This window comes from Micromonospora sp. DT4 (assembly GCF_049841675.1).
Lineage (GTDB): Bacteria > Actinomycetota > Actinomycetes > Mycobacteriales > Micromonosporaceae > Micromonospora.
Genome location: NZ_JBNCKT010000001.1, coordinates 1 through 115,343, shown reverse-complemented (window position 1 = coordinate 115,343; position 115,343 = coordinate 1). Strand labels below are relative to the sequence as shown.

93 protein-coding genes, 1 tRNA gene and 10 pseudogenes (1 of these 104 running past the window's edge) are annotated in these 115,343 nt (G+C 69.0%); 50 read left to right on the top strand and 54 right to left on the bottom strand.

Translation table 11 applies throughout. The features are described from left to right. Both ACLQ24_RS00520 and ACLQ24_RS00515 read right to left on the bottom strand, forming a co-directional pair. Positions 1-257, bottom strand: partial view of an ATP-binding protein gene (locus tag ACLQ24_RS00520; protein WP_425888401.1) — the 5' end (the start) only. It extends 1,741 nt beyond the left edge of the window; only the first 257 of its 1,998 coding nucleotides appear in the window; it begins with the start codon at positions 255-257; its stop codon lies beyond the left edge, outside the window. Beyond that, a complete protein-coding gene (locus ACLQ24_RS00515) occupies positions 251-1,819 on the bottom strand; it encodes a DEAD/DEAH box helicase (RefSeq protein WP_425888400.1) in 1,569 nt (522 codons plus the stop codon). The genes ACLQ24_RS00520 and ACLQ24_RS00515 overlap by 7 nt, the downstream gene beginning before the upstream one ends. Positions 1,820-2,262: 443 nt before the next feature. On the opposite strand from ACLQ24_RS00515, the gene ACLQ24_RS00510 reads away from it, so the two are divergent. Genes ACLQ24_RS00510 through ACLQ24_RS00495 form a run of 4 tightly spaced genes read left to right on the top strand, consistent with a single transcriptional unit; the run spans position 2,263 to position 9,017 of the window. Beyond that, positions 2,263-3,471 carry a cysteine desulfurase family protein gene (locus ACLQ24_RS00510; protein ID WP_425888398.1) on the top strand — a complete coding sequence of 403 codons (1,209 nt, stop codon included), beginning with the start codon at positions 2,263-2,265 and terminating at the stop codon, positions 3,469-3,471. After that, positions 3,464-4,576: a DUF4007 family protein gene (locus tag ACLQ24_RS00505; RefSeq protein ID WP_425888397.1), complete on the top strand. Its 1,113-nt coding sequence runs from the start codon at positions 3,464-3,466 to the stop codon at positions 4,574-4,576. The genes ACLQ24_RS00510 and ACLQ24_RS00505 overlap by 8 nt, the downstream gene beginning before the upstream one ends. Continuing rightward, positions 4,573-8,181 (top strand): hypothetical protein, encoded by a 3,609-nt coding sequence (locus ACLQ24_RS00500; protein ID WP_425888396.1) that lies wholly within the window; start codon positions 4,573-4,575, stop codon positions 8,179-8,181. Before ACLQ24_RS00505 ends, ACLQ24_RS00500 begins: the two co-directional genes overlap by 4 nt. Then, a complete protein-coding gene (locus tag ACLQ24_RS00495; protein ID WP_425888395.1) occupies positions 8,178-9,017 on the top strand; it encodes a phosphoadenosine phosphosulfate reductase family protein in 840 nt (279 codons plus the stop codon). Before ACLQ24_RS00500 ends, ACLQ24_RS00495 begins: the two co-directional genes overlap by 4 nt. Positions 9,018-9,998: 981 nt before the next feature. Here the strand turns inward: ACLQ24_RS00495 and ACLQ24_RS00490 are convergent. After that, positions 9,999-10,421 carry an ISL3 family transposase gene (locus ACLQ24_RS00490; RefSeq protein ID WP_425888393.1) on the bottom strand — a complete coding sequence of 141 codons (423 nt, stop codon included), beginning with the start codon at positions 10,419-10,421 and terminating at the stop codon, positions 9,999-10,001. Between the two features lie 163 nt (positions 10,422-10,584). On the opposite strand from ACLQ24_RS00490, the gene ACLQ24_RS00485 reads away from it, so the two are divergent. Continuing rightward, a complete protein-coding gene (locus ACLQ24_RS00485) occupies positions 10,585-10,893 on the top strand; it encodes a transposase (RefSeq protein WP_425888391.1) in 309 nt (102 codons plus the stop codon). Between the two features lie 7 nt (positions 10,894-10,900). Here ACLQ24_RS00485 and ACLQ24_RS00480 read toward each other — a convergent pair whose 3' ends face one another. From ACLQ24_RS00480 to ACLQ24_RS00460, 5 genes are all read right to left on the bottom strand, one after another. After that, positions 10,901-12,007 carry a hypothetical protein gene (locus ACLQ24_RS00480; RefSeq protein ID WP_425888389.1) on the bottom strand — a complete coding sequence of 369 codons (1,107 nt, stop codon included), beginning with the start codon at positions 12,005-12,007 and terminating at the stop codon, positions 10,901-10,903. 3 nt (positions 12,008-12,010) lie between these two features. After that, entirely contained in the window at positions 12,011-14,101 is a 2,091-nt protein-coding gene (fxlM, locus tag ACLQ24_RS00475; RefSeq protein WP_425888387.1) for a methyltransferase, FxLD system, read from the bottom strand. Between the two features lie 32 nt (positions 14,102-14,133). Next, a complete protein-coding gene (locus ACLQ24_RS00470) occupies positions 14,134-15,411 on the bottom strand; it encodes a lanthionine synthetase C family protein (RefSeq protein ID WP_425888386.1) in 1,278 nt (425 codons plus the stop codon). Beyond that, a complete protein-coding gene (locus ACLQ24_RS00465) occupies positions 15,408-18,599 on the bottom strand; it encodes a lantibiotic dehydratase (RefSeq protein WP_425888385.1) in 3,192 nt (1,063 codons plus the stop codon). The genes ACLQ24_RS00470 and ACLQ24_RS00465 overlap by 4 nt, the downstream gene beginning before the upstream one ends. A 123-nt stretch (positions 18,600-18,722) precedes the next feature. Next, positions 18,723-18,896 carry an FxLD family lanthipeptide gene (locus ACLQ24_RS00460; protein ID WP_425888384.1) on the bottom strand — a complete coding sequence of 58 codons (174 nt, stop codon included), beginning with the start codon at positions 18,894-18,896 and terminating at the stop codon, positions 18,723-18,725. 915 nt (positions 18,897-19,811) lie between these two features. Between ACLQ24_RS00460 and ACLQ24_RS00455 the strand changes: the two genes are divergently transcribed. The 5 genes and pseudogenes from ACLQ24_RS00455 to ACLQ24_RS00435 all read left to right on the top strand — a co-directional run. Beyond that, entirely contained in the window at positions 19,812-21,218 is a 1,407-nt protein-coding gene (locus ACLQ24_RS00455; protein WP_425888382.1) for an APC family permease, read from the top strand. Beyond that, positions 21,215-22,228: an acetamidase/formamidase family protein gene (locus ACLQ24_RS00450; RefSeq protein ID WP_425888381.1), complete on the top strand. Its 1,014-nt coding sequence runs from the start codon at positions 21,215-21,217 to the stop codon at positions 22,226-22,228. The genes ACLQ24_RS00455 and ACLQ24_RS00450 overlap by 4 nt, the downstream gene beginning before the upstream one ends. A 12-nt stretch (positions 22,229-22,240) precedes the next feature. Next, complete coding sequence (locus ACLQ24_RS00445) at positions 22,241-22,924, top strand: GOLPH3/VPS74 family protein (RefSeq protein ID WP_425888379.1); 684 nt, start codon at positions 22,241-22,243, stop codon at positions 22,922-22,924. A 70-nt stretch (positions 22,925-22,994) separates the two neighbouring features. Then, positions 22,995-23,603: an N-acetyltransferase gene (locus tag ACLQ24_RS00440; RefSeq protein ID WP_425888378.1), complete on the top strand. Its 609-nt coding sequence runs from the start codon at positions 22,995-22,997 to the stop codon at positions 23,601-23,603. Positions 23,604-24,261: 658 nt separating this feature from the next. Continuing rightward, positions 24,262-24,522 (top strand): annotated as a pseudogene (locus ACLQ24_RS00435) (transposase); the annotation flags it as partial. Positions 24,523-25,185: 663 nt separating this feature from the next. Here ACLQ24_RS00435 and ACLQ24_RS00430 read toward each other — a convergent pair. The 3 genes from ACLQ24_RS00430 to ACLQ24_RS00420 are packed head-to-tail and all read right to left on the bottom strand — an operon-like array spanning position 25,186 to position 27,063. Continuing rightward, positions 25,186-25,923: a hypothetical protein gene (locus ACLQ24_RS00430; protein ID WP_425888376.1), complete on the bottom strand. Its 738-nt coding sequence runs from the start codon at positions 25,921-25,923 to the stop codon at positions 25,186-25,188. Further along, the gene (locus tag ACLQ24_RS00425) at positions 25,920-26,564 is read right to left on the bottom strand and encodes a hypothetical protein (protein ID WP_425888375.1); all 645 of its coding nucleotides are present in this window, start codon (positions 26,562-26,564) and stop codon (positions 25,920-25,922) included. Before ACLQ24_RS00425 ends, ACLQ24_RS00430 begins: the two co-directional genes overlap by 4 nt. Continuing rightward, the gene (locus tag ACLQ24_RS00420; protein WP_425888373.1) at positions 26,542-27,063 is read right to left on the bottom strand and encodes a hypothetical protein; all 522 of its coding nucleotides are present in this window, start codon (positions 27,061-27,063) and stop codon (positions 26,542-26,544) included. The genes ACLQ24_RS00425 and ACLQ24_RS00420 overlap by 23 nt, the downstream gene beginning before the upstream one ends. Before the next feature lie 373 nt (positions 27,064-27,436). Between ACLQ24_RS00420 and ACLQ24_RS00415 the strand changes: the two genes are divergently transcribed. Further along, positions 27,437-28,324, top strand: a complete 888-nt coding sequence (locus tag ACLQ24_RS00415) for a helix-turn-helix domain-containing protein (protein ID WP_425888372.1) — start codon at positions 27,437-27,439, stop codon at positions 28,322-28,324. Further along, the gene (locus ACLQ24_RS00410; protein ID WP_425888371.1) at positions 28,321-28,515 is read left to right on the top strand and encodes a DUF397 domain-containing protein; all 195 of its coding nucleotides are present in this window, start codon (positions 28,321-28,323) and stop codon (positions 28,513-28,515) included. The genes ACLQ24_RS00415 and ACLQ24_RS00410 overlap by 4 nt, the downstream gene beginning before the upstream one ends. A gap of 799 nt (positions 28,516-29,314) precedes the next feature. Here the strand turns inward: ACLQ24_RS00410 and ACLQ24_RS00405 are convergent. Continuing rightward, positions 29,315-29,581, bottom strand: coding sequence for a hypothetical protein (locus ACLQ24_RS00405; RefSeq protein ID WP_425888370.1), 267 nt, complete (start codon positions 29,579-29,581; stop codon positions 29,315-29,317). On the opposite strand from ACLQ24_RS00405, the gene ACLQ24_RS00400 reads away from it, so the two are divergent. Both ACLQ24_RS00400 and ACLQ24_RS00395 read left to right on the top strand, forming a co-directional pair. Then, positions 29,573-32,797, top strand: a complete 3,225-nt coding sequence (locus tag ACLQ24_RS00400; RefSeq protein ID WP_425888368.1) for an NB-ARC domain-containing protein — start codon at positions 29,573-29,575, stop codon at positions 32,795-32,797. The genes ACLQ24_RS00405 and ACLQ24_RS00400 overlap by 9 nt on opposite strands. Before the next feature lie 12 nt (positions 32,798-32,809). Then, positions 32,810-34,042 carry a damage-control phosphatase ARMT1 family protein gene (locus tag ACLQ24_RS00395; RefSeq protein ID WP_425888366.1) on the top strand — a complete coding sequence of 411 codons (1,233 nt, stop codon included), beginning with the start codon at positions 32,810-32,812 and terminating at the stop codon, positions 34,040-34,042. 387 nt (positions 34,043-34,429) lie between these two features. Here ACLQ24_RS00395 and ACLQ24_RS00390 read toward each other — a convergent pair whose 3' ends face one another. Then, entirely contained in the window at positions 34,430-35,944 is a 1,515-nt protein-coding gene (locus tag ACLQ24_RS00390; protein ID WP_425888365.1) for a hypothetical protein, read from the bottom strand. 209 nt (positions 35,945-36,153) lie between these two features. Between ACLQ24_RS00390 and ACLQ24_RS00385 the strand changes: the two genes are divergently transcribed. From ACLQ24_RS00385 to ACLQ24_RS00355, 7 genes are read left to right on the top strand one after another with little or no spacing between them, the layout of a single operon-like run. Then, a complete protein-coding gene (locus ACLQ24_RS00385) occupies positions 36,154-37,506 on the top strand; it encodes an aspartate aminotransferase family protein (protein WP_425888364.1) in 1,353 nt (450 codons plus the stop codon). After that, positions 37,503-38,255, top strand: coding sequence for an NTP transferase domain-containing protein (locus tag ACLQ24_RS00380; protein WP_425888363.1), 753 nt, complete (start codon positions 37,503-37,505; stop codon positions 38,253-38,255). The genes ACLQ24_RS00385 and ACLQ24_RS00380 overlap by 4 nt, the downstream gene beginning before the upstream one ends. Then, positions 38,246-39,505: a hypothetical protein gene (locus ACLQ24_RS00375; protein ID WP_425888362.1), complete on the top strand. Its 1,260-nt coding sequence runs from the start codon at positions 38,246-38,248 to the stop codon at positions 39,503-39,505. The genes ACLQ24_RS00380 and ACLQ24_RS00375 overlap by 10 nt, the downstream gene beginning before the upstream one ends. 13 nt (positions 39,506-39,518) lie before the next feature. Next, positions 39,519-40,412, top strand: a complete 894-nt coding sequence (locus ACLQ24_RS00370) for a TauD/TfdA family dioxygenase (RefSeq protein WP_425888360.1) — start codon at positions 39,519-39,521, stop codon at positions 40,410-40,412. A 15-nt stretch (positions 40,413-40,427) separates the two neighbouring features. Then, positions 40,428-41,753 (top strand): hypothetical protein, encoded by a 1,326-nt coding sequence (locus tag ACLQ24_RS00365; RefSeq protein WP_425888359.1) that lies wholly within the window; start codon positions 40,428-40,430, stop codon positions 41,751-41,753. Continuing rightward, positions 41,750-43,054 carry a thymidine phosphorylase gene (locus ACLQ24_RS00360; protein WP_425888358.1) on the top strand — a complete coding sequence of 435 codons (1,305 nt, stop codon included), beginning with the start codon at positions 41,750-41,752 and terminating at the stop codon, positions 43,052-43,054. The genes ACLQ24_RS00365 and ACLQ24_RS00360 overlap by 4 nt, the downstream gene beginning before the upstream one ends. 35 nt (positions 43,055-43,089) lie before the next feature. After that, a complete protein-coding gene (locus ACLQ24_RS00355; RefSeq protein WP_425888357.1) occupies positions 43,090-43,977 on the top strand; it encodes an HAD family hydrolase in 888 nt (295 codons plus the stop codon). Positions 43,978-43,982: 5 nt separating this feature from the next. Here ACLQ24_RS00355 and ACLQ24_RS00350 read toward each other — a convergent pair. The 13 genes and pseudogenes from ACLQ24_RS00350 to ACLQ24_RS00290 form a co-directional block, all read right to left on the bottom strand. Then, a pseudogene (locus tag ACLQ24_RS00350) lies at positions 43,983-44,600 on the bottom strand (hypothetical protein); the annotation flags it as partial. After that, positions 44,583-44,824: pseudogene (locus ACLQ24_RS00345) on the bottom strand (ABC transporter ATP-binding protein); the annotation flags it as partial. The pseudogenes ACLQ24_RS00345 and ACLQ24_RS00350, both read right to left, overlap by 18 nt. Before the next feature lie 79 nt (positions 44,825-44,903). Continuing rightward, positions 44,904-44,975 (bottom strand) — tRNA-Lys (locus tag ACLQ24_RS00340). A 277-nt stretch (positions 44,976-45,252) separates the two neighbouring features. Further along, on the bottom strand, positions 45,253-46,782 hold the full coding sequence (locus ACLQ24_RS00335) for a tyrosine-type recombinase/integrase (RefSeq protein ID WP_425888355.1): 1,530 nt from the start codon (positions 46,780-46,782) through the stop codon (positions 45,253-45,255). Next, positions 46,779-47,096, bottom strand: coding sequence for a helix-turn-helix domain-containing protein (locus tag ACLQ24_RS00330; protein ID WP_425888354.1), 318 nt, complete (start codon positions 47,094-47,096; stop codon positions 46,779-46,781). The genes ACLQ24_RS00335 and ACLQ24_RS00330 overlap by 4 nt, the downstream gene beginning before the upstream one ends. After that, on the bottom strand, positions 47,080-47,604 hold the full coding sequence (locus ACLQ24_RS00325; protein ID WP_425888352.1) for a DNA methyltransferase: 525 nt from the start codon (positions 47,602-47,604) through the stop codon (positions 47,080-47,082). Before ACLQ24_RS00325 ends, ACLQ24_RS00330 begins: the two co-directional genes overlap by 17 nt. Positions 47,605-47,857: 253 nt before the next feature. Continuing rightward, the gene (locus ACLQ24_RS00320; RefSeq protein WP_425888351.1) at positions 47,858-48,388 is read right to left on the bottom strand and encodes a hypothetical protein; all 531 of its coding nucleotides are present in this window, start codon (positions 48,386-48,388) and stop codon (positions 47,858-47,860) included. A gap of 199 nt (positions 48,389-48,587) precedes the next feature. After that, positions 48,588-49,103 (bottom strand): DNA cytosine methyltransferase, encoded by a 516-nt coding sequence (locus ACLQ24_RS00315; RefSeq protein ID WP_425888349.1) that lies wholly within the window; start codon positions 49,101-49,103, stop codon positions 48,588-48,590. Next, positions 49,100-49,963: a hypothetical protein gene (locus ACLQ24_RS00310; RefSeq protein ID WP_425888347.1), complete on the bottom strand. Its 864-nt coding sequence runs from the start codon at positions 49,961-49,963 to the stop codon at positions 49,100-49,102. Before ACLQ24_RS00310 ends, ACLQ24_RS00315 begins: the two co-directional genes overlap by 4 nt. Continuing rightward, positions 49,960-50,202, bottom strand: a complete 243-nt coding sequence (locus ACLQ24_RS00305) for a hypothetical protein (protein WP_425888346.1) — start codon at positions 50,200-50,202, stop codon at positions 49,960-49,962. Before ACLQ24_RS00305 ends, ACLQ24_RS00310 begins: the two co-directional genes overlap by 4 nt. Beyond that, a complete protein-coding gene (locus ACLQ24_RS00300) occupies positions 50,187-50,693 on the bottom strand; it encodes a hypothetical protein (protein WP_425888345.1) in 507 nt (168 codons plus the stop codon). The genes ACLQ24_RS00305 and ACLQ24_RS00300 overlap by 16 nt, the downstream gene beginning before the upstream one ends. Further along, the gene (locus ACLQ24_RS00295; protein WP_425888344.1) at positions 50,690-51,622 is read right to left on the bottom strand and encodes a TRM11 family SAM-dependent methyltransferase; all 933 of its coding nucleotides are present in this window, start codon (positions 51,620-51,622) and stop codon (positions 50,690-50,692) included. Before ACLQ24_RS00295 ends, ACLQ24_RS00300 begins: the two co-directional genes overlap by 4 nt. Next, entirely contained in the window at positions 51,615-52,205 is a 591-nt protein-coding gene (locus ACLQ24_RS00290) for a hypothetical protein (protein WP_425888343.1), read from the bottom strand. The genes ACLQ24_RS00295 and ACLQ24_RS00290 overlap by 8 nt, the downstream gene beginning before the upstream one ends. Positions 52,206-52,833: 628 nt before the next feature. Here ACLQ24_RS00290 and ACLQ24_RS00285 point away from each other — a divergent pair. From ACLQ24_RS00285 to ACLQ24_RS00175, 23 genes and pseudogenes are all read left to right on the top strand, one after another. Then, positions 52,834-53,724, top strand: coding sequence for a hypothetical protein (locus tag ACLQ24_RS00285; protein ID WP_425888342.1), 891 nt, complete (start codon positions 52,834-52,836; stop codon positions 53,722-53,724). 473 nt (positions 53,725-54,197) lie between these two features. After that, on the top strand, positions 54,198-54,506 hold the full coding sequence (locus ACLQ24_RS00280) for a pilin (RefSeq protein ID WP_425888480.1): 309 nt from the start codon (positions 54,198-54,200) through the stop codon (positions 54,504-54,506). A gap of 3 nt (positions 54,507-54,509) precedes the next feature. After that, positions 54,510-55,433, top strand: a complete 924-nt coding sequence (locus tag ACLQ24_RS00275) for a conjugal transfer protein TrbL family protein (RefSeq protein WP_425888341.1) — start codon at positions 54,510-54,512, stop codon at positions 55,431-55,433. Then, positions 55,430-56,371 carry a PrgI family protein gene (locus tag ACLQ24_RS00270; RefSeq protein ID WP_425888340.1) on the top strand — a complete coding sequence of 314 codons (942 nt, stop codon included), beginning with the start codon at positions 55,430-55,432 and terminating at the stop codon, positions 56,369-56,371. The genes ACLQ24_RS00275 and ACLQ24_RS00270 overlap by 4 nt, the downstream gene beginning before the upstream one ends. Next, positions 56,368-58,182, top strand: a complete 1,815-nt coding sequence (locus ACLQ24_RS00265) for a VirB4 family type IV secretion system protein (RefSeq protein ID WP_425888339.1) — start codon at positions 56,368-56,370, stop codon at positions 58,180-58,182. The genes ACLQ24_RS00270 and ACLQ24_RS00265 overlap by 4 nt, the downstream gene beginning before the upstream one ends. Then, a complete protein-coding gene (locus ACLQ24_RS00260; RefSeq protein WP_425888338.1) occupies positions 58,179-60,743 on the top strand; it encodes a type IV secretory system conjugative DNA transfer family protein in 2,565 nt (854 codons plus the stop codon). The genes ACLQ24_RS00265 and ACLQ24_RS00260 overlap by 4 nt, the downstream gene beginning before the upstream one ends. Positions 60,744-60,967: 224 nt before the next feature. Continuing rightward, the gene (locus tag ACLQ24_RS00255) at positions 60,968-61,846 is read left to right on the top strand and encodes a replication-relaxation family protein (protein ID WP_425888337.1); all 879 of its coding nucleotides are present in this window, start codon (positions 60,968-60,970) and stop codon (positions 61,844-61,846) included. A gap of 508 nt (positions 61,847-62,354) precedes the next feature. Further along, entirely contained in the window at positions 62,355-63,050 is a 696-nt protein-coding gene (locus tag ACLQ24_RS00250) for a hypothetical protein (protein WP_425888335.1), read from the top strand. A 261-nt stretch (positions 63,051-63,311) separates the two neighbouring features. Next, positions 63,312-64,298 (top strand): hypothetical protein, encoded by a 987-nt coding sequence (locus ACLQ24_RS00245; RefSeq protein WP_425888334.1) that lies wholly within the window; start codon positions 63,312-63,314, stop codon positions 64,296-64,298. Between the two features lie 287 nt (positions 64,299-64,585). Continuing rightward, complete coding sequence (locus tag ACLQ24_RS00240; RefSeq protein WP_425888333.1) at positions 64,586-65,560, top strand: hypothetical protein; 975 nt, start codon at positions 64,586-64,588, stop codon at positions 65,558-65,560. Between the two features lie 95 nt (positions 65,561-65,655). After that, positions 65,656-66,279, top strand: coding sequence for a GGDEF domain-containing protein (locus tag ACLQ24_RS00235; protein WP_425888332.1), 624 nt, complete (start codon positions 65,656-65,658; stop codon positions 66,277-66,279). A gap of 58 nt (positions 66,280-66,337) precedes the next feature. Beyond that, entirely contained in the window at positions 66,338-66,964 is a 627-nt protein-coding gene (locus ACLQ24_RS00230; protein WP_425888330.1) for a hypothetical protein, read from the top strand. A gap of 161 nt (positions 66,965-67,125) precedes the next feature. Next, positions 67,126-67,971, top strand: coding sequence for a M23 family metallopeptidase (locus ACLQ24_RS00225; RefSeq protein WP_425888328.1), 846 nt, complete (start codon positions 67,126-67,128; stop codon positions 67,969-67,971). Positions 67,972-68,052: 81 nt separating this feature from the next. Then, positions 68,053-69,240 carry a tyrosine-type recombinase/integrase gene (locus ACLQ24_RS00220; protein WP_425888327.1) on the top strand — a complete coding sequence of 396 codons (1,188 nt, stop codon included), beginning with the start codon at positions 68,053-68,055 and terminating at the stop codon, positions 69,238-69,240. Next, positions 69,233-71,638, top strand: coding sequence for a tyrosine-type recombinase/integrase (locus tag ACLQ24_RS00215; protein WP_425888326.1), 2,406 nt, complete (start codon positions 69,233-69,235; stop codon positions 71,636-71,638). Before ACLQ24_RS00220 ends, ACLQ24_RS00215 begins: the two co-directional genes overlap by 8 nt. An 82-nt stretch (positions 71,639-71,720) precedes the next feature. Then, on the top strand, positions 71,721-72,821 hold the full coding sequence (locus ACLQ24_RS00210; RefSeq protein ID WP_425888324.1) for a M23 family metallopeptidase: 1,101 nt from the start codon (positions 71,721-71,723) through the stop codon (positions 72,819-72,821). Between the two features lie 58 nt (positions 72,822-72,879). Continuing rightward, a pseudogene (locus ACLQ24_RS00205) lies at positions 72,880-73,131 on the top strand (M23 family metallopeptidase); the annotation flags it as partial. 82 nt (positions 73,132-73,213) lie between these two features. Further along, positions 73,214-74,203 carry a hypothetical protein gene (locus tag ACLQ24_RS00200; RefSeq protein WP_425888323.1) on the top strand — a complete coding sequence of 330 codons (990 nt, stop codon included), beginning with the start codon at positions 73,214-73,216 and terminating at the stop codon, positions 74,201-74,203. A gap of 190 nt (positions 74,204-74,393) precedes the next feature. Next, positions 74,394-75,068, top strand: coding sequence for a hypothetical protein (locus ACLQ24_RS00195; protein WP_425888322.1), 675 nt, complete (start codon positions 74,394-74,396; stop codon positions 75,066-75,068). A 118-nt stretch (positions 75,069-75,186) separates the two neighbouring features. Further along, a complete protein-coding gene (locus tag ACLQ24_RS00190) occupies positions 75,187-76,320 on the top strand; it encodes an AAA family ATPase (RefSeq protein WP_425888320.1) in 1,134 nt (377 codons plus the stop codon). Positions 76,321-76,346: 26 nt separating this feature from the next. After that, complete coding sequence (locus ACLQ24_RS00185; protein WP_425888319.1) at positions 76,347-78,017, top strand: VWA domain-containing protein; 1,671 nt, start codon at positions 76,347-76,349, stop codon at positions 78,015-78,017. A gap of 471 nt (positions 78,018-78,488) precedes the next feature. Then, complete coding sequence (locus ACLQ24_RS00180) at positions 78,489-79,697, top strand: hypothetical protein (protein WP_425888317.1); 1,209 nt, start codon at positions 78,489-78,491, stop codon at positions 79,695-79,697. Positions 79,698-79,927: 230 nt separating this feature from the next. Further along, a complete protein-coding gene (locus tag ACLQ24_RS00175) occupies positions 79,928-80,221 on the top strand; it encodes a hypothetical protein (protein ID WP_425888316.1) in 294 nt (97 codons plus the stop codon). 357 nt (positions 80,222-80,578) lie between these two features. Here ACLQ24_RS00175 and ACLQ24_RS00170 read toward each other — a convergent pair whose 3' ends face one another. From ACLQ24_RS00170 to ACLQ24_RS00115, 12 genes are read right to left on the bottom strand one after another with little or no spacing between them, the layout of a single operon-like run. Beyond that, positions 80,579-83,572 carry a BTAD domain-containing putative transcriptional regulator gene (locus tag ACLQ24_RS00170; protein ID WP_425888315.1) on the bottom strand — a complete coding sequence of 998 codons (2,994 nt, stop codon included), beginning with the start codon at positions 83,570-83,572 and terminating at the stop codon, positions 80,579-80,581. A gap of 24 nt (positions 83,573-83,596) precedes the next feature. Beyond that, complete coding sequence (locus ACLQ24_RS00165) at positions 83,597-84,019, bottom strand: TadE/TadG family type IV pilus assembly protein (protein WP_425888314.1); 423 nt, start codon at positions 84,017-84,019, stop codon at positions 83,597-83,599. After that, positions 84,016-84,471 (bottom strand): TadE/TadG family type IV pilus assembly protein, encoded by a 456-nt coding sequence (locus tag ACLQ24_RS00160; RefSeq protein ID WP_425888312.1) that lies wholly within the window; start codon positions 84,469-84,471, stop codon positions 84,016-84,018. Before ACLQ24_RS00160 ends, ACLQ24_RS00165 begins: the two co-directional genes overlap by 4 nt. A 46-nt stretch (positions 84,472-84,517) precedes the next feature. Beyond that, positions 84,518-84,925: a TadE family protein gene (locus ACLQ24_RS00155; protein WP_425888311.1), complete on the bottom strand. Its 408-nt coding sequence runs from the start codon at positions 84,923-84,925 to the stop codon at positions 84,518-84,520. 22 nt (positions 84,926-84,947) lie between these two features. Next, positions 84,948-85,145 carry a hypothetical protein gene (locus ACLQ24_RS00150; protein ID WP_425888310.1) on the bottom strand — a complete coding sequence of 66 codons (198 nt, stop codon included), beginning with the start codon at positions 85,143-85,145 and terminating at the stop codon, positions 84,948-84,950. A gap of 24 nt (positions 85,146-85,169) precedes the next feature. Beyond that, positions 85,170-86,030, bottom strand: coding sequence for a type II secretion system F family protein (locus tag ACLQ24_RS00145; RefSeq protein ID WP_425888309.1), 861 nt, complete (start codon positions 86,028-86,030; stop codon positions 85,170-85,172). After that, positions 86,027-86,968 carry a type II secretion system F family protein gene (locus ACLQ24_RS00140; protein ID WP_425888307.1) on the bottom strand — a complete coding sequence of 314 codons (942 nt, stop codon included), beginning with the start codon at positions 86,966-86,968 and terminating at the stop codon, positions 86,027-86,029. Before ACLQ24_RS00140 ends, ACLQ24_RS00145 begins: the two co-directional genes overlap by 4 nt. After that, a complete protein-coding gene (locus ACLQ24_RS00135) occupies positions 86,968-88,485 on the bottom strand; it encodes a CpaF family protein (RefSeq protein WP_425888306.1) in 1,518 nt (505 codons plus the stop codon). Before ACLQ24_RS00135 ends, ACLQ24_RS00140 begins: the two co-directional genes overlap by 1 nt. After that, positions 88,475-89,230 carry a ParA family protein gene (locus tag ACLQ24_RS00130; protein ID WP_425888305.1) on the bottom strand — a complete coding sequence of 252 codons (756 nt, stop codon included), beginning with the start codon at positions 89,228-89,230 and terminating at the stop codon, positions 88,475-88,477. The genes ACLQ24_RS00135 and ACLQ24_RS00130 overlap by 11 nt, the downstream gene beginning before the upstream one ends. A 44-nt stretch (positions 89,231-89,274) precedes the next feature. Next, positions 89,275-89,937, bottom strand: coding sequence for an SAF domain-containing protein (locus ACLQ24_RS00125; RefSeq protein ID WP_425888304.1), 663 nt, complete (start codon positions 89,935-89,937; stop codon positions 89,275-89,277). Further along, positions 89,934-90,857, bottom strand: a complete 924-nt coding sequence (locus tag ACLQ24_RS00120; protein ID WP_425888303.1) for a hypothetical protein — start codon at positions 90,855-90,857, stop codon at positions 89,934-89,936. The genes ACLQ24_RS00125 and ACLQ24_RS00120 overlap by 4 nt, the downstream gene beginning before the upstream one ends. Continuing rightward, positions 90,851-91,468 carry a hypothetical protein gene (locus tag ACLQ24_RS00115; protein WP_425888302.1) on the bottom strand — a complete coding sequence of 206 codons (618 nt, stop codon included), beginning with the start codon at positions 91,466-91,468 and terminating at the stop codon, positions 90,851-90,853. The genes ACLQ24_RS00120 and ACLQ24_RS00115 overlap by 7 nt, the downstream gene beginning before the upstream one ends. A 447-nt stretch (positions 91,469-91,915) precedes the next feature. On the opposite strand from ACLQ24_RS00115, the gene ACLQ24_RS00110 reads away from it, so the two are divergent. Together ACLQ24_RS00110 and ACLQ24_RS00105 are read left to right on the top strand one after the other, a co-directional pair. After that, positions 91,916-92,380, top strand: a complete 465-nt coding sequence (locus ACLQ24_RS00110; RefSeq protein WP_425888479.1) for a prepilin peptidase — start codon at positions 91,916-91,918, stop codon at positions 92,378-92,380. Between the two features lie 159 nt (positions 92,381-92,539). After that, the gene (locus tag ACLQ24_RS00105; protein ID WP_425888301.1) at positions 92,540-92,812 is read left to right on the top strand and encodes a hypothetical protein; all 273 of its coding nucleotides are present in this window, start codon (positions 92,540-92,542) and stop codon (positions 92,810-92,812) included. A 361-nt stretch (positions 92,813-93,173) separates the two neighbouring features. On the opposite strand, the gene ACLQ24_RS00100 is transcribed toward ACLQ24_RS00105, so the two are convergent. From ACLQ24_RS00100 to ACLQ24_RS00040, 13 genes are all read right to left on the bottom strand, one after another. Continuing rightward, positions 93,174-93,974: an NYN domain-containing protein gene (locus ACLQ24_RS00100; RefSeq protein WP_425888300.1), complete on the bottom strand. Its 801-nt coding sequence runs from the start codon at positions 93,972-93,974 to the stop codon at positions 93,174-93,176. 4 nt (positions 93,975-93,978) lie between these two features. Then, entirely contained in the window at positions 93,979-94,434 is a 456-nt protein-coding gene (locus ACLQ24_RS00095; RefSeq protein ID WP_425888298.1) for a hypothetical protein, read from the bottom strand. 836 nt (positions 94,435-95,270) lie between these two features. Further along, complete coding sequence (locus tag ACLQ24_RS00090) at positions 95,271-96,524, bottom strand: MFS transporter (protein WP_425888297.1); 1,254 nt, start codon at positions 96,522-96,524, stop codon at positions 95,271-95,273. A gap of 427 nt (positions 96,525-96,951) precedes the next feature. After that, positions 96,952-98,181 (bottom strand): ATP-grasp domain-containing protein, encoded by a 1,230-nt coding sequence (locus ACLQ24_RS00085; RefSeq protein ID WP_425888296.1) that lies wholly within the window; start codon positions 98,179-98,181, stop codon positions 96,952-96,954. A gap of 84 nt (positions 98,182-98,265) precedes the next feature. Next, positions 98,266-99,777, bottom strand: coding sequence for an asparagine synthetase B family protein (locus tag ACLQ24_RS00080; protein WP_425888295.1), 1,512 nt, complete (start codon positions 99,775-99,777; stop codon positions 98,266-98,268). A gap of 164 nt (positions 99,778-99,941) precedes the next feature. Further along, on the bottom strand, positions 99,942-100,391 hold the full coding sequence (locus ACLQ24_RS00075) for a RidA family protein (RefSeq protein WP_425888294.1): 450 nt from the start codon (positions 100,389-100,391) through the stop codon (positions 99,942-99,944). Positions 100,392-100,484: 93 nt separating this feature from the next. Beyond that, positions 100,485-101,528, bottom strand: a complete 1,044-nt coding sequence (locus ACLQ24_RS00070; RefSeq protein WP_425888292.1) for a class I SAM-dependent methyltransferase — start codon at positions 101,526-101,528, stop codon at positions 100,485-100,487. Positions 101,529-101,551: 23 nt separating this feature from the next. Continuing rightward, entirely contained in the window at positions 101,552-102,313 is a 762-nt protein-coding gene (locus tag ACLQ24_RS00065) for an alpha/beta fold hydrolase (RefSeq protein WP_425888478.1), read from the bottom strand. A 74-nt stretch (positions 102,314-102,387) separates the two neighbouring features. Next, positions 102,388-105,642: an amino acid adenylation domain-containing protein gene (locus ACLQ24_RS00060; RefSeq protein WP_425888291.1), complete on the bottom strand. Its 3,255-nt coding sequence runs from the start codon at positions 105,640-105,642 to the stop codon at positions 102,388-102,390. 80 nt (positions 105,643-105,722) lie between these two features. Beyond that, the gene (locus ACLQ24_RS00055; protein WP_425888290.1) at positions 105,723-106,790 is read right to left on the bottom strand and encodes a methyltransferase; all 1,068 of its coding nucleotides are present in this window, start codon (positions 106,788-106,790) and stop codon (positions 105,723-105,725) included. Between the two features lie 642 nt (positions 106,791-107,432). Continuing rightward, positions 107,433-107,585, bottom strand: coding sequence for a hypothetical protein (locus tag ACLQ24_RS00050; protein ID WP_425888289.1), 153 nt, complete (start codon positions 107,583-107,585; stop codon positions 107,433-107,435). A gap of 526 nt (positions 107,586-108,111) precedes the next feature. Continuing rightward, positions 108,112-108,600 (bottom strand): hypothetical protein, encoded by a 489-nt coding sequence (locus tag ACLQ24_RS00045; protein ID WP_425888288.1) that lies wholly within the window; start codon positions 108,598-108,600, stop codon positions 108,112-108,114. A 393-nt stretch (positions 108,601-108,993) separates the two neighbouring features. After that, positions 108,994-110,085 carry an IS630 family transposase gene (locus tag ACLQ24_RS00040; protein ID WP_425888287.1) on the bottom strand — a complete coding sequence of 364 codons (1,092 nt, stop codon included), beginning with the start codon at positions 110,083-110,085 and terminating at the stop codon, positions 108,994-108,996. 111 nt (positions 110,086-110,196) lie between these two features. Here ACLQ24_RS00040 and ACLQ24_RS00035 point away from each other — a divergent pair, with 111 nt between their 5' ends. Further along, positions 110,197-111,090 carry an IS982 family transposase gene (locus ACLQ24_RS00035; RefSeq protein WP_425888286.1) on the top strand — a complete coding sequence of 298 codons (894 nt, stop codon included), beginning with the start codon at positions 110,197-110,199 and terminating at the stop codon, positions 111,088-111,090. 322 nt (positions 111,091-111,412) lie between these two features. After that, positions 111,413-111,673 (top strand): annotated as a pseudogene (locus tag ACLQ24_RS00030) (transposase); the annotation flags it as partial. 103 nt (positions 111,674-111,776) lie between these two features. Here the strand turns inward: ACLQ24_RS00030 and ACLQ24_RS00025 are convergent. Further along, a pseudogene (locus ACLQ24_RS00025) lies at positions 111,777-112,598 on the bottom strand (IS5 family transposase); the annotation flags it as partial. A 96-nt stretch (positions 112,599-112,694) separates the two neighbouring features. On the opposite strand from ACLQ24_RS00025, the pseudogene ACLQ24_RS00020 reads away from it, so the two are divergent. Together ACLQ24_RS00020 and ACLQ24_RS00015 are read left to right on the top strand one after the other, a co-directional pair. Next, positions 112,695-113,720, top strand: a pseudogene (locus ACLQ24_RS00020) (IS256 family transposase); the annotation flags it as partial. Positions 113,721-113,875: 155 nt separating this feature from the next. Next, positions 113,876-114,735, top strand: a pseudogene (locus ACLQ24_RS00015) (IS3 family transposase); the annotation flags it as partial. Positions 114,736-114,768: 33 nt separating this feature from the next. On the opposite strand, the pseudogene ACLQ24_RS00010 reads toward ACLQ24_RS00015, so the two are convergent. Both ACLQ24_RS00010 and ACLQ24_RS00005 read right to left on the bottom strand, forming a co-directional pair. After that, positions 114,769-114,885: pseudogene (locus tag ACLQ24_RS00010) on the bottom strand (ISAzo13-like element transposase-related protein); the annotation flags it as partial. 373 nt (positions 114,886-115,258) lie between these two features. Then, positions 115,259-115,343 (bottom strand): annotated as a pseudogene (locus tag ACLQ24_RS00005) (transposase); the annotation flags it as partial.

Genomic DNA, 115,343 nt, shown 5'->3' with positions numbered 1-115,343 from the left:
CCATCGTCGGGCATCCCCTTGCCGTCATCGATGACCCAGATCTCGTCGGCGCGCTTCGTCGCGCGTTGTCTACCCTTGAAGGTGCGCTGAACGATGACGACGACTACGGTGCTGGCGTTGCCCCACTGGAAAGAGTTGTCGATGAGTTCGGCGAGGGCGTAGTCAGTGCCCTTGTACCCAGTGTCTCGAATGGATTTGACGGTCTGGGCGCCGGAGAGGAGTGGTGCTTCCTTCCGAGCATTGTCCGTTGTTACCACAAATCCTCCCAGTGAGTGAAAGCGGCGGCGATCGAGCCGAATGCGGGAACAGAGGGATCGACGACGGTTACGATGACAGCCTTCTTGTTTCCGCCGGCCCTTGGGCCACGAATTCCACGGCCGACCATTTGGCTGTAGAGGACAAGAGAGCGGGTGGGACGAGCAATGACGACGGCGCTCGTCTGCGGAGCGTCGAAGCCCGTGGTGAGAACTCCATAGTTCACCAGGACCCGCGGGACAGGGGCAGTGGTCTTGTACATGCGGATCGCCGTGTCACGGGTCTCCGGCGGCGTGGTGCCGTCCACGGCGTCGGCTAGGACTCCTACCGCGCGCAGTGTCGCGGCTACCAGGTGCGCGAGTTCGACTGACGCGGCGAAGACAATGATCCGACGGTGAGACTCCCTGACTAGCTGCAGCGTCGCGGATATGACCTCGTGAAGGTAGTCGGCTTGGTCCAGCCCCAGCTCCGCGGAATCATCGTCCACCGCCGCCGGTACATTCTCGTAAGGAAGCTCGCCCAGGAGACGGAATTCCGGCTCGGCCAGGTATCCCTGCTCAATGAGGTAGGCGACCGGGTTGGCGCCGCCTTCTGCAGAGGTATCGAGCTCCACCTTCGTGTGTTCGAAGAACTCCGCGAGATCGGCGTCGGATTTGTTGCCGAGGAAGGTGCGCCCGGGGGTAGCGCTGAGTCCGATGATGGGAGTGATCGGCTGCCCGGCGGTGGACAGCTGCCGCACGACCCGCCGGTAGGTCGGCGCGACAGCTTGGTGGGCTTCGTCGAAGATGATCAGGCCGACGCGCCGTCCAAGGTCCGGAATGAATCCTGGCTCGTCGCGGCGCGCGTAGATCGTCTGCAGGCTTGCTACGAGCAGCCCGTCGCTGAGGTCCCCGAGTTGCGTTCCCTGGCCGCCCCAGGCTGCGGCGATTGGTACGGGACGGTTGCCCAGCACAGACCACGCCTTGTGGAACTCGCGTGCGGCCTGATCCAGCAGTTCGCGTGTAGACGCGAACCAGAGCACCGCGCGACCTTCGTGCTCGCGGAGGTAGTCGCACACCATGCTCATCGTGGTGCGTGTCTTGCCCGATCCAGTCGGCATGTGCAGGAGCAATCGTGCTCTGCCGAGCTGCAACAGCGCTCTCGCGCGGGCGACGGCGCGTCGTTGATGCGGAAACAGCCCGTAGGCGGGCGTGGCATCGGGGGGGAGACCGGCAGACGTGTCGCTGCGCACGTCGGACAACCCAAGGAACACAGCTACCCGGCCAGCAGCTGCCATGACCTGACTTTTGTTCAGCTGATCCGGAGTCAACGACAAGCGCGCGGACAATTCGCTGCGCTGCTCTGGCGGAAGGTCATCTGGCAGAACGCCGGCGAAGGCCAGGCTCCGAATCGCCGTTGCCGGGTCACCTAGGCACGCGGCGGCGACGACAGCCAGCTGAGGTCTCTGTCGAACGAGGCCGTCCTCAACGAGTCGCTCAACGGCGCTAAGGACGCGCTCATCGATGAAGGAGGGAGTCCGGGATGATGCGAGCAGCAGGTCGAAGACCGTGTATCCACCAGGCATGATTACTCACCGCCTGCCGAAACCTGCCACCCGCGGGCCTGTTCGGACATGAACGGGCCAGAGCCAGCAGTCTCACTCCGGCTTCCGGGGTTCACTGCGACGTCGCAGGTCATCTGAACGGCATCCTCCGCACGCTCCGCTTCGAGGCCGCTAATCACCTAGATCAGTAAAACGGATGCCTACGACTTCGACTTCGAGCGCTCACTCTAGCGCGCCCGACCGGTCGTGGCGCTCCCGCGGGCCGGTGGCCCGGTTGTGACCTCAGAGATTCTGCGGGACGTCAGTCCTGCCGAGACGGCCCCGAGCAGCTCTGGCCGTGCGGGCAGTCGACCGCAGTGGCCTGTGCGGTAATCTTGCGAACCATGATCACGCCTGGTGGCGTGTGTCGGGGTTCCGCGAACTGCCACCAGGCCATAGGCTAGGTGGAAAACGAAGGGAGACACGTGGGCAAGCCGGACACTGATCCCGTCGTCTATCTCGACTACAACGCTACTGCTCCCATCCGACCAGAGGCCATGGCCGCTACGGCTGAGGCTCTCAGGACGGTCGGGAACGCGTCGAGCCTGCACGGCCCCGGCCGTCAGGCCGCGCAGGCGGTCGAGCATGCCCGGGCCTGTCTAGCGCGACTGCTGAGTTGCAGCCCGAACGAGCTGATCTTCACCTCAGGTGCCACGGAGGCCAACAACCTAGCAATACGGTCTGCTGCGACGGCGTGCCGCAGCATCGTGATCAGCGCCGTGGAACACCCTGCGGTGGCGGAGGCCGCCACGGCGGCCGGCTGTGCGGTGCACACGGTCGGCGTTCACCTCGACGGGACACTGCGCGTCGACGAGCTCAGGAAGGCCCTGTCGGCGGGACCTGCGCTGGTGTCGATCATGGCTGCGAACAACGAGACCGGTGTTCTCAACGACCTCGATCTCATCGTCAAGCTCTCGCACGAGGCCGGCGCCTTGGTGCACTCCGACGCGACGCAGCTGGTGGGTCGGCTCCCAATCGACCTGCGAGAACTAGAAGTGGATCTGCTGTCACTGTCTGGTCACAAGTTTGGCGGCCCGCAGGGTGTCGGGGCGCTGTACGCACGTCGAGGCACACCTCTGCCCATCCGACCCTTGGCCTATGGCGGCGGCCATGAGCGCGGCCGACGGCCCGGGACCCTGAACGTGCCCGGGATTGTCGGCCTGGGTGCCGCCGCGCAAGCCGTTGCCGGTCGCGTCGATCAAGAAGCCGAGCAGATTCGAGCGCTACGAGACCGCTTCGAAGCCGCCGTCATGGCAGCGCTGCCTGAGGCCCGACGCAACGGACACCCCGACCGCCGGCTACCGGGCGTGTCGAGCCTGACCTTCACCGGGCTACCAGGGGACGCCATGCTGACTGCCATGCCGCTGATGGCGGCGTCGGAAGGAAGCGCGTGCTCGGCCGGGGCGCTGGAGCCGAGCTCGGTCCTGCTCGCTATGGGACTTGACCGCGACGACGCCGACTGCACTCTGCGGTTCTCTCTGGGCCACGCCACCACTACCGACGACATCGACCGGGCCGTCCGCTATGTGATCGAAGCCGCGCACCATGTTCGCGCCGCCCTCGGACCCTGGACCACTACGACATCCCCCGCGATCGCTGCGGGACAGGAAGGACTACGGAGACAGGATGCTTGAGACGAAGCTCAAGGACGTCGCCGAGCCGTCATTCTCCCGGCACGAAACCTTCCACCCTCGCTTCGGCTGGCTACACAAGGCCTACAGTGCGCTCACTGATCCGAGCATCGGCGCCGACGTATTCCTGCGCGATAACGCCACGGTCACGCTCGGCGTGGGTAAGAACATGGTCAACGCCATCCGTTTCTGGTCATACGCGTTCAAACTCACCGTCGAGTACCCCAAAGACACGACGTCGCGTGCCAACATCGCGTCTCCGACATGGGAAGCTCGGTGGTTGCTGGCCGAGGACGGCGCCGACCCCTACTTGGAGGACACGGCGAGCCTGTGGCTGCTGCACTGGTGGCTGCTGGCCAAGCCCTGCTACACACCGACCTGGTGGGTAGCGTTCCACGCCCAGGCAACATCACGATTCACCCTCGGCGAGCTCAGCGAAACCACGCTGCGGCATGTGCGGCTGGCTGGCTGGGAACCGCCGGCCGAGGCATCCGTGGCCAAGGACGCGGACTGTCTGACCAAAATGTACGCCCGCCGACGCGACCCCAACGCGGGCTCACCCGGAAGCTTCGAGGACCTGCTCGACTCGCCCTTCCGCGAGCTGGGCCTGCTCGAAGCCACAGGGTTCGGCCGTAACAGCGCCGCTCACCGCTGGCACTTCACTAGCAGCGCGCGGACCTCCCTGCCGCCGCACCTGGTCACATACGCCTGCCTTGACTATGCCGGGCGAAGTGAAGGGCTACAGCAAGGCGGCTCGATCGCTCTGGCCCGCCTAGCCAATGAGCCGGGTGGCCCGGGGCGGGCGTTCCGACTGCGCGAGCCCGAGATCGTGCAATCCCTGGCGGACATCGCCAGCACCTATCCGCAGCTCAAGCTGGTGGAAGGGATCGGACAACGCAGCCTCACGTTCGCCAGTGATCCAAAGGAACTGGCCTGGGATGTCTTGGACGACTACTACGGCAACATCCGCACCCGCAACGGACTCCCGAAACGCGAGGAATGGTACGCCGAGCAGCCGCTCGGCATGCTGCGCGAGATGCGGCGACGGGGCCGCACGGACCTGCTCGACCAGCTGACCCTCGACCGACTCGCGGGAGCTTCGGTATGACCGTCGAGGGCGCTACCTCAGACACCGCCCGGCAGGCTCCGGCCGGGATCAATATCGTCAGCAGTCGCCTGCGGTCGACGAATCTTGAGCGCGATCTCCATGACGAGCACCTAGGCCCCGTGCACATCGGTATCCGAGCACAGGACATGCTCGACCGGGTCGCTGCGGCGCTAGAGGACCAGGGAAGGACGCGGGCCTGGTCGCTGACCGGCCCCTACGGGTCGGGAAAGTCGACCCTAGCCTTGGTGACGGTCTCGCTGCTCGGCCCGGACAGCGCTCGACGTCAAGAGGCTGAGACGGTACTGGCGCAAGCCAGCCCAGTCCTGGCCCGTCGCCTGCGTGCAGCCCGTGCCGCCATCGCGCCCGACGGCTTCATCACCTGCGTCACCACCGCACGCCGTGAGCCCCTACTCGTCAGCGTCGCCCGGGCACTGCTCGACGGCGCGGCGCGCGCCTGGAGTAGCGGGGATATGCCACCGCCGATCCAGCAGGCGCTCGCTCCGCTCACGAGCCTCACGACTGGCGAGAGCGCAGTCCCGTTCGGAAACCGGGAAGTCCTCGCCGCTGCTCGAGCGCTGTGTAGCCACGCGCCGGTCATCCTGGTGATCGACGAGTTCGGAAAGTCCCTGGAGCACCTCGCCTCGACCGGCGAGTTCACCGACGCCGGCAGCGACGTATTCCTACTTCAGGAACTCGCTGAACTCGGCGCCGGCGCCCGGGGAGAACGGCTTTACCTACTGACCCTGCAGCACCTGTCATTCGGCGACTACGCCTCCCGCACCAGCGCACTCCAGACTCGTGAATGGGCCAAGATTCAGGGCCGTTTCGAAGACATTCTGATGACCATCCATCTCGGCGACACCGTCGAGCTGATCCGCCGCACCCTCGATCAGGCGAAGGTTGCAGCTAAGGGCCGCGAGCTCATCACCGCCCACGCGACGGCGTCGATGCGGGCGTGGGCTGAGCGGGGGCTGGAAGGCGTCTTGCCGGCCAACAGCGACATGTTCGCCGATCTGTACCCGCTGCACCCTCTCACCGTCGTGGTCGCGCCCCTGCTAGCCGCGCAAATCGGCCAGCATGACCGCAGCATGACCGGCTTCATCGCCAACGACGAGCCGCGCACTGTGCGACGGTTCCTCCTTAGCTACGAGACGAAGAAGCCGACGTCAGCCTCCACCGTCCGTATCGCTGATGCCTTCGACTACTTCCTCACCACCGGGCGCACCACCATCCTCGCGTCGGCCAACGCCAGCCGATGGATGGAGATCGACAACCGCATCGCCGAGGCCCACGGCCTACCCGACCAGGACCAGGCCATCCTCAAGACCGTCGGCATGCTCAACCTCGTCGACTCCTCCGGCGCGCTTCGCGCCAGCATGGACACGATCCTGTTCGCCTTGAGCGACCCCATCTCGCACAACGACGACAGAACCCGACAGCTGCTTGCCGACAGGATCACCGACCTCTACGACCGAGGCTTTCTGGTATATCGAGAGTTCAGCGACGAGTACCGTGTATGGCGGGGCAGCGACGTCGACCTCAGCGGGCACATCGAGCAACTGATCAACAAGTGCGACGATCACGCTGCGGTTAGCGTCGTCTCGGCCTACCTCCCGACCGCAGTAGTGGCGGGCAAGCATAGCCAGCGCACCGGTATGCTGCGCCATTTTGTCACCAAGGCCACCGATGCCGGGTCCCCCGATGTCACTGGTCCATCGGCTGCCGACGCTGCTGACGGGCTCCTGTTGTTCCACTTCGGTGACACCGATTCGATCCCCGCGGTCCGGACCGACCGTCCCGTCATCGTGGGTGTCACCGCCCACGCGCACAAGGTCCTCAGCGCGGCACGGTATCTGCACGCATTGCGGGAACTGCCCGCCAACGTCGACCTCGACGCTGTCGCTAGCCAAGAAGTCAGCGAACGCATCGCCCAGGCCGGAGCCGAACTAGCCACCCGTGTTGCAGAAGCATTCCTGCCCAGCCAGCTCGCCCCTATGTGGTACTTGCTACCGCCCGCCACCGGCACAGCTCGCTGGACGCCTAACGCCAAGAGCATTGTTGGCAGAAGCCTTGCCGCGCTCGTATCCGAGGCCTGCGAAAGCGTGTTCCCGCAAGCCCCGCACATCCGCAATGAGATGCTCGGCCGGCACACCCTGACCAGCCAAGGCGCCAAGGCCCGGCGAGAGTTGATGCTCTCCATGATCAACACGCCCACTCGGCAGCACCTGGGCATCCAGGGCTACGGGCCAGAACGCGCTATGTATAGCGGGGTCTTGGAGTACCTGAACCTGCACCGCCCCACGGACAACCGAAGCGACGACGACACCGAGCTCCTGCCGTTCGGGTTCTTCGAGCCGGAGCCAGGCAACCCACTGCGCCCGGCTTGGCTCGCCATGCGCAACCGCATGCAGGCGGCCACGGAGCAGCCACTCTCACTGGACGCCCTCTACGACCTGCTGGAGGCACCACCCTTCGGAGTCCGCCGCGGCGTCATCCCGATCGTCGTACTCGCCGCGCTCATCATCGGCAGCCAGGAGATCGCCCTCTTCGAAGCCGGCACCTACCAGGTCCGGCTGACCGAGGCGCTCGTCGAGCGAATGCTCAAGAACCCCGAGCGCTTTGCGGTCAGGGCGATGGGCCTGCAGAAAGGCCCTCGCAGCGCGGCCGTCACAGAGATCGCCACCGAGATCGGCGCCCACGTCCCCACCCAAATGCCAGCAAATGTCCGCAACGCGGCCCCGCTGGCCGTTACCCGGCACCTACTCGACCATGCACGGACTCTGACTGCCTACGCCGACCACACCCAGCAACTCAGCCCGCGGGCGCGCGCCGTCCGAACAGCCCTCAAGACGGCCCGCGAACCAGACGCCCTCCTGTTCACCGAACTACCCTCCGCTCTGGGCCTAGACGCCATCCCCGCCGATGGCGAGGCTGACGAGCAGGCGGCCCGCCACTACGCTGTGTCGCTCAGCAAGGCACTTTCGGAGATATCCAGCGCCGACGAGCGACTGCGCGACAAGGTCGTCAAGGCCGTAGCAGCCGCCTTCCACCTGCCCACCAACCTCGCCAAGCTGCGCAAGCAACTCGCAGCCTTCACCCGGCACCTCGCCGACGTGAACTTAGTCGAGGCCAAGGTTCGGGGCGTCATCACTCATGCCCAAGACAACACGCTAAGCGACGACGAATGGCTCGACCCGTTCGTCGTGCGAATCGTGGGCCGAGGGCTGTCCGACTGGCGTGACGGCGACCTCACGACCTTCACCAACGAAGTCCGCGCCGTCGCCCGCTCGATCGAGCGCCTCGCCCACCTGCACCACCCCGTCATGCCTGTGGTCGCGGCGACGGCAACTAACGAGGCATTCGTCTCGCGAGCCATCACCGTCACTCAAGCAGACGGGCAGGAAATTCACACCGTCGTACACATCTCCGAGGAAGACCGCGCCAACGCCGAGGCATTGCTGCCCAAGGTGATCGCCATGGCACGCAAGGAGATCAGCGAGAACGGCGAGCGGGCCTTGCTCGCGCTGCTGGCCGAAAACGTCATAGCTGAGAAGGACACTGGCACCACCACCGCACCACGCCCTCGAAGAAAGCCGGCCCGATGACTGCGCCTCGGCAACGAAAGCCTGACCAGACCCGCCACGTACTGGGCATCTCCGGAGGTAAAGACTCCTCCGCCCTGGCGATCTACATGCGAACCAAGGTGCCACAGATGGAGTACTTCTTCTGCGACACCGGCGCTGAGCTCCCCGAAACCTACGACTACCTCAACCGGCTCGAAGCCGCCCTAGGCAAGCCCATCATGAGGCTGAACGCCACGCGCGACTTCGACCACTGGCTACAGGTCTACCAGGGCACGCTGCCCAGCGCCTCAATGCGCTGGTGCACCAAAAATCTCAAAATCAAACCTCTGGAGGAGTGGCTGGGAAACAGCCCCGCCATCTCCTACGTCGCTATCCGCGCCGATGAGAACCGTATTGGCTACGTCAGCACCAAGCCCAACATCAAAGCCGTCTTCCCCTTCCGGGAAGACGGCATCGACCGCGACGGCGTCAACCGCATCCTCGAGGAATCCGGGATCGGCCTGCCCGCCTACTACGAGTGGCGCACCCGATCCGGCTGCTACTTCTGCTTCTTCCAGCGGAAACACGAATGGATCGGTCTCGCCGACCGTCACCCCGAACTCTTCGAGCGTGCCGTCGAATACGAGGACAAAGTCAAGTACCAGGACACAGCGATGCGTGGGCGCCAGTACACCTGGTCCCAGGGCGAATCACTTCGGGAACTCCTTGACCGTCGCGAGGAGATTGGCGAGCGGCACGCTGCAGCGCTCGCTCGTGCGGCTCGCAAGCCTCGCCCCAACCTGCCTCTAATCGAAGTCCTGGCCGATGCTCTCGACGAGGACAGTGACGAGGCCGGCTGCGCCGTATGCCACCTTTAGAAGGCTCCCTATTCCTCGACGATGCCGACAGGTAGGAAAAGTATGTCCGCATCTGCCTGCAGTCGATTGAACGGCTGGTGCCACCACGAGGTCGCCGCTGCCACGTCCGCGAACACGCCAACTGCAGCAGTGCGCCCACTTACCGTATGCACCACAAGCGCGACTACCTGGTCCTTCCCCTCCTGCAACCCAGTCGGCAGCCTGGCGACCATCTGAGGAGGCAGACTGACTAGCAGTTCGGGTGAACTGAAGGTTCCGGTGGATCTCTGCACCGCCGATGGAGGGACAATCGGCGCTATAAAGGACAGCTTCGTGTCGACCGACTCTTCGAGAACAAAGCGGATTTTGCTCCCGTTCAGAGGATGAGCACGCAAAGTCACTTAAACTCCATAAGCTCGCTTCCAGTGATGGACAGTCACCCTCAAAATGAGCATCTGTTCAAGTCGTCGCTGTCTTCAAACGGCCGTTTGCCTTAAAACGAACCTCCCAGCCCAGTCGATCTCCAGCCAAGAGGAAAACCTTTGGGCAGTCCAAGCGCCGTCGCCAACCGGAGTGGCTGAGCTGACTCGACAAAGTTGTCCCTTCTGTGCATATTGAGTCGCCTCGAACCGTCGGTCACACACGTCGGCTTCCCGCCTTTTGGCGCGTTAGGCCGGCAAAGCCCGTGACCAATTACGACAATCCCTGCATCCGACGATCGCCGGCCACCAAACAACGCAGCGTTGAAGACGGTGTCGACGAACGTGCCGAACTGCGGGACGGTCCACACGGCCACGAGGGGTGTGCTCGCCGGTGGCCTGCCAGGCGTGGACGCGGTCGTCGGTCCCAGATCTGAGCGTGGGGCGGTAGCTGGCGATGGTGATGTGCCGGGCCGGGTTGCACTCGACCAGCCCCTGTTTGACGGCGAGTGTCGGGGTGCTCGTTGTAGTGCAGAGGTAAGTACGGCTGATCTGGCTCTGTTGCTGATCTTGTGACGGTGTCTCACGCCTGGAGCAGGATGCGTTTGCGGAGCAGGTCGAAGTTTGCCCGACCGTAACCGAGGCGTTTGATCAGCTTGGCCCTGGTGTTCTGGCCTTCGACCTGCCCGGAACTCCAGGACGTAGAGAGCCCGGCGAGGACGGCGTCGTAGTCGGTTCGGAGTCCGTCGGCGAACCGCCGTAGGTGGGGCAGGCCGTTCGCGGGGACGTTATCGATCCATTCGGACAAATCCTCGTGGCCGGCGAGGTTGGTCAGCATCTTGGCGAAGGTGCGCACGTGCTGGCCAGCGGCGGTCAAGTGCGGGCATGCCGCTTGGACCTCTTGCAGGTTGCGTGTCTGCTCGGGTGGTAGCCGGTCGGGGTGGGTCAGCAGGGTTGTCGTGGGGCGGGGCGTCGGGATCGGGCGTGGTGCGGGCCGGGCGGCCATACCCCGTTTGAGCAGGTGAACGTAGAGATTGACCGTGCTGCTGCTGCCGGTGTAACCCTGCTCGCGGACCTCCCGATACCGTCACCTGGCGGCGTACGGGTGAGGTTCCCCCTGCGGACCGGACACCCTGAGCCCAGACAGTGGTCTGGGGAAGGATGGCCTGGTGCCACGTCCATCGAAGTACCCCGAGCAGTTCCGTAGGGACGCTGTTGATCTGGTCCGTTCGTCGGGTCGGTCACTGCGTGAGGTCGGTCAGGAACTCGGCGTCAATCATGAGACGCTGCGGAACTGGGTCAACGCCGCTAAGGCCGCCGACGCCGCCGGACGCGGTCGCAGTCACGGCGAGGAGCCGGTGAGCGCCGACGAACGCGAGGAGCTTCGCCGGCTGCGGAAGAAGGTCGCCGAGTTGGAGGTCGAGAAGGAGATCCTGCGCAAGGCGGCCGCCTATTTTGCCAAGGAGATGGGTCGATGACCCTCCGCTACCGGTTCATCTCGGTGCGGTAGCAGCATTGGCGAATCGTCGCTTCACAGCGGCCGAGCGTAGCCGTCAGATGCTCGATGAGGGGGGCCGGCATCGGGTGGTTGTGTCCGCTGTCGTTGAGCACCTCGGTGAGCGCTCGCCGGGGCTCGGCCTCCAGCGATTGGGCCCATGCGGCGTGCGTGAGGATGTCGCGGGCGGCGTATCCGTCGGCGGTGCTGACGGCTGCCCGCACCACGCGCTGAGCGATGGCTGCTACGTCGGGGCGAGAGATGCCTCCGGTCAGCTCGATGATCGTAAGGGCAAGTCGGGTGTGGAAGACGATCTGCGATGGGTCGAGGGCCACGTCGTGGTAGCGCTGTGTCATCAGGGCGGTGTGCTCGGGTGGTGGCGGGTCGTTGGGCTGGCTCATCGCGGTGAGGCAGGCGGTGACAGCTGCTTCCCAGGGCTCGCCGGGGTGGGTTTGGTCGATCATCTGTAGTGCGGCGGTGTGTTGGTTACGGGTGATGCGGGCGATGATGGCGACTTGGCGTCCGTCGAGCATGCGGTGGCCGATGCCGTGGTGTTGCTGGAGGTGTGCTTCGGCTTCGTTCCACCGGCCGGCGCTGGTCAGCGCGCGGGTGCCGTCGGCGAGGTGTACGCCCCACAGCCATCGGACGAGTTCGCGGTGGCTGTCGTCGGTGGGGGTGAGGGCGGCGGCGGGTAGCGGGATGCCGTCGATGACGGTGTCTGTGCGGTGTGCGACGGCGTGGTAGAGGTCGTTGATCAGCTGGAAGCCGTCGTCGTGGTCGCCGACGCGGATGTGCAGGCGGGCGAGGTTGACCAGCGGTTCGAGGGCGTGGCGGGCGGGGATGGTGGCGAGGTGGTCGTGGTGGAGCCAGGCGCGGGCGTGGCGGTGGCACCAGTGGCGGGCGAGGTCGGGTTGGGCGCTGTCTGAGGCGATGAGGGCGGCTTGGTTGTAGACGCGGGACGCGGCGGTCGGGTCGTTGTCTCGGTGTGCCCTGTCCGCGAGGTCGGCGAGGGCGCCGATCCTCGCGGACAGGCCGGTGCACAACGGCCGCGACCGGGCGACGAGGGGAAAGCGGTGTGCTGTCGGCCCGGCGTTCATGGTCTATTCCCAGATCACGGTGACCGGGTGTTGCGGCCGCCCGATGACGAACCGGCCCTTGTCGGGCGCGTGCTCGCCGGGTGCGGTGGGGATCTCGATCCGCACGCCGCGCGTCCGGTACTCGCTGTCCCACAGTGCTGCCTCGGTGGCGGTCCTGTCGGCCAGGGCGACGCCGTCGGGGCCGTGGCCGATGACGCCGATCTCGTAGCGTTTCTGCCCGTTGACGGGCTCGGCGGATCGGAGGGTGAGGTAGGCGAGGCTGGGGCCTTCGACGGTGGCCATGGCGCCCCACTGGGGGTGCATCGGGGTGACCTGTCCTCGATCGATGGCGGCGCGTTCGGTGGTCATCCGCATGATCGAGTTGGGCAGGCGCAGGGCGAGCCACAGCTCGATCCATTCGTAGGGGACCATCGGTGGGAAGATCACGCCCGTCCAGACGGTGTGCGCGGGTGTGTCGAGCACCCCGGCGAGCTGGTCGCTGTCGACGTTCTGGTCCTTGTTGACGGCGAGGGTGACGTCCTGCTGCTCGTTGATCGCGACGATGCGGCGGGCGTCGTCGAGGCTGCCGCGCAGCGGCATGAACACGGCGAGTTGGCTGTCGACGCTGACGAGGCCGTCTGGGGTGCGGGTGAACGCGATCGAGCGGGACGTGACGCCGCGTAGCCGCAGCGGGACCACGATCCGGCCGTTGGGGGCGAGTTGGTCCAGCCAGGGGGTGGGGAGGTCCCAGACGCCGACGGTGGCGATGATCCGGTCGTAGGGGGCGGCGTCGGGGTGTCCGAGGGCACCGTCTGCGAGGATGGCGGTGACGTTGTTCGCGGCGGCGGCGGCGAGGTGGGTGGTGGCGCCGTCGACGAGGTCGGCGTCGACGTCGATGGTGTGGACGTGTCCGGTGGGTCCGACGAGGTGGCCCATGAGGGCTGCGTTGTAGCCGGTGCCGGCGCCGGCTTCCAGGACGGTGTGGCCGGGTTGCAGGTCGAGTTGTTCGAGCATCATGGCGACGATGCGGGGCTGGCTCGCGGCGCTGATCTTGGTGCCGTCGGCGGCGAACTTGGTGTAGACGGCGTCGTCGATGTAGGCGGCCTTCGGGGTGACGCCGGGTACGAACAGGTGCCGGGGGACGGTGGCGAAGGCGTCGCGCACGGCGGGTGTGCGGATGACCTTCTCGTCAGTCAGCCGCTGGGTCATGATGTCGCGCAGGGCTTCGGGAGTAGCGGAGTCGTGATCGCTGACAGTAGTCACTTGGGCAACCCTTGTAGTCGGTGGCGGGTCGGCGGCGAACGACGTCACGGCGTCGAAGCCGAGGACGCCGGTCATCGCCAACGCCGCCATGGTGGACAGCTCGGGCACGGAGATCCCGGCCCGGTTGGCGTGGAAGATGATGTGGTGGGCGAGCACCTGGCGCAGGCCGCGGGATAGTCGGCCCTCTCGTGACAGGGGGAGGAGTTCCTGTCCTGTCTTCTCGAACGCGGCGATCCACGGCTGCCAGCCGGCGAGTGGACCGTTCGGCGGCGTGCACAGGCTGGCCGGGTTGACGGTGAGCAGTGTCGTCATGGCTCGTACCAGTGGTTCGCGGTGCTGCTCGTCGTGCAGGGCCGGGTCGGCGTGGGCCAGTGGCCGCTCGACGGCGACCTTGGACCAGGTGTCGGCCTGCTCGTAGCGGTCGAGGCCTGCGCTGCGCAGCAGGACGCCGCACAGCAGGGCGGTCATCTCCCGCTGGCCGAGCGTCGGTGGGGTGTGTGCCCGGGTACGCGCGACGGCGAGCAGGTTGCTGCTGTCGAGGTGGAAGAGCCGATGGGCGGTGGTCATGCCGTCGGGGCCGCCGAACGCGAGTGTCTCCGGCTCGTAGATGCCGGGGTGCCAGCCGCTGATGTGCCCGTCGGCGGTCAGCTTGTCGAGCTGATCGGTGACCTGCCGGTAGCCGGCGTCGTCGGTGTGGAAGCGCAGCCGCCACTGGTGCTTGCGGATGTGCCACCAGCCCGTCAGGGCACCGAGCCGCACGAGGCGGTCAAGCTCGGGCGCGACGTGCGCCGCGACGGCCTGCCGGCTGGTGTCGATGGGGATGGTCGTCTGGTGCCAGGTGAACGCGGTCACGGCGGTGGTCTCCCAGGGCGGAAGGGGCGGGGTCAGGTGATGAGCAGGCAGGCGTCCCAGCGTGTGGCGACGCCGACTCCGGCGGCGGTGAGGCTGGCCAGTGCGGTGCCGGCGGCGCCGTCGAGCAGCCCCGGGCCGCCCCCGTCCGGACCCAGCAGCGTGGCAGCGGTGTCCTGCGGATCGGTGTCGGGGCGATGGATCGCGTCGAGGAGTTCGGTGGCGGTTGCCCGCAGCGCCGCTGCGGTGTCCGGGCTGGCGTCGGCGGCGACTCGGACGGCGAGGTGCGCCATGCCAGCCCAGCCATGACACAGGCCAGGGTCGATGACCGCGGCGCGGTGGCCCGGGTCGGTCAGCGCGTGCAGCAGAGCGGCCTCGGCGCGGTGTTGCCGGGCCGGGTCGCCGAGGACGAGCGCGGCCAACTGCTGTGCGCGAGCCACGCCTGGAGTTCCGTAGCACCACGAGGGGCGGCGAGGGTGCGCTGGCGGGACCGGCCTGCCGCTGCGGTGTTCGTCCCGAGTAATCCAGTAGGGCCACGCCGGCCTGCCGGGGCTGCCGCTCTGCCACTGGTCGAGCCAAGCGCAGATGGTGGCGATGGCCTCGATGTGGCCGGGAACAGTGACCCCGGCACGGGCGGCGAACGCGAGCAGGGTGAGCGGGCCGGCGATGCCGTGGGCGACACCCACGTTGGCGTGCCCGCCGGGATACCGGTCGTCGACGTCGCCGTGCGGGCCGACGTGCGTCCACCAGCCCGACACTTCGACGCCGTCGTGTGTGGCGGGTGCCGTCAGTCGGACCAGGTAGGACAGCACCGCCGTGACGGCGGGGCTGTCCGGTCGGCGGCGCAGCAGGTGCGCGCCGACGCCGGTGACGCCCCGGACGACGTCGAAGTCGGCCAACAGCGGGCGGCGGCCGGGCTCCAACCTTTCGGTGATGACGGCGACCCGGCGCAGGGTATCCTCGGCGATCGTGGCGTCCAACCCCTCCAGCGTCGACCGGTAGGCGCCGGGCAGGTGTTCGGCGACCGTCGCCAGTGCTACCGCGAGGGCCGGTGCACCGTAGTTGAGGTGGCTGTCGGCACCGGAGGTGATCGGTGTGCGTGCGGCGTAGGTGAGCCAGCGGTGCACCCGCTCCCACCCGGCGACCTGCGCGGCGGCGAGCTCGGCGTGCAGCAACACGATCCCGGGCGCCCCGTGGCCGAGATGGTGCGGCCACCAACTGCGCCCGCCCGCCAGAGCGGGGGAGATGGCCGGATCGGCCAGTCGCTGCGCGACCGCGTCGACCACCTGCAGCATCAGGTGCCCCTCGGTCATGCGGGCACCCCCGGGCGGCGGGCTGACCAGGCGAGGGCCGCCGCCCGGGCCAGGTGCAGGCAGGTCGGTTCGTCATTAAAGTCGATGCCGTGAGCGCGGATGTAGTGCCCGTGAAGGATGTGCCGCAGCGCGTCGTCGCAGTCGATGCCCTCGGTGTCCGGTCCCGCAACGGTCAGCAGCCGACGCCAGGCCGCGAGTGCCCCGTCCCGGGCCCGCCACCCCTCGAGGATTGCGGGCCCACTGGGCGCGGCGCGCAGCGCGGCCCAACCGTTGTCCGGGTTGCTGACCTGTACGGCTTCGCGGTAGACCGGCCGGGCGATCGGCGCGCCGGGCGCCCCGCTGGGGAAGTGCTCGATCAGCCACCGCATGCCGGCGGCGACGCCACCGAGGTAGGCGCTGGCGATGGCCACGGAGTGCGCGGCGATCAACGCCTGCCGGTGCGGCCGGTCGGGTTGTCGCAGCTGGGTGAGCACGGCGTGGGAGTCGGCGGTGAACACCTGCTCGGCCGCGCGCAGGACTTGCCCGGAGCCCCACCGTCCGGGTTCCGAGTACGAGGTGGGGTAGCGGACCTCTCGCAGTAGCCCATCGCGGTGCAGGCAGGCCGCCCACCTGCTGATCGACGAGACGGCCGCACTGAAGTCCTCGGAGTGGGGCAAGCGGATGCGTAGGCGCAGGTGCGGGTCGAAGCGGTCGGCGTCGCGGTAGCGGATGAACCACCAGTCGGGTTGCGTACCGAGGTCGGCGAGAAGTCGCGGCAGGTGCTCGGCGAGAATCAGGTCTTGGCGGCGGAGGTCACCGAACAGCTGCGCGTAGAGGATCGTGGAGGTGCCCGGCACGTCGGCGTGGTCGCGGCGGAGCAACCGGGCGGCCGTGGGCTTGGGAAGCGGCGGCCACGGCGGGGGCGTGCTTGCCTGCAGCGGGATGATCACCTCGTGTGGCCGGTTGCCGCACCAGCCCGTTCCCGCCGGGTCCACCACTTCGGTGAGCACCGCGTGGCCGGCCACCTCCAGGTGCCGGCGCAGCAACCCCCGATGCTCGGGCTTAGTGAGGTTCAGCAGCAGCCTCTTGTCGTCCACGACAAGTCGCACCTGCTCCGGCATCCGCCGCCGCTGCCGCCACGAGTACAGCTCCATGTCCCAGGCTGCTGCAGCGCGGTGCCGATCGGGCAGTTCACTCGCGACCAACCGCCACATTGCCGGGGCCAGCACGACCCGGCCGTAGCGCAGCCGAGGCCGGTAGGGCAGCTTCGCCGCGGCTCCCCAACTGACACCGGTGACCTGCGCGCACTGCGACCGCGTCAGCTCGATCAGGAATCGCGCCAGCCCCGGGGTGTGCGTCCGCAGGTTCAGTGCGTGCAACGCGCTCACCTCGATACGGCGACCAAGCCGAGGCACCGCCAGGAACAGCCGCCGGCCGTCACAGCCGACAGCGACATCCCGCACCGTCAGCACCTGCTCCCCCACCGGTCGGTGCTCGGAGAGGCTGAGCACCATCGGCAACGCCTGCGGCGCCCGGGTCACATGCGCCGTCGTCGGATCCAGCGGCGGAAACGACAGCTGAACCGACGCGGTGTCCGCGTCCGAACCGGGCAGCGCGGCCAGCGCCGCCAGGTGCGCTGCCGTGTCCTCCGGCTTGAGTACGGTGAGGAACCGGCCGGCCAGCCCGCCGACGTTACGGGAGATCTGCACCGCCTCCAGGGTGTAGCGGCCCTGTCGTAGTTCTTCTGGGCTGCCGGCGTTGACCCGCACCGCCATCTCGAGGTGCGACGGCAGCCGCGTCGGCGTCGGTCCGGCGTCGAGCCGGTCGACCAGCGCGTCATCGAGCACGATCTCGTCGCGGCCATCAAGCACCGCCGTCTGAATCAGAGCCAGGAGTAGTTCGTCCCGATCCTTGAGCCTCGCCGGCGGCGGGTCGACGAGCGTGCCAGGGTAGCCGGCGGGAAACCCGATGCCGCTGTCCGCGTCGATGACATCCAACAGCGGCACCAACGACCCGACGCCGTACCGCTCATAAAAGGCACGGTGGTAGTCCCGCCACGCCGGGGTACCGAAGGGGTACTCGCTGAGCCGAGCGAACAACACCGCCGCCCGCTCCACGTCCCGAGCCACCGACAGCGGCAGGACCACCTGGGCATTCAGGCGCAGGTCCAGGGCGAGGGGATGACACGACGACACGTGTACCCGCCACATCACCTCGGTGAGCTGCTCGCGAAGCGCGGCCTGACGGCCGGGGTGGCTGCTGTTGTGCTCGCGTACCAGGCGCGCGACCTCGTGGAGCTGCCCGCGTAGCGTCGCCAGCCTGTCGCGCTCGTCGGTGTCGGGCATCGCCGAGGTGATGCCGGCGGCATCGTCTGGGGGGTTGCGGCCGCTGAGGGAGGGCCGCAGTGGCGCGCTGGCAGTGGTGATGCCGGCGGCATCCTCGAGGACCCGGATGAGGTGGCCGAGGGCATCAGGTTCCGTGCTGGGCGCGTGCAGCTCGGTGATGAGCGCCCGCCGATCGACCAGCGCGGACAGCATCGCCATGATCGGCTCGCTTGGCGAGCCCGGGAACTCGGCGTGTAGCTTCGCCGCCAGGTCGGTGATCGGGACCGGGGTTTGCGCCGCGTCAAGCACCAGCCGCACCGCCGGCGTCACCGCGATGATGACCTCCGTCGGCACCGTCCCGCGCTGATCGGCTCGTGGCTGGTGCGCCACGACGATCTGGTTGCCACGCATGGTCAGCGCCGAGTTCATCACCACCCGCGCCCCGGCGAGAACATGAGGATCGCATTCGAGGTCGGTGATCACCTCCGTGAGCCAACCGGCGGCGGGCGCTGCCACCGCATAATGCGAGGCCGCCCACGCGGCCCCCGGTCGGGCCCCGAAGGCGGCAGTGGCCACGCCCGCGAGCAGGCCAAACGGCGTTGGCCGTCCGGTCATCCGGAGCACGTACCGCAGCACCGCACGCATGGACCGCTGAACCTTACGAACGTCCAAGGCGGCCGACTCGGCGGCGCAGTGCGATCGCACCGCGCCAGCCAGGTCGGGGCTGGCGTGACTGATCGCCTCGGCAACCGCCGTGATCGCCCACGCCCGTCGGAGCCAGGACTGGCCGGCGACCGCCTGGTCCTGGTCGCCCGCTTCGCCGAGCGGCCAGGCAGGCAGTGGAATCGGCGGCTGCGCGCAGGCCCGCACCATCGCAGGGCCCACTACCTGAAACCCGGCCGAGGGGACTGAGGATCGCACGTGCAGCTCCGGGGAAAGAGGCCGGGTGCCGGCCGTAAGACACCATTCGGGTCGGTGCCCATTGGCCGGCACCCGGAGGAAGGACGGTCAGCCGGTCGTGCAGGCAGTGCAGGTGCTGCCGCAGTTGTCGTCCGTCAGCTGGACGAGCCCGCCGAGATCGCCCTGCTCGATCACCGTGATGTCCAGGGCGAAGGGCGAGATGTCCGGGCCGCTGCCGGTCCCTGCCGGGGCGAGGTCCAGCGGCTGGGGTGCGGTGAGCATGGTCGACTCCTCTGGGTGAGTAGTGGTGCCTGACTCGTTGCGACTCAACGATCGCGGATCGGTTCGCGGCTAGGAATACCGACCTTTGGTCCGACCTTGCGTACCGACCTTGGTCCGACCGCCGCCTGAGCTGGGCATTCTCTACGGGCTCACAGCACATCAAGATCGTTTCGATGGCCCTCGGGAGTGCGTTGAACCCCCAGCCGGCAGCGCTGGTGGCCCGTTGTAGGCGGGCCGACGAACAGCGGAGGCCAGAGGTTAGAGATGCCTCGCCCCCCTGCACCTCGCGTGCAGGCGCTGCCAGGTGGCTCGTCGGATTGTTGGTCGCGCTGAAGCCAAGCCCGATGAAACCGGCGTGGCCTGCAGTCTCGGGCGCGGGCGGATCCGCAGCCTGCGAGGCGCGACCAACCGCGTGAGCGGCTCGGTTAGGACTCCGCGCTCGTCGCGGCGGTGCCGGATCTTGCATCCGCCCCCCTCGGCGGCGAACGTACCGACTGGGGCGGGTCGCTGGCGACGCCCGTGGCTGCACTGAAGCCAGGGACGCCGGCGACTGTCAACCGGGCGCTCCGCTCCATGCAATCTCAAGCTGCCCTGTGGCGGTCTTGGCGCGGTTCGCGACCCACCGCGGAAAATGGCAGGTCAAGGCCCGGTCTGACCCAAGGTCGGTACGCAAGGTCGGACCAAAGGTCGGCATTCCCAGGCGCAGCCAATTGCGTGATCGTTGATGCGCAACGAGTCAACCGTCGATGAATTGAGAAGTCGCGGGCCTCCACAACACAGGGATTCACGGACCCACCTCGACGCGCAGCCGTACGGGACCAACGACCAGGACCTGAGGTCCGACGTCCCGCGCGGTCGAGCGGAGGCTGGCAACCTGCGCTGATGCGGGCCCCTCAACAGCGGAGGGATTTGCGGATGTTTGAGCACGGTGAGCTGTCCCGCTACGGCTACCGGCAGGAGTTGAGCCGGCAGTTGCGGTTCCGGGACTTGATCGCGTATGGCTTGGTGTACATGGTGCCGATCGCGCCGATGGCGATCTTCGGCAGCGTGTACGGCGGCTCCGGCGGCATGGTGGCCCTGGCGTACGCGGTCGGTGTGGTGGCGTTGGTGTTCACCGCGTTCTCGTACGCGCAGATGGTGAAGGCGTTCCCCATGTCCGGCAGCGTCTACAACTACGCGGGTCGGGGGATCAGCCCGCCGGTCGGGTTCCTGGCCGGCTGGGTGATCCTCCTCGACTACGTCCTGGTACCCGGCCTGCTGTACCTGGTGGCGTCGGTGGCGATGCACACGACCGTGCCCGCGGTGCCGGTGTGGGCATGGCTGCTGGGCTTCGTCGCGGTCAACACGATCGTCAACTCGGTCGGCATCCGGATGACCGCCGCGGTTACCCGGCTGATGCTGATCGGCGAGCTGATCGTCCTGGCGATCTTCCTCGCCGTCGCCAGCTGGGCCCTCGCCTCGGGAAGGGGGCGGTTCAGCTGGGACGCCTTCTTCAACGCCGACACGTTCACCTGGTCCCTCGTCGCGGGGGCGGTGTCGATCGCGGTGCTGTCGTTCCTCGGTTTCGACGGCATCAGCATGCTCGCGGAGGAGACCAAGGACGGGGCCCGGCAGATCGGCCGGGCGATGGCCGCCGTCCTGGTCCTGGCCGGGGTGCTGTTCATCGCGCAGACCTGGCTCGCGGCGATGCTCGTCCCCAACCCCGCCGGCCTCCTTACCGACGGTGACCCGAACGGGACCGCCTTCTACGACGCCGCCCAGGTCGCCGGCGGCAGCTGGTTGGCGACGTTGTGTGCTGTGGCGACGGCGATCGCGTGGGGGTTGCCGAACTCGATGGTCGCCCAGGTCGCTACCTCCCGCCTGCTGTACGCGATGGCCCGGGACCGGCAGCTACCCGCCTTCCTGGCGAGGGTGTCGATCCGCCGGAGTGTGCCGATCAACGCGACCCTGCTCACCGGTTTGGTCTCCCTCGCCCTCGGCCTCTACATGGCGGCCCGCGCGGACGGGATCACCCTGTTGTCGTCGCTGATCAACTTCGGGGCGATGGTCGCGTTCCTGGTCCTGCACGTCTCCGTCGTGGTGCACCACCTCATCCGGCGGCGTAGCGGGAACTGGTGGGCGCACCTGGTCATGCCGGCGATCGGGTTCGTGATCCTCGCCTGGGTGGTGGTCAACGCCAACATCGCCGCCCAACGCCTCGGCCTGGCCTGGTTCGCCCTCGGCGTGATCGTCCTCGCCGGCCTGTACCTGTCCGGCCGCAGGCCGGTGCTGTCCGGTCTGGCACCCGTCCAACCGCAGCAGCCTGCCGTGGAGCGGGTGTGACGACGATGGAGAAGATCGTCTACCGGCCGGCACGCGACGAGTTGGCCTACACCTTCGGCGGCCGGATGCCAGTCGCCCACCTGCGCTCCGGCGACATCCTGCAGGTACACACCGAGGACTGCTTCGGCGGCCTCGTACGCGGGGTCGGGGACCTGCCGTCGCAGGTGTGCCGGATGCCCTACCTCAACCCGGTGTCGGGGCCGTTCTTCGTCGAGGACGCCGAACCCGGCGACACCGTCGCCGTCCACCTCGCCTCCATCGTCCCCGCGCGGGACTGGGGCGTGTCGTCGACGTTCCCGCACTTCGGGGCCCTGACCTCCACCTCGCACACCGCCACCCTCCAACCACCCCTGCAAGAGCGGGTGTGGGTGTACCAGATCGACCGGAAGGCCGGCACGGTCCGCTTCCACGCCACAGCGACCGAGCACAGCGTGAACCTGCCCCTGGACCCGATGATCGGCACCATCGGCGTCGCCCCCGGCGGGTTCGAAGCTCGGTCGACGATCGTGCCCGACAGCCACGGCGGGAACCTCGACACCCCCGAACTACGCGCCGGAACCACCCTCTACCTGCCGGTGAACGTGCACGGGGCGCTGCTCGCCCTCGGTGACGGCCACGCCCGCCAAGGCGAGGGCGAGGCCTGCGGGGTCGGGGTGGAGATCGCCACGACCACCACCCTCATCGTCGAAGTCATCAAGGACGTCCCGACGGCTTGGCCGCGGCTGGAGACCGACACGTCGATCATGTCGATCGGCTGCGCCCGCCCTCTGGAAGACGCCTACCGCATCGCCCACCACGACCTCGTCAACTGGACCAGCACCCTCACCGGACTGGAGGAGCTCGACGCCTACCAGCTCGTCTCACAGGCCGGACGGGCGCCGATCGGGAACGTGTGCGACCCGAACTACACGGTCCTGGCCGCGGTCGACAAGGCGTTCCTCCCGTGCCTGGCCGCCCCATACGGCGGGGTGCACGCCCGGCTGCGCCAGGCCGCGGCCGGGCCGCGATAGGAGTATGTGGCGATGACGGCATCGATCCCCCAACTGCCGCTGCGCGACGACCTGTTCCTGCTCGGCCACGACGACGACACCGGCCAACCCCACCTACACCGCCAGGCCCTCGCGTTGGGGATGGCCGGCGCGGTCCTGATCGACCTGGTCCTGGCCGGGCGGGTGACGCTCGACCCGAACGACGACACCCACCCCGCCGGCGACCGATGGCTGCGCACGTACACCGACCGCCCCGTGGGCGACCTGATCGCCGACACCGCGATCGCGTCGATCCACCACGCCCGCGCCGCCCCACCGCTGAAGGTATGGCTACGCGGCTTCGCCGACGACCTGTACGAACGCACCCGCGCCGGCCTCGTCGCCGCCGGAATCCTGCACCACACCGCCCGCCGGCGTCTCGGCGGACTGGTCCGCGCCGACACGTACCTCGCCACCGACACCAAATGGGCGGTCATCGCCCGGGCCCGGCTGCGCTACCTCGCCGCCGGCCGGCAACAGCCGGACAACCACACCGCCGCCCTCGCCGGACTCGTCGCCGTCCTCGGCCTCGCCACCCACCTCTACCTCAACGAAGACACCACGATCCTCACCACCCGCCTGAAGACCATTGCCGACCACCACCACCGGCCGGTACGCGACATCACCGCCGCCGTCGACGCCGCGGTCGGTGACCTCGCCACCGCCACATACCGCTGACCCCGACAACACCCACCCGAGGGAGACCATCGTGCGTATCCGCGCAGCCCAATGGACCGACCAGCCTTTAGTGGTCGGGCTGATCGCCGACGCCCTCCACGCCGACCCACTCGGCGCGTGGCTCGTTCCAGACGGGCGCCGGCGCCAGCAGGTGCTCGCTGGCGTCGCGGCGATCTGGGTGGAGCACGCCATGTTCTTCGGCGACGTTCACCTGGCGGACGACCACACTGCCGCCACGGTCGGATTCCATCGCTACCGACCCATTCCACCTCCGACTAGCTACCGCATCCGACTTACCGACGCTGCCGGCTCCGACACCGACCGCTTCGACTTGCTCGAGTCGCAGGTCGCTCTGAAGCAGCCCAGCGAGCCGCACTATCACCTCGCGTTCCTGGTGGTCGCCCCTACTCACCAGCGAACCGGGCGCGGCAACGAGTTGCTGACCCACCACTGCGGCCGCATTGACCGCGTCGAGCTGCCCTCCTGGGCTGTTGCCAGCGCGGGCGCGGCCGGCTTGCTCGGCCGGTTCGGCTACATGACTCGGTCGGCGATCACCCTGCCCGATGGGCCAACCCTGCACCCCATGCGCCGCAACCCCTTACGTCGCGACGACGACTGGCCCATGAACGCGCCCTCGACGAGCAGCGTTCGTCACGTGCGACAGGACCAGCATGCCTAGCTACGCAGCCCTCGCAGCCGCGCCAAGCCGCGACCCGTCGACTGACCGGGAAGCTCCTCGCAGATACCCGGCGGACTTCATCCACGCCGTCGTCCGTCGCGTCGCTTATGCCCGCAGTGTCAAGGCGCACGGTGCGATCGTCGGCGTCGCGCGTGAGCTCGACCTCGACCCGCGTCTCGTCCAAAAGTGGGTGAGCAAGGCGGACAGCCCGTCCTTGGGCTACCGCCGCAGGCCGGTAGCCGGCGGGATTGCTCCCGAGGCAGGCCTCGCTGCGGACCTGCTTCGCTGTCGGTTCTGCCGCGAGTCCATGAGCCTTGTTGAACTGGACGAGACCGTTCCTGGTTACCAGTGCCAGCCGAGTTGCCGACCGCGACTTCTCCACGCGGCGGCTATCGCCGAGGCCATCGGCCGGGCGATTCTGTGGCACGTCCCGCGGATTCTCCCGACCAGCAGTGCGCCGACGCCCCCACGGCTCGCGGCCACCTACGCTCACCATGTCCTCGCCCGCGTCACCGTCGGCGCTGCCCCACGGGAAATCGCTCTCACCTGGCGTCCCAGTCCCTTACCCGGCCCTCGGTGAGTTGATGTCTAGCCCAGCCGGATCCAGCCACACGACCATCCATTGGCAGATGGAAGCCAAGCAATTGCGACTGAGGGCGGACGAATCCCGAACGACGCCACCGTCAAGCAGCGCATGGCCCGCCGACTACGCACCAAACCCGGCCAGGTCGCCTACGCCCGCCGCAAAGCCATCGTCGAGCCCGTCTTCGGCCAGATCATGACCCGCCAGGACGGTCGGAAGCTACTGCTACGCGGCAAGGACGGGGCCCGTGGCGAGTGGCGGCTGCTGGCCGCCTGCCACAACCTCCGCAAAATCTTCGGACACCGCGGCCTACACGCCCTGGCCCCACCAGCCTGACCCACACACCGCGACGCCCCCACCCAGCACACGCCAGCCCCAACAACCGCCACCACCGGCACGCAACGCCCCCAACCAAACCACCGGACCTGAGCCAGCCCCCACACCGCCCCGACCGGGATTTCGTTACCGACCCGCGCTCCTAGCTGAAGGTGTGCGACCACGGAGGCCGGGGCTGCGCGGGGATGGCAAAGGGAGCGGTGGCCAACGTCGCGTCGGGCTGGGCCAGCGATGGCGCGCAGCCGGAGCGTCACTGAACGGCAATGAACGCGATGGTCGCGGGCACTGGCCGATACATCGGCTCGGCGCAGTGCCGGCCCGCCGGTCCCTGCTCTATGGCGCCGCGCCGTACACGTTGTCGCGAGTTGGAACGCGCGGCAGTCGCATTGGCCTTTTGCGCCGCCGGACCCGGGTGGAGTGCGGTGTCGCCGACTCGCCTGACACACCGACATGGTAGGGCTCCCGATCGATGTCGGCGGCGCGGGAGCCCGAGAGGATCGGCATCGACATCGCTGCCTCCTGGTGTGCCTGGCGGTGCCGGCGCGACGGGCGCGCCGGCGACCTGCGCTGGTTCGGGTCGGCCGCCACCGTCGACACCGCCTTGGCGGCTGGGGCGGGGCACACCTTGAGGTGCAAGGGGCAGCGATTGCTGGGATCGGCCGGCTAGAGGGAGGCCAGGCGGGCGTGGAGCGCGACGCTGTGCTGCAGACGCAGGAGGACGTCGGGGTCGTTCATGAATCGGTCGAACCGGTCGAGTTGGGCGGTGGTGAGGCCGGTGCTGGCGGTCAGCTGATCGCGCAGGTGCCGGGCCCGCTCGCGGTAGAGGGTGCAGCTGGGGCCGCCGCCGCGGCTGGTCTCGGCGTAGGTGGTGACGCACGCCTGGTCCATCCCCAGGGTGAGGAGTAGCCCGATGGTGTCGTCGGTCGCGGCCGGTCCTGCCGGGGAGGGGATGAGGGCGTTGATCGTCCGGACGACGGTATCGATGACGGCGGTGGCGCCTGGCGCGGCGGTGTAGATGACCGGCGGGATGGGGGTGATGGCGGCGAGGATGAGCCATCCGTTGGGGCGAAGCAGGGTCGTGATGGGTCCGAGGGCGTCGATCTGGTCCGGTTGGCGGTGGGCGAGGACGACGTCGTAGCTGGCGAGCTCATGTGGTAGGTGGGCCCCGTTGGCGGCGTCGATGGTGACGATCTCTCCGCTCGGACCGACCAGTTGGGACAGGTGTGCGAGGTCTGCGGCGCCCGTGAGGTCGAGGACTCGTTGCCCGGTGGTGACGCCGATCCGGTTCAGCTGGTCGGTCAGCAGCCGGCCGAGTGCCGCGACTGCTGCGGTGCGCCATGCCGATTCGGGTGTCGGGTCGGCGGGGGCGCTGGGTGCCGTGTGAGTGGTGTCGTCGGTCATGCCGGTGGTCTCCTATCGGCTGTTTGTGGTTGGGAGGTCGCACGGTGCCCCGTCGGTTCCTGCGGGTGGCCGTGACCTTGGTCGAGGCAGGATGCGCGCATGCGAGTGAGCTCGTGATGCATGCGGGTGCCGTCGGGGTGGCGTGGGTAGACGGCGCGGTGGGTGGCGGCGGTGCGAGCGAGAAGTTGGCAGGCTTGGGCGCAGTGCCCGCCTTGGTGCAGGACGAGGGCGAGGGTGGCCTGGGCGGCGAGGGTGGGCAGCGCTCGGGGGCCTTCGGCGGTGGTGTGGTGCCGGACGAGGTCGCTGTAGTGGTTCGCGGCTTCGGTGAGGTTGCCGGCGCGGCGGTGGGCGGCGGCGAGGACCTTGAGGGCGAAGCGCGTTTCCGGGAACCTCGCTCCGAGCAGATGTTGTAGGGATCGGTACGCCCAGGCGGCACAGGGCAGCGCGGCGGCGGGGTCACCGTCGGTGAGGGTGAGTTCGGCGAGCAGGGCGGCGGCTGTGGCGGTAGCAGCGTCCAGGGCAGTGTTGTCGTCGGTGGGATTGACGTGCAGCAGGCCGGTGCGCAGGACGTCCACGGCACGGGCACGGTCGCCGCGGTTGATGCGACTGCGGGCGTAGTCAATTCGCTGGGCGATGGACATTCGCGGCCCAACGAGCTGTCGGGAGGTCCGATCGCCAGGTGATGTGTAGGTCGCCGGCCGTCGCGCCGACCTCGATGCGTCGGATCGCGCCCGGGGCGTAGGCGGCAGCGGCGTGGGTCTTACCCGGCGGCACGAGGTGCGGGGCGCGGTTCAACATCGTCTTGGCGACGGCATCGCCAATCGCCGCCGCCTGTACTGGGAGCCGGCCGCAGGCGGGCATGCAGAGGTAGACCTGAGGGGATTCCGGGAGTTGCACCAGGATCATCGGCTTGGCGCAGTGATGGCAGGCAAGCAGCCCTGGCGGCACGGGGGCGGTCTGCACCGCGCGGGCTCGCGCCACCCACTCCTCGATCGTCGCCGCTGACACACCGTGCTTGCGGGCCGCCTCGGCCATCGCCCGCAGGAAACCGAGTTCGGTGGCGCGCTCGAACGCGGTCGCCACGGCGTCGACGACGAACGCCGGAGTCCACGCGGCGACCGGAGGCGTCCGTGTCGGCATGGCCCGCTCCTGTCCTGATTGAGAATCATCACGTCCCTGAAGGGGCGCTCGCCGGGAAGACGGTCCGACTCAGTCACTGACCCGACCCGGTGCCTGAGTTGCCCACATGGGTGTGTCGTGTCCACCGGCGGCGAGTGGGCCCGCCGCTGGTTGGCGCGTTGCACCTCAACGATCACGGAGCGGCCGGCGGCTGGGAATACCGACCTTTGGTCCGACCTTGCGTACCGACCTTCGGTCCGACCAGCCTCTGAGCTGGACATTTACAGCGGACCACAAACACGCTCAAGATCATTTCGGGGACTTGCGGGGTTATATTCGGCGCACCCGGCCGGCGATCGTCGACCGGGTAGACACAGATCGCTGGAGGCTTCCGGTGACCCGCCCAAGTCCGTACGTTCGCCGGCAATGGCTAGGACGCGAGATCAGGCGCCTACGCGACGAGCACGGCATCTCAGCTGAACCGCTCGCACGCGCGGTCGGATTCCCGAGACAACAGCTCAGCGCCCTGGAGAACGGGCGCGTCGGCCCCGACATCGACATGGTCAGCGCGATCTGTGACTACCTGGCCGTCGGCGTGAACCGCCGCACGGCGATCATGGACGCGGCGGCCGATGGGTGGGCGCGCGGGTGGTGGATGGCCGACGCACAACGGATGGGCGTCCGGCAGGCCACCTATGCCGACCTGGAAAGCGGTGCCAGAACCATCACCGAGTACGCCCTGGCGCTGATTCCCGGACTGCTCCAAACGGCCGCGTTCGCCGACGCTCGGCTACGGAGCGAACCTGCCCGTCACGCTGAGACCTTCGACCCCGCTGCTGCGGTCGCCGCCAGGACTCAACGTCAGCAACTACTGCTCGCCCCCGACGGGCCCCAGTACGAGGTCGTACTCGACGAGATCGCGATTCGGCGGCGCGCCGCCGAATCGCACATCGTCGCGGAGCAACTCCGGCACATCATCAACGTCTGCGCGACGCACCCCACCGTGACCGTCCGGGTGCTGCCGATCGACGTTCCCATGAAGGGCCACAGCGCATACAGGTCGGCGTACTCGATCTACCGCTACCGCCACACGCCGAGTTCCCTGGCCGTAGCAGTCGACACCCTCACGAATGATGTGATCTACACCGATTCAGATGAAATTCAGCCTTATCTGAGCCTGCACAGCCGGCTGAAGGCCGCCTCGCTTGCACCTGACCTCAGCATTCAGCTGCTCCGCGCCGCGGCGCAGGACATGTCACCCATCGAAGGAGCTCCCGCATGACCACGCAATTCACAGGATGGCGTAAGTCCACCCGCAGCGACGACGGCAACTGCGTCGAGGTCGCCAACGCCAACGACGGCACCACCGGCGTACGCGACTCGAAAGACATCAACGGCCCGGTCTTGGCGTTCCACCCCACCGCGTGGAACGCCTTCGTCGGTGGCGTGCAGTCCGGGGCGTTCAACCGTTAAGGCTCGGCACACCGAGCAGGTGCAAGCGCGATGCCGGGTGACGCGGAGTGCGACCTCTGCAGCATCTCGGCTTAGTTGGGAGCGACAAGGCCCCGAACGACGCCGGACGCGGATTGCACTGGTACGACCGCGTCCGGCGCTGCCGGTCGCCAGCTTTCGTCCGCCCTCACCGGAACAGCACGACAGCTCGGCTGAGACGCGTCGGGCACCTCCGTGGCTGGCATCTGCACTGCACGCGGCCGCGCGCGGGCCTAGACCGGCTACGACGCGCTTCCTGGCCGCCGCCTACGCAATTCTTCGAGAAGCCCCGGCGGCCGGATCGGCGCACACCGTAGCGTCGCCGCCTCGTCCACCGCTGGTCGAAGGTTCGTGGTAGACGGCGCGGCACCGCCTGGCGGGCCGGCAAGCTGATCGAACCGGTCCTCAACCTCACCGAGGTCCGCAGGATCGCACATGCCCGCGTGACCGCCTGACGGCCAGGCGCACCGGCCCGGGCGACGCCGATCCGTAGGGCGGACACGCGATGATCGCCATCGCATGATCCCCGGAAACTCGTGCAACACTCGATCATCAATTACATTGACGCCGTTGCGGGTCGGGTGAGAACTAAAACGAGGTCGAGGAGGACACGCACGTGCCTCGCCATGCGGATGCGGTAATCACTCCTAACGAGCAACTCTCCGGCGCGCGGTCCCGGCTCCCGTCATCGCGGCGGCCTGGGCAGTGCATGTCGCGGGGCGAGCTGGCTGATGCTGTGAACGCGGAGCTGGACCGGGCTCTGGGCCCGGCTCCAGGAAAATCAGACTCTCCCCACGAGGGTGGCGCTGCCCCTCACTATGTTCATGAGCGTTGGGTAGGAAAGCTTGAGCGCGGTGAGCATCGCTGGCCGAGCCCTGAGCGTCGCGCCGCCCTCCGCAGCCTCTTCGGGGTCACGAACGACGCTGCTCTCGGGCTCTACAGTCCTCGGCGCACTCCCACCCTTACCGGCGACGAGGATGCAGGCATCGCGGTCTCGGGTACCCTGCCCGTCCTCCTGGTCCCGCCCCTGGAGCCCACCATGGTCCATCGTCCTGACGATATCGACACGCTGATCGCCACACTGACTGACGCCACAACGCCAGATGCCACCAGGCTCGTCGCCGTCTACGGTCCCGGCGGATTCGGTAAAACGACCTTGGTGACGCAGGCATGCCATGAGGCCCGCGTCCGAGAGCTCTTCTCCGACATCCTCTGGCTGGAAACCGGCGAACAGTGTTCGCCCGCCCGCCTGGTGCAGTTGATCTCTGACCTCTGCGTGCATCTGGGCGGCGCGCGACCGGCCTTCGCCGACCCCGAGCAGGCCGGCTTTCACCTGGCTCGGATGCTCGGCGACCGACGTGTTTTGCTTGTGATCGACAACGTCTGGTCTGCCGCCGACCTTGTCCCGTTCCTGCTGGGAGGACCGGCCTGCGTCCGCCTCGTCACGACCCGCAACGTTCGGGTGTGCCCGTCGCAAGCCAGAGTGCTACGCCTCGGGCCCATGTCCCCGACTGAGATCCGTGAACTCATCAGTCGCAGCGTGCCTAACCTAGGGCGGCAGGAGACAGCGCGTCTCGCTAGCCTTTGTGGTGGTTGGCCCTTGCTTGCGACGGTTGTCGGCTCCAACATCAGTCAGGACATCACCGCTGGCGCACCGCCCGGCCGCGCGGTGAACGAAACCGGAGACACCCTGCGGACGTACGGACCGCACGCGTTCGACGTCTCCGATGCCGACCAACGGCGCAGCGCAATAGGACAGGCCATCACCTCCAGCCTCAGGAGCCTGGAGGAGAACGTAAGGGTTAGTGGTGCCTCATCGCTGAGCGACCGCTATCTCTCGCTCGCGATCTTTCCCGCCGCGACACCAATCCCGCTGCGAGTGCTGTCATTGTGGTGGGAGCGAGCCTACGGATGGCCGCCTTCGGCTACGCGACAGTTCTGCCGGGTCCTCGCGGACCGTTCGCTCATCGATAGCTACCTCGCCGATCAAGACGTGATCCATCTCCACGACGTCTTTCGCGCATACGTCCGTCACATGGTGGGCGACCGCTGGTCCCCACTGCACCGGTCCCTCGTCAACGCCTATCGCTCCGGCCTTTCCGGTTGGGGCGACCTGTCACCAGATCACGAATACATGTGGCGAAATCTCACCCACCACATGCATCAAGCCGAACTGCATCTGGAGGTCATCCAGGTCCTCTCCGACTCGGCCTACATTGTGAAGAAGGCCGTGACGTTCGGGCACGACTCGCTGGTAGCCGATCGCACGATCATTGATGCCGTCGCCGCACGTTTCCCTGCTGGCGAGTCCGACCACAAGACCTGGCTTGTGGCTTCTACTCTCACAAGCGAGGGATATCTTCTGCGCGGTTTGCGTTCAAGCAGCGACATCGCGCTCACATTGCTTGCCTCTTTCCTACGCTCTACCGACGAGCCAACAGTCGTGGACGAGCTTCGACGAATCGGCGCGGGAAGCGGCTTCGAAGTCGATTGGGCCACCGGCAGCCAGGACGAGGCCGACGTCAGTCATGTCGGCGCGGTCACGGGAGTGGCCGTACACGACAGCGCGGCTGTCACCTGTGGTGAAGACGGAACTGTTCGCCTGTGGGACCTCGCGGCCCGGCGGCACATCCGAAGCTACCGCGGGCACACGGGATGGGTCTTCGCCACGGCGATTTCAGGCGACGGTGAGATCATCGCCTCAGGTGGCGACGACGGAATGGTCCGCTTGTGGCGGCGGCACACTGACGAGCCGATCGGCGTGCTGCTCGCCCACACCAGCCGTATTCGTAGCCTCGCGTTCGCCCGCACCGGCGGTCTTCTTGTCTCTGGTGGCGAGGATGGCAAGGTCTGCCTGTGGGACACCGAGCGCAAGCGGCTGCTCCGGACGCTGGAAACTCCCGGTGTCCCGGTATGGTCCGTGGCGCTTGGGTGCGCCGACTCCCTTGCCGCCGCGGCCGGCGAGGACGAGTTCGTCCGCCTGTACGATCTTCACACAGGTCGGCTGCTCGATGAGAAGGTGGCGCACCAAGATTGGATCAGGTCCGTGGCCTTCGCCACCACTGAGCCGCTGCTCGTATCCGGATCTGGCGACCGTACCGTGCGACTGTGGAACGTAAAGGACGGCCGGCTCACGCTGCTTCGAGCTACCGACGCCCAGCCAGCCCGTCCCCGTTGTGTGGCCCTGTCAGCACAAGCTGATCTCATTCTCTCGGCTGGGGAAGATGCGACTGTCCGCGCCTTTGGAGATGCGGGACTGGTAGGCGAGACCCGCGTAGCCGCTGGTGTCGACTGGATCAGAACGATCGCGACGACGCCAGGGGGCGAAGTTGTCGCTGGCTGCGAGGATGGCGCACTACGAACGTGGGATGGAACAAGCCATGGTCGGCTGACCGTTCTCGGCAGCGGCGCCAGCACCGCTTGGTCTGCGGCGTTCGCCGACGGCGGTCGTCTGGCCTTCCTTGGCAGAAGCGACGGAGTGATCGAGGTTAGGGACAGCGGCTCCTCGGAGCTCGTCCGAACCCTGCAAGCGGGCACCGGCCGAGTGTGGTCGGTAGCGACCGGCCGAAGCTACGTTGCCGCGGCCTGCGGCGACGGGACTGTCCGGGTTCTCTCCCTCGATGGCCAGCGGTCTTTGGAATTGAACGAGAACGAACAGCGCACATGGGCCGTGGCCGTCGCCCGCACCGACACGCGCGTGGCAGCCGCATCAAGCGACGGTGTCGTGCGGGTGTGGGATCTGCAGTCCGGCCGCATCGCGTGGGAGCGGAAAGCCCATTCGGGCCGCATCCGGTCGGTAGCCTTCGACGACGCAGGGGACCACCTGGTCACAGGCGGCGGGGAGGGAATCGTCTGTGTTTGGCAGATCTCGACCGACACCAAGGTCTGCGAGTTCACCAATCCAGGCGGCTGGGTACGGACTGTCACCATCGATGATTCGGGAACACGGGTCGCGGTCGGGTCAGGCCTCGGGGACATCTACATACGCGATCTGACCGAAGACGAGTTCGTCGCCCACCTGCCGGGCCACAGCGGACGCATCCTGATGCTCGGCTTCGCCTCGACCGCGGACCAGATCGTGTCGGCAGCGGCTGACGGGACGGTTCGATCATGGTCACAAGCCGCGCAGCAGCAGCACGCGCAGGTACGAGTTGACGCCTCGCTCCATTGCGCCGCCTTCAGCAGCGACAGCGGGCGGGTGCTCGCTGTCAGCGCTGGCGGAGCCGTGGCGATGTCGACCCACAGGCAGTACACCACAGGATAGGAAGCGACAAGGATGCAGACCTCCCTCCTTCAATCAGTCCCAAACGATCCTTCTGCTGGGGAGGATACGAATGGGAAAGCACCTGAGTACCCGGCGATCGTTAGCAACGCGCCCGGATCGTTCGCCTGGCATGTCTTCCAGGAACGCCATCCCAATCTCGTCTCCAAACTACGCCAAGCGCACCCCTACCTCCCCTTCCAACATCAGGCGCTGAACAGCCTGGTTGAGGAAACGTTGACGGGGCAAATCAGCCGACTCCCCCGATCGGCCCACGACCACGCCGCGTGGGATGCCTGGGGCGGCGACTACTTCGGGCAACGCTGGTACGATGTGCCCTTCCTATGGGCCGAGAGCTACTTCTACCGCCGACTGCTTGAGGCAATCGGCTTCTTCACGTCGGGTCCGTGGTTCTGGGTCGACCCGTTCGAGTTTCTCAAGACCGCGGAGTTGCAGGACCCCGTGCTCGACCACGAGTTGGCCGCGCTCGACGACCTTCGACACCTCTCACCAGAGCAGCGCGCCGAGGCGCTTCTACTGGCATCGTTGTGGGGCAATCGGGCCGACCTCGGATTCCGGATCGGCAGGGCAAGCGCCGCCGGGGAACCCGCGCTGGCCGCAAGCTTGGTCCGCGACGACAGTGCCGCCATCTGGTCGACCCTCACCAGCGGTGAGGCTCGCCGAGTCTGCGTTGTCGCAGACAACGCAGGGCGGGAGCTGCTGGCTGACTTGGTCTTCGTGGATCACCTTCTTCAGGAAGGGCTCGCATCCGAGGTCGCGCTGCATCTGAAACCACATCCCTACTACGTCTCTGATGCGGTCACCGCCGACCTTGTCGGATGCCTTCGCCGTCTCGCCGCAAGCGGCGGCAGCGCGGCCGACATCGCAGGCAGGATCCAGCACGCCCTATCCAACGGCTACATAACTGTTTACACCCACTGGTTCTACTGCGCGCCGCTGTCCTTCCACCACATGCCGTCCGACCTGGCACGCGAATTCGAGTCAGCGTCGCTGACCCTCATGAAGGGCGACCTGAACTATCGCCGCCTGGTGGGCGACTGCGACTGGCCAGCGACTACACCCTTCACCGAAGCGGTCGACTACTTCCCGGGTCCGGTCGCCTCCTTGCGCACCCTCAAATCGGACGTAGTCGTCGGCCTAGACAGCCAGGCCCTGTCCGCGCTCGATGCCTCCGGCGAGCCCTGGCGTACGAACGGGAGTCACGGCCTAGTGCAGGCACGCATGTGACAGAGCGCAACACCACGACGATCGGCAGGAGGTTTCTCGCCTCCTGATTTCTCGCAAGTCAGCAAGGTCGGACCAAACCGTCGGCACCCAAGGTCGCTGTATTGCCAAAAACGAGCTGAGTTAGGGGCAATGCTGCTTTAGTTAAGGCGGTGTGCAGTTGTGGCATTCTACCGCTGATGCGGCCCGGGTGTTATGTTCACGCCCGGGGTCTCTCAAGAGAGTCTCGCATAAGGCCAGGGAGGGCTTCGATAGGGGTTTTGCGAATCGCGACCTGCGGAAACGTGACCATTTACCGGCTTCTGGCAGAACTCTCGCAGCTGAACGTTTCTGCGAGAAGCCGGGACGCCGACGGGGTGTCCACTATGCCCGACTGCGGTGGGCATGCGGTCATGCCGTCGTCGCGAGTGCGTCGACGGCTTCGAGGTAGTCGCGGCGGTTCTTGCTGCGGCAGGGTTTGCCGTCGACAGTGAGGTCTGCCAGTTCGCGGGCTCGGGACAGCACGAGTGGGGTACGGAACTGTGCTGGGGTTTTCCCGAGATGGTTGAGGGCGATGTGGTAGCCGCTGTCGTAGTCGCCGAGCCGGATGACGCAGGCCGCCGCATCGAGCCGGATCAGGGTCGGGTTGATGTGCTCGGCCTTCGGATAGAGCTTAAGGGCCTCCTTCTGGGCCTCGACCGCTCTGTGCGGGTCGCCGACGAGAGTCAGTACGGCCTCCCGGTGGAACGCGAGTTGCTGGGCGGGGTAGCCGTAGATGCTGTTGCCGGCATCGACGCCACGGAGCCTGCCGGCGATAGTGTCCGCCCGGTTAAGGGCGTCGAGCGCGTTGGCGGTGTGGCCCAGGCGCGCCCAGGCGCGGGCCTCGGTCGCGGCGGCCAGGGCAGCGCCGGCGCAGTCGGTGTCTCCAGCCCGGTTACGGGCCTCGGTGGCGAGTGTGATGGCAATCTGCGGCGGCCTCTGGTGGTAGAGGCTGACGGTGGCTTCGCGGGCTCTGACCCAGCTGGTCAGGGCTCGGTCGCGGGTTTCGTCGGCTGCGGTGGCCGCGGTGGTGAACCAGGAGCGGGCGCTTCGGTGGTGTCCGAGGTCGGTCAGGATGTTCGCCGCAGTCCCCGCGAGTTGGGCGCTGACCCGGCTGATGCGCTGCTGGCTGTCGAGTGGCTGGCGCCGTCCGGCGTGGATCTGTAGGTCGGCGAAGTCGAGCAGGACGTCTTCGAGGACTTCCAGCGGTGGGCGGCTCTTGAATGCGTAGCCGTACCCTTCTGCGGCGGTCTCCCAGCGGTCGAGGGCGACGTCGCTGACGGTCGAGGACCCGAGGATTGTGTCCATCTCGGCGCGGATACGTTCGAGCATGGACAACAGTTCTGGCGACAGCGCCGGTCCGGCGGAGCAGGACATCAGGAGTCGTAGGGCCTGTCGTCGGTGCACGGCGGCCTCCTCGGAGATGCCAGCGACAGCGGATGTTTCCAGACAAGCACCTGCCGTACGGGTTTGGCTAGCGAACGCCCGTATGGCGGACGGCAGTTCGAGCTCGGTGCCGGGCGGCGAGTAGTCGACCGCCCAGCCGAGCTGGATGGGGCCGGTGTGGTGGAAGCGGCACAGGGCGTCGCGGTAGGTCTCGCCGGGCCGGGTGGGTCCGTTCTCCCAATGCGTCAGCTGCTCGCGGGTCAGTTTGCAGGCGGCGAGACCGTCATCGCGGCGGGACCGGTGCAGGGCGTCGACGGCTTCCTGCACTTTCAGGCCACGAGCGAGCCGGTACGCCTTCAACGGCAGCAGGTGGCAGCAGGCGGTGATCTCGGCGGCGAGGGCGTGCAGGTGCGTGCCGCGGGGGTTGAGGTCGACGCCAGTATCGAGCCGGGCCCGGCGTTTGGCCGCCGCGCAGTGCGGTTGGTGTTCCTCTGGTCGCATCGGGGTCGCCTCCTGCGAGAGGGGGACCAACGGTAGCCGGTTGGGAGGCTGTCAGTCATCTCGCCGCGCTGAAGTGCGAAGCGCTGTCACCGAGACGTGCGTGCAGCTCACCCGTGTTGGTGGCAGTGCGAGCCGCTCGCACTGCCACCAGGCGTGACCTGGCCAGCATCCTCGACGGACAAACGATTCCTGATCCGTGGAGTGTGGTGATGATGGGTCTTCCTACGGTGCCCGTGCTGGCCGGCGCGGTCGCTGATCCGACCGAGCTGGCCCGGCTCGACGATGCCTATCTGTGGCAGCCGTGGAGCCCTGTGCGGCGTTCCGAGGATGCGGCGACGATCGTCGCCGGGGACGGCTGCGAAGTCGTCGACGCCGACGGCCGTCGGTATCTGGACGCGCGTGGTGGCCTGTTCAACGCCACGGTGGGATACGGGCGTCCGGAGGTCGTCGAGGCGATGGCCGCGCAGGCGCGAACCCTGATGACCTACGGGCTCGGGCCGGCGTCGACGCCGCCAGCGGTGCTGCTGGCCGCCCGGCTGGCCGGACTGTTCGGTGAGCCGCTCACCCGCACGTTCTTCTGCCATTCCGGGTCGGAAGCGACCGAGACCGCGGTGAAGATGGCCCGTTTCTACCACGCGTTGCGGGGCGAGCCGCAGCGGAGCACGGTGTTGTCGCTGGCCGACGGCTACCACGGCAGCAGCCTGGCCGGTGCGGCGCTGACGCGGCTGCCGGCGGTACGGGCCGGAGTCGAGCCGATACCGGCCGGGTTCGCGTCGGTGGCCACACCCCGCTGTGCCGCCTGCGCGGCGGGTGAGGCGCATCCGCGTTGCGTGGTGCCCGGCCCGGAGGCGTTGCAGGAGGTGATCGTCCGGTTGGGGCCCGGCCGGGTCGCGGCGTTCGTGGTGGAGCCGGTGTTGGGTGTCGGCGGGATCGTCGAGCTGCCGCCGGGATATCTGGCCGCAGTGCGGCGGGTCTGCGACGAGCACGGGGTGCTGCTGATCGTCGACGAGGTGATGACCGGGTTTGGGCGTACCGGTGCCTGGTTCGCCCACCAGGCCGACGGTGTGGTCCCGGACATCGTGACCACGGCCAAGGGCCTGGCCGCCGGGTACGCCCCGCTGGCCGCCGTCACCGCGACCCAGCAGATCTATCAGGCGTTCGCCGCCGATCGAGTGCTGGGCGGGTTCCGGCACGGCTACACCACCGGCGGGCACGCGGTCGCTGCGGCGGCGGCGCTGGCGGTCGTGCAGGTCATCGAGGACAACGACCTGGTCACACACGCTGCGCAGGTCGGCCGGTCGCTGCTGCAGCGGCTGCGCGCAGAACTGCCCGGGCCTGTGGTGCGGGAGGTCCGTGGCCGCGGTCTGCTGGCCGGGGCGCAGGCCGGCACCGAACGGCAGGCCGCCGAGATCGTGCGGGAATGCCGGCGCGACGGTGTCCTGGTCCGGCCGCAGCAGACGGTGGTGACCCTCGCGCCACCGCTGGTGCTGTCGCGGGAGCAGGCCGACCGGGTCGCCGACAGCCTGGCCAAGGCTGTGCGGGCCGTCGAGGCACGGTCATGACACGGCTCACCGTGGTGCTGCCCTGCGCCGGGCGCGGCAGCCGGCTCGATCTGCCGTTCCCGAAGGAGCTGCTGCCCGGCCCGGACGGGCGGGTCCTCATCGATCACAGCTTCGCACTGCTGGCCGACGCCGACGTGCAGGTGCTGCTGGTCGTCGGCCCGGACCGGCAGGCCACGATCTCCCACGTCGCCCGGCGATACACGACGATCCCGGTCGCCGCGGTGCCGCAGCTATCCGACACGGACGGCTGGATCGGGGCGGTGCTGTCGGCGCTGCCGTTCGTCATCGGCCGGGCGTTGGTCCTGCTACCCGACCAGGTGCTGCAGACCGCTCCGAACGACGATCCGATCGGCCGGGCCGACCAGATGCTGCACGACGCGGATGCGTGCCTGCTCGCCGCGCGGTGCGCCGACGCGGACCGGCTGGCCGTTGACGGGGCGCTGACCGTGACGTACCAGCCCGGCGGCGGTCCGGCCCTGCTGCGCCGGATCGCCGACAAGCCCGGAGCAGCCGCCGTGGCCGGGCACAACGCGGTGTGGTTCGGGCTGGGATTCCGCCGGGCGGCCGCCGACCAGGTCCTGGCCCAGATGCGCGCCGCGCAGGACCGGCTGCTGGATATGACCGCGTTGCGCGGCGGCCCGCTGCACGACGCGCCGGTGATCGAGGTGCCGCCGTTCCTGGACTGCGGCACCTGGCCGTCGGCCGCTCGGCTGTGGCACGCCGGACAGGAGGCTCGGGCATGCGGCTGAGCATGTTCACCGGCCCGTACCCGGTCGGCGAGAACCTGGGCGGGGTCGGGCTGCGGCTGTGGGAGCTGGCGACGTCACTGGCCGACGCGGGCGTGCACGTGATCATGGCCTGCCCGCCCGGCTCTGATCTGAGCTGGCAGCGGCCGCGGCTGCGGCTGGCCGTGTTCACCGAGGACAGCTGGCCGCGGCTGGTCGAAGCCAGCGATGCGGTGCTGACCACCGACCTGCCGGACCAGCGGGTCCTGCTGCACGCCTACCAGCTCGGCAAGATCCTGCTGTGTGAGAACGCCACCCCGATCGAGCATTTGGATTACACGCAGGTGCGGCAGGCCACCGATCCGCAGGGCGTCTACGACGATCTGCTCGAGCGCTACCTGCTGCAGGCATGGACGTGCGACCACTTCGTGCTGCGCTCGGCGGTGGAACGCTCCGGGATCCTGGGCACCCTGGCCGCAATCGGCCGGCTGAGCCCGGACCACCACGCCCGCTCCCGGACCCTGGAGCATCTGCTGACGTTGCTGCCGGTCGGCTTCACCACCGAGGCCGCGGCGATCGCCGACACGGCACCGGTGACCGCGACACCGGCCGAGTTCGTGTGGTCCGGCGGAATCTGGGACTTCTACGACACCGTCACCATGGCGCAGGCCCTCGCACAGCTACGCGACACCGGTCGCACGGCGCGGGCCCGGTTCCTGTATGCCCCGCCGGCCGACCAGCACATCGCCGAGATGGCCCGGCTGGTCCAGGCCGTCGGCCGACTCAGCCTGGACCAGTTGGTCGAGTTCCCGGCCGGACCACTGCCGCACACCGCCCGCGATGGCGTGATCAAGGCGAGCCGGGTACTGGTCGTCCTCGGCCGCGACGGCGCCGAGAACCACACCTGCCTGCGGCTGCGCCTGCGCGACGCCCTGCTGTACCGGCTGCCGGTGGTCGTCGACGACCTCGGCGCGTCCGGTGACTGGGTCACCCAGTGGGGTGTCGGCCTGGCCGTCGACACCCGCGACCCGGACGCGGTCGCCGGCGCGATGGCGGCGCTGGCCTTCGACGATTCCGTCTACCGGCGCTGCCGTACCGCCATCGACCGCGCCCGCGGACCGCACACCTACCAGGCCAACCTCGGCAACCTGCTCGCCTTCCTGCATGCCGGCCGGCGGGCTCCCGACGCTGGCAGCGCCCGGCAGCGGGCCGCGGTCGCCGAGCTGCTGCGCCGTCGCCCGTCGCTGATCGCAGCCCCGCTCAACCCCATCTGACCAGGAGGACCTGATGCCCACCACCGCCCTCGACCGGCTGCTTGCCGACGACACCGTCCGCGCCAGCGTGCCCGCCTTCGACGCGCACCGCGACCTCATCCCGCTGCGCCTACCCGCCTGGGACACCGCCAGCACCGAAACGGTCAACGCCCTGACCGGGCGAGTCGCCACGGCCGGGTTCGCGCTCGTGGAAACCGGCACCGCTCCGGGCCAGGACGACCTGCTCGGCCTGGCCGGACTGCTCGACCTGGGGGAGCCGTTCGTGCCGCCGCTGTACCGGATACCCGGCAGCGTGCAGGTCGGCACGGCCGGGGTGTCCCAGCTGACCGCCACGCCCGGTGCCGCCGCCGACGCCGCCCGGCACCCCGCGACCTCCGCCATCGGGCAGGGCTGGCACGTCGATGGCACCCTGCAACAGCTGGGTGAGGTCCGTACCTCGCTGCTGCTATGCGTCCGCCCCGCCGCGACCGGCGGGCAGTCGCTGCTGTTCAACGCCACCGCCGCGTTCCTCGACCTGGCCGACCACGACCCGGCCGCAGCCGCGGCGCTCATGGCCCCCAGCGCATTGGTACGCATGGCCACGGTGAACGGCAGCAACGACAGCACCGCCGGCCCGGCGTTCGCCGTGACCGGCGGGCAGTTGCTGACCCGGTACGCGCGCACCGACGCCGACCGCTGGTTCCCGCCCTCGGGCGACCCGGCCGCCGTCGACCGGGCACTGGCCCGCCTCGACGAGCTAGCCGCCCCGGGTTCGCCGTACCGGCTGGAGTTCACCATGACGGCCGGGCAGGGACTGGTGTTCGCCAACAGCCGGCTGTGCCACGGCCGCGCCGCGTACACCGACGACTCGGCCGCGCCGCGCACCCTGCTGCGTGGCTTGTTCACCACCGACCTGACCACACGCTGAACAGGGGACAACAGTATGGACATCGACCAGTTGCTTGATACCGCGCTGAGCGCCCTGATCCGCCAGCAGCAGGCCGCGCGCGACACCATCACCCTGATCCCGTCGGAGAATCAGACCCCGCTGCTGGCCCGGCTGGCGTACCTGACCGACGCGAGCCACCGGTACTTCTTCGCCGCAGGCGATCCCGGCGCGCGGCGGTTCCCGGCCGGCCGCGACGCCGGGGCGGTCGAGACCGGGCTCACGGTGCCGCTGCTGCAGCACCTGGCCCAGGCCCGGCACGTCAACGTCCGGCCGCTGTCGGGGCTGCACGCCATGACCGTGCTGATGTCGGCACTGATCGCCCCCGGCTCGACGGTGCTCACCGTCGCCCCCGAGCAGGGCGGCCACTACGCCACCGCATCAGTGGCCCGCCGCCTCGGCCTGACCTGCGTACGCGTCGGCGGCCCGGACCCGCACCAGCTCGACCTGCCCGCCCTCACCCACCTGGTCGCCCGGCACCGGCCGGCACTGGTTTACCTCGACGTGTCACACGGCCTGTTCCCGCTCGACCTGACCGCCGCTGTCGCTGCGGTCCGGGCCGCCGGGGTGGCCACCCGGGTGCACGCCGACGTCTCCCACACCATGGGCCTGGTCCTGGGCGGGCTGCTGCCCAACCCGCTGCGCTGCGGTGCCGACAGCTTCGGCGGTTCCACCCACAAGAGCCTGCCCGGCCCGGCCAAGGCGTTCCTGGCCACCGACGACGACACAGTCGCCGACGCGATCAGCACCGCCCAATACGATCTGATCTCGTCGCATCACCTGGCCGGGGTGTGCGGCCTCGGCCTCGCCCTGGCCCAGTTCGTCCTGGCCGACGGCCCCGGCTACGCCCGCGACGTGCTCGCCGCCGCCCGGTCCCTGGCCGGCGCGCTGGCGGCGGCCGGGCTGCCCCCGCAAGCCGCCGACCGGGGCTTCACCGGCTGCCACCAGCTGTGGCTCGACACCACCCGCGCCGGCATCGACGCACCGACCGCGGCGGGCCGCCTCGATGCCGGCGGCATCAGGGTCAACGTCTTGGACGACCTGCCCGGCTTCGACGGCCGGCCTGGGCTGCGGCTGGGCCTGGCCGAGGCCGTCACAGTCGGCCTGGACCCCGACGACATGCCGTACCTGGCGGCGCTGATGACCGCGGCGATCCGCGGCACCCGGCCCACGCCCGCGGTCGCCGCCGACGTCGCCGACCTGCGGCACGCCCGCACCAGCCGCTACGACCTGGCCGGCGACTCACCGGTCAAGCGGCGCGCCGAGCAGCTCATCGCCGCGGTGCACGCCACCGCCGTACCCGCGGTGGCAGGTGCCCGATGACCGGCACCGGCGTCCTCGACGCGATCAACCACAAACGCGGCGGCGGACAGCTGTCCGCCGGGCAGATCGAGGCCGCCGTCCACGGCTACCTCACCGACGCCGTCCCCGACTACCAGATGGCGGCGCTACTCATGGCGATCGCCTGCCGCGGCATGACCAGCAGCGAAACCGTTGCGCTCACCCAGACTCTGGCCGGCCCCACCCGGCTACGGCTCGGCGACGAACGGTTCGTCGCCGACAAACACTCCACCGGCGGTGTCGGGGACAAGACCACCCTGGTCCTCGCCCCGCTGCTGGCGGCCGTCGGCGTCCCGGTGGCCAAGATGAGCGGCCGCGGCCTCGAACACGCCGGCGGCACGATCGACAAACTGGAAGCGATCACTGGACTGCGCCTGCCCGGCACCGCAGCCCAGATGCGGGCAGCCCTGGCCGCCACCGGATTCGCCATCACCGGGCAGACTGGCGACCTCGCCCCCGGCGACGGTGCCCTCTACCGGCTGCGGGACGTCACCGGCACCGTCGAATCGATACCGCTGATCGCCGCTTCCATCATGAGCAAGAAGATCGCCGCCGGGGCATCGGCCCTCGTTCTCGACGTCAAGACCGGCAGCGGAGCCCTCACCGCCAGTCCCGACGACGCCCTACACCTGGCCAAGCTGATGGTCGACATCGGCACCGGGGCCGGACTACCCACCCGAGCCGTGGTCAGCGCCATGGACCAGCCCCTCGGCCACGCCGTTGGCAACGCCCTCGAAGTCGCCGAAGCCATCGCCGCGCTACGCGGCGAACCCGTCCCCGGACTGGTCCCGCTCACCCTGCACCTGGCCGGCCTACTCGCCCAGCAGGCATGGCCCAACCGGTCACCCGAGGACATCCACCAAGAGCTCACCGGCACCCTGCACGACGGGCGGGCGTTCACCGCCCTGCGCCGCTGGGTGGCCCACCACGGCGGCGACACCACCCAGATCGACCACCCCGACCGACTGCCCCAAGCCGCCCGCATCGAAACGGTCACCGCCCCGGTTGGCGGATGGATCGCCCGCATCGACGCCGCGACGCTCGGCCGGACCTGCCAACTGCTCGGCGCCGGCCGCACCCGCCTCGACCAGCCCATCAATCACGCCGTCGGGCTACGGCTGCGCATCGGCGTCGGCCGGCAGATCGGCGCTGGCGCGCCCCTGCTCGACCTGCACCTGCCCGCCGACGCCGACGCCGATCACATCACCGGCCAGGTCCTGGCCGCGATCACCGTCACCGACACCGCTGTGCCGCAGCCACCGTTGATCCTGCACACCCTCTGACCGCCCCCTTCGCCCACCCGCAGCGAGGAGACACGATGGTCATCGACGCCCTGCTACTCGACATGGACGGCCTGTTCCGGCACTGGCGCGACACCGGAGCCCGTGCCGGGGAACGCCGCGCCGGGCTCCCGGCCGGCACCATCGACCGCTACGCCTACCAGCACCCCAACTACCGGCTCGCCCAACTCGGCGTACTCACCGACGACGACTGGGCCGAGGACGTCGCCGACCGCCTCGCCGCCGACTTCGGCCCCACCGCCCGCACCGCCATCACCCCTTGGCGGGCCGACCGCGGCGAGATCGACCCCACCACGATTGACCTGGCTGGGCAGGCCCGCAGCCACGGCCTGCCGGTGGCGATCCTGTCCAACACCACCACCGCGTTCCGGGCCGACCTCGCCTACCACGGCATCACCACCCTGTTCGACCAGGTGTTCCCCAGCGCGGAGCTCGGCGTGGACAAACCCGCACCCCAGGCGTTCCGGCTCGCCGCCCACCACCTCGACGTCGCCCCGGACCGGATCTTCTTCAGCGACGACGAAGCCGTCTACATCGTCGGTGCCCGCCGCGCAGGGATGCACGCCCACCGCTTCACCAGCCCGGCCGGGCTCGCCGCACGACTAACCCTGCTCGGCATCCCGTCACCGTGCGTCCGGCCGTCGGCAGCCTCGCCGCCGCAGCCTGAGCAACGTCAGGGGCGCGCCGCCGACCGTGCCCGCACCTGCTCGGCCAACTTGGCCACCGGCAACTCACCGTCCAGCAGCACGGTGTCCGCCGGCAGCAGGGGCACGGCGGCGGCGCACCGCTGCACCTGCGCCAGCCGCCACGCCCGGACCTCGGCATCCCGGCCCGGATCATCCGGCCAGATCGACTGCGCCTCGATCCGCTTGCGTAGCACCTCAACTGGCGTGTTGACGAAGTAATGGTCGACCGACACACCCTGGTCCCGTAGCCCGCCGAAGATCTCCTCCAGGTATCCGGGCACCACCACGGTCATCGGCACCACGAGGGTACGGCCGTACTCCTGCAACAACGCCACACCCGTGTCCACCACGCTGCGCCGCCATATACGCAGGTCCTGGAAATCCTCACTCGGCGGCAGCGGGACGATCTCGCGGACCATGTAGCCGGGTAACTCGGCGTCGAACAGCAACAACCGCGGATCGTCGGCGAGCAGCCGCTGCGCCAAGGTTGTCTTCCCGGCCCCGAAAGCACCGTTGACCCAGATCACCCGCACGTGAGCCTCCGCCGATCGTTGACAACAATCGACCGTAGCCGACCAGCCCCAGCGAACACGAGCACCGGAACAGGCGACACGGACCGCGAGTCTGGTGCACAGGCCGTCGCGGCCGTCCACCCCGGCGGCGAGACCGCTGCCGTCGCCGCCCTCGCCGCCCTGCTCCACGGTCCGCTGCTCACCGCCCGACTGCTCACCCTCGCCCCCGCACTTGACACCGCGGTCGTCCCGCCGAGCCCAGCCAACAGCGAACGTCCGCGGTGCGCCTCGCGCAGCTCGGTGAGCATGCTGCCGGCCGCCGGTGGCCATGAGCTGGTCGTGAGTGTCGGCTTTGATGAGCGGCCGTGGTGCGGGATGTAGATGCGGTCGGCGTGGCGGACATTGGCCAGTCGGTGGGTGATCAGGATGGTGATGCCGCGTCCCTGCCGGTCGCGGATGGCCTGGGAGAGGGCGTTCTCGGCATGGGGGTCGAGGGCGGACGTGGGCACATCCATGATGAGGACGTCGGCGTCGCGCAGGAAGCCGCGGGCGGCGAGGCCGCAACCCTGGTCACCCTGGTCTGAACATATTGGCGAACGTAATCTAATTCATGTCTATCTTGCCTGTTCAGGGTGGGCCGCCAGGGACTCGAACCCTGAACCTACGGATTAAAAGTCCGCAGCTCTGCCATTGAGCTAGCAGCCCCCGAGTGCGCCCTGTTAGAGCACGCGCGTTTGAGGCTACCGGATCGCCCGTCCGTCCGTCGTGCTGGTATTGCCCGTTGTGACCGGTGGGCACTCACGTGCAGGTGGACGCTTGAGACGCCCTCCGCGTCCGGAGGCGAAGCTGTATACCAACCCCCGTCCATCCGGCGTTGCGCCACGCCGACCGAACATATGTTCCACAGAGTTTTCCACAGGCTGTGGAGAGAGGGGGCGTCGCGGTGGTCGTCACCGCGACGCCCTGCTCGATGCGGGGCTGGTCAGGCGTTGATTGCGTTCTTCTTGCGCTTGCTGGAGAGCACCAGGGCGGTGTTCTCGGCGTTGGTCTGGTCGGTTTCCTGGAGAATCGAGGTGTAGATGTCGGCGGTGATCTGGATGGTGGAGTGGCCGAGTTGTTCTTTGATGTCCTCCATTTCCGCGCCGGCGAGCTTGGCGTAGGTGGCTGCGCCGTGGCGGCCGTCGTGGATGCTGACCGGCGGCAGGCCGGCGTCTCGGATAAGCCGCTCGAACCGTTCTGACACGTAGTCGGGGTGCCAGGCAGATCCGTCGGGCTGGCGGAAGTACGGGTCGACGCGGATCGTCTTGTAGCCGCCGCCCTCTCCGAGGGTGGTGACCATGACGGTGGCCGGCCAGGTGTCGCCGAGGGTTTCCTGCCAGTGGGCGCGCAGGATGTTGTAGTTGCGGAAGTCGGCGACGGTGTCGCTGTCGAGCGCGACGACGCGGTCGCCGTGGCGGGATTTGACCCTCTTGTAGACCGGCTTGTAGTCGTGGGTGGTGATCTGGTGGGTGATCGTCGCGGCGGGCTTGGGGCTGTCGAGGTCGATCTGGGTTTTGGTGATGCCGACGGCTTCGCCGCGGCGGGGGCCGCGGCGGAGGACGAAGGCGTAGACGGGATAGAGGATGGGGTCGTGTTCTTCTGCGTAGTCGAGGAACGCGGCGGCCTGGTCGGGGGTCCAGACCATGACGGGGTAGGGCACGATCCCGGTGGCCTGCCATTCACGGACGTGGGCGTCGGTCCACGGGCGTGCCTTGGCCTGCTCGGCGGCGGGTAACTCGGCGAGTTTGGCGGCGTTGTGGCTGATGTAGCGGTGCTTGCCGATGGCGTCGTTGAGGGCTTTGCGCAGGGTGGCCCGGATGCGGTGCATCGTGGCGGCGGAGATCGGCTTGATCCCCTTGACGCTGGCCCGGATCCGGATGTCGTCGCTGTTCTTGGCGGCGTCGATCTCCGTGTTTCGGGCGATGACTTTTTTGAACATGGCGGTGACGTGGCCGGTGTTGAGGCGGTCGAGGCGTAGATCGCCGAGGTAGGGGATCAGATAGTTGCGGATGTGGCCGGCGTAGCCCGAGCGGGTGTGCTCGTCCATGATCCGGTCTTCGATCCAGCGGGTCAGGTAGTCGGCGACGGTGATCTCGAACCCGACGGGGATGCCTGCCCCTACCTTGCGAGCGAGGGTCTCGCGGTCGGGCAGCGGGGTGTGCTCGGGTACGTCCAGGAGCAGGACGGCGATCTCGTCGGCGAGATTCTTGTCGTCTCCGGCGAGCTGGAGCAGGGTTTTGGCGTGGTCGCGTTCGTTGATGGCCGCGGTGCGGCTGTTGTCGGCGGCAGGGGCGCGGCGCAGCATGCGGCGCTTGCCGGTCTTGGGGTTCTTGGGCAGTTCGAGCTGGTAGCGCCATCTGCCGTGGTCGGCGTGCCACTTGCCATCGGAGCGGCGCAGCTTGGGGCATTTGCTGTTGAGACGTTTCCCTGTCTCGTCGGTGCAGTAGCACTCTTTGGTGATACCTACGGTCATGCGCCGAGTCGCTTCCGGTCGTGGGTGGGCTGCGGATTTGTCGCCCACGCGGGGTGTTGATCAGCGCTTGACTCCCGCGATTGATCAAGTCCGGACGCGGTGGCGTTCACGCCGGCGGCAGCCAGGATTCCGGTGACGGGAACGCGCCAGCCGGTGCCGACCTTGATCACCGGAACGGGGAACTCGCCGGTGGTGGCGAGCCGGTAAGCGGTGGCTTTGGAGATGCCGAAGATGCGGGCGGCGGTTTGCAGGGTGGTGAAGGAGCCGAGGGCGCGGATGGCTTGTTCGCTCCACTGGTCAGGGATAGCGGGCATGGTGGTGCTCCAGGGGTGTCAGCGGTGGGGTGACTCGGCTAGCCAGCGCAGCAGCGGCGGCAGGTGCCGGTCGGGGCCGAAGGCCAAGATCGTTCCGTTGGAGGAGTGACAGCCGATCGCTTCGGTGTGCCGCGGCCCATGTGCACCCACAGCCCGCGCCGCCGGACTTGGGCAGCGAGACGCGCGGCGGCGGGGCCGAGTAGGTGGTGGTGAGCCGGTCGCGCACCGACGATGGCATCGGGTTGGTCTTGGCCCAGACGATCGCGTTGCGCATGATCCAGCCGTCGTCCTGCAGGGCGATCGCCGCTCGCCACGGCACCCCGAGCAGCTGTTTGACCTGGGCGCGTGGGGCCTGCCGCCCGGAGGACGGGGTGGTCCGGGCGGCAGGCAGGTGGCGGCGTGTGGAGGTGTAGGCGTCGCCGAGGTTCAGCCACACCGTTCCCGCCGGTGTGAGGACGCGGGCGACCTGAGCGAACACCGCGACCAGCCGGTCGAGGTAAGCGTCCAAGGTCGGCTCGAGCCTTGCTGGGCGTCGTGCCAGACCGCCCCGCACCGCCCGCACACCGCAGTCCCGGTGTGCGGGCAGGCGGGGTCGCCGCCGGTCCAGGCGCCGGTGCCGTAGTCACGCAAACCCCAGTAGGGCGGGGAGGTGACCACGCAGTCGACCGACGCTTCCGGCATCTCGGCCAGCACTTCGGCGGCATCGCCGAGATACAAGCTGACCGGCCCCGCCCGCTGGTACAGGAACTGCTCGGTACCGGTCACGGCGTCGTCTGCCAGCGGTGCCGGCACAGCAGCAGCCGCAGCGCGGCGACGGCTTGCTGCGGGACGACCCCGTTGCCCAGGACCCTCAGCGCGGCGGTGCGGGCCAGGCCGAGCCGCGGGTCGGTGACCCATTGCTCGGGCAGGCCCATCAGCCACTCGACCAGCGCCGGTGCGAGCACCGGCGAGCCGGTGCTGCCCGGCTGTGTCGGTGGCGGAGCGGACCGTCCGACGATGGCCTCCCAGCGGGAGATCGCCATCTGGTAGCGACCCCACATCGTGCCGCTGGCTGGCGCGGACTCCGCGTCGCCGGACGGGGCGACGAGTTCACCGATGGAGTCCAGCCCCGGCCGGATCGCGGCCCCCGGTGACGGCGACCTGTTGCGTCCGTACCGTGCTGCTGTCGGTGTCGGCAGCAACTGGACTGCCGCCGACGGCAGCGTGAGATCTCCTTTCGAGCCGCGCTGCCCGGGGCAGCCTTTGGTCCCGTCGGATGCCCGGGGCGTGGGTAGCAGCGTCTGCTCCGCCAAGGGGAGCAGGACCTGGGACAGCGGCGGCCGGAACCCTCTGCCGGCGGCCCGGCCGGGGGTGCCGGTGTCGCTGGCCCGCGGCGTCGGCAGCAGATGCTGCCGAGCCCGCGCCCAAGGCTGGATCAGTCCGGGCAGGGTACTGCGGCCGACGCCTTTGCCGTCTCGCGCGCACGGGGTCGGCAGCAGCCCGTCGGGACTCTCACCGCCGCTGGGCCAGCAGGAACAGGCGGTCCCTGCGATGGGCGGCTCCGACGTCGGATGCGCGTAGGCAAACCCACCGGCTGTCGTACCCGATCTTGGCCAGGTCGGCGACGACGACGCCGAGTCCGCGGCTGCGAAGCGCGGCCACGTTCTCCACGACCACGAGCGCCGGTCCAAGCGCGCGAACGCAGTCGGCGACGGCGGTCCACAGACCGGACCGGGAGCCGGTGATCCCTTCCCTTCGCCCGGCGTTGGAGATGTCCTGGCACGGGAACCCAGCCGCGATGATGTCGACTTTCGCGACCTCGCCCCAGTCGACGGAGCTGATGTCGCCGAGGTTTTCCTTTCCCGGGTAGCGGGCGGCGAGGACGCGGCTGGCGGCGGGGTCGGTATCGGCGTACCAGGCGAGCTGGGCGCCGGTGACGTGCTCGATGGCGAGGTCGAGTCCGCCGTAGCCGGTGCAGAGGCTGCCGAGCGTGAGCGGCTTGGCTTTCGGGGTGCGGGCACGGGTCACGCCACCCGCCCTTCGCCGGACGGATACCCCGACGCGCACGTCCACGGCCCGCAGCCGGGCCGGGCCTGGGGCTGCTTGGGCCGCAGCACCACCTCGTCGAGCGGAACCCGTTGCGGGTGCAGGAAGAGCTGCCCCCGCAGCGGGTGCCCGCCGGCGTTGGCCCGCGCCGATCCGTGGCGGATCGACTTGTCGAACGCGACAACATCAGCCCACTCCAGCGGGCTGTTGACCTTGAGGTCGTGCCAGAATCCGTCGTCGTGGTACGGGCATCCCAGGCATGCCGAGCGGGGCGTGTTGGCCATGCCGTTGATGTCGAGCCAGGTGAGGCAGTCCGCCCGGGTCCAGCCCAACTCCAGTAGCGGGTAGGCGTGGCGCATGTAGCGCACGTCGGGCTGGCGCATGCGGCCGATCTCGTCCTCGGAGATGCCGATGACCATCTCGGCGTGCACGCCGTCGGGCACCCGCTGGGGATGCGGGTAGCCGAGCCTGCGGCGGACTTCCCGCTTCAAGGCTTTGATCTTGTACTCACCGGTGCACTGGCGCCGGGCCATGCCACGTTCCCCGTTGGGTCCGAGGGTGAACAGCGGCATGGAAGCGAACCGGTGCGCAGGGTCGAGGGCGTCGCGGCGGATGTGCCCGTTGGACACCCGGACGACCTCGAGCCCGGCATGCTGGGCGATCGCTTCGAGGCGGGCCAGATGCAGGTACACCTTCGCCGGCTCCCAGCCGGTATTGGAGAAGATCGCCAGGTCGAACGGGGCGATTTCGCCGCGCACGGCGAGCATCAGCAGGGCGGAGCTCTGCACTCCGGCGCCGAGGCTGAGGATCCGCATCGCGGAACGGGTAGGGGCGGCGCTCATCGCGCCGCCCCTTCGTCGTTTCGTCCGCGCCAGCGCCGGATTTGGCCGCGTATCCGGTCGCGCCAGCGCTGCCGGACCGGCGCCATCTGGCGCGGGAACGGATGGTCGCGGTCGCTGACGAGATCCGGTGGCTGCCAGCCGCCGAAGGAGCCCGACGGCATCCGGTAGATGTCGGCCCACAGCAGCAGCCGACGGTGGTCGGACTGGCCGGGGTTGGAGGGGTTCACGGGGCGAGCCATGGACCCTGCCCGCCGGTGTAGTAGGGCTGTTCCCGCAGATTGCGGGTCAGCTGACGGCCGGTGCGGGCCGTACGGCTGACGCGGGCGCGGCGATGCCTTGGCAGTCCTGCGGCGATCTGTGGGATGACCTCGACGCCGTCGGCGCCGGGGTGGCGGTGGTCGCCGGTCACGGCCAGCGCGCGGTAGCCCATCCGGCGGGCGGTGTCCCAGACGGCGGCCAGGAGCATGCGCCGCATCCGGGTCGTCGGCGCGTCGAAGGCGACGACGATCTGCGCGGCCGGGCCGGGCATGCCGGGGTCGCGTCCGACGATCGCGGCGGCGACGATCGTGGGGATCTGGCCGGGGTGGGTCTGGGCGGTGATGGCGACGCCGTACCGGCCGCCGTCTGAGACGCCGGAGGTGGCGTGCGTCGCGACGAAGGCACGGGCGTCGCGGACGCTGATGCGGGTCACGGCGAGCTGTCCGTGGCGGGGGTGAATGGGGTTGGTCATGAGGGTGTCTCCGGAGTGCGGGCGGACAGGGAGGCGGGCAGGCGCAGCTGCCCGTCGGGGTGTGGGTTGGCCAGCACAAGGACGTCCTCGTGGACGATGAGGTGCAGCGGGACTCCGGCCTGGCGGGCTCTGCGGACCGCGTTGAGCTGGAAGAAGGACGGCCGGGCAATGAGGCGCCCGTCGCGGACTCCGGCCAGCAGCGCGACGCACCGTTCGACCGGGGTCAGGCCGGCGTCGAGGCCGGCGGAGATGACCGCGCTGGGCAGGTCGATCAGGTCTCCGCCGACCCGGTACGGGCGGGCGGTGATGACCGCGACGCCGCCGGGTTTGAGCAGCACCCGGCAGCCGCGCAGGATCTGCGTGAACGCCTCGACGAGCTGTCCCTGGGACTGGAACGCGAGGTTGCCGCGGTCGGCGTCCGGGTCGCCGTAGGTGTGTGAGGACTTGGCGACGCCGCCCTTGCTCGGGCGCACGTGACCGTGCACCGTGGGCCCGTACGGCGGGGACGTGACGACGAGCGACACCTGCCCGTGCAGATGCTGGGGCAGCATCGCGGTCAGGCGGGTGCCGTCGCCGCGCACCGCCATCCCGCGGCCGAGAACTCCGGCCGCCAGGGTGTGGCGGATGTTGGCGTCGGCGAGGTCGGCCCAGCGGGCTTCGTACTCGACGCCGACGCCGTCGCGGCCGGCGTGCATGGCCTCGACGACGGTGGTGCCGATGCCGCACATCGGGTCCAGGACGATGTCGCCGTGCCGGGTGTAGGCGGCGATGGCGTGGGCGGCGATCGCGGGCAGCATCCGCGCCGGATGCGCCAGGGATTCGGGCACGTATCGGCCGCGTCGCTGGACCGGCTGGGTCTGCTGGGCGGTCGCCCAGACCGAGGCCCACGGCCCGTGATCGGGGCCGGTGACGGACAGGCGCTCAGCCATGACGGCCGCCGTCGCGGGCGGCGAACGCGAACACGTCGGCGTGGACGCCGAGGTGGATGACGACGTCGTCGAGCGCCCCGCCGAACGTCCACGCGGAGGGGTCCTGCGGGGTGGTGATGTGCGCTCCGATGACCGGGGTCCGGACGGCGGCGATGTGCTGCAGGTAGCCCAGCCCGGCCGCCGCCGCGGCGGCGACGAGCGGGCCGTAGTCGGCGGGCGGCTGGCCGGGCGGATTGCCCGCCAGCAGGACCAGGACGCCGTCCGTGGCCAGCCACCGCCGGGCGGCGTATAGCAGCGTCGCGGTCGCTTCGCCGCGCTGGGCGGCGCTGGTGTTCGGCGGCGGCCAGGCGACCGCGACAAGCGCGACCGAGCCCGGCTCGGGTGAGCCGGCCGGGATGGTGATGTCGCCGTCGTCGAAGACACCGACGTGCACGGCACGACCGGTCACGGCGTCGGCGAGCAGGCCGCCGGTGAGGTCGACTACATGCGTGCCCGGGCCGGTGAACGCGGCGGTGAGCTGGCGCATCAGGGATGCGGGCAGCAGGGGGTTGGGGTCGGTGTCCGCGGCGGGGGTGCGCCACACGCTGATCGGTATGGGCGGCGTCCCGGGGACGAGGTCGGGGCCATCGGCGTCGGTGCCGACGGAGGCGGTTGGGGGTGTGGTGTGCATAGGCGGTGTGGGCTCCACGCCGTGCCCTGCGGTGTTGCGCTGACGTCCCCTAACCAGCCGCTGTCAGGCCCAGCAGCCACCTGCCCGTCTGGCACGAGCCGCCCCCGGTCTGACACCGCAGGTCACCGCCGTCCAGCGGCCAACCGCGGCAGGAGACGCCCCCGTCCCGGACGACCGGCCGGGCTGGCGGACCTGGTGCCAGCGGCGGTCTGAGCTGGCCTGCGTGTCAGAGCCGTGACAGCCGTGCGATGACCGGCGCGGGCCGGTCTGTCACCGTGCACGGTCTGACACGCCCGCCGGTCCCGCATCGAACACCATCATGGGCGCCGGTTCTGTCAGTGCAGCTCACAGGCTTTCGATCTTCAGCGGCTTGTGTGAGGCGGGGTTGGCGTCGCGGGTCTGGCAGAGGTCTTAGACCGGCCGGATAGGGCCGCTGGCCTGCGGTGTCAGGGGTGTGCCAGACGGGGCTGGCGAAATCGGTGCACCACGGCCCGCCGGGACAGTCCGGCAGCGGCCCTCCACTTGTTCAGGGGAGCGCACCATGACCACCACCTCGACCTCCACCGCCTGGCCGACCTCCGCCCTGTCCGCCGCGCAGACCGCGTTCGCGACGCTGACCCGCGACCCGCAGCCGCCCCTGGCGTTGGACTGCGCCGCGTTCGCCGACCCGGCCTGGGGCCTGCCTGACGGCACGGTCACCCTGGCCGAGCTGCGCTCCTGGATGCTGGGCAACCCGCGCCAGTTCGACGCCCGCGACGCCATCTGGCGCGAGGTGCTGCGCCGCGCCCGCCAGACCGGCCCGCAGGCCGCCGCGTGGGTGATCGGCGCGGTGGGCCTGGCCATGCCCGCGCTGCTGTCGCACGCCCGCACCCTCGGCGCCGGATTCCGTGGCGACCTCGACGACCTCGACTCCGAAATCGTCAGCGGATTCCTCGCCGCGCTGCGCGGCGATCTCGACCTTTCCCGCACCGCCCCGTACGCGAAACTGACCATGGCCGCGTGGCGGGCCGGGCGCGCGCTGCGGGCCGATGAGGGCGTGTACGTGCCGGTGCCGCAGATGCCCGAGACCGCCGGCTCGCAGGCGCCGAGGGAGCTGGTTCAGCACCCCGATCTGATGGTGATGCGCGCCGCCGCGCTCGACCTGATCGCCGACGAGGATGCCGCCGCGTTCATCGAGGTTAGGCTCGGCAACCAGCGCTCCGAGACCATCGCCGAGCGGCTCGGCATCAGCGCCACGGCGCTGCACCACCGGCTGGAACGTGCCTCCGAGATCCTGGCCGCGGCGCTGCGCGACGGGCTGCTGTCCGGGCCAGTCGTCCGGCACAACTCGCAGGACGACGTGGCCAAGGCCAAGAAGCGGGCCCGTATCCGCGCGGCGAAGGCGATCGCCACCCGCCGCAACGCCGCAGCGCCGGTTCCCGCGCACCGCTGACAGCTCTTTCACCGCGCCCGCTTCCCAGCACCTATGAGGCCGGGCCCGCCGAATCGGTGGGCCCGGCCTTTCTGCCTTCCCGGGCTCGGACGCGGCCCGGTCGAGGCTGTCGCGGCAACCGATGACGCCGTGTCAGACCCGTGTCAGATCGGCAGGTGGCTGCTGGGTCTAACAACGGCCGGTTAGGGGGTGCGAGCAGATCCCGCCCGGCCAATCTCGGCCGCGCGGTGGCTCGCCCGCCGCGAACTCTTGTGGCGGGGGCCGTCGCCGGCCCGTCCGCCGCCGGGGTGCCGAACCCCGCGATGCGCTGACACCTCATCACCCTTTCGCACCGACAGACAGGAGCTGGCTCCTGCCCGGCGGCGACGGGTCCGGCGACCCTCCTTCGCTTCTGCCGAAGGTGAGCTTCCGCCGCGCGGCGGTCCCATCCGCTGCGCCGCCCCGCCCTGGCCGACCTGTGCCCGCGGGGCGAGATCGGGACCTCTCCCATGCTCTCCTCGCTCACCGCCATCCCTCTGTCCGTCTACGCCGAACCCGCCGTTCTCGCGGCGGCGACGCTGCCCCAGGTCATCACCAATCTGCAGACCTGGCTGATGGGGATTTTGGCTGCCGTAGCCACCTTGTTCCTCGTCCTGGCCGGGGTCTACTGGGCGACCGCCGGCGGCGACCCCAGCCAGGTCGACAAGGCCAAGAGCTCCCTGCGCAACGCCCTCGTCGGCTACGGCGTCGCCGTGCTCGCGCCGGTGCTGCTGCAGGTCGCCAAAGGCATCGTCGGCGGCTGACCCATGGACTGGCTCCTCGACGAAATCCTGTCCCATCTGACCGACTGGATCCTCGACGCCCTCAACGGAATTTTCACCCTTCTCACCCACGCCCTCTACGTCACCCCGGACGTCACCAACCTCCCGCAGGTGGCCGCGCTGACCACCCGGTCGGTGTGGATCGTCGACACCGCCTTCGTCCTCGTGTTCATCGCCGCCGGGGTGCTGACGGTGACGTCCGGGGCGTCGGCGAACAGCCGCTACCACGTCAAGGATTTGGCTCCGCGCATCGTGGTCGGGTTCGTCGCCGCGCACTTCAGCACGCTGCTGTGCGGGTGGGCGATCGGTCTGGCCAACGGCCTGGTCGGCTCTGTCACCGGAGCGCAGAGCGACCCCGGCCAGGCCACCACGGCGATGCGCTCACACCTGGAGGCCGCCGCCGCAGCTGGGCAGGTCGGACCGCTGCTGTTCGCGGTCATCCTGGCGATCATCACGATCCTTGTCGGCGCCGCGGCGTTCGGGTTGATCGTGCGCCTGTCGGTGCTGCTGGTCCTCACCGCGATCGCCCCGATCGCCCTGGCCTGCCACGCCCTGCCGGCCACCGAGGGACTGGCCCGCTCGTGGTGGCGCGCCTACACCGGAACGCTCATCGTTCCGGTGTTGCAGGCGTTCACGTTGCAGGCCGGGATGTGGATGCTCACCGACCCCACCCACATCCTGCCGGAGGTCTCCGCCATCGGCGGCGGAGGCGTTCTGCTCAACCTGTTCATCGTCATGGTCCTGCTCTGGACGACGGTCAAAATCCCCGGCCTCGTCCGCAAGCACGTCATGTCGCCGGGGACGAACAACAACACCGTCATCGGCGGCATGATCCGCATCGCCGCCACCTCCGCCGCGGGCAAGCTCGTGCCCGGAGCGGGCCGCGCGATCGCGACGGTGCGCACATGAGCGCCCCGTCCACGCGGGCCCGGATGCCCTCCGACATCGACGCCCCCGACAAGATCGTCTACGGGCTGTCGTTTCGGCAGCTGGCCATCCTCGCCGTCGCCGCTGTCGCGGTCTACGGCATCTGGTCGGCCGCGCACGAGGTGGTGCCGCTGCCGGCGCTGATCGGCGTCGCGGTCATCGCCGGCGGGCTGGCGTTCGGGCTGGCCGTCGGCCGCCGCGACGGCCTGCCCCTGGACCAGTGGCTGCTGGCGGCGGTACGCCACCAGCGCTCACCCAGGACCCTGTCGACCCTCACCCCGCAAGCGTCCGAGCTGCCGGACTGGGTCGACGCGCCGAAGGTCCGGGTGGCGCTGCCGGCGCCGCTGCGGCTGCCCGCCGACGCGATCGACGGCGACGGCCAGATCCGTCTCGCCAACGGGGTCGCGGCGATCGTGGCGACCGGCAGCATCAACCTCGGCCTGCGCACCGAAGCAGAACAGCAGGCCGCCGTCGACTCGTTCGGCCGGTGGCTCAACTCGCTGGCCCGGCCGACGCAGATCGTCGTGTCAGCGCAGCCGGTCGACCTCGCCTCCCATGCCACCCAGCTTGACGCCCGCGCCGGCAGCCTGGCGCACCCGGCGCTGCGGGACGCCGCGGCCGACCACGCCGAATTCCTGGCCGAACTCGCCTCCAAACGTGACCCGCTGCGCCGCCAGATCCTGGTCACCACCCACGCCGACCCAGCGCTCGGCGCGCACGCCGCAGCCCGCCACGCCGACGACACCGCCCGCGCCCTGACCTCGGTCGGGGTGACCGCCCGCGCCCTGGACGGCGCCGCGGCCACAGCGGCGCTCGCGGCAGCGGCAGACCCCTTCCGGCCCCCGCGCCCCGGCGGCCAGGCCGCCCCCGACGCGGTCATCACCACCCCCGCCCCTCGCAAGCGAAAGACCCGCACATGATCAGATGCAACAGCAAGACCACCCTCTCTGCGAGCCCCGCCGGATCGGCGGGGCTCGCCGCCGTTGTGGCCCCCGGCGCCGTCGACGTCCAGCCACGGTTCGTGCGCGTCGGCGACGGCTACGCCGCGACCCTGATCGTCACCGGCTACCCCGCCGAAGTCGACGTCGGCTGGCTCGAGCCCCTGCTGTCCTGGCCGGGCCGCCTCGACCTCGCCCTCTACATCGACCCCATCCCCAACCCGGTCGCCGCCGCCCGCCTCAAGACCCAACGCGCCAAGCTCGAGTCGTCGCGGCGCACCGACCTCGACCGCGGTCGCATGGCCGACCCGGCCGTCGAAGCCGCCGCCGACGACGCCGCCGAGCTGGCCGGCCAGCTCGCCCGCGGCGGCGCACGGCTGTTCCGCGTCGGCCTCTACCTGACCGTCCACGCCCTCACCGAGGACGAGCTGACCGAAGCCGTCGCCCAAGTCCGCGCCGCCGCCGCGTCCACCCTCCTGGAAGTCCAGCCCGCCACCTGGCGACACCTGCACGGCTGGACCACCACCCTGCCGCTGGGCGCCGACACGCTCGGCATGCGCCGCACCATGGACACCGCCGCCCTCGCAGCGGCGTTCCCACTGTCCAGCCCCGACCTTCCCGCGCCCCTGCCCGGCGAAGCCGCCCCCGACGGCGGCGTCCTGTACGGCATTAACCCCGACTCGAGCGGGATCGTGTGGTGGGACCGATGGGCCTGCGACAACTACCACTCCGTCACCCTCGCCCGCTCCGGCGCCGGCAAGAGCTACATGGTCAAGCTCGACATCCTGCGGCAGCTGTACCAGGGCGTCCAGGTGTCGGTCATCGACCCCGACGACGAATACCTGCGCCTGGCCGACGCCGTCGGCGGCACCATCGTCAGGCTGGGCGCGCCGCGCGTGCGGATCAATCCGCTCGACCTGCCCGCCGGCGACCCCCGCCCCGATGTCCTCACCCGGCGGGCGCTGTTCGCCCACACGTTCATCGCGGTCCTGCTCGGCGGCGGCCCCGACGACCACACCGTCCTGGACCCCGCCGAGAAAGCCGCTCTGGACCGGGCGATCCTTGCCGCCTACCGGGCGGCGGGGATCACCTCCGACCCGGCCACCCACCACCGGTCCGCGCCGCTGCTGGCCGACCTCGCCGACCAGCTCGGGCGGGACCCCGACCCGGCCGGCCCGCGGCTGGCGACGCGCCTGGCACCGTGGATCACCGGCTCGTTCAAGGCCCTGTTCGACGGGCCGTCGACCCAGCAGCCCACCGGCCGTCTCGTGGTCTGGTCACTGCGCCAGCTCCCCGACGAGCTGCGCACCGCCGGCACACTGCTGGCGCTGGACGCGATCTGGCGATCGGTCGACGCCCCCACCGCCGACGGCGTCCTGCCGCGCCGGCTGATCGTCGTCGACGAAGCCTGGCTGATCATGAAGTCCGGGGAGGGCGCGAAGTTCCTATTCCGGATGGCCAAAGCCGGGCGCAAACGCAACGCCGGCCTGTCGGTCATCACCCAGGACGCCGAAGACCTCCTGTCCACCGACCTGGGCAAGGCCGTGGTCAACAACGCCGCGACCCAGGTGCTGCTACGGCAGTCGCCGCAGGCGATCGACATCGTCGGCGACGCGTTCGGCCTGACCTCCGGCGAACGGCGGCTCCTGCTCGAAGACCGCAAGGGCGCCGGCCTCCTGCTGGCCGGTTCCGGGGCGCGCACCAGGTTCGAAGTCGTCGCCTCGAAAGCCGAGCACCTCCTGGCCACGACGAACCCGGCCGACCTGCTCGGCCTCGACGAGGTGGAGCTGTGAACCCGCCGGACATCACCGGCCTCAGCGACCGCATCCTCGGCCTGATCACGTTGGCGGTGGGCCAGCCGTGGCTGCTCGCCGTCGCCGCCCTGGCGGTGCTCGCGTACGCGGCCGGGGGCAACCTGATCGCCGCACGGCGGCACGCGTGGCACGCCGACGGCGCGCGGGTCATCACCATCGCCCCTCCGCCCGAGGTCGACCCGCACTCGGCGGCGACGCTGTGGGCCAACCTGCACGGGCTGCTCACCCCGAGCCGCTGGCGCAGGCTGCGCTACGGGATCCCGCACGTGGTGTGGCAGTACGCCTGGGAAGGCCGGCAGTTGCGCATCAGCCTGTGGGTGCCCGGCAGCGTTCCTCCCGGCGCGGCCGAGGCCGCCGTGCGGGCCGCGTGGCCCGCCGCGCAGTGCGCCACCGAGCCGGCGGCGGCGCCGATCCCCGACAGGCTCACCGTGGCCACCGGCGGGCACCTGCTGCCCACCGCTGGCGAATGGCTGCCGATGGAGACCGAGCACGATCTGGACCCGCTGCGGCCTCTGATGTCCGCCGGCGCCCAACTGCGCCCCGGCGAGCACGCCGTGGTGCAGATCCTGGCCCGGCCCGCCGCCCGAAAACGCGTCGTCCGGGCCCGGCGGGCGGCGGGCCGGCTGAGGGAAGGCAAGTCCGCCACCGCGCTGATCAACCCGGCCGCGCCGGTCAACTTCCTGATCAGCTTGCTGCTGCCGGGCAACTCCGGCGCCAGCAGCGGCAGGCGGGCGCAGGTGCGGCGGGACCCGTCCACCGACCGCGACGTGCGGGCCATCCTCGACAAAGCCGCCGGCCCGATGTGGCAGACCGCGGTGCGGTACATGGCCGCCACCGAGAGCCGCCGCCCCGACGCCAACCGGGCAGGCCGGCTGCGCGGCATCGCCGACGCGATCGCCTCGTCATTCGCCGTCTACGCCGGGCGTAACAGCCTGGGACGGCGGGCCCGGATGCCGCACGCGGCGGCCGTGATCGCCGCACGGCGCCTCGGCGCCGGTTTCCTGGCCAGCATGCCCGAGCTCGCGGCGCTGGCCCGCCTGCCGCAGGACCTGGCCGTGCCCGGCCTAGACCGGGCCCGCGCCAAATCGGCCCCGGCACCGGTCGCGGTGCAGACCGGCGGACGCGGCAACAAGGTTCTCGGCGACGCCGAAGTCGGCGGGCACCCGGTCGCGCTCACTCCCGCCGACGCCCGCTACCACACCCACATGATCGGCTCCACCGGCTCCGGCAAGACCACCTTGCTGGCGTCGATGATCCTGGCCGACATCGAAGCCGGGCGCGGCACCGTCGTCATCGACCCGCACGGCGACCTGATCACCGACATCCTCGACCGGCTCGAGCCGGAGACGGTCACGGGCAGGCTCGTTCTGTTCGACCCCGACCAGCCCAACCCGCCCACGCTGAACCCCCTGGAGGGCGCGGACCACGACCTCGTGGTCGACAACCTCGTCAGCATTTTCAGCAGCATCTTCTCCAAGGCGTGGGGCCCGCGCATGGACGACGTGATGCGGGTGTCCTGCCTGACCCTGCTGCGGCACCCAGGCGCGACACTGCAGGGCATTCCGCCACTGCTCAACTCGGCCAAGATCCGGGCCAAGTTCACCGCCGATCTTGATGATCCGGCGGGGCTCGGCGGGTTCTGGGCCTGGTACGACGAGATGCAGCCGGGAGTGCGATCCCAGGTCATCGGGCCCGTCCTGGCAAGGTTGCGGTCGTTCCTGTTGCGGGACTTCGTCGCCAAGACGATGCGCTACCCCAACAGCAGTTTCGACATGGGGCAGATCCTCGACGGCGGGGTGCTGCTGGTGCGGATCCCGAAGGGCCAGCTCGGCGAAGACACCTCGCGGCTGCTGGGATCGCTGATCCTGGCCCGGGTGTGGCAGGCCGCCACCGCCCGCGCTGCCACCCCCGTCGACGAGCGCAAAGACGCCAGCGTCTACCTGGACGAGGCCCAGAACTTCCTCAACCTGGCCAGCAGCGTCGACACCATGCTGGCCGAAGCCCGCAAGTACCGTGTCGCGCTGACCCTGGCCCACCAGGACCTGTCGCAGTTTCCCCGCGACCTGCTCGCCGCCGTCAGCGCGAACGCCCGCAACAAGGTGTACTTCTCCGTCGCGCCGGAGGACGCGAAGCTGCTGGCTCGGCACACCGAGCCGGAACTCAGTGAACACGACCTGACCCATCTGGACGCCTACACCGCCGCCGCGCGGCTGATGGCCGGCGGGCGGCAAACGCCGGCGTTCACCTTGCGAACCCGGCCACCGCGAGCCATCGTCGGTGACGCCGAACAGATCCGCGCCGACGTCGCCGAGGCCGTGCCACAGCAGCCCGGCTCACCGGTGGAGAAGATGATCAACCGCCTGCTCGCGCAGGAGGCCGCCGAGAAGAACGCCGAGGACAAGCGGCGCCGACGGCCCAAAGGCGCCGATCCCAGGACCGGCAAGCCCGCCCGCGACGGCGGCGGCGCAAGACAGGCCGCTCAGGGCGACGGGACGACCGCCAGCGACGATGACAGCCCCGGCGGCGGCGATCAGCCGTAGGACATCGAAGCACCTGCACGCCCGCTGGCGGCGTGCAGGTGCTCACCTGGGTGGGTGCGGCCCAGCCGTCTGGCACCACACCCCGAAAACCTCCGGTCATGGCCCGCCCAGCGTGCGCTGACGCAGCACAACCGGCCTGACCAGCCCCTCCGTTCCTTACTGATCAAACTCAGACACCCTCCCGAACAGGAGGGCACCTCTTCCTGCCCTGGAGCCACATCCGCATGCCGATCAACATCCCCCGTGGCCCCTCCGCTGATCCCATCGCTGACGCCAATCGCCTCACCCTTCGTGATCACCTGCTCCTGGACTGGCTCGCCGAGCACTACCTGCTCACCGCCGACCAGATCGCCCGAGCCCTGTTCTCTTCGCTGCGCACCGCCCAGCGGCGCCTTCAGCTGCTCACCGCGATCGGCGCGCTCTACCGCTACCGGCCCCAGCACGGCAGCCCCGGCGGGCTGACGCAGTACGGCCTGGGCCGCCTGGGCGCGCTGCTGCGCCCCCACGCCTACCACCTGTCCGACAGCGCCCGCCGGACCCGGGCGCCGCGCACCGACCTAGAACGCCGCGCCCGCATCGCCGCCGACCCGGCCCAGCAGCGGCACCTCACCGGCGTCAACGAGTTCTTCATCCGCCTGCACGTCCACACCGCGGCCCAGCCGCGGGACCGGCTCACCCGATGGTGGTCCGAGCAGCACGCCACCGCCGAATACGCCGTCTACCCCGGCAACATCCGCCCCGACGGGCACGGCATCTGGGACACCGGGCACGGCGAGGTCGGATTCTTCCTCGAGCACGACCGCGGCACCGAGAACCTCGCCCGCGTGCTCAAGAAACTCGACGGCTACCGGCAGCTCGCCAGCCGCGGCCCCACTTACCCGGTGCTGCTGCACCTGCCCGGCCGCCGCCGCGAAGACAACCTCCAGCGCGAACTCGGACTGCTCCAGCTCACCATCCCGGTCCTCACCGCCGTGCACGCCGACGACCCCGCCGGGCAGGTCTGGGCCATGCCGGGAATCACCCGCCGCCGGTTCCACCTGCACGAGCTGCCCAGCAGCCACGGCGAGCCCGGACCGTTCAACCCCACCCACCCGGACTACTGACCGGCGACTGCGGCCTCAGCCGTCTGTCACGGTCTGCCACCACACCCGGCCGACAGCAAGCCGTCTCGGCACTGCGCCTGACATCGCAGCTCACCGCCTACAAATGAAGATCTTCACTGCCGTGGTCGTGACAGACCGCTGCTTTATGGTTCCGGCTACAACGCACCCCATATATAAGGCCGATCCCGCCACAGGGAACCTCGCCCGCCGCACCTGCGCGGCTCGTTCGCCCACCCGCCAGTTTTCTGGCCGGTCGGTAGCACGCCGCCGCGACGCACGAAACCCCCTGCCCGCCGCATCAGCCGCCCCGCCCCACACCAGGGCAACCACCCAGCTCACCCCGCATCCCGCGGACAAGCTGACCCCGCAACACCGCCTTCACGGCACCCCTCGATCGCAGCGCCCGCTGCATTTTTTCCATCGCCTTGACGGCCACCCACCGAATCCGCGTCCGCGGATCCGGCGATGCCGCCTGCGCGACACCAACCTCCCGGAAGGAGACCCACCCATGCCCACCGCGCTCGCGACCAGCACAGCCACCACCCAGACGATGATCATCTGCGTTCCGCAGGAGATCCCGAGCACTGCGCTGACCAGCCGCCAGTTGGACCGGCACTTCGGCGTCACCGGCAGCACCAGCCGCCGCTTCTGGGCCGGACCCAAACTGCGCATGTGGCAGAAGAGCCACCTGATCGACCCGCACAAGGGCTCCCCTGTCGCGTGCGCCGGCGGACCCGTCAGGCTGCTCGACCTCACCGGGGTCGCGCACGCCGCCGGCATCGGCGCCGGGCTGCGCTTCCAGCGCTACGCCCAGCTCGCCGCCGGCACCAAACCCGCCATCCCGTGGGCGGACATGCTCGCCCGGCACCACGCCGATCCCGAACGTTTCCCTATGACCAGGGCCAAAGCAGCGTTCGAGGCACAGCCCCGCGTGCAGGCGATCCTGCTGCACAACGCAGCCAGCTACACCCCGCACGACCGCATCGACCTGGCCGAACTCGGCGCACTGCAGGCCGGGCACATCGCCTACCAGCACTACAAGGCGATGTCCCAGATCTGCGGCGACGCCCTGCTCACCGAACGCGGGCAGCAGCTCCAACCGGCCAGCGACACCGTCGCCGACCGGGCCCGCTACCTCGAGCAGGCACGGGCGTACCTGGACAACCTCGACCCGGACACCCGGCTCCTGGCCATCGCCCTCTAGCAACACCTGCACAGAGCGTGGGCGGGAAGCCGCAAGCTTTCCGCCCACGCGCGGGCGCGTCCGCCGCAGCCAGCGCCACCATGAGCGTCCGCCGCAGCCAGCGCCGCCATGAGCATTCGCTGCGGCCCCCGGAAGCGATCGCGCACCGAAGGATTTGGCCGCACGCAGAACGCGGCGCCATCGAACTTGCAGCCCAGCCCCCGACGACCTGCCAACGCATCCGCGCCCCGGGCCTGGCCTGCGAGGGCTACCGCACCGGGGGTGCGCCGCAAGCCACAGATCGCGTACGCCCCTGCGGTAAACGGGGCGACGTCTCACCAGCCGGGCCCTGCCCCGGCAGCTCTTTCCCTTTTCCACCAGCTCGCAGCAACGCGCCCCGACCGCCGGCCTCTGCGCTGGCGGCCCGGCGGCCTCGCGTGCGCGGCGAAAGTGAACCAAGGAAGCGCCCCACTGATGTCCCCTGATATCAAGAATCTCGATCCCGGGCAGATGCGCGCGCTGCTGTCCAGCCTGCGTCTGGCGGACCGGCATCCGCAGCCAGCCCTCATCTGGATCACCGACGGCGCGGCCCGCGCCCGAGTTCGCGCCGCTCAGGTCGACTGGGTCACCGATGGCGTCCCAGCCTGCCTGTCGGCTTTGTCGTACACGACGAACGCCGCCGAGTCCGGCATCGACGCGATCGGGGTATGGCTGCCGCAGCACCACGCCGTCCAAGTCGTCGACACGGCGATGAACTGTCACATCGTCAGCCTCGCCGACAGCCCGGCCATGGTGCCCGAGCCCGAGCGCGTCAGCATCGCCGGCGAACTGCGGGCGCTGGTCGGCGCCGTCCTGCAGCGGCCGGGCCGGTTGAGCGCCCATCCGCCCGCCGTCATCGCCGACGACCCGGCCCTCACCGACCAGCTCGCGCATGCCTGCGCCGCACGAGGGCAGCACATCCTGCAGATCCTGCCCGAACACGCCGATGACGTGTGGCCGCTGGCGGTCAAGGTCTACGTCCATCACAGCGCCGCCGCCGAGCTCGCCACAGCCGGCCTGTTTCCACGCGCTGACGTCGCCATCGTGACCGCGGCACCCTACACCGGCCTCATCCGGCGGACCGCCGCGGCGCTACGCACCGACGATGTCCTGCGCTGGCCGGCCGCCGTGCGGCACATCGCCGCCTCCCTGCACCTTCACGCCCTGGCCCAGGCCACGGCACGCGGCCATCGGCCCACTCGCCCTTCTCCGCCAACCCGTCCCACGTGACGGGGATCCTCACCAGGACCGCCAGCACGAAGAGCTGTCGAGGCCCACCCGCTGCGCCCCGAACGCCGCACGCCTCCCTCGCCGCTCGCGCGTAAAGGCGCACGGCCGTCCTGCCCCGCCGCAGCCACGAAGCAAAGCCGCTTGCCCGACTTGATCGGTGCACCTGGTTGTTGATGCGGCACTCCGCTGAACTCGGCTGGCCCATCGACTTGATCAATTCTCCGAGCGAAGCGTCCATGGACTCGCTCGACCTTTCCCACCACCCCTCAACAGGAGGCAGTTTCACCATGTCCGGAAATACCAAAGACACCACCGCCCTGATCCTGGCCGCGATGGACGACCTCGGCCCGGCCGACGCCCGCACGATCGCCGAGAAGGCCGACGTCGGCTACTCCACCGCCGTGCGCAAACTGCGCGAGTGGAGCACCAACGGCGAGATCACCAAGATCGACCGGGGTTCCGACTCCGCGCACTACGCGCTGCTGCCCACCGACCAGCCGCTGCCTGACCACCTGCAGCCCGCCCACCTGCCGACACCTGCGGGAGCGCTCTTCGACGACATCGACGACGGGGACATCGACCAGGCGCAGCAGCCGATCGATGGCGGCCAGCAGGCCGCGACCGGCGAGCCGGCCACCGAGGTCGAGGCACCCTCCGACGACGCCCACACCCGCGCGACCGACGACATCGCCGACGACATCGCCACCAAGGACGACGACCTGGAGGCCGAGGACGCCGCCAGCGTCGTGCCGGACGGCGGCGCGCTGGAAGCGCCCGCCCAGGAAGACGGCGAGCAGGACCAGGGCGAACTGCTCACCGATGCGGCGATCGAGGCAGGCGAGCAGCCTGAAGAAGCGGATACGCCCGAAGGCCACAGCCAGGACGAGCCTGATCAGGCGCCCCCGGCGGACCTCGCCTCTGGTGGCCAGTACGCCGAGGACACGCCGACGGCGCTGGAGCCCGAAGCGGATGCCGCGCCGCAGCCGACACCGGACGTCACGGCGGCGGCGGGCGCAGCGCCGCGACGGCCGAAGGGGTACTTCCACACCGAGTCGATGGCGATCCTGCGCGCGAACCCGGACACGGCCTACACCGTCGGCGACGTCGCGAAGCTGATCTTGGCAAAGGAGATCGACACCGGAGCGCCGGCGACGACCCAGGTCAGCAGCGGCGCCATCTCGAACGCGCTGTTCAAAGCCGCTGGCGCAGGCGAGTGCCTGGTGGTGAAGGAGAAGGACCCGGCGATGTTCCAGGCCGCCTGACGATGCCCAGGGCGGGCGTGGGCCTTCGAAAACACGCGCCCGCCCTGGCTCGACCCCTTCATCGCCTCTTACAAGGAACAGGGAGTCAGCCACCAGTGTCCACCCCGTTCTTCGACGTCGCCAGCGCCTTCGCTGGCATGAGCGTCGGCCTGACCATCGCCACCGTCCTGCTCGCGTATCAGAGATGCCAGCTTCGAGCGGCCCGGCGGCTCCTCGATGACGCCTACCGGCAACTACACGTCGCCGAGCACCAGGCCCGCCACGACCTGCTGACCGGGCTGTCGAACCGGCGCGGCTGCTTCGCCCGCCTGCGCCTGCTCCTGCAGGCCGGAGGCCCGGTGTCGGTCGCCGTGCTCGACCTCGACGGGTTCAAAGCCGTCAATGACAACCTCGACCACGCCGCCGGCGACAGGCAGCTGACCGACATCGCGGCCAGCCTCACGACGTTGCCGGTCGACCTGGTCGCCCGGCTCGGCGGTGACGAGTTCGCGCTGCTGATCCGGGGCGGCCCCGAAGTCGCGCACCTGGTCGCCGAACTCGCCCGCCTGGCCGTCGCCCGCACGGTGACCGTGCCCCGCCGCGGCGTCGTCCTGGAACTCACCGCGAACGTCGGCGTGGCGCTGGCTCGTCCCGGCGACACCGCCCGCAGCCTGCTGCACCGCGCCGACCAGGCCGAACGGCATGCCAAGCGGAACGGCCTCGGCATCTACCACCAATAGCCCAAACGGCAGTCCCTCCAGCAAGCCCACACCTTCAAGGTCCTGAAAGGACGATTACATGGCCTATCGCACCTACACCCTGACCGCGACGATCGTGGCCCCGCACCATTTCGGCGACGCCGACCACGCCCTGCGGACCATGCTCGCCGCCCTCCCCGACGGCGAGGTCCTCAATGCCGGTGTCGAGTTCGACGACGAAGGCGACCGCGGCTTCGGCACCGGACTGCGCCTGGACCTCGTGCCCCGACAAGGCGCTCTCCTTCCACCCGTCGAGCAGCGCCTGTCGCCCGAGCGGACCGGCACTACCGCCTGGACGCCCGCCGAGAAGCAGGTACCGACCGGCGCGGACGCGCTGTTCAGCCTGCCCTCCCTTGCCTACCGCAGCGAGGACGGGCGTGTCCGCTACCGCGAGGCGTACACCGGGCGGGTCATCGGCCGCTGGCACGACGCCTACGAATTCACCGCCACCAGCGGCGTGGTCGAGGCGATCGCCCGACGCCTCAACGACCTGCCCGGCCAGAACACAGAGATCACCTTCGAGGGCGACCTGCTGGTCGTGCAGCTGCCGCCGTCGCTGGGCTGCGGCGTGCATGAGACCCAGGCAATCGGCGGCCGATGGGTGGTCGGCTGGGCGCTGCCCTGGCATCCCGTCACCCCGCACGACGCCGACACGATCACCACCTAGCCACACAGCAGCCCCGCCACCGAAACGGCGAAGGGCGGAACCAGCCCCTACCAGGGCGGTTCCGGCCTTCGCCGTTTCTTCGTCTCCCCTGCGCGAAGGACACCCCGCATGAGCCCCACACCCTGCGTCCGCTCTCACGCCCTCCGGCCCAGGACGCGGCGATGACCGGCCGCCTGCTGGCCTACTGCGCCGCCGGCGTTCTGGTCGTCATCGCCGGATGCTCCGGCATCCTCGTCGCCGTGTTCACCGGCGGCTCCGCGTTCGCCTGCGAATCCGCTCCAGCCCCGTCCGGCAGCGCTCCGGCCGCGACAGCGCCGCCAGGACAGGTGGGGCGGTGGGACACCGAGCAGACCGGCCACGCCGCGACGATCATCGGCGTCGGCATGGGCAAGCAGGTGCCGCCACGGGGATGGGTGATCGCCCTGGCCACCGCGATGCAGGAAAGCGGGCTGCGCAACCTCGGCCATCTCGGCGCCAACAACGACCACGACAGCCTGGGCCTGTTCCAGCAGCGCCCGAGCCAAGGGTGGGGCACACCCGCGCAGGTGATGGATCCCGTCTACGCGGCCGGGAAGTTCTACGACAAGCTGCTGCAGGTTCCGAACTGGCAGGCCATGCCGGTCACCGTCGCGGCGCAGGCGGTGCAGGTCTCGGCGTACCCGGACGCGTACGCCAAGTGGGAGCCAGACGCCCAGGCCCTCGTCGGCGCCCTTGCCGGCACGGCCGCGATCGGGACCAGCTGCGGCGCTGTCGTCTCGGCGCAGGGCTGGACCCAGCCGGTCCGCGAGGAGATCGTCTCCCCGTTCGGCCCCCGTGACGGGCGGCTGCACGCCGGTGTCGACCTCGCCGCCCCGACACGCACCCCGATTCACGCGGCGGCGTCGGGCGTCGTTCGGCAGGTCACCTGCAACGCCCGCACCGCCGACGGCGCCCCGTATTCCTGCGACCGCGACGGGTCCCCCTCCATCGGCGGATGCGGCATGTTGACTGCACCAACCCGCCGGTGAACTGCTCGTGTATCCATCATGGACGTTCGCTCGTTCCTTTCACCAATGTTCGCGATTCGGGTGATGGGAGCGGGTCCTGAGATGGGTGTGCGTGAGGAGTTGTTGGAGGGCCGCGGCGGGCTGCCGCAGCTGGGCGCGGTGGTGGCCACCGGCCGTGGCTCGCTGCCGTTCACGTTGGTAGACGCCGCCGGTGTCGAGGTCGAGCCGGTCAGCGGCTTCCTGCGCGATCTGGCACTGTCGGACTGCAGCCCGCTGACCGTCCGCTCGTATGCGATGGATCTGCTGCGGTGGTGGCGGATCCTGGCCGCGTTGCAGGTCGACTGGCGGCAGGCGACCACCGACGAGGTGGCGGTCATGGTTGGCTGGCTGCGCAGCGCGCCGAACCCGCAGCGCCGCGTGGCCGGGGACCGTCCAGCGGTGAACCCGAAGACCGGCAAGCCCGTGCTGCAGGCTGGGTACGCGCCGGCGACGATCAACCACGCGTTGTCCGTGGTGTCGGCGTTCTACACGTTCCACGCCCAGCACGGCCGCGGGCCTGTGGTCAACCCGGTGCCGGTGTCATCGCGGCGGCGGGCGTTGCTGGCGCATCGCAGCCCGATGGAGCCGATGCCGCTGGTGCGGCGGGCGCCACTGCGGCAGAAGCAGCCGGAGGGTCCACCGCGGGCGATCCCGGATCCGCTGTGGGATGAGCTGTTCGCGGCGCTGTCGTGCCTGCGGGACCGGGCGCTGCTGGCGCTGTACGTGTCGTCGGCGGCGCGGGCCAGTGAGCTGCTCGGGCTGAGCGTGGACCGCATCGACTGGGCGGGGCAGCGGTTCTGGGTGGTGTCGAAGGGGTCGAGGCTGCTGGAGCCGGTGCCGGCCTCGCCGCAGGCGCTGACGCTGCTGGGGCTGTACCTGGACGAGGCGGGGCTGCCGGAGCCGGGGCAGCCGGTTTGGCGGACCCTGCGCGGCGAGGCCCGCACGCTGTCGTACTGGGCGCTGCGGCGGATGCTGCAGCGGGTCAACACGCGGCTGGGCACCAACTGGACGTTCCACGACATGAGGCATACGGCAGCCACGCGGATGGCCAACGACCCGGCGCTGACGCTGCCGCAGGTGCAGACGATCCTGCGGCACCGCAACATCGCCGACACCCTGCGCTACGTGCGCACCGACATCGACGAGCTGTTCGGCAGGCTGCAGCAGCACTTCCGCCGTCCGCGGGCGGAGGAGATGCGTCCGGCGGCCGGGTACGCGTCCGAGGACGTGGCGGTGGTGTTCGGTGGCTGAGCTCGCCAGCACCGGCAAGGTGCGACGGACCCGGCCGGTCGATCCGTCGGTCGTCGACGGCAGCCGCTACCGGCGGGGCCGGATCACACCCGAGGCTCCGGCGCCGTCGCCGGCGGCGCTGCCCTACGGAGACCTCTCCCGGGCGTCCGAGCAGCAGATCGTCGACCTGGCGATGAGGGTGTGGCCCGGGCAGCCGCCCGCGCTCGCCGCCCGCCGCCACGACCTGCGGGGACTGCTGCGGTTGCTCGCAAGGTTCGACGGCGATACGTGGCAGCAGCGGTGGGACGGTTGCGGATACGCCGACGGTGGCCTACCCCGCCGCGGGCTGGAGCCGCTGCCACACGCCCGGCTGATCAACGCGTTCAGGATGCTGATCAGTCTGCGTGTCATCCGGCCTCGGCTGGCGGCGGTCAACCGCACCCACGCGGGCGGGTTCGCGCAGATGTTCCGCCACGCCCAAAATGATCCCGCGCTGGGCGCCTACTTCACCGCGGTCGCCGACACCAGCGCCAACGCGCTGGCGAAGTCGACCGCGCTGTTCGACATCGCGCGGGCGCTGGCGGTGTTCGGCATCCCGCTGGCCGACCTGACCCCGGCGGGGCTGCTGGCCTACTCGTGGCAGTGCCGGGACAGCGGCGCGGGGTTGTATCGCAGCGGCAACCGCAGCAGTTTCTCCGCGCGGCTGGCGTGGGCGGTGCTGGCCGAGACCGGCCACTTCCCGCCCGGAACCCCGCCGACGATCAACGCCGCCGGGCAACGCGGCCAGCTCACCGTCACCGAGCTGGTCGACCAGTACCCGATCGCCAACCGCGATGTCCGCCAACTGCTGATCGACTACCTGACCCGCCGCGAACTCGGCATGGATTACAGCACCATGCGCAACCTGGCCCGGATGCTAGCCGGCCTGTTCTGGTTGAAGATCGAGCACCTGCTGCCCGGGATCGCCGAACTGAAGATCCCCGATCACGTCTATGAGCAGTGGCGGGAGGCGATCCGGCTGCGTGAGGACGGACGGGAGCGGCTGTCGGTCGACCCGATCCTGCTGGCGGTGCGCAGCTTCTACCTGGACCTGCACACCTGGTCGGCCAGCGAACCCGATCGGTGGGCGCGCTGGGTCGCGCCCTGCCCGATCTCCGGCCGGGAACTGGCCGGCAGCGCCCGCCGCGACCGCAAGCGCGTCGAACGCTCCCAGGAACGCACCCGTTCCCGTCAACCCCTGCTGCCGATCCTGGTCGCGCACGTCGAGGGCCGCCTGACCCATCACCGGCAGCTACTCGCCGCCGCCACCGCAGCGCAGGCCGGACAGCGGTTCACCGTCGAGGGCCGCGACTACGAGCGAGTCTGGACCGACTACGACCAGCAGTGGAAGGCCAACGACCCGATCCGGGCCCGCGACCTTGCCACCGGAAAGATCATCAACGTCCGCCTGGTCGAAGACGCCTGCTTCTGGGACTGGGCTCTGGTCGAGGTGCTACGACACACCGGCTGCCGCATCGAGGAAGCCCTGGAGCTGACACAGCTGTCCATCCGCCGCTACCTGCGGCCGAACGGGGAGACGATCGGCCTGCTGGTAGTCGCTCCGTCGAAGACCGAACGCGAACGGATCATCCCCATGTCCGGTGAACTGTTCGCCGTCATCGCCGCGATCATCCGCCGCCACCAGGACGCCACCGCATCGGTGCCGATCCTGCCCCGCTACGACAACAACGAACGCCTCCACACCGACCCGATGCCGTTCCTGTTCTCCCGCCGACACGGCCACGCCCGGCAGGTGCTCGGCCAGCATCAGGCCGTCGCCATGCTCGCCCGCCGGTGCCGCGACCTGTCCGCCACCCACCCCGAGTTCGGCCAATCCAGGTTCACCCCGCACGACTTCCGCCGCCTGTTCGCCACCGACCTGGTCAACAACGGGCTGCCCATCCACATCGGCGCGGCCCTGCTCGGCCACCTCGACCTGAACACCACCCGCGGCTACGTCGCCGTCTTCGACGAGGACCTCGTCCGCCACTACCAGACCTTCCTGGCCAACCGACGCGCCCTGCGACCGGTCGAGGAATACCGGCCCGCCACCGACGACGAGTGGCGCGAGTTCGAGACCCACTTCGACAAACGCAAGGTCGAACTCGGCAACTGCGGCCGCCCCTACGGCACCGGCTGCGCCCACGAACACGCCTGCCTGCGCTGCCCCATGCTGCACGTTCCCCCCGACGCCCTACCCCGCCTCGACGTCATCGAAGCCGACCTGCACGACCGCCGTGCCCGCGCCGAGACCGAACAGTGGCTCGGCGAGATCGAAGGCATCGACATCACCCTTGACCACCTACGCCGTAAACGCACCCAAACCATTCGGCTCACCGCCGGACCCACGATCCCGATCAGCCCACCCCACGAACCCTGACTGACCCGCGCATCGAGGAGGCCACGATGACCACCACCGCGCACCTCAACCCCAGCCGACATCACCACACCCGGAGCCGGCGATGACGCCCCTGCGCATCGGCATCGCCGCCGGCCTCGGCTGTCTCCTGCTGTTCATCTGCGCCCCCGTGCTGCTGTTCGGCGCTGTCGCCAACGCCTGCATTCCACCGACCACCGCGACATCAGCAGCCACGACACCGAGCACGGACCTGGCCGACCTGCCCGGCCTGGACGCGCGGCAAGCCGCCAACGCCGCCACCATCCACCAGACCGCCACTCAGCTCAACCTGCCCGGCCGGGCCTCGGTCATCGCCATCGCGACCGCGTTGCAGGAAAGTGACCTGCGCATCCTCGCCAACAGCAACGTGCCCGCCTCACTCCAGCTACCACACGAAGGCGTCGGACACGACCACGACTCCCTCGGCCTGTTTCAGCAACGCCCTCTACCACCCGACGGCGACGGCGCCTGGGGCACCGTGGCAGAACTCATGACCCCCACCATCGCGGCGACCAAGTTCTACCAGAAGATGATCACCATCACGCAGTGGCAGTCCTTGCCGCTAACCGTTGTCGCCCAACGTATTCAGCGATCGGCCTACCCCGACGCCTACGCCACACACGAACCCAAAGCCACCGCGATCGTCACCGCCCTCGGCGGCGGCTTCGCCGCCTGCGACACCAGCGTGGTCTCGGCCGCCGGATGGACCCACCCGCTGCCCGGCCACCCGATCGTCTCCGGCTTCCGCACCACCGAGCGGCCCGGCCACGACGGCATCGACATCGCCGCTCCAAAAGAAACCCCGATCCGGGCCGCCGCAGCCGGCATGGTCATCAAGGTCCGCTGCAACGCCAGCCTCAACGGCAAGCCCTACCCCTGCGACCAGGACGGCTCACCGAACATCGCAGGCTGCGGCTGGTACACCGAAGTCCTCACCGGCACACTCGTGCACCGCTACTGCCACCAACTCGTCCAGCCCTCCGTCGAGGTCGGCGAAACCGTCGCCGCCGGGCAGGTCATCGGCGTCGTCGGCACCTCCGGCCACTCCAGCGGCCCCCACCTCCACTGGGAAATCCACACCGGCAACCCCGCCACCAGCCAAAACGCTCAAGACCCAATCACGTTCCTACGTCAGGCCGGCGTCGATCCCAGTGAACAGGGCTAGCGATCGCCCAGCGCATCCAGCAGGAAGTGCAGCAGCAATCAAGATCAAGTGCAGAGAAGGCTGGTACGTCGACATCGAGCACGCCGACGCCGTGATCACCCGCTACTGCCACCAGATCGAGCGCCCGCACGTGCAGATCGGCCAGCAGGTCATCGCCGGTCAGGTCATCGGCCTGTCCGGGACCAGCGGCCACTCCAGCGGGCCCCACCTGCACTACGAGGTCCACCTGCACGGCGACAGCAGCAACGCCGGTGCCGTCGACCCGGTGACCTGGATGGCTGCCCACGGGGCGCCACTCGGCACTTCCTGACCCGAAGTCGGTCAAACCTAACGCGCGACTGCCTTTCCGGCAGAGCGCATTCCCCTCTTCCGTCGATCGGAGTACCACCTTCATGCCCAAAATCTGGTGGCGTCTCGCTGACGTCTCACCGCTGGCTGAGCACGCTATTCACACCCCGACCGTCAACGCCCCCGCACGCCTGCTCGAGCGCGCCGGTCGCCTCAACGCGATGCCCGGGCTGATCTTCGAGCTCGACGCCGACGGCGACGACACCCTGGCCTCCACCGGCTGGCCCGCCTGGTACGGCGAGGACGGCCAGCCGCATCGGGCGTACGCCCTGACCTGGCGGCACCCCGCCACGGCGACCAGCGGCTCCTACGACCATGCCGCACCCCGCGGGGACTATCTGCTGCTCACCGTCATTCGCCGCGACCGCAGCATTCCGAGGGTGATCGACACCATCCGCGAGGGCGTCCAGCGAAAGCACCACTGGTTCTGGGTCGACACCACCGGCCGCTGGCCGTTCCCGTGCGGCACCGCCGACCACCGCGACGAGATTGTCCCCGACACCGCGACCTGGATACCAGCGACGGTCACCTCCCGCGCCGTCCACGGCCACCGGTATCCGGCGCTGGTCGCCGACGGCTACCTCGGCGCCGGCGGCGTCCTGCCCCGGTTCACCCGCGAAACCGCCGCCGAGATCGCCGCCGACCTGGCCCGCCTCAACGAGGACGGCGAGCTGATGCCCGGCGAGTTCCCGACGATGCGCTTCGACGGGGACGTCGCCGTCATCTCCTGGCAGCAGCACAGCCTGACCGACGAACGCGTACTGGAGATCGACCGCTGCCACCGCGACGCCGAAGGGCTGTACGCGATCGGCGCCTACCAGTGGACCTGGCTGACAACAGTCGACCAGGACCCCGGCCAGGCGCACGACTGCCTGAGTGCACGGACGCTGCGCTATGTCGCGCACTACGGCGCGCCGGGAACAGGACAAGCCTGGCAGTGCTTCGCCTGCGGCGAGCAGTGGTCGTACGTCGACGGAGTCTTCCACCCCCTCGAATCCGGCGCCCACCTGCTGACGCCGGAGCAGTGCCGGTAAACCCGCCGCACCAGCACCAGCCGCCGAACACGACCACGCCAAGGCGGACCACCCTGGCACCGACACGGGCTGCTGCCCTCTGCGCCACATCCCCGTGCATCAAGCGCCTCATCACTCACTCCTTGCAAGCCCCGGTCCGGCATCCCGCCGGCCGGGGCTTGTTTCGTTTCCCCTCGAAGGACCTCTCACCATGACCTCTGACACTGCCGCCCTCGTCGCCATCGATGTATTCCTCGGCCCCTACCCGGCCCGCGTCACCACCCCGGCCGCAGCGCGGACCCTGCTGGTCCCACGGTTTCGTCTCAAGGTGGCCCGCCGCCTCGCCGACGCCACCGCCGCGCTCGCCGCCGGCACCGGCCGCGTCGTCACCGTCACCGGCAACCGGGTCGCGGTGGCCGAACTGCGCGACGGTCACCTCCTGAACGAGGAGCTGATCGCCGCCGGCCCGGACGGGCGCTACCCGGTGCCCGCGCCGCTGGGGCAGTGGTCGCTGGTCGAGACCGGCTGGGACCGCGACGGCGACTGCGAGTGCGGGACCTGCACCTGCCCGCCCGTGTGCGCGGTGTGTGCGCAGCCCGTCGACGGCGGGCACGCCCCGACCTGCGTCTGGCCCGCGGGCAGCGCAGCCTGGGAACGGCCGGCGATCGCGCCGGCGGCGGTGGTCCTCGACGTGCACCGCCACCGCCCCGGATGCGTGTTCGTCCGCCGCCGCCCCGGCCCGCTGTTCAGCGGCGTCCGGCAAGGCTGCGCGTTCTGCGGCGAGCCCGGCGCCCGCAGCAGCCACACCCTCACCCGCGCTGACGGATCGGTTGAGCACCACCAGCGGTGCCGGGCGTGCCTGCAGATCTGGCAGGCCACCAACTGATCCAACACCGCGAGCCCGACCCGCACCACCAGCGACAACTTCATCCAACCACCCCTGAGGGGCCGGACCGGCAGCACGCCGGTGCGGCCCCTCTTTCCATTTCCGGAGGAGCAACGCAATGCAGCACTCACCCCTGTCCCGCACCGGCATGCACGCCATGACCAGTCCCGGCGGGACCATCTTCAACCGGTCCGGCACCGTCAAGCTCGGCCCGAAGCAGCTGCGCGAGCAGATCCTCGGCGTCCTGGCCGGCGACCCCGCCAAAGTGTTCAGCCTTCGGGAGATCCGTGCCGCGATCGGCCGGAGCAGCGGCGCCGTCCCGCTGGCGGTCAAGAAGCTCGTCGAGCTTGGCCAGGCCGAGTACACCGGCGGCGGGTACCGGTTCTCCGCCGCGACCGGCACCCTCCCGGCCCCAGCGCCGACCAACCCGATCTCGCAGGCCGCGCCGACCAGGCCCGGGCCGATCCAGCGGCCCAGCGGCGACCTCTACTACCCGCGTGCCCTCGCCGGCGGCTCCGACGTCGATGTCCTGCGCAAGCTACGCGCCGCCGGGCTGCCGGTCCTGCTCTACGGCCCGCCCGGCACCGGCAAGACGTCGCTGCTCGAAGCCGCGTTCCCCGACCTGGTCACCCTCGCCGGAGACGAGGACACCACCGTCGGCGACCTGGTCGGCGACTACGTGCCCGACGGGACCGGCGGCTACCGGTGGGTCGACGGACCGCTGACCGTGGCGATGACCACCGGCGCTGTCCTGCTCGTCGACGACGCCACCTTGATCAACCCGAAAGTCCTCGCCGCGATGTACCCGGTCATGGACGGACGCGGCCAGCTCGTCCTCAAAGCCCACGCCGGCCGCATCGTGCGCTCCGCGCCGGGCTTCTACACCGTCGCCGGCCACAACCCCGGCGTCCACGGCGCGGTGCTGACCGAAGCCCTCGCCTCCCGGTTCACCGCGCACATCGAGGTGACCACCGACTACGACCTCGCCCAACGCCTCGGCGTCGACCGGCGCCTGGTCTCCGCGGCCCGCTCCCTGACGGCCAAGGTCAAGACCGGGGAGATCGGCTGGTCACCGCAGATGCGCGAACTCCTCGGCGCCAAACGTCTGGCCGCCGAGATCGGCCTGGACAACGCGATCGCCAACCTCATCGGGATCGCCCCGCCCGAGGACCGCGACACCGTCATCGCCGAACTCAAGACCGCGATGAGGACGCCGCCACCGGCTCCTCTCGCCGTCGGCAAGCAACTCTGAACCCCACCCCCTCAAGGAGTACAGCTATGTCTTCCCATGTCACCGCGCCCACGCAGGCCCTGACACACCCGCCGATCGCCCCGGCCTGGCGACCGTGGTCGGCAGCCTGGACCGACCTGGTCAAACGCCTCACCCCCCGCCACGACCTGTCGGTCATCGTCACCCCCGGCGCGGGCCACGGAGCACCCGCGATGTTCACCGTCCCCGACGCGACCATCGAAGTAGACGCCACCCACATCAAGATCGACCCAGCGGTCGTCGACCCCGCCGACCTCACGCTGCGACCCCTGTACGCGACAGGGTGGGGGCTGCTGGTCCACGAGGCCGCGCACGCCACCCACACCCGCTGGCCCAACAAGGTCGACGAACAGGCCCACGACCCGCAGGTCCTGGAAGCAGCGATGCTCCTGGAAGAGGCACGCTGCGAACACCGGCAGCTTCAGCGCCGGCCCCGCGACCAGCACTGGCTGCACGCCGCGGTCACCGAACTGATCCTGCCCGGCTCCACCGTTCAAGTCAGCCGGACGCAGGCCGCCATGACCGCCGCGCTGGTCCTGGGCCGCGTCGACGGCGGTGTCCTGACCGCTGAGGAAGCCGCCGAGGTCCGGGCGGCCGTCCGCAAAGCGCTGGGCGGCAAACTCCTGCGCAAGCTGGAGACGATCTGGCGCCGGGCCCTGCGCACCGGCGACGACGACCACCCGGCGATGCTCGAATGGGGCCGCCGGTGGGTCCGCGCCCTCGGGCGTGACCCGCACCTGCCCCTGCCAGGGCTCAGCGGTGACGAAATCCGCCACGCGATCGAGGGCATGCTCGTGGCCGTCCTGGGGCAGCTCGCCATGGATGCGATCGACGCCCTCAACGAACTGGCCCGCCGCCAGCGCACAGGCGAAAAGGCCACCGAGGATGCCATCCGCCGCGCCGCCAAAGCCGCCGCCGACGCGGTGTTCCAGCGGGTGGCCAAGCTCCCGACCCGGCCCGCCAGCGACGCCGAACGCGCCGCGTCGGGCAGGCTGACCCGCGCGCTGCGGGCAGCGTCGCTGCGCGAGCCGACCGTCACCCCCTACACCTCCGCGGTCCCGCCGGGACGGCTGAGCGTCCGCGCGGCGATGAGCAGCGACGTCCAGCGCGCGATGGGGCAGAACCCGACCGCCGAGCCGTGGCGGCACAAGCGCCGCAAGGCCAACCCCCGCCCGCCGCTGCGGGTCGGGATCACCATCGACGTGTCCGGCAGCATGACCCACTTCCTCGACCCCGCCGCGTCCACGACCTGGATCGTCGCCCACGCCACCAGCCGCCTGCCCGGCTCGGCGAGCGCCGCGATCACGTTCGGCACCCGTGTCCGCGCGATCAGCCGACCCGGCCAGCCCACCCCCGCCGTCCCGATCCTGCCCCAGGAAGGCGCGACCAGCGGATTCGTGACCGCCGTCGACGCCCTCGACCACGCCCTCGGCCTGTCCCAGACCGGGCACAGCGCCCGCCTACTCGTCGTGATCAGCGACGGCTACCTGGACTGGCCAGACCTGCTGCCCGGCCAGGGCCGCATCGACCGGCTTTTACGGACCGGCTGCGGCCTGCTGTGGATCGCCCCCGAACAGTGTGTCCCGTTGCGCGGCGGGCAGACCGTCATCGCCGACGATGCCGCCACCATCGGCGACCTCATCACCTCCGCCGCAGTCGAAGCGCTCCGCGCCCGCTAAAACCCACCACACTCGCAGCGCCGCCCCAGGTCAGGTCAGGGACCTGCTGGGGCGGCGCTGCCCTCATGTCCGGAGACACCCACGAACAGCGATCTCATCGACGAGGTCGCCGCGCCGACCCGTGACGGATACCAGCTCACCCGCATCCACCGGGTCGGCCCGCACACCATCCGCATCCATCTGTACCGCGACACCGACCCCCACTACAGCAACGCCACCGCCCAGGCCCTCACCCCAACGCTGACCTGGACCAACCTGTGCACCGACCCGCCCAGCCGCTGGCACGACGCCCCCAGCCGCACCTACCTGGCCGCATTCGCCGACACCCTCCTACGCCGCGCCGCGCCGCGCCGCCGCCGTCCCGGGCGCAGCCCAACCCGCCGTCTCCGCGCTGGCCCTGTGACCGCTCCGGACCAGCCCGCGGCGCCGACGGCCACCCGCTTCTTACCCCTTCCTCGAAAGGCCCTCAGCATGACCACTCACGACCACAACCCGTTCGCGGCACCTCCCGGCGAGGCGGAAATCGATGCCCGGGTGCAGACCGCCCGCCTCGAACTCGCCCTGCTGCGCCACCGCGCCCGCACCACCGCCATCGCCGCCGTGCGCGCCGGCTGGTGGCTGCACACCGTTGCCCACCAAACCCTCACCGACGCCGGCCTGCCTGGGCTGCCGATGCTCTGGCCCATCCACGTGCGGCTGCCCCTGCGGTGGGCCATCATCGCCGTCGACGCCGAACAAGCCCTCGCGCAAGCCCGGCCGCCTCTCACCGCCGCCGTAGAAGGCTGCTTCGGCGACGTCGCGGCCGTCGGCCCCGTCACCATCCGGTCAATCACCAATAACGAGCCGGACGAGCGAAGCGAGCAGGACGAGGCCCGCTACCAGGTCGGCGTCACCGTCACGCTCGACCTGTCGGTGACCGCCGTACGCGAAGACCAGGCCCTCGCCCAAGCCCGCGACCTGGTCACCGCCCGTCTCGGCTCGCGCAGCAATCTGGCACCCTGCGGCGGCGGGCAGTACCTGCTACCCGAGGAACGCGGCGTCTGGGACCTCGACATCCCACCGCTGGACCCTGAGCTGGACGGTCCCGGCGACAGCGACCTACGCCACCTCGTCGCTCATGGCGGCGAAGCCACCGGCAGCTTATACAACCTGGACCGGATCATCGCAGACCTGACCTGGCTGCGGCGCGCTCTGCGGTCACCCGTGATCGACGGCATCGGCGACAGCATCGGCTACCGGGCCGGCGACGACGGCTACCACTTCGCGGACCAGATCCTGCAGGCCATGGGGCTGGAGCCGCTGCCCCGATCCTGGCAGTACGAGATCACCACCCAGCTGCCCGTCACTGTCGACACCGCCAACGCCGACGACGTGCTGGCCGCGAGCTACCGCCAGGTGGCCGACATATCGGCGACAGCCCCGCAGCGGCTGCTGCCCATCACCGTCACCGACCAGCTCCACCACGACCACCAGGTCCAGGAGTTGGAGCCCGGCCGATACCGGGTCGTACGGACGATGGCCTACCTGGTGTGCCTGCGCGGTCCGGCCAGCCAGGTCCTCGCCGAAGCCGCCGTCCACGCCCAGCTGGCCACGTTCGACCCCGACAACACCGAACTCGCCCTGCACACCGTCGTACTCGGCCGGCGCGTCGACCGGCTCCTCGACCGCGACCACGACTAACGACCCCATTACGCAAGCGGTCAGCCGCCCTGGCTGGCCGCTTGCTGTCCTTCAACAACGCACACGGGCACCCGCCCACCAAGCGGCGACTTGATCAACGCGCGAAGTCGAGCGTGACTGCACCCCGGCCCGCCACCGCCTGCGGCGTACCCGACCGCGTCAGCCATGCCGCTGGCCGCAGACGGTGGCGGCCCACACCGCCGAACACCAACCGGAGAGGATATCAGCCCATGGTTACCCAGCACCGCCGCGCGATTCCGCGCACGGTCACCGACGTCTTGTTGTGGCTGCTCGCCAGCGACGTCGCCACCGCCCACCAACCCCAGCCGCACCAGCCCGACCGCTGCGCCAACCCGCGCTGCGCCGACCAGGCGTACCCCTGCCCGCCAGCGCGCGACGCCCACCGTGCCCAGCAGGCCGCCACCGGCCCTCAGCCCCGCGCGCGAGGCCGCGCCCGGGTCGCCGCGCCGGCCACGGTCACCGGCTGGTTCAGGCACTCGCGCACCCAGCCCTGCGCCGCCTGACAGCGACGACATCCATAGCCGAGCCAGACCACATTGATGGAGGTGCCGTGAGCTTCCGTAACGAGTCGACCCTCGCCCGTTTCAGCCATGAACCTCTATCCCTCAAGCTCTGGCCTCCACGCTAGGAGGGGAATGGCACCGAGGGTCTTCGCAGATCGAGCTGACTTTTGGCCTTCTCCCGATTCGCGCGCAGCGGGGGCCTGATCTGGGGCCGGTTTGTGCTCGGGGCGCTCCGTCCCGCGCACAAACCGGCCCCTTTTCTCGTCGGGAGCAGACCTTCATCAGCATGTCCACGAGCCATTCTCGCTGCGACATCGGCTCTTACCGGGCTGGCGAAACACGACGCGTTCCAGGTCGTCATCTGACCAGGTTGCGTTCCTTCGAATCGGCGTACGCGGCTGCTGCCTTCTGGGCCTGCGCCGACCGTCGCCGGCGCAGCCCGGCCAGCAGGTTGTCGCAGTGGCGGGCCAGATCGTCCGTCGGTTCCAGGCCCTTCTGCTCGAGAATGTGGGTCAGGATGCGGCGCAGGCGGCGGATCGCGTCGGCGTCGCCGAGCAGAGCGTGCAGGTCCATGGCCTGCCGGTAGAGATCTTCGGCCAGCGGCTCTTCGTTGATGGCGTCCTGCAGCACGTCGAGGGCTTCCTGTGGCTTGCCGAGCCCGGCAAGCGTCGACGCTAGGGCGACGCGGGCGTCGAGGACCTCGCGGGTGATGCCGAGGGCGATGGGCTCCATCCAGTCGTACAGCGCCCCGTCGGCGAACTGGCCCTTCACCTCGGCCAGCGCCCGGCGCAAGGCCTCGGCCTTCACGGTCGGGCTCGGCGCCGTCGCCGCGGTCTTGAGTGCTGACCGCATTCGCCACAGGTCGACGTCCAGCATGTCGGGCTTGAGGATGTAGACGCCGGGAGGATGGGCGAGGAAGTCGTCGCCGTCGCCGCCGCCGGCTGCGGCGATGAGCAGGTTGCGCAGCCCGGTGACCATCGTGTGCAGTTGCGCCGGGGCTTTGCTGTGTGCGACGTCGGGAAGCAGGTCTTCCAGGATGGCGTTGTTGGAGGCCCGTCCGTCGACGGCGATCAGGTATGCCATGAGTTCCCACGGCGGATTCCGTTTGGGTTTGGGCTGCCCTACCGGGTTGTGGATCTTAAGTGGTCCGAGCACCGACACTTGGACGGGCAGGCGCGGTTCCGCCTCCGTGCCTGTGTCTGAGGTGCGGCCAGGCTGCGGCGCGGCTGGTTGTGCAGCGAGGCTGCCGCCAGGGGATCCGGTTTCGGTGCTGGGCTCTTCGTGAACACCGTCGGGCTCCGCGGCCGCACCGTGGGTCTTTTGTTCGTCGTGGGCTGGCTCGTCGTCGGCTGGTGCGGTGATTGGTTGTGGCTGGCCGGTCTGGCTTTCGGTCAGGGTGCGTAGCAGGTCCAGCGCTTCATCGGTCTTGAGGAGCCCGGCGGTCGAGCCGTCATTGCCGAGGCTGGGGACGGCGGTGAGGCTGACCGGGATCCAGCGCAGGTTGACCGGTCCGCCCTGGGCGGCCAGTGCGGTGGCACGGATGGTCGCGTCCTCGTCTGCGGTCAGCAGGGTGATCGGCGGCATCGGTTCGGCGAGCGGGTCCGCGTCGCGTAGCGCTGCGGCGTCGGTTTGGTCGTGTTCGGCCAGGATGCGTACACGCAGCAGGAGTTGCTGCTCGCACCAGTCGATCGCGGCGTCGCTGGAGGCGGTGACGGTCAGGCGGGGCTGGGCGGCGATGTCGTCTTCGCTCGCGCCGGGGATGAGGCTGGCGAGCGTGCCGGTGGTGGTCATGACGTGGCTGCGGGAGTCGGTGTCCTCGCGGTCGTCGGCGAGCGCGGCGATGAGCAGCCCGCGGCCCGCGGCCAGGCCGATGGCAGCGGGTGCGGTGGCAACCGGGGGTGGGCTCAGAGGTACGGGTGCCGCGGCGATGACCTGGGCAGGTGGCGGTGTGTCGTCGTAGGTGGCGTTCTGGGCCAGGTGTGTCCGGACCTGGCGGATCACTGCCGGGGTGCGCACGAGGTCTGGGTCGCTGGTGCGGGGCCGTGCCGATGGCGGGTTGGGGGTGTAGCGGCGGCGGCGGTGCAGCCAGACCAGCCGGGCTGCGCCGGCGAGAGTGGCGGCCAGGCCGAGGCTGATCCAGCTGCCGCTGGGCAGGCTGAACCCGCCGCCGTCGTGTACTTCGGCGGTGGGGCTGGCCGCCGGTGCGTCGTTGCTGGGCGCGGCGCTGGGTGTGCTGGTGACGGTGCTGACGCCGTCATCACCGGGCAGGACGGCTGGTGGCTGTGCCGGTGGGACGGTCTGCTCATCGCCGTCGTGGGCGTGCTTTTTCAGGAAGCTGTCCGGCGGCGGCGTGGGCGTTTCGGGTGTGGGTTTGACGGTGTGGTCTGCGGCGGCGTCGGGCAGGGTCAGGACCCAGCCGCGGCGGATGAGGCCGGGCCGGGTGAAGGTGCGTCCGTCGTCGAAGGTCTTGCCCCGGTTGAGTTCCCAGATCTGCTGCCAGGCTTCAGGGTCGCCGAGCTGGCTGTCGGCGATGTCCCACAAGGTGTCTCCGCGGCACACCTCGTAGGTGCCGGCGGGCGCCGTGGTGACCGCGGCGGCCAGCACGATCTTCGGGCGCTCCTGGTGAGTGGCAGTGGCTTGCGGTGCGGGCGCAGCGAGGGTCGTGGCGGTGGGGGTGATGCCGTTGTAGGCCGGGATGCGCAGCTTCCAGCCGGCGTAGATGCGGGTCTGGCCCCGCTCCAGAACGCGGCCGTCGGGCTGGGGGGTGCCGTAGTTGGCTTCGGCGATGCCTTTGACCGCGGCGCGGTCCTTGAAGTAGCGCTCGGCCAGGTCGAGCAGCACTTCACCGCGCTGCACCACGTGCACGACGCCACCGCTTGTGTCGGCCGCTGCCTGGTGGGCCGTCACGTCGTTCTGGGCGGTGACGGTGGCGGTAGTGCTGACGGTGTGCACGATCGCCGCCGGGCGGGCGTTGGCGTCGTGGTCGGTGACGGTGGCGGCGGTGGCGCTGGTGATGCTCGGGGCGATGATCGCGGTCGCGACGGCGGACAGCAGGGTGCGGGCAAGCCATTGCTGGGCGGAAAGGCCGGGCAGGGTGCGGGTGTTGCGGCCGAACAGCGCGGGGACCTCGGTGATGACGGCGACGGCGAACGACAGCCATGCCAGCCAGCCGACGCAGGTGAACACGGCCAGGAAGAGGGTGCCGTCGTCGCGGGCCATCGGGTTGTCGGCGAAGGCGGCCAGGGCGGGCAGCGGGTTGTGACCCAGTAGCGCCAAGGCGGCGGGGATGCCTGCCAGCAGCGCGGCGATGACGATCGCCGCGCTGAGTGCTTTGAATGCGCGCCACAACATGCTCGTGTCCCTTTGTTGCTCGGTTCAGCCGGTGATCAGCTGGGCGGTGGCGCGGCCGGAGATCGTGGCCGGCCCGCGGTAGGGCAGGCCGGCGAAGTTCGGTTGGTACGCCAGGCTGGTGGTGACGGTGACCTGCCGCAGGTCGGGGCTGAAGGTGACGGTGCCGGTGACGCCGGCGGCGGCGAGGTAGGCCTGCGCGGCGGCTTGGGCCTTGACCGGGTCGACGTGCTTGTCGCCGCCGGCGATGGCCTCGGCGATGTCGATCTGCTGGCCGGCAGTTCGGGCGGCCTGCGCGGCGATGTTGTCGGCGTTCTGCATGGCGCGGACCTGGCTGCCGGCGTCCCACACGACCATCAGCAGCACGAGGATCCCCATCGCGAACACGCCGACGAAGATGCTCATGCTGCCCTGGTCGTCGCGCCGCAGCCGGTCGATGATCGTCTTCATGACCGGGCACGGAACTGGTCGAGCGGGGAGATGAAGCTTGTCGTCAGGGTTTTGCTGCCGGGCATGCCGGGGATCGCGACCAGGTCGGCGTAGCTGACGGTGCACGACAGTGTGACGGTGACCGTGGCCGGTTGGCCGACCGGGACGGTGAACCCGCCGGTGTTGACCTCGACTCGGTGGCTGGTGCACGAGCTTCCGGCGCTGGCCAGGCTCGCGTCGGCCGCCTGGTTGGCGCTGCGGTTCGCGTCGGAGGCGGTGCGTGACAGCGACGCGGCGCGGGCCGAGTCGTGGGCCGCGTCGGCTACAGCGCTGGCCGCCGCACTGGTTCGGCCGACGAGGATCGCCAGCATGATTAACAGGATGAGGGCAGGCGCGACGATGGCCGCGTCGAGGGCGACCGAGCCCCGGTCATCCCTCGACCTGAAATCCCTGTTGTGTCTTGTGTCTGGCATGAAACGCACCTCCTTCGGCGCTGTAGGAACACCCTGAGCCTGGGGATCAGTTGGTCGTGAATTCTTCGATCGGCCCTGACGAGCGGACGGTGAACCGCACCCACCCGTCGGGGAGCAGGGACATCGGGGTCGCGGTGACCGCGACGGTGATCTGCCGACCCGTGGAGGTGACGGTGACCTCCCGCCCGGTGAGCAGCCGGTCCCCGGCAGCGCGGGACATGAAGTCCATCGCCCGTTCGCGGCCGTCGGCCGGGCTGGCGGCGTAGGCGCGGGCGGCGTCGGCGCCCTGCTGCGCGGCGGCCTGGGCGACGTTGCGGGCGTGGTACAGGAATCCGGCCTGGATGGCGATGATGGCGAGTACGAGCAGGGCCGGGATGACGATCGCGTACTCCAGGGGTGAGGAGCCCCGGTCGTCGGTGATCCCGGCCCTGGCTCGGTGCCGCAGGGTTGCCATCAGCATCGTCGTCACTGGCCGGTCAGCGGACCGCGTCGCGGATGCCTTCGCCGAGGTCCGAGCCGACGGTGGTGAGGATGGTGACGATCGCGATCGCGACGGCGATGCCGCCGACGAGCATGACCAGGCCGGGGATGGGGGCTTCGCCGCGGTCGGTGGCGTCGGTGCCGCCGGTGCGGGTGACCACCCAGGTGTGGGCGCGCAGCAGGGTGTTCCTCATGAGGGTGCCTTTCTCTTCTCTTACCTAGCGGATTTGCATGCTGAGCAGGAACGGGTAGACGGCGATGCCGATGCCGACCATGAGCAGCGCCGCGCCGAGGGCGTCGAGGGCGGTGCTGCCCTTCTTCGCGGCGGCGAGTTCGTCGAAGCGGATCTGGTCGCGCAGGCTAGCGGCGGCGTCGCGCAGGGTGTCGTAGACGTCCGCGCCGTTGGCGCCGGCGGCCTGCATGTTGTCGCCCAGGTCGCCCAGTGCTGGCACGCGCAGGGTGGCGCCGAGTGTTCGGAGCTGATCCCAGGGCTCTTCCTGCTGGTGGCGGGAGGTGTTGAGGGTGGCGCGGATGCGGTCGAAGACCTCGCCGGTACCGACGCTCGCGGCGCGTTCGAGAGCTTCGACCGGCCCGTACCCGGATACGACCGCGGACGCGACCTGGTTGATGTACGCCTTGACGCCTTTGCGGTACCGGCGGCGGGCCTTGACGGCTTTGGTCTTGAGGTCACGGACCGCGATCAGCGCCATCGCGGCGGCCAGCAGCAGACCGGCGACCGCGGGGACGGCGAAGGTGACATGCGCACCGAGCCGGGCGAGTGAGATCGCCAGCAGCGGCGCGATCAGCAGCCCCACCAGAGCGGACGCCGCTACCGACATGGCGAACTGGCCACGGGTCTTGCCCAGGACCGCCAGGTCGGCTGGGTCGGGGGCGACCAGCGCGGTCAAGGCACCGGTGACCTTTCGTCCCGGGTGCGCCTCCGGCCTTCGGTCGGGGTCGAGGCGGGCCAGGGCGGGGCCCAGTGCCGGGGTGGCCGGGACGAGCTGCCAGATCAGATAGGCGACCGCGGCGCCGAACAAGCACCCGAAGGCGAGGGCGGCGATCAGGAGCGGGTTCATACCGGCCGCACCTCCCGGCTCATGGCGGCCAGCTCCTCGCGCTGGTCGGTGACGGTGTCGGGGCGGCGCAGTATCCGCTCCCCGCGCTTGGGCATGTTCAGCGAACGGCCGGCCAGCAGCAGCGCGACGCACAAGCCGATCCCCACCGCCAGGACAATCTGTCCGACACCCCGCCCGAACGGATCGATGTAGCCCGGCATCGCCAGCCCAGCCAGGAACAAGGCGACCAAGGTGCTGGTGAGGACGGTCATGGTCATACGGCCGTTGGCGCGTTCGGCGTAGATCTCCTGCCGCTGCGCGGCTTCGGCGGCGGCGTCGTTGGCGGCCTGGCCGAGCTGCTCGCCCAGGCGGGTGCCACGCAGGTTGGCGTGCTGGATGAGGCTGGCGATGATCTCGTCGGCGTGCTCGTCGTCGAGGTCGGCGGCGAACGCGTACAGCGAATCGGTGATGTCGCTGCCGGCCTGCAGGCGTAGCGCAAGCTCCCGCACCTCGCCGTAGGTCTCCGGCGGCGAGTTGTCGAGACTGGTGACGATCGCCTGCTGCAGCCCCATACCCCGGGCGACCAAGTCGCGCAGGCGGCGCGTCCACGACTCGATGGCCTGCAGCCGCGCGATCGCGTCCGCTTCGATCGCACCCGCGCCCAGCAGCCAGGGCAGCCCTGGCACGGCGAGCGCGACAACCAGCGCGAGCACGGGCACCCCGCTGTAGAGCCACACGATCACGGCCCCGCCAACACCGGCAGCCAGCAGCCGCTGGTGTTTCCGTCGCGCCGAAGCGTTGCGGTACGGGCCCTCCCAGACGCGGCGCAACCACCGGCTCGTGCTGCTTTCCCCCGAGGCTCTGCCGGCGCCGATACGGCCGGTGAGTAGACCGATGAGCAGCAGGACCCCGGTGGCCAGCGCGACGCCGGCGAGCAGGGCGAGGAATGCGAGCGTCATCAGCGGGCCAGCCTGTTCAGCGGGCGGGGCCACTGGCCCCTGCCGACGTGCCGGTTGAGGTCACCGAGGTCGTAGCCGACCTGCAGCAGGTCCTCGCGGTGGCGCTCGGGCAGGTGCTGCGGCACCGCCCGGCCCGAGGCGTCCGGGCCGAACACGGTCGTGTACTTCACCTGCCCGTCAACGACACCGTTCAACTCCAGCACATGGGACACGAACCGGTGTTTCGCGCCGCCGATCTTGCTCTCGTCGGCGAGGTGCACGTACACGATGTAGTCGATCGCGCCGGACACCTGCCGGTATGCCCGCTCGACACTGTTCTCGTTGCGGTGGGCGAGGGCGAGCTCGACGACACGGTCGAAGACGAGGTCGACGTGGCGGGCGTGGATGGTGCAGAAGCTGCCGCCGGTGGTGGACATGGCCTGCAGCGCGGCGATGATCTCCTCGTCGCGGACCTCGCCGACGATGACTCTTTGTGTGTTGAGTCGCTGCGTGATCGGGAACATCGTTCCGAGCCGCAGCTCGCCGACCGGGCGTCCGTCCGGGCCGAGCCCGCCGTGCCCTTCACGTGCTTCCAGAGAGACGCACCACGGGTGGCGGCCGGTCAGGTGGAAGCCGAGCTCGCGGGATTCCTCCATGACGACGAACCACTCGTTGGACGGGATGCACGACCCCAGGGCGCGCAGCAGCGTCGTCTTGCCCGAGCCGCCCTTGCCCGCGATCATGATGTTGGCGTCCGATGCGACCGCCGCGGCGAGGAACCTCGCCAGGACCGGGTCGATCATGTTCCACTTCTCGCCGGTCAGGTCGTCGAGGGTGACATCGACGGTGCCGTGCCTGCGGATGACCACGACCGGCCGCTGCGACACCTGGTAGGTGACGGTCAGACGGCTGCCGTCGGGCAGCTGCATGTCCAGCATCGGCTTCGACGGCGACAGCGACCGCTCGGTCGTGCCGATCGCCGTGCCCTGCCGGGCCAGGTTCTGCACCAGGCGGATCAGGTGTTCGTCGGAGTCGGCGACCGGTTTGCCGTAGCCGATACCGCCGCCGTCGCGGTACTCGATGCGGACCTGGTCGAAGCCCAGGATGGTGATGTTCTCGATCGTCGGGTCGTCCAGCAGCGGCTGCAGACGGCCCAGCCCGACCACCTCGGCCAGCACGGCGTCCAGCAGCGCGTCTTCCTCGGCGTCGGTGACGGTGCGGGTGCGGCGCTGCGCGTCGACCCAGCCGTTGACCCGGTGGGTGGTGATCCGCTCGCCTTCGGCCCGCCGGTACTCGGCGGTCACCTCGCCCTGCTCGCGTAGCAGCCCGGTCAGCTCGTCGTGGATCTCCCGGTGCAGCTGCCGCACCACCGCGTAGTCGACAAGATCCGGAGCCTCGGCCGCCCGCCGCGGCGGCGGATAGGGCAGAGCGGGAGGCGGCGGGGCCTGCTGGACGCGGTGCAGCGCGTCGCGGATGCCCTGGGGCGTCAGGGACGGCGTGCCGTTGCGCGGGTCATGGGTGAGGGCTTCAGCCCGCATCGGCGGTCTCCAACTTCATCGCTCCGTGCCGCAGGCGGCTGGAGGTCATGACCTCGGCCAGCGGAGCGTGCAGATCCCGGCATGCTCTGACGAGGCGGTGGTGGGCCTTGATGCGGGTGCCGCCCTGGCTCAGCTCACGCGCCGAGCGTGGATCGTGCGGAAGGACACCCAGCAGCGGGACACCGAGCGTTGCGGCGGCTTCCCGGACGTGCTTGCCCTCGTCGATGACCAGCAGCCGCAACGCATCGAGCGCACGCGGGGTGTGAGCGTGCCTTTCCCGCAGATCGGTCAGGTTCGCTCTCGCGTGGGCGATCGACGGCAGCGTGCCGCGCACCACCATGACCAGGGCGTCGGCGCGCTGCAGCACCGGCCACAGCGTGTTGATCGCGTTGAGCCGGCCGCAGTCGGCGATCACGTCATACGGGCGTGGGCCCTCTGCGAGACCCGCGAACAGGCTGGCGACGGTGTCGCCGACAGTTGCCACGCCACCGGAGTCCGCCAGCCGGGCGACGCCCGGCAGCAGCAGACGGCGCCGATGCGGCGCGTCCAGATCGACGAGCTGTCCCCACCACTCGGCCTCCAGCCGACCTCGGCCGTGCAGGCTCGACAGTTCGCCGATGCCGCGGTCGGCGGGCATCTGACCGGCGAGGAAGCCCGGCAGGACATCGCCGCCAGCGGGGTCGCATTCGGCCAGAATGGTGTCGCGCTGCCACGACAGGCTCAGCGCGAGGGCGGTAACGCTCACGCCAGGTGAGCCTTTCGCTGACATCAACGCGATTACAGCCATGGTCAGCTCCCGGCCGTGACCAGCAGTGCGACCTTGTTGTCCGCTGCCGCCGCCGCGATTCCGGGCCCGTCGTTGGCCGAGACGATCACGTCGACCACGACGCCGCCGCCGTACTCCAAGTCCCGCACGGTACGGACCGTTCCCGGCACCGGGGACATGGGGGCCACGTTGTCGGCTGCGGACACGTCGAGCCTGCGGACCAGCATCACCGGGACGCCCGACTGCAGTGGGTACGCCGGGGCCTGGTCGGATTTCAAGGTCACGCTGACGACCTGCTTGCCGGCGCCGGGAATCGCCCCGGAGGCGATCTGATCGCGTGTCAGCAGGGACCGGGCCGCCAACGGCACGTTGGCGAACTTGCCAACGACGGCGTCCTTCTCCGACGCGGGGATTGGGTTGAGCGCGGCGTCGGCCGGCATCGTGACCGTGGTGAGATCACCGGCCTGGATAGGGCTCCCATACGCGACCGGCCGGGCCAGCGCCAGATAGGAGGTACCGCCACGGGCCCACAGCACCAAGCCCACGACGCTCAGTCCGGCCACCACGATGAGCACGATCGAAAGGGAGACCGCCGCACGGCTCACCCGCCGGCCGCGCAACCGCGACGGGGCGGCTGCGGGAGCGGGACCGCCAGAGGTCTCGCCGGCTCGGGTTTTCATGCTCATCGGGTAACCACCTGCATCTCGTCGATCTTGATGGTGCTGGTCGACTGACGGGCGACCGTCAACGTCCCGGCCCGACCGCCGCCCGCCCAGGTCACGTCCCAACTCGTCACAGCGGTGACCGTGTACCGGCCGCCGGGCTGGCCAAGGCTCGACTTGCGGTAGCCGGTGTCGTAACCACACGTGGGCGACGGGCCGGCGCCGGAGCCGTCCCTGTGCGGCGTGCCGGGATTGGTGCACGTCTCGGCGTGACCGTCACCCATCCGCCACTCGATTCGACTGGCCTTCGCCGTCGCGGTCACCGACAGGCCCGGCACCGACGCCGTCGCCGAGATCGGCCCCCAGGTGTTCGCGTTGACATCGGTCCACAGCCACACCGGCAGCCCCACCAGGCCTGCACCGTTGACGTCGGGGGCGGTTCTGATCTGCGGCCCGCGGATCGGCAGCTGCTGGATCGCCTGCGCCGCCAGGGTCTCCGGAGTGGGAAGACCGCCGTAGCCAGGCGGTGGCGTGGCGCGGACCGTGTCGCCGGCACGGCCGAACCAACTCGTGGAGTACGGGCAGGTGTAGTGGTAAAGCGTCCCGTCAGCCGGACTCTTGCCCTGCCACCGCTCGTCACCGGCGGGTGGTTGCGGATCCACCTTTCGGTAGAAGCAGTAGGAGGAGGGGTCGTACCAGCCCCGGCCTTCCTGATAGCAGTCGATCACGTCGCCGTTGGGGTCTTTGCAGACCACAGAACCGCTTCCCCCGCCGCTGCCACCTCCGCCAGGAGACCCCGGGCCGCCTGGGGTGTCCACTACGACGTAGCAGGTCCCGTCGTCGTTGCAGACGACGTCGGCCAGCGCCGGCGTTGCAGTTACCAGCACGAGGCCGGCACACGCTGCGGCGGCGACAGTCAGGCTGATCAGGCGTCGCTTCAGCATGTGGCGCCCTTCTCGGCGTCGACAGACTGGACCAGCCAGCGGCCGTCGTCGTAGCGCACCACCTTCACCGAGAGCTTGACGCGCGTGACCTGACCAGGAACCTCAGCCGACTTCCCGGTTGCTTTATCCACCGTGTCGATGTCGGTGCGGTCGAGGCAGTCCGACAGCATGGCCGAGTGGGGGTTCCTCGCGACGTTGACCGAGGTGACGCTCGGTGTCGACACCGGAGCGCCTGTCCGTACCAGCCCGCTCTTGTTCATCTGCGAGAGATCGAAGATCGCATTGCCGAGCGCTGGGTCGGCGGTGTATTGGCGAAGGTCAGCGATGTCCTTGTGCTCCGCGGTCAGCGCGAGGCGCGAGTAGGTGTCGCGGTATCCGCGGTAGGAGGCGAGGGCGGCGTCTGACGCCTGCGTCTCGGCGGACGGGGTGGCAGGAACGCTGGCGGCGGGAACGCCTGAGCTTTGGGCCGTCGGAGTGGAGGATCCACAAGCCGCGACGCCGAGGCTGACGACGGCGACTAGCGCGCCGCCGGCGAGCCGGACCGAACTGCGGGCACGCCAAAGAGACCCACCGAACATCATGATTAACCCCCGCTGACCTGTGATGATCACCCACGGTTATCCGCCGTCGCGCACATGTTTTTACAGAACATGACCTAGATCGACAAGGGCACAATCGACCAGCAAGTGCGATTGTCGGGAAGGTTTGCAAAGTAACAAATCATACCAAAACCGCAAGGCCCGCGAGTCATAGTCCACATCAATGACTGGCGCACAAGCCGATGGAAGGGGCCATGAGTGGCGACCACGATCATTGTTCTCGCGGCCTTCGTGGCAGGCTGGGCCGCAGGTGGCGTAGCGCGAGCCGCGATCGTTACGCACTCGGCGCCGCAGGGATCGCCATGGCGCACTGCTTGCCCGGAATGCGGTCGACCTATCCGGTTTCCGGCATTCCGGCGGCCAACGGGCCAGTGCCCGGGCTGCAGGGCGAAGGTGGGGCCATGGCCGTATGCCGTGGAAACAGCCTCCGCGGTGACTTTCGTCCTTCTCGCGCTTCGGATGCCATTCGGACCAACCTTGGCAGGCCTGTGCTGGGCGGGGGCGGCCGGTGTAGCCCTGGCGTTTACGGATGCGGCCGTACACCGCCTGCCGAATCGGCTCATAGCGACGGGGACGATTGGCGCGTTGGTGGCCTTCACAGCCGCCACGGCCACGAGCGGTGACTGGTCGCGTCTCGGAACTGCCTGCCTGTCCGCGCTCGGGCTCAGCGGGATCTACTTGCTGGTCGCCCTCGTTCTGCCTGGATTCGGCCTGGGCGATGTCAAACTCGCCCTCCTCGTCGGGCTGACTGCGGGCTGGTTTGGATTCGCGACGGTGGCCGGAGCCGCAGTCGTCGCCATCCTCATCAACGGGGCCGCAGCCGTTGCGGTGGCCATCCGCCGCGGTGATCTATCGGGCAGCATCGCCCACGGCCCCTCCATGCTGGTCGGCACCCTGGTCGCGATTCTGGCCAGCGGCCTATGACGTCCGCTCCGGCTGACGCGCGCCGAATCGGCACGCGCGTATGGCATTCAATGACGGGTGCAGGATGCCTCTTAACCCCCACGGGGGCGCTTGCAGGTCGCTGACCTGGGTGTTTAGACTTCGCCACCTGTTACCCGCCGGTGGAAAGGGCGCCTCGCCATGGACGCACAAGCTCCTGCCGATCCCGTCAAGCGCGCAAAGGCGGCGGCGGAGGCACGGATCGCGCTCGTAGGCACGGCACACAAACGCGCCGAGAAGATCAACTCGATGCTTGCCAGGCTTCAGGAAGAGCACGGGCTGTACGGCCAGGAGTACCAGGCCGCACTCGCGGCGTGGTCAAGAGACGATCTCGAGGGATTCGGCCTGGTTGCGCCCGACCAGATAGCCGTCACTGGCTCGGCTCGCCGCTCGATCAAGAAGCCGAACGCATAGAACTCCTTATCAGGCTCCTGCGCCTGGCCGAACAGCATCTAATGAATGTTGCTTACCCAAGCCGCTGACGTACGGGTGACCGATGGGCTACGCCGCCCGGCGCACGGATCGAGAGGCCGACGCCCTGCTCGCCCCCGCTACCGATCCGGTCTGAGCAGACATCCAGGGCCGGCCGCGCCCGTAAACCGTCACGGATACGCCAGCCGGTACAAGGGCCACAGATCGGGCACCACCAGCAATCCGGACACCCACGGAACTTGATCAAGCCCTGCCGCTGGGGTGGCCGGGTTGGGCCACCCCCCTGCGACCCAAGCGAAGGGATGAGTGGCCGAGGGAACAGGAGCCACCCGACCCGTAGGGGTCAGAGGCCCTGAGTCGAGTCGTTGCCGCGCCGAGGTATGGCGTTGTGGCGGTCGCGAACGTAGACGACGGCGGGTTTGCCGTCGGCGGGTAGTCGGCGGTCCACTTCGAAGAGAGCGGTAGCGGTGACGAGGTCGGTGAGCTTGGCGTATCCGAAGGTGCGGGAGTCGAAGTCGGGGCGCCGCTTGGTGAGGATGTGCCCGACGGCGCCCAGGTGCGCCCAGCCGTCGTCACCGGAGGCGGCTTCGACCGCGTCGCAAAGCAGCGTCACGAGGGCCGTGTCGTCGCTGAGATCGGTGGCGGGTGTGCGTGGCTTGACGACAACCGCCTGGAGCGGTGCAGGTGCACCGAGTCCGAGCGTGAGGTTCTCGGTGTAAATGAACTTGTCGCAGGCGGCGACGAATGATCGGGGCGTCTTGCGCTCGCCGAAGCCGAAGACGGTCAGCCCGGATTCGCGGATGCGGGAGGCCAAGCGGGTGAAGTCGCTGTCGCTGGAGACGATGCAGAATCCGTCGAAGCGCCCGGTGTAGAGCAGATCCATCGCATCGATGATGAGGGCGGCGTCGGTGGCGTTCTTGCCGGAGGTGTAGGCGAACTGCTGGATCGGTTGGATGGACTGGGCGAGGAGGTGCTCCTTCCAGCCACGTAGGCCGGTGCCGGTCCAGTCTCCGTAGGCGCGTTTGGCGTGGGCAGTGCCGTACTTGGCGACCTCCGCCAGCAGCGGGGCGACGACCGCGGGCTGGGCGTTGTCGGCATCGATGAGGACCGCCAAGCGGAGGCGGCTCTGGTCGTTGTTGTCCACACTTTCACCTTTCGGGTGAGGTCGCCGCAGCCGCAGCCGGTGGCTGTGCAGCGGGTGTAGGCGCAGGCGTGGCGCGGATCGGCAGAAGGAAGGTGGCGGTGGCCAGTGCCTGGGCGCCGAAGCGGAAGTAGGCGAAGAGCACTGCGTGAACCCAGGCGGCCGGCCCGGTCAGGCGCAGCGGCTCGGAGTCGGCGAAGAGGAGCACCACGCCGTGGTGGTCGAGGTGGTATTCCATGACGGCGGCGTGGTCGAACGACAGCCACCGTCCAGAGGCGTAGCACCAGGTTTTGGTGGGCGTGAGCACGACTCGGGCGAGCTGGTGCTCGCGCCACTGCGGGCGGGCCAAACGTTCGGCCCGGGACTTGGCGCTGAGATTGCCAACGGCGTTGGCGATCAGGGCGCCGGTGACGAAGGCTGCCGATCCGAACGCCAGCGCCGAAGTCTGGGTGTAGGTGACCACCGAACCGTAGTGGCGCGTAGTGCAGTTGCGCGTCCAGGTACACCGGTTCCTCGGTGAGAAACCCCGGGGCGAGGACGGGGCCCGGCTGTCCACCCAGGGAGAGGAACTCGAGGGTCTGACGCGCGGCGGCGCGACCTTCTGCCCACGCTGTGTCGACGGCGGGAGGCGGTACAAGCCGGCCGATGCCGTAGCCGGCGGCGTAGGTGGCCAGCGACCACGGGGCGGCGATCCCGACGACCGTTACGGTGAACCACCGTCGGTGGCCGAAGCCGCGCCGGTGCCGTCCCTCCGCCACCCCCAGGCACAGGCCGGTGATCGCCGTCGCGGCGACGTAGGCGACGGCGGTCAGTGCCACCAGAGCCAGAAGGGCGCTGATCTTCGAGCATGCCTCGGGTATGTCCGCGTTTGGATCGCTGATCTGCAATCCGTGAGCCCGGAGACACCTGTCCACGGACCGGTACGACCGCTCGACGCCCCACACGAGTGCCGGTGTGGCAAGCCCGGTAGCCACGGCGGTGAAGGTCCAGTGCCGGCTCTTCGGCGGCGAGGGCACGAACGACATGACCGACCGCCGCTCCTTGTCGTCACTGCATCGGGACGCTCTCGACGCGAGAGCCTACCGCTTGGTCGATACGTGATGGGGGCCTGCAAGTGAGGGACTGCGTAGGATCGGACAGTCCCTGACCCCGTCGGTCGACCCGGCGGGGCGCGTGAGCCGCGACAGCTGCCTGCCGGCCGCCGCGGAGCGGAGCAGTTGCACCCCGGCTGAGGGCGCGCGGTGATCCGCGGCGCCACCTCACGCCGAGGACCGGGCCGGCCGGCGGCGCGTTCGCGGTCTAGATGGACGACCGGACGGGGGCGGACTCGGTCGACTCGGGCGGGGAAGCGGCGGTGGGGGTGGCGGACCTTCGGTGACGCAACCCGGTCGGCAGCACCGCCAGGGTGATCAGCGCGCCGAGCAGGCCCGTTGCGACGAAGCCCCAAGCGGGTGCCGAGGCATCGATCACCGCACCGGCCAGCGGGGCACCGACCGCCACCCCCACCACCATCGCCGAGCCGTGCAGGCCCATCGCCTCACCCCGCACGCTCGCCGGCACCAGCCGGCTCACCGCGTCGGCGGTGGCCGCCACGGTCGGCGCGGTGAACGCTCCGGACGGCAGCAGCATCAGGGCCAGCAGCCACCACTGGCCGCTGCCCAGGCCGACCGGAATGGTGACCAGACCGAGGACCAGGGTGAGGATCAGCGACGGCACCGGGCGGGACAGCGCGCCGTAGATGAAGCCACCGATCAACGAGCACGCCGCCCAGAGCGCTAGCACCACACCGGTCCAGTCGACCTGTCCAGCGTCACGCAGCACCGCCACCACCGACACATCGATGCCGGCGATCACCAGCGTGCCCGCCGCGCCACCGGCGAGCAGCCCGATCAGCCGTGGGGTCAGCCACTGCCGGCGGGGCAGTGCCCGCGCCGGCGTCGTCTCCTCGTCACGCGCCCGGGTCGGCGGGTTGAGCACCAGCAGGGTGAGTCCGGCCAGCACGATCCCTCCGCCGACGGCGTACATGGTCAGGGTGGGCGAGAGACTGGTGGCCAGGGCCACCGCCCCCGCCGGCCCGACCATGAAGCTCAGCTCGACCGACATCGAGTCCAGCGCGTACGCCTGACGGCGCTGGGCCGGCGGGACCAGCGCGGCGATCGACTGCCGGACCACCGAGAAGACCGGCAGAGTGAGCAACCCGCCGACGAACGCGGCACCGAGCAGCACCGGGTACGGCAGGACCGGTGCCGTCCCCCAGAACAGCGCCGAGACCGCCGTGGTCAGCAGCAGCATCGGTCGCAGGCCGCGCCGGTCGACCAGCCGGCCGAGCAGTGGGGCGCCGAGCGCCGAACCGACTGTCATCGCGGCCCCGACGAGTCCGGCGGCGAAGTACCGGTGGCCCAGATCGAGTACGTGCAGCGTCATCACCACCGCTGTGGCCGCCACTGGCACCCGGGCCAGGATGGCGACCAGCAGCAGGGGCCACAGACCCGGCAGCGCGAGTGCCTCCCGGTAGGGCTTCACATCCAACACGGTCCGTACCTCCCGGGCCATCCCGGCCTCAGACGAGCGACTGCGGTGTCATTCCGGTTACGTGGGCGCGGAAAAGGCGTCGATGCTCCGTTCCGGAACGACGGGAATCGACGCCCTTCCTCGCCGCACGGTACGCAGGACCGACGACCGGCTCGGACGACAGCACCAGACCGGCCGACCGTCGGATTCCTCCGACGGGAGCGCTCGTCCGGGCCGCGGCCGAGCCCCGCCCGGCACCCTCTCGGACGCCCGTCGGCTGGGGTTCATGCCCGGACACCCTACCCCCCGCCGCGAGGATTCGGTCACCACGAAGCGCCTCCGCGAGGCTGTTTCAGGACCTGGCGACGGCCCTTGTCACCGTCGGGCGCGGCGGGCGAGGTGGTCGGTGCGTACGGCGCGGATGGCGCATTCCGTACGCCGAGCGGCGGGCCGGCGCGTGGCGGCTAGGCTAGGCCACCAGGAGTCGCATCATGCCGTGCACCGCCTCTGCGTCGCGGAACAACTGCTCCCGGTCCTCGTGTACGAGGCGGATCAGCCCCCAGCAGCCGTCCAGGTCTCGGGTGACCGGCCAGTGGACGCCCTGCGGAGCGATCATCCTCTCGCCGTCGTACGAGGGAAGCTCCCTGACCCCTTCGAGCCCGGCATAGCCCTGCACCACACCAGATTCGTCGTTGATCAGGCAACAGATGTTGTAGTGGCGCTCGAAGTGGTGGTCCCCGGACGTACGGCGCCTGTCGACGAAGATCCTGATGTTCTCTTGGAAGACGTTGAGGCCCGAGCACTTCTGGATCATCAAGGGAACGCTGGCACCCGGAAGGCGGTTGTTGACCTCAACGACCCGCGGGCCGCGTGACGTCATCTTGAATTCGGTGTCGTTGATCCCGTAACGCACCCCGAGCGCGTCGTTGACCGACCTAACGTACGGCAGGGCCGCCAGGGCGATCGGATCGTCCAACGGAAGTGAGAACATGTTTCGATATATGCTCGCGTTTCCGTCCCGCTGGATCTTTTCGTACTTGGCGAAGGCTATCGGCACGGCCTCGCCGCCACCGGTGTGCGCCAGGTCCATGAAATACTCGTCGCCATCCAGGTATTCTTCGGCCAGCACCGTCGAAAACCGCTGGTGGTAGGGGTCGGCCTGACTCACGATCACGTTGAAGGCGTCGACGACCTCCTGCCGGTTCGCGCACACGAAGACGTGGACGCCCCCGACCGAGGCATTCGGCTTGAGAACCACCGGATAGCCGTGCCCGTCAGCCCAGGCGAGGACCGACTCCAGATCCCCTGACTCGTGGAACGCGGCACACGGGACCCCGTGCCGTGTCCAGTACTCCTTCATCACACGCTTGTTCCTTCGGGCCTCCAGACTCTCGGTCGGATTGCCGATGAGCCCGAGCGACTCAGCCAGCACGTCTACGATCTTGAGAGACGGCGGAGCTCCCGGGACGACCGCGACGACACCGCGGCTCTTCAGGAACGCCACCGTCTCGTCGGTGGAGGAGTGTTGGTAGACCTCGCTGAAGTCCGCCGGATCGAACGTCTGCGTGACGTAGGGGGTGCGGTATTCCTGCGTCAGGACACAGATCACTCTGAAGCCGAGGGCGGTGCCTTCCCGGCCGTAGGGCCCAGCCGCTGCAACCGGATCTATGACCGCGATGGCGGGGTCCAGGTATGACATCTGAGAACTCCTTCCGAGAAGACACTGTGCGCAGCTTCAACGCGTCCCAGCTGCCGGGTCCGTGGGCACTGACGCGACGGCGTACTAGGAAATGAATTCGAAGTAGCCGTTCGGCGCGTAGTCGTCCACGGGTCGCTTGAACCGTTCGGCCGGCGGCGGGAAGCCTGCCTTCAAGAAGATGTCGAGAAAATAGGCCCCTTCCGTGCTGGTGATGCCGAGCCTGCGGGCGACCCGGTCGTCCACGTCGACATGCTGACGCGCATGGTCGATGACGACGTTCTTGATGCCACTGCCGTCCGGCATGCGGATCTTGGGTCGGTCGACGATGTAGCCGGGCAGCCGGTCGCGCATGGCCTCCCGAAGAACCCACTTCTCGACGCCGTCACGGATCTTCAGATCCATCGGCAGAGAATACGCGAACTCGAGAAGATGGCGGTCCAGGAACGGCACACGCGCCTCGACGGAGTTCATCATGCTCGAGCGGTCCACCCGTTGCAGATCGGTGCGGTGGAGGTTGCCCACCCGGTACTTCATCAGACCGACCGGATCCGCATGCGTCTTGAACAGGTCGTACCCGGCCAGCACCTCGTCGGCTCCGTCCCCGCAGATGGCGACCTTGATGCCGTGTTTCCTGACGGCCTGATAGACAAGATACTGCGTGCAGGCGTCGATGATGTCCACGACCTCGAACAACTCGGCCCCGTGAACTATCCGGGGAATGATGTCGATGAGATCCGAGCGGTTCAAGTGGACAATGTGCTGCTTGACCCCGAAGTCTTCGCAGTAACGTCTCGCCACCTCCACGTCCGCGGCTCCCTCGAAGCCGACCGTGAAGGCGGTGACGTCGTGGTGATACCTCCGCGCCGCTTGCAGGACCGCCGCGCTGTCGATGCCGCCGCTGAACGGCACGGCAAGCGGAAGGTCAGTGTCGACCTGCTTACGAACCGCGTCCTCGAAGAGCTCCCGATACCTGCGGGAAGCCGCGGAGCTCGTGATCGGGACCTGCTGCTCGTCCAGCTCGAAGTAGCGGACCTCCCTGCCGTTGTGGACGTAGGTCCCAGGCGGTACCGGACGAATGAGCGCGGGATGATCGAGCAGACATTTCTGCTCGGAGGCGAACCGATAGACCCCGTCCTGGACCTGGTAGTACAGCGGTTTGATGCCGACATGGTCCCGCACCGCGAGGAACGATCCGTCTCTGCTGTCGCAGATGACGAACGCGAACATGCCGTTCAGTTTCCGCAGGAACGGGATTCCCCACTCGAGGTAGGAACGCAGTACCACCTCGGTGTCGGAGTCCGTGCGAAAGGTGTGCCCGAGCTGCTCCAGCTCCTGTCGGATGCTTCGGAAGCCGTACAACTCTCCGCTGAACACCACCCAGACCTGTCCCGCCTCGTCGGACAACGGCTGGGCCGCATGCGGGCGGTCGACGATGGCCAACCGGTTCGTCCCCATCGAGAAGCGAGCTCCCGAACCCTGCTCCCCAAAATGATCAGCATCCCCACGATGCCGGATCCTTTCCAGCATACGGATCAGCTCGTTGTCCCGAGCCGTGGCACGGTCGTCGCCCTGCGGCACCAACTCGCGATCGACCACGACGGCGATCCCACACACCTTGTTACCTCTCATTCGCAAGCTCGAGATCGGGCGCCAGCTCCGGCACACCAACCGGGCATTCTTGCTTCGGATCACCAACCGGGCAGCCTCGTGGACGTCGCCCGGGGGGCTCGCAACAGATATCGTTCCCGGACAGCGCGACGCTAGCTGGTACTCGAGCTCGTGCTGTCGGTCGACTGGACGAGAACTGCGGTCGCAGTGATCTCGACGAGGAGTTCCGGCCGGAGGAGCGGCGCCTGGACCGTGGTGTTCACGGGCGTGATGTCCCCGAAATACTTCTGGAACATTAGTGCGTAGTCGTCGAAGTAGCTGAGGTCCGAAAGGTGCGTCACAGTACTGACGACGTGGTGCAGTTCTCCCCCCAACTGGCGGAGCGTGGCCTGGATCTTCCTAATGACGTAGTCGGTCTGCGCACCCACATCCTCGGCGCACGCTCTTCCATTCGCATCGATAGCGGTGGTGCCGGCGACAAATATCTGGTTGCCGACGCGGATACCCCGCGAGTAACCCATCTGCGGCTCATATCGCGATGGGCTGAAGACCAACTGCTTGCCGTCCTTCATGATGGGGCTCGAAATCTCTGGCTCAGTCATCACGGCCTCCCGGTTCGACGATCTGGAGAAGTTGTTGTTGTTCCGTACGCAGCCGACAGCGCAAGGACCGAAGGGCTGCGAGGTCGCTCGAGATCAACCCTTACGTCCGACTCCGACAAGGGCGGTGCGGGGCAACTCGCCGACCCAGCCGTCCGCTGTCTCGAACACGGACAAGGTTCCGCTGTCATGCACGGGCGGGGACACGACCGAGCCGAACTGCTCCAGGCCGTACGACCCGTACTGTATGCACTTGACCACCTGGTCCTCGACCCAGTCCACGGCGTCCTGCTCGTCGCAGGTCAGACCGTAGGAGTCCAGGAGGTAGTTCAATATGCCCAGTCGCGCGTGGTGCGCGTCGCGTGCATGAACGACGATCGGGTCGTAGATCAGCTTGACCGCGACGTCCGCAAATCCGGCCGCCGCCATCCCCGCCTCCAGTTCGGCGCGACTGAAGTGCGTGTACTTGTGCCCGTTCGGCGAATAGGAGTCGACCACGGTCTCGAACCAGTTCGCCGTCGGTGAGCCGATCTCGAAGTCATGGACGACCAGGCGCCCGCCTGGCCGGAGTACGCGGAAGGCGTCCGCGTACGAGGCAGTTCGCTGATGCACAGGTATGTGGTGGGAACCGTAGGCGAAGAGCACGCCCCCGAACGTCTCGTCGCGGCACAGGAGGAACTGCGCAGCCAGTCGAACCGCCGGTAGCTCGTACGCCAGAGCTTGTCGGATCATCTGCCCCGAAAGATCGCCGGTCAGGATCCACTGGCGAGGGCTGGACCAGTTCGGCAGCTGACTCGCCGCCCGCGCGACGGTTCCGTCACCACCGAGGACGTCCAGAAGAAGGTAGTCCGGCGGCAGCCCGTCGGCACCCGACTCGCCGGACGCCAGCTCCAGAAGCTGCGCGACTCCGACCGCCTTCACCATGCTCTGCTGGTGAGCCTGCCGGTACGAGTCTCCGCGGCCGGTGCTGTTGGACTCGAACTCGTTCGGCTCCGCGAACATCGGCCCCAGCACTTCGTTTCGTCCCGGACGACTCAGCCAGAGCGTCGATGCCATGTGCGGAAAGCGGGCCCGAAAGCTCCGCTCGAAGTCACTGATCGACATTCCGGGCAGGTACCGTGCGGCAAGATCGAAGGTCACTGCAGGCTCCCTATGTACACGTGTCATGTCTGGTTCGACAACGTCGGGTGGTGATCAGATCCCGCGGACTCCGCCTGGCGCCGCAGGTCCTCTGCGCGTCGCACGAGACCGAAGAACGCCTCTGGATCCGTGATGTGGGCGATGTGTGCCGCACGCGGGAGTTCGACATATACGCCACGCAGGATAAGTTCGGCCAGGCCGCGAGTAGTGCGGCGATCGTGTTCCAGCGAGTTCACGCCGGCCGCCGCGACAGTCGGGACACCGAAGGTGAGCGGCTCGAATCCCACGGTGTTGAGTTCAGCGTCGGACATCTCGGCCAGTAGTGCCCGGCCGTCCTCGATGTCGGCGTCCGGTCGGCCGGTGCCCCTCGTCACCTCTCGCCCCAGCACTGCGGTACGCAGTCTCCTGACGGCTTCCGTCGGATCCTCGACGTCCGCCTCCCGGACGAGCGCTTCCCATGGCGCCAGGTCAGGCCACCACGGGAGCCAGCGGATCGGCGGCTCGTACACCACGAGTGCACCGGCCAGCGCTGGCGACTGCCAGAGAGCATTGAGCGCGACCAGGCCGCCGTAGCTGTGACCGACGACGATGTCGGGCTGGTGCCTTGCCAGGATGTCCTGCAGGTCGGCCACGTGCCTGCCCAGCCCGCACGTGGCGTGCCCGGCCCGGCGCGAGTGGCCCCACCCACGACGGTCGTACGCGAGCGAGCGCCACTGAGGCAGGTATCTGCGGGAGCCCCGGATGAAGCTCGCCGACGAGTCGAGTGTGCCGTGCACGTACAGCACGCTGCCCTCGGTGGCATCCACCGGGCCGCCGACCTCGACCCGAAGCTGAGGTGTGTCCGGCCCTCGCTCGCTGCTCACGCGGCGACCCGCGTCGAGGAAGGCGGGGCGAGGCGCTGTGGCGGCAACTGTTGGCAGATCTCCTCAGCCAGGCCCTCCGGCGTACAACTGTCTAACAGGGACTCAAACTCCATTGAGACCCCGAACCTCTCGTTGATCAGGATGAAGAGCTCGGCGGTGGAAAGTGAGTCCCCGCCGAATGAGTAGAAGTCGGAATGACTCTTGACCCGGTGGAGGGGCAGCCGCAGGCACTGGGCGAACAACTGGGCCACGGCCCAGGTCGCGCGGGCACGGTTCCACGCCGTGTCCGCGCCGTCGGGTTGCTCCGCTGCCTGCGACGTCGGGGTGCCCGGGTCGCTGCTGGTGGAGCGATCGTCGCGGCCGCTGACCTGAGGGATCTGCCAGTCGGCCTTGCCGTTGATGGTGCGCCCGCTGTCTTCGACCTGCTGGAACAGGGTCGGTATCATCGGAGGGTACAGGCGTGGCGAGAGAAATCGCCGCAAAGCTTCTTCGTCGAGCGTGCCTTCGGCGACCACGACGCTGGCTCTCAACTGCCCGTCTGCCTCATAGACGGTGCAGGCGCAGATCTGCGGGAACTCGGCGATGACGTTTTCCACCTCGTTCAGTTCGATTCGGTGGCCTCTGATCTTCACCTGCCGGTCGGCTCGTCCGATGAACTCCAAGGTCCCGTCCGGCCGCCACCGGCAACGATCGCCCGTGCGATAGATGAGCTGGCCGGGCCTGTCCACGAAGTGGTCCGCCGTGAACCTCTCCTCCATCAGGTCAGGGCGATTGAGATAGCGGCCCAGACCGATGCCACCGATACACAGCTCTCCCTCTACCCCGACGGGCACGGGACGGTCGCCGTTGAGCACGTATACCCTTTTGTTCGTCGCCGGCCGACCAATGGGCGGCCTATCGTCACTGTCGCCGCACTCATGCCACGCGGTCAGCGCCGCCGCTTCCGCCGGACCATAGATGTTCAGGAAGCGTCGATGCCGGCCACGCCATTTTCGAACGATGGGTGAAGCTAGTCGTTCGCCGGCCGCAGCCCCGATCCTGAGGTCGGGAAGGTCGGTGAACGGCAGGCTCGACCACACCGACGGCGTCATGATGACGGAGGTGATCCTTCGGTGCTTTAGCGTCCTGGCCAACGGGGGACCCACCTGCAGCTTCGCGCTGTCCGCGAACACGAGGGTCGCTCCTGACAGGAGGGTCAGGACGATGTCCGAGATGCACCCGTCGAAGTTCGGCGACAGGAACTGCAGCACCCGGTCGGTGGGGCTGAGACGAAAGATGTCGTTCAGTCCCTCGTGCAGGTTCGACACACCCTCGTGGCTGATGGCGATCGCCTTCGGCCGGCCGGTCGATCCGCTCGTGAAGACGACATAGGCGGTGTTTCCTACGTTGACTCCGGTGACCGGCGCCGACTCGTGGTCCGGTGAGGTCGAGACGACCACCGTAGGTGTGCGTAGCGAGAAGGCTTGGGCCGTCGCGAACGACGCGGCGTCGGTCAACACCAGGGACGACTTCGACTCCTCCAGCATTCCGGCAAGTCGGTCCCGGGGGCAGGTGACGTCAGCCAGGACGAAGGAGCCACCCGCCTTCGCGACGGCGAGCACGGCACAGACGAAGTCCGTCCTCCGTTCCATCACGATGGCGACGACTGTTTCCGGCTGCACGCCGAAGCTACGCAACTGATATGCGAGTGTGTTGCTTCGACGGTCCAGCTCGCGATAGGTAAGAGCTTCGGTCTCGGCTTCCACCGCGATGCTGTCCGGCTGTAGCTTCGCCTGTTCGGAGAATTTCACGTGCCAGGGATCGTGGTCGGCTTGACCCCGGACGGTGCCGCTCCAACGTAGGGTGGCTGCGGCCTCCGCGATTCCGCTCCGCTGTCGATCCGCATGACCGTCTGCATACGCGGGGCGAGAAGGAGAAGCAGAATCCGCGGGCCGGTCCTCGTGCCGGCCGAGCCGGACCGGCGCCGACGCCAGACAGCGGGTGTTGGGGTGGGGACCCCAACACAAGGCGTCGGTATCACCGTCAAAGCTGTAATCTGGATATTTTTCCAGGAACTGAAGAATCGCTATCCCGGCGAGACGCTCGGCGTACGGTGCGCCGATGCAGTAGTGGCGACCGAGGCCGAAACCCAAGTGTCGGGCCTCGCCGCGTCGGATGTCGAAGGACAGTGGATTCGTAAATTTCCGTGGATCCACGTTCGCTGCGCGGAGGTAGACGAGGACACTTTGTCCGGCCGCGATCTCGTGACCGCCGAGGAGTGTCGTCTCCGTGACCCGACGCGCGAGGTACTGGCTCGAGCCGTCCAACCTCAATATCTCGTTCACGGCCGAGTCGATGAGATCGGGGTCTTCGCGAAGGAGCCGTTGTTGTTCGGGGTGTCGGTCGAACAGGCGCAACCCGGTCGATACCAGATGGGTCAACGTCTGGTAGCCGCCACCGGCAAGGACAACACAGTTCGCCGCGACCTCGTACAGGAGCTCGTCGACACCAGACTTGTCGAGTTCGTGCGGACGCCCTGTTCGGACCAGCGCACTGAGGAGGTCCTCCTGCTCGCCGTCCAGCCGGTCACGGCCGGCCGCCTGCAGGGCTGTCAGTGCGTCGGTGAGCACCGGTATGACTGTCTTGTCACGTACGTCGGGCAGGGCGGAGACGCTGCCGAGGAGGGTCTCATAAGCGTCCGCCCACCGGGATATCTCACTCTCCCGTCCCTCCATCCCTAGCAGGGCGGCGATCAGCGGCGACGAGAGGTTGGCGGCGAAGTCGGCGATGATGTCCGCGGTTCCGTGTGCTGGTAGACCTGCCAGTGCCCGGCGGACGATGTCCTGCATGACGTGGCCCCAGGCGCGAACACGGGAGCCGGAGAAGTGCTCCCGGAGAGCTTCGCGGACCGCGGTATGAGCAGGTGGGTCCTTGAAGAGGAGTTGCTTCTGCAGCATCCCTACGACGTCAGCGGCTTCCCCCAGCCCCCTGCTCTGCAACTCCTCCGAGTTGATCAGTCTGGCGGACGAGAAGGTGGCGTGACGGGTCAGCACCTTCACCGACTCCTCGTAGCCGGTGCAGACCCAGACCCGACTGGTCTCGTCGTAGAACACCGGGCCCAGTTCCTGGAGCTGCTGGATGTAGCGGTACGGGTCCGCGATCACATCCGCTCGCTGGAGGTTGTGGACACCGTGCCTTTGCCTGTCATAGACGCGACCGCCTACTGCTGGTTCCGTCGAACGGTGCTGATCTTCGTGCGGCGCGGATTTCATGGACGCCCTCCTTCCCGAAGGCACGGTGGAAGCTTCTGTGGTCCCGGACCCGGGTGCCCCCTCGGCAGGTCAACCGCCAACTACGACCGCTGGCCCGTGATCATCCCGTGCGGCGTCCAGCCACTGAACTGCTTGCGGCTGATGTTCTTGAAGCCGGCCTCGCGCATACAGTTCTCATGCTGTTCCCACGAATAGATCATGCCGCCTTCCGAGGGCAGGGACGCGAAGTAGACGCTGTCGAGAGCGGCCACCGTCGGTCCATCGCCTTCGTCGTTCGACATGGAGTTGGTGATGACCAGCTGGCCACCGTCAGGCAACGCCTGATAGGCCCGACGCATCAGATGCGTGTTCTCCTCAAGCGTCCAGATGACCATCTGGTGGGCGAAGAGAATCACATCGCACTGACTAGGGAACGGATCGTTGAACATATCGCCCGCGACCACGTCGATCTGGTCACTGAGTCCTTCGTCGGCGATCCGCCGCTTGGTGATTCGCGCCGTCGCCGGAATCTCCATGACCGTGACCTGGAGATGCGGGTTCGCTTTCGCGAGGGCGATGGCGTTGACGGCGTCGCCGCCACCGCAATCGAGCAGGTGCTTCGCCCCACTCAGGTCGAGTTCTCTGGTCAGCTCCCTGTTCGCGAGCTCCGACCAGGACCGCATGTAGGTGTAGAAAACCCGCTCGAGCTCGGGGTTCTCCGACAAGCGGTGGTAGAGGTTGGCGCCGGTGCCACGGATTCGGCGCAGGCCCACGTTTCGGTTGCTCCGCAGCGACTCCGTGAAGTCGAGTTGCCCCTCGTAGACGATGTACTGTTCGAAGGCGACAGTGTCCTTCAAGCGCTGCAGATCGCCATTATCCTTCATATCGGCCAGGACCCGTGCGGCCTCGTACCGGCCGTCCGTCTTCTTGGTGAGGCCGAGCGCCGTACAGCCGAGGAGAAGAATGTCGTTGGCCCGCTCGTCGAGGCCGAGGCGTTGGCCGATCTCCGGCTTCGTCAGCTTGGGGTCATCGAGCAGGACGTCCAACAACCCCAGCTCGCAGGCGGCATTCAGATACTGGAATGCTGCGTGTCCGAACAGTACCCGGGTGAGGTCGTCCATGGTCAGGTCGGGGGGTGCGGCTGCGGTGGTGACCGCGTCAGTGCTCACGGTGAGGTGAACCTCCATGCTGGGACAATGGGACAGAGAGTCGATTGCGATTGTCGGGACGCATCGTGAACTCGCGGCATTCTTGCCTTGGCCGCAACAGTTCCACCCGCACCAGGCACGCGAGATATCGCCGCCCGGAAACAGGTTTGCGCAGCGTTGGATACGCCCTACCCTCCGCGCGGGCAAGGATGCTCAGCTGCAGGAAAGCCGGGCATCCGCTTCGTCGTAGCTGCGTGCGGAATCCCACCCCAGGCTGATATTGACGGGCTTGGGGAATGGCTGCAGTCCGCCCTAAAGGCGCGACTAGGTGCTGACACGCTTCATAAGTCCCCCCGTATTTGGGACCGCCGATTGGCGTTCGCTGACTTGATTTAGAGCGAAACATGCATGACGGCCCGTGTCAACATCGACTTCGGTGAGTGACGACGGTTTGTGCCGCCCCCGACGACGTGCCCGCGCGCAGGAAGGTCAACACCCCGTTCCCTCCTGCGGTCCGGCCGTGGGCTAACACCACGAGGTCAGCCGACGTGCCACGCCCGGCATGGCGTAAGCCGGAGTCGGGACGCCGTGGTGTCGCCGTTGCGGGTCGGCAATCCCGCGCGCAGTCGCTGAGCGTGATGACGAGATCGCAGACGCGACACATTAGCCCGTGCCGGCCGGGCGGATCACCGGACCGCGCCGACGTCCTCCGCTGCGGTCCGCGCGTTGGGTCTCGGCACGCAGCAGCGCGTTCCCCTCGTCGGTGAGGCGGTAGTACTTGCGGGCGCGGCCGTCGACGATCTCGTTGCGGTCCACTGGCCCCGGTCGGAGTAGAACAGGATGGTCTTGACAGTCAGCCCGGTCCGGCGGGCCAGGCCGCCGATGGAACAGCGCCGGTCGCCGTGCCTGCCCTCACTCTCGCGCCTAAAGACTCCAAGCCGTCCGGCCGCAGCAGTCACTCTTCTCCACAGCCGGCCGCCACCTCTCCGAACCGACAACGCAGAAACCGCCTGGCGAAGGGTGTCATGCACGTCCTGGTGCGCCGGCTCCGACTGGCTCACCAAGGAGACGCGCTCCTCGGCCTGGTTCGGCTGGCACGGTTGCTGTGCTGCTGCCGTCAGACGAGGCGCTGGACGCGGACCTTCGGGCGCTCGTTCCTGAGGTGGCCGTGCTTGTGCTGGCGGACCTGCTCGTCCGAAATCTCCTGGTCATAGTCCGGGTCCGGCGGGATCCACTTGTGGGAACCCGTCGCTGTAGTGGAACTTCTCGTCGCCGGATCGCAGAATGCTCACCGCAGCCACCCCAGGAACCGCCGGTGCAGCACCCCGGGAAAGGCGTTCAGCTATACCTTCTCCTGCATGATGCGGTACAGGCCTCGCCACTGCTGCCCATCGGGCCGGCGCGTCCTGCGGAGCAAGCCGGCAAACTCGGACAAGTTCCACGCCCCCCGATGCAGCTCGCCGTCGGCCGCCCCGGGATCCCAGTCGGCGTATCTTCCCCAGCCACTGCACTCTTCGGCAACCGGCACTGGAACGCCGACCTTCTGAAGTCCGGCTGCGGTCAGGATCCGCGTCGCCTCCTCCGGTGGCAGCAGCGGCAGCAGGTCCGGATACGGCGCCTCGTCCGCCGGGTCGAACCCGACCCGCATCTCGAAGGCGGCCCCCAGTCGCGGGCGGTCAGACGGGTCAAGAGTCACTGGCGCCGGCACGGGCGCGGCCAACGCCAGCTCCTGCGTCCACCGAGCCACGACGCGCTCCCGTCCAGGTAGCCGGTGACGCAGGAACGTCGACAACGAGGACGATGGGTTCCGAATCTCATCGATCAACGTCACGGTTTTATCGTCTCACCGCCCCTCTGACACTGCTGGACGAGCAGAAGCCCTGAATGCGGCCCCGAGAGAACATCGAGGGCCGAGGGAGTGTGGATCCTGCGCAGTCCCGCAAGTGAGCCCGCGCCCTACCGGGGGTGGTGCGTCGGCGGCTTGTTCAATGGCGTGGTGACGGCGACATCGACCAGTCCTGCGAGTACTGACTGCGCCGGCGGCTGCGTAACGGAATTGGCCGCGCTTCGCACGCAGGCAGGGAGATGGCCACGTGCCGAGTGATGGCGGCATGGCGTGGTTGGTCGCCACGGGCGAGGTACTTCGCGGCCAACTGCACCAGTAGCAGAACGCTGGCCGGGTGCTTCGGGTCGGCACCGGTGGAGTCCGACGTGCGGTGTTGGTCTAGTGTCCTGCGCCGGGAATTCGTTGAAGATATGAGGCGAGTCGGTCGAGGATCTCGTCGGCGGTCTTGGTCCAGATGAAGGGTTTGGGGTCGTCGTTCCACGCGGTGGCCCAGGCGCGCAGGTCGTTCTCCAGGGCTCGTAGGGAGGTGTGCGTGGCGCGGCGTAGTTGTTTGTCGGTCAGCAGCCCGAACCACCGTTCGACCTGGTTGAGCCAGGACGAGTAGGTGGGGGTGAAGTGCATGTGGAACCGGGGATGCGCGGCAAGCCATCGCTTCACGGTGGGGTGTTTGTGGGTGCTGTAGTTATCGCAGATCAGGTGGACGTCGAGGTCGGCGGGGACTTCGGTGTCTAGCTTGGCCAGGAACTTTTTGAATTCCACGGCCCGGTGTCGGCGGTGCACCGCGGTGATCACTTGGCCGGTGGCCACGTCGAGCGCGGCGAACAACGTGGTGATGCCGTGCCGGACGTAGTCGTGGGTGCGCCGCTCGGGCAGGCCGGGCATCATCGGTAGCACCGGCGCCGATCTGTCGAGGGCCTGGATCTGGGACTTCTCGTCCACGCACAGCACCAGCGCCCGCTCCGGCGGGTCCAGATACAGCCCGACCACGTCGCGGACCTTGTCGATGAACTGCGGGTCGTTCGACAGTTTGAACGTCTCCACCCGGTGGGGTTGGAGGCCGAAGGCCTTCCAGATCCGGCCCACTGTCGAGCGGGACAACCCGGACTCGGCCGCCATCGACGCCCGCGACCAGTGCGTGGCATCAGTCGGTGTGCGTTCCAAGGTGGCGACCACGACCTGCTCGACCTGCTCATCACCGATCGTGCGTGGCGCACCCGGCCGCGGCTCGTCGACCAGACCTTCCAGCCGGCGCGCGACGAACCGGTTACGCCACTTGCCCACCGTCTGCGGCCAGATCCCCAACTCCACAGCGACGTCCTGGTTGGACTTGCCTTGCGCACAGCCCAGCACGATCCGACACCGCTGCGCCAGGGCCTGCGACGACTTGGCCCGCCGCGACCAACGCACCAACGTCGCGCGTTCCTCATCCGTCAACGTCACCTCGGCCACCGGCCGACCCCTACGCGCCACCCACCGATCCTACAATTATTCAACGAATTCCCGGCGCAGGACACTAGACGAGTAGTTCCGAAGTCAGGGGTCGATGTCTGGGCATGAAGAGAGGGCGTCCAAGATCATGTTGTGACGCAAGACCTGGACACCCTCTTGACCGCACTGTACGTGAAGATCGACGACAGCATCCGTACGCCCCGGTGGCGGGGCCGGCCACCGCTGCTGACCGACTCCGAGTTGGTGTGCCTGGCCGTGGCGCAGGTCCTGCTCGGCGCCCGCTCGGAGGCACACTGGATCCGCTACGCCCGTATCCACCTGGCCGGCATGTTCCCGTACCTGCCGCAGCGCCCCGGGTACAACAAGCGGCTCCGCGCGGCGCTGCCTTTGATCAAGAAGGTGATCCGGGACTTGGCCCGCGACAGTGACTTCTGGTTCGACAACCACTGGATCGTCGACTCCACTCCCATCCCCTGTGGCATGTCCCGCCCCACGGTTCAACGCTCGGACCTTGCCGGCTGGGCCGGATACGGCTACTGCGCCTCGCGCTCCCGGTTCTTCTGGGGCCTGCGGCTGTACCTGGTCTGCACCCCGACCGGGATGCCGATCCTGTGGGCCCTCGCAAACCCGAAGATCGGCGAGCGTGAGGTCCTCGCCGCGATGCTGCAGGTCGAGGCGGGCGTGGTGGCCGAACACGACGGGATCCTGCTGATCAGTGACAAAGGCTTCGCCTCCAAGCCGTTCGAGCGGCAGCTGGCCGAACAGGGCATCGAACTGCTCCGACCATCGCGCAAGAAGGAGAAGACCCGCTACGGCGAACCGATGCTCAAGAAGGTCCGACAGCTGATCGAATCCGTCAACGACACCCTCAAAGGCCAGCTTGACCTGGAACAACACGGCGGACGAACCTTCACCGGCGTCGCCGTACGCGTCGCCCAACGCCTTCTCGCCATGGCCGCCGCGATCTGGCACAACAACAAGACCAGCGCACCCGTCACCCGGTCACTGATCGCCTACGACCACTGACCGGAATTCGGAACAACTCGTCTAGCAGCGGCATGAATGCCAAGTCGGTGCGCGGCGGCGGTGACGCGCGATGCAGCAGGAACCGACCGTCGGCGGGTAGAGCGACGGTGGCGGCGGGCCACAGGTAGAGATCGACCAGCACGGGTAGGTTGGCCAACTCGACGCACACGGTCAGGTAACCACCGGCAGCTGGGCGATCGCCTCACCCAGTACGCGGATGTGGTCGGTGACCGTGTTCGAGCCGGCGTTGCCTGGCCGCAGCAGCATTTGGGCGGGACTGTACAAATAACGGCTGATCGACCGATCAAGGGAGAGACGCCAGATGACGACCGAGACGACCGTGGGACAGCCGGCCGCCGAGCCGGTGGGTGCGGTGACGGATGAGCAGTTGATCGCGATGCTGGCCGATCGGGCTCGTGGGGACGGGCTGCGGTTGACCGGGGAGGGTGGGCTGTTGCAGCAGCTGACCAAGCGGGTCCTGGAGTCGGCGCTGGACGGCGAGATCACCGACCACGTCGGCTACGACAAGCACGACCCGGCGGGTCGAGGCAGCGGGAACACGCGTAACGGCAGCCGGACTAAGAGACTGTCGGGTAACTGGGTTACTACGCGGTGATAAGTTGTTCGGCGTTGATACGTCGGACGGCTTCGCGTTCGGTGGCGTTGGTCCAGCGGACTGTCTGACCGGCCAGACGTATCGTCATGAGTCGAATCATCGCCACCTTGATCATGGCTTCTGAGTTAGCGGTCAACCGCTCGTAGTCCCGGGCCAGGCGCCGGTTGCGCACCAGCCAGCCGAACGTCCGCTCGACCACCCACCGGCGGGGTAGGACCTTGAAGCCCTTGACGTCGTCGGTGCGTTTGACGATCTCCAGCAGGATGCCGAGCTGGCTCTTCGCCCAGCTCACCAGGGTGGAGTCAATGCTGTTGGCGTACCCGCCGTCGGCCCAGACAAGTGCGATGGTGGTGAATGCTTCGGCCAGCCGGTGCAGGATCCGCCGGCCGCCCGGACGGTCATTGACGGACGCGGAGGTGACCATCACCACCAGGATCAGCCCCATCGTGTCCACCACCAGGTGCCGCTTACGCCCTGTGGTCTTCTTCCCCATGTCGAACCCGCGACATTCGCCGCCCTCACTGGATTTGATCGACTGCGCGTCCAGGACCGCTGCGGACGGCTCCGGCTCACGACCGGCCGCAACCCGCACCCGCCGACGAAGCTCGTCATGGATCGCGTCCCACGTTCCGTTCTTCCGCCAGGCCGTGAACCAGCGATGAGCCGCATCCGCCGGCGCCAGATCACGCGGCATCATCCGCCACGGGCAGCCCGACCGCAGCACGTAGAAGATCGAATCCAGGATCAACCGATCGTCGTAGACCCGGGGTCGCCCGCCTTTACGCAGGTCACGCACCGGCAGCAGCGGCGCGAGGACCGCCCACATCGCGTCAGTCAAGCTCGACGGATAGCATGAGCGGGCGTCATCCCCGCCACGATCTCTGTTGCACACACATCAAGATCATGGCGGGGATGATCTATTTGTCGAGGACCTTCCATCGACGTGTCTCGGCGTGACGTTCCGCCCCCACCCAGTTACCCGACAGTCTCTAAGACGGTGCTGACCGATGTCGGGCCGGTCGAGGTGCGGGTGCCGCGTGACGCGGCGGGGACGTTCGAGCCGCAGATCGTGCGTAAGCGGCAGCGCAGGCTGTCCGGGGTCGATGACATGGTGTTGTCGTTGTCGGCGAAGGGGTTGACGCACGGGGAGATCGCCGCGCACCTGGCCGAGGTGTACGGCGCCGAGGTGTCGAAGCAGACGATCTCCACGATCACCGACAAGGTGATGGACGGGATGGTCGAGTGGCAGAACCGGCCCCTCGACAGGGTGTATCCGGTGGTGTTCATCGATGCCATCAACGTGAAGATCCGGGACGGGCAGGTCGCGAACCGGCCGATCTACGTGGTCATGGCGGTCACCGTCGACGGGCACCGCGACATCCTCGGGATCTGGGCCGGTGACGGCGGTGAAGGCGCGAAGCACTGGCTGCACGTGCTCACCGAGTTGAAGAACCGTGGTGTCCAGGACGTGTTGATGCTCGTCTGCGACGGGCTCAAGGGCCTGCCGGACGCCGTCGCGACAGTCTGGCCACGCACGATCGTTCAAACCTGCGTAGTTCACCTTTTGCGTAATTCGTTCCGGTACGCGGCCCGCCAGGACTGGGACAAGATCGCGAAAGCGCTCAAGCCGGTCTACACCGCGCCGACCGAGGACGCCGCGACCGAACGGTTCCTCGAGTTCGCCGAAAACTGGGGCAAGAAGTATCCGGCGATCGTCAGGCTGTGGGAGAACGCCTGGGCCGAGTTCGTGCCGTTCCTGGCCTTCGACGTGGAGATCCGCACGGTCATCTGCTCCACGAACGCGATCGAAAGCGTCAACGCCCGCATCCGCAAGGCCGTCCGCGCCCGCGGCCACTTCCCCACCGAGCAGGCCGCGCTCACGTGCGTCTACATGGCGTTGATGAGCCTCGACCCCACCGGAGCCGGCCGCCGCCGCTGGACCATGCGCTGGAAAGCACCCCTGAACGCCTTCCAGATCGCCTTCGAGGGCCGGCTCACCCCGGCCAACGACTGACCACCTCAACAACCAAGATCAGCCGTTAACTTGACACTCCCCTCTCCGTGGTGTTGGCACACCACGGACCCAAAGCCAGGGGGGAGTTGCCCCCTGGACCTGGACACTTGAGCCTTGGATCGTGATGGTCCGGGGAGATCAGGAGTCCCTGACAGATGGTGAACAAGCACTACCCCGCCGAGTTCAAGGCCGACGCGGTCGCGTTGTACCGGTCTCGGCCTGGGGCGACGATCGCGCAGATCGCTGACGATCTGGGTGTCAATCGGGAGACGTTGCGCAGTTGGGTCCGCGCTGATGATCAGCGTCGGGGCGTAGCGGCCGGGCCGGCGGCGCCGCCGGCGGCCGGGTCGGTGAAGGACGAGAACGCGGCGTTGCGACGCAGGGTCCGCGAGTTGGAGGAGGAACGGGACATTCTGCGGAAGGCGGCCCGGTATTTCGCCGGGGAGACGCGCTGGTGAACCGCTTCCAGTTCGTCGCCGACCATCAGCAACGCTACGGCGTGAAGCGGTTGTGTCAGGTCATCGGGGTGTCCCGCTCGAGCTACTACTACTGGCGCTCGGCCGCCGAAGCCCGGGCCACCCGACAGGCCGCGGATGCGGCTCTCGCGGGCCGGATCCGGGCGGTCCACGCCGAGCACGACGGCACATACGGAGCACCACGGATCACCGCCGAACTGCGCGATGCCGGCCTGGCGGTCAACCGTAAGCGGGTCGCGCGGGTGATGCGCCGCTTCGGCGTGCAAGGACTGCGGCTACGCCGGCCAACTCGTACGACGGTGCCGGACCCGGCCGCGGCGAATGCCCCGGACCTGATCGGCCGGGACTTCACCGCCCCGCAGCCGAATCAGCGCTACGCCGGCGACATCACGTATCTGCCGGTCGGTGAACGGGGGTTCCTCTACCTGGCCACCGTCCTGGACCTGCACTCCCGGCGCCTCGCCGGCTGGGCGATCGCCGATCACATGCGCACCGACCTGGTCATCGACGCCCTGCGCGCGGCGCAGCGCACCCGGGGCCCCTTCGAGAGTCTTGGCCTGGGCCTGAAGGCTGAACCCGTTGACCTTCAACAGGTTCCCCACGGTCATCGCCGAGACCGGATGACCTTGCCGGGTCAGTTCTCCGGCAAGGTTCCGCAGCGACTTCGTGGTCCACCGCAGCGGCGACATCGGATCACCCCGCTCGTCCGGCTCGACCAGCGCCAGCAGGGCAGGCGTCAGCTCAGGATCCAGCTGCGCAGCGGTCTTGCGGCCGCCGCCCGGCCGACGAACCCGGCCCTCCAACAGCGGTTCGTCTCCGGCCTCCAGCTCGAAGACACCCTTGCGGACCGTGGTCTCGCTGACCCCAGCAACGCGGGCGACCGCCCGAACCCCGCCATGTCCCCACAACCTCGCCTCCGTCGCCAGCATGAGCCGCCGCTGCCGCTCGTTCAGATGCGGCAGCAACGCTCCACACCGGGCCACAAGCTGAGCCTGAACGTCCTCGATGACCGCCATACCAGATCAACGAAGATCGAACCGACAAGCAACAGCTTGTTCTCTTACGGGTCCGGTGCACGATGCAGGTCTGGACCACGGTCTGTGGCCATACCGTGTTGATCGCGTCAGGCAGGCCGGTGAGCCCGTCG

Excerpts from the sequence above, each read along its gene's own strand:
- ACLQ24_RS00515 (WP_425888400.1), bottom strand. The coding sequence starts at position 1,819 with ATGCCTGGTGGATACACGGTCTTCGACCTGCTGCTCGCATCATCCCGG.
- ACLQ24_RS00505 (WP_425888397.1), top strand. The coding sequence starts at position 3,464 with ATGCTTGAGACGAAGCTCAAGGACGTCGCCGAGCCGTCATTCTCCCGG.
- ACLQ24_RS00500 (WP_425888396.1), top strand. The coding sequence starts at position 4,573 with ATGACCGTCGAGGGCGCTACCTCAGACACCGCCCGGCAGGCTCCGGCC.
- ACLQ24_RS00495 (WP_425888395.1), top strand. The coding sequence starts at position 8,178 with ATGACTGCGCCTCGGCAACGAAAGCCTGACCAGACCCGCCACGTACTG.
- ACLQ24_RS00490 (WP_425888393.1), bottom strand. The coding sequence starts at position 10,421 with ATGGCCGCCCGGCCCGCACCACGCCCGATCCCGACGCCCCGCCCCACG.
- ACLQ24_RS00480 (WP_425888389.1), bottom strand. The coding sequence starts at position 12,007 with ATGAACGCCGGGCCGACAGCACACCGCTTTCCCCTCGTCGCCCGGTCG.
- ACLQ24_RS00470 (WP_425888386.1), bottom strand. The coding sequence starts at position 15,411 with ATGACCGAGGGGCACCTGATGCTGCAGGTGGTCGACGCGGTCGCGCAG.
- ACLQ24_RS00460 (WP_425888384.1), bottom strand. The coding sequence starts at position 18,896 with ATGCTCACCGCACCCCAGCCGCTGGACCTCGCCCCGGCAGGGACCGGC.
- ACLQ24_RS00455 (WP_425888382.1), top strand. The coding sequence starts at position 19,812 with ATGTTTGAGCACGGTGAGCTGTCCCGCTACGGCTACCGGCAGGAGTTG.
- ACLQ24_RS00445 (WP_425888379.1), top strand. The coding sequence starts at position 22,241 with ATGACGGCATCGATCCCCCAACTGCCGCTGCGCGACGACCTGTTCCTG.
- ACLQ24_RS00430 (WP_425888376.1), bottom strand. The coding sequence starts at position 25,923 with ATGACCGACGACACCACTCACACGGCACCCAGCGCCCCCGCCGACCCG.
- ACLQ24_RS00425 (WP_425888375.1), bottom strand. The coding sequence starts at position 26,564 with ATGTCCATCGCCCAGCGAATTGACTACGCCCGCAGTCGCATCAACCGC.
- ACLQ24_RS00420 (WP_425888373.1), bottom strand. The coding sequence starts at position 27,063 with ATGCCGACACGGACGCCTCCGGTCGCCGCGTGGACTCCGGCGTTCGTC.
- ACLQ24_RS00410 (WP_425888371.1), top strand. The coding sequence starts at position 28,321 with ATGACCACGCAATTCACAGGATGGCGTAAGTCCACCCGCAGCGACGAC.
- ACLQ24_RS00400 (WP_425888368.1), top strand. The coding sequence starts at position 29,573 with ATGGTCCATCGTCCTGACGATATCGACACGCTGATCGCCACACTGACT.
- ACLQ24_RS00405 (WP_425888370.1), bottom strand. The coding sequence starts at position 29,581 with ATGGACCATGGTGGGCTCCAGGGGCGGGACCAGGAGGACGGGCAGGGT.
- ACLQ24_RS00395 (WP_425888366.1), top strand. The coding sequence starts at position 32,810 with ATGCAGACCTCCCTCCTTCAATCAGTCCCAAACGATCCTTCTGCTGGG.
- ACLQ24_RS00390 (WP_425888365.1), bottom strand. The coding sequence starts at position 35,944 with ATGCGACCAGAGGAACACCAACCGCACTGCGCGGCGGCCAAACGCCGG.
- ACLQ24_RS00385 (WP_425888364.1), top strand. The coding sequence starts at position 36,154 with ATGATGGGTCTTCCTACGGTGCCCGTGCTGGCCGGCGCGGTCGCTGAT.
- ACLQ24_RS00380 (WP_425888363.1), top strand. The coding sequence starts at position 37,503 with ATGACACGGCTCACCGTGGTGCTGCCCTGCGCCGGGCGCGGCAGCCGG.
- ACLQ24_RS00375 (WP_425888362.1), top strand. The coding sequence starts at position 38,246 with ATGCGGCTGAGCATGTTCACCGGCCCGTACCCGGTCGGCGAGAACCTG.
- ACLQ24_RS00370 (WP_425888360.1), top strand. The coding sequence starts at position 39,519 with ATGCCCACCACCGCCCTCGACCGGCTGCTTGCCGACGACACCGTCCGC.
- ACLQ24_RS00365 (WP_425888359.1), top strand. The coding sequence starts at position 40,428 with ATGGACATCGACCAGTTGCTTGATACCGCGCTGAGCGCCCTGATCCGC.
- ACLQ24_RS00360 (WP_425888358.1), top strand. The coding sequence starts at position 41,750 with ATGACCGGCACCGGCGTCCTCGACGCGATCAACCACAAACGCGGCGGC.
- ACLQ24_RS00355 (WP_425888357.1), top strand. The coding sequence starts at position 43,090 with ATGGTCATCGACGCCCTGCTACTCGACATGGACGGCCTGTTCCGGCAC.
- ACLQ24_RS00335 (WP_425888355.1), bottom strand. The coding sequence starts at position 46,782 with ATGACCGTAGGTATCACCAAAGAGTGCTACTGCACCGACGAGACAGGG.
- ACLQ24_RS00330 (WP_425888354.1), bottom strand. The coding sequence starts at position 47,096 with ATGCCCGCTATCCCTGACCAGTGGAGCGAACAAGCCATCCGCGCCCTC.
- ACLQ24_RS00310 (WP_425888347.1), bottom strand. The coding sequence starts at position 49,963 with ATGAGCGCCGCCCCTACCCGTTCCGCGATGCGGATCCTCAGCCTCGGC.
- ACLQ24_RS00305 (WP_425888346.1), bottom strand. The coding sequence starts at position 50,202 with ATGGCTCGCCCCGTGAACCCCTCCAACCCCGGCCAGTCCGACCACCGT.
- ACLQ24_RS00300 (WP_425888345.1), bottom strand. The coding sequence starts at position 50,693 with ATGACCAACCCCATTCACCCCCGCCACGGACAGCTCGCCGTGACCCGC.
- ACLQ24_RS00295 (WP_425888344.1), bottom strand. The coding sequence starts at position 51,622 with ATGGCTGAGCGCCTGTCCGTCACCGGCCCCGATCACGGGCCGTGGGCC.
- ACLQ24_RS00285 (WP_425888342.1), top strand. The coding sequence starts at position 52,834 with ATGACCACCACCTCGACCTCCACCGCCTGGCCGACCTCCGCCCTGTCC.
- ACLQ24_RS00275 (WP_425888341.1), top strand. The coding sequence starts at position 54,510 with ATGGACTGGCTCCTCGACGAAATCCTGTCCCATCTGACCGACTGGATC.
- ACLQ24_RS00270 (WP_425888340.1), top strand. The coding sequence starts at position 55,430 with ATGAGCGCCCCGTCCACGCGGGCCCGGATGCCCTCCGACATCGACGCC.
- ACLQ24_RS00265 (WP_425888339.1), top strand. The coding sequence starts at position 56,368 with ATGATCAGATGCAACAGCAAGACCACCCTCTCTGCGAGCCCCGCCGGA.
- ACLQ24_RS00255 (WP_425888337.1), top strand. The coding sequence starts at position 60,968 with ATGCCGATCAACATCCCCCGTGGCCCCTCCGCTGATCCCATCGCTGAC.
- ACLQ24_RS00250 (WP_425888335.1), top strand. The coding sequence starts at position 62,355 with ATGCCCACCGCGCTCGCGACCAGCACAGCCACCACCCAGACGATGATC.
- ACLQ24_RS00240 (WP_425888333.1), top strand. The coding sequence starts at position 64,586 with ATGTCCGGAAATACCAAAGACACCACCGCCCTGATCCTGGCCGCGATG.
- ACLQ24_RS00230 (WP_425888330.1), top strand. The coding sequence starts at position 66,338 with ATGGCCTATCGCACCTACACCCTGACCGCGACGATCGTGGCCCCGCAC.
- ACLQ24_RS00225 (WP_425888328.1), top strand. The coding sequence starts at position 67,126 with ATGACCGGCCGCCTGCTGGCCTACTGCGCCGCCGGCGTTCTGGTCGTC.
- ACLQ24_RS00220 (WP_425888327.1), top strand. The coding sequence starts at position 68,053 with ATGGGTGTGCGTGAGGAGTTGTTGGAGGGCCGCGGCGGGCTGCCGCAG.
- ACLQ24_RS00210 (WP_425888324.1), top strand. The coding sequence starts at position 71,721 with ATGACGCCCCTGCGCATCGGCATCGCCGCCGGCCTCGGCTGTCTCCTG.
- ACLQ24_RS00200 (WP_425888323.1), top strand. The coding sequence starts at position 73,214 with ATGCCCAAAATCTGGTGGCGTCTCGCTGACGTCTCACCGCTGGCTGAG.
- ACLQ24_RS00195 (WP_425888322.1), top strand. The coding sequence starts at position 74,394 with ATGACCTCTGACACTGCCGCCCTCGTCGCCATCGATGTATTCCTCGGC.
- ACLQ24_RS00190 (WP_425888320.1), top strand. The coding sequence starts at position 75,187 with ATGCAGCACTCACCCCTGTCCCGCACCGGCATGCACGCCATGACCAGT.
- ACLQ24_RS00185 (WP_425888319.1), top strand. The coding sequence starts at position 76,347 with ATGTCTTCCCATGTCACCGCGCCCACGCAGGCCCTGACACACCCGCCG.
- ACLQ24_RS00180 (WP_425888317.1), top strand. The coding sequence starts at position 78,489 with ATGACCACTCACGACCACAACCCGTTCGCGGCACCTCCCGGCGAGGCG.
- ACLQ24_RS00175 (WP_425888316.1), top strand. The coding sequence starts at position 79,928 with ATGGTTACCCAGCACCGCCGCGCGATTCCGCGCACGGTCACCGACGTC.
- ACLQ24_RS00170 (WP_425888315.1), bottom strand. The coding sequence starts at position 83,572 with ATGTTGTGGCGCGCATTCAAAGCACTCAGCGCGGCGATCGTCATCGCC.
- ACLQ24_RS00165 (WP_425888314.1), bottom strand. The coding sequence starts at position 84,019 with ATGAAGACGATCATCGACCGGCTGCGGCGCGACGACCAGGGCAGCATG.
- ACLQ24_RS00160 (WP_425888312.1), bottom strand. The coding sequence starts at position 84,471 with ATGCCAGACACAAGACACAACAGGGATTTCAGGTCGAGGGATGACCGG.
- ACLQ24_RS00155 (WP_425888311.1), bottom strand. The coding sequence starts at position 84,925 with ATGGCAACCCTGCGGCACCGAGCCAGGGCCGGGATCACCGACGACCGG.
- ACLQ24_RS00150 (WP_425888310.1), bottom strand. The coding sequence starts at position 85,145 with ATGAGGAACACCCTGCTGCGCGCCCACACCTGGGTGGTCACCCGCACC.
- ACLQ24_RS00145 (WP_425888309.1), bottom strand. The coding sequence starts at position 86,030 with ATGAACCCGCTCCTGATCGCCGCCCTCGCCTTCGGGTGCTTGTTCGGC.
- ACLQ24_RS00140 (WP_425888307.1), bottom strand. The coding sequence starts at position 86,968 with ATGACGCTCGCATTCCTCGCCCTGCTCGCCGGCGTCGCGCTGGCCACC.
- ACLQ24_RS00135 (WP_425888306.1), bottom strand. The coding sequence starts at position 88,485 with ATGCGGGCTGAAGCCCTCACCCATGACCCGCGCAACGGCACGCCGTCC.
- ACLQ24_RS00125 (WP_425888304.1), bottom strand. The coding sequence starts at position 89,937 with ATGAGCATGAAAACCCGAGCCGGCGAGACCTCTGGCGGTCCCGCTCCC.
- ACLQ24_RS00120 (WP_425888303.1), bottom strand. The coding sequence starts at position 90,857 with ATGCTGAAGCGACGCCTGATCAGCCTGACTGTCGCCGCCGCAGCGTGT.
- ACLQ24_RS00110 (WP_425888479.1), top strand. The coding sequence starts at position 91,916 with ATGCCATTCGGACCAACCTTGGCAGGCCTGTGCTGGGCGGGGGCGGCC.
- ACLQ24_RS00105 (WP_425888301.1), top strand. The coding sequence starts at position 92,540 with ATGGACGCACAAGCTCCTGCCGATCCCGTCAAGCGCGCAAAGGCGGCG.
- ACLQ24_RS00090 (WP_425888297.1), bottom strand. The coding sequence starts at position 96,524 with ATGGCCCGGGAGGTACGGACCGTGTTGGATGTGAAGCCCTACCGGGAG.
- ACLQ24_RS00085 (WP_425888296.1), bottom strand. The coding sequence starts at position 98,181 with ATGTCATACCTGGACCCCGCCATCGCGGTCATAGATCCGGTTGCAGCG.
- ACLQ24_RS00075 (WP_425888294.1), bottom strand. The coding sequence starts at position 100,391 with ATGACTGAGCCAGAGATTTCGAGCCCCATCATGAAGGACGGCAAGCAG.
- ACLQ24_RS00060 (WP_425888291.1), bottom strand. The coding sequence starts at position 105,642 with ATGAAATCCGCGCCGCACGAAGATCAGCACCGTTCGACGGAACCAGCA.